This window comes from Flectobacillus sp. BAB-3569 (genome assembly GCF_002270355.1).
Lineage (GTDB): Bacteria > Bacteroidota > Bacteroidia > Cytophagales > Spirosomataceae > Flectobacillus > Flectobacillus roseus.
On record NZ_NJFZ01000035.1, the window covers coordinates 1 to 113,187 of the forward strand.

At 36.6% G+C, this 113,187-nt stretch carries 134 protein-coding genes and 1 tRNA gene (1 of these 135 only partly in view); 31 read left to right on the forward strand and 104 right to left on the reverse strand.

The genetic code is table 11. The annotated features are described in order from the left end of the window. Positions 1-12: 12 nt before the first annotated feature. Complete coding sequence (locus tag BWI92_RS23695; RefSeq protein ID WP_217903468.1) at positions 13-1,233, reverse strand: transposase; 1,221 nt, start codon at positions 1,231-1,233, stop codon at positions 13-15. A 377-nt stretch (positions 1,234-1,610) separates the two neighbouring features. Here BWI92_RS23695 and BWI92_RS23700 point away from each other — a divergent pair, with 377 nt between their 5' ends. From BWI92_RS23700 to BWI92_RS23725, 8 genes are all read left to right on the forward strand, one after another. Beyond that, a complete protein-coding gene (locus BWI92_RS23700; RefSeq protein WP_141234902.1) occupies positions 1,611-1,988 on the forward strand; it encodes a hypothetical protein in 378 nt (125 codons plus the stop codon). A 342-nt stretch (positions 1,989-2,330) separates the two neighbouring features. Further along, positions 2,331-2,594 (forward strand): hypothetical protein, encoded by a 264-nt coding sequence (locus BWI92_RS27820; RefSeq protein ID WP_217903469.1) that lies wholly within the window; start codon positions 2,331-2,333, stop codon positions 2,592-2,594. Between the two features lie 44 nt (positions 2,595-2,638). Next, complete coding sequence (locus BWI92_RS23705; RefSeq protein ID WP_217903470.1) at positions 2,639-3,589, forward strand: hypothetical protein; 951 nt, start codon at positions 2,639-2,641, stop codon at positions 3,587-3,589. Between the two features lie 232 nt (positions 3,590-3,821). Then, positions 3,822-4,382, forward strand: coding sequence for a hypothetical protein (locus tag BWI92_RS23710; protein ID WP_095167534.1), 561 nt, complete (start codon positions 3,822-3,824; stop codon positions 4,380-4,382). Between the two features lie 68 nt (positions 4,383-4,450). Beyond that, the gene (locus BWI92_RS23715; protein WP_095167537.1) at positions 4,451-4,717 is read left to right on the forward strand and encodes a transposase; all 267 of its coding nucleotides are present in this window, start codon (positions 4,451-4,453) and stop codon (positions 4,715-4,717) included. A gap of 134 nt (positions 4,718-4,851) precedes the next feature. Beyond that, entirely contained in the window at positions 4,852-5,559 is a 708-nt protein-coding gene (locus BWI92_RS23720; protein ID WP_095167540.1) for an integrase core domain-containing protein, read from the forward strand. Between the two features lie 2 nt (positions 5,560-5,561). Beyond that, positions 5,562-5,708 (forward strand): hypothetical protein, encoded by a 147-nt coding sequence (locus BWI92_RS27430; RefSeq protein WP_176464519.1) that lies wholly within the window; start codon positions 5,562-5,564, stop codon positions 5,706-5,708. 189 nt (positions 5,709-5,897) lie between these two features. Beyond that, on the forward strand, positions 5,898-6,389 hold the full coding sequence (locus tag BWI92_RS23725) for a hypothetical protein (protein ID WP_095167542.1): 492 nt from the start codon (positions 5,898-5,900) through the stop codon (positions 6,387-6,389). 98 nt (positions 6,390-6,487) lie between these two features. On the opposite strand, the gene BWI92_RS23730 is transcribed toward BWI92_RS23725, so the two are convergent. Beyond that, on the reverse strand, positions 6,488-9,001 hold the full coding sequence (locus tag BWI92_RS23730; protein WP_095167545.1) for a M14 family metallopeptidase: 2,514 nt from the start codon (positions 8,999-9,001) through the stop codon (positions 6,488-6,490). Between the two features lie 393 nt (positions 9,002-9,394). On the opposite strand from BWI92_RS23730, the gene BWI92_RS23735 reads away from it, so the two are divergent. The 6 genes from BWI92_RS23735 (at position 9,395) to BWI92_RS23760 (ending at position 13,706) form a co-directional block, all read left to right on the forward strand. After that, positions 9,395-9,466: transfer RNA gene (locus BWI92_RS23735), tRNA-Glu, on the forward strand. A 289-nt stretch (positions 9,467-9,755) separates the two neighbouring features. Continuing rightward, positions 9,756-10,934 carry a phage integrase SAM-like domain-containing protein gene (locus BWI92_RS23740; protein WP_095167547.1) on the forward strand — a complete coding sequence of 393 codons (1,179 nt, stop codon included), beginning with the start codon at positions 9,756-9,758 and terminating at the stop codon, positions 10,932-10,934. A 176-nt stretch (positions 10,935-11,110) separates the two neighbouring features. Then, complete coding sequence (locus BWI92_RS23745) at positions 11,111-11,728, forward strand: PKD domain-containing protein (protein WP_095167550.1); 618 nt, start codon at positions 11,111-11,113, stop codon at positions 11,726-11,728. Between the two features lie 288 nt (positions 11,729-12,016). After that, positions 12,017-13,075 carry a DUF262 domain-containing protein gene (locus tag BWI92_RS23750; RefSeq protein WP_217903471.1) on the forward strand — a complete coding sequence of 353 codons (1,059 nt, stop codon included), beginning with the start codon at positions 12,017-12,019 and terminating at the stop codon, positions 13,073-13,075. Then, complete coding sequence (locus BWI92_RS23755; RefSeq protein ID WP_095167552.1) at positions 13,075-13,383, forward strand: hypothetical protein; 309 nt, start codon at positions 13,075-13,077, stop codon at positions 13,381-13,383. Before BWI92_RS23750 ends, BWI92_RS23755 begins: the two co-directional genes overlap by 1 nt. 20 nt (positions 13,384-13,403) lie before the next feature. Next, on the forward strand, positions 13,404-13,706 hold the full coding sequence (locus BWI92_RS23760; protein WP_095167554.1) for a hypothetical protein: 303 nt from the start codon (positions 13,404-13,406) through the stop codon (positions 13,704-13,706). A gap of 378 nt (positions 13,707-14,084) precedes the next feature. On the opposite strand, the gene BWI92_RS23765 is transcribed toward BWI92_RS23760, so the two are convergent. From BWI92_RS23765 to BWI92_RS23975, 44 genes are all read right to left on the reverse strand, one after another. Next, positions 14,085-14,693 carry an HNH endonuclease gene (locus tag BWI92_RS23765; RefSeq protein ID WP_095167557.1) on the reverse strand — a complete coding sequence of 203 codons (609 nt, stop codon included), beginning with the start codon at positions 14,691-14,693 and terminating at the stop codon, positions 14,085-14,087. Between the two features lie 604 nt (positions 14,694-15,297). Beyond that, positions 15,298-15,795, reverse strand: coding sequence for a GIY-YIG nuclease family protein (locus BWI92_RS23770; protein ID WP_095167560.1), 498 nt, complete (start codon positions 15,793-15,795; stop codon positions 15,298-15,300). A 314-nt stretch (positions 15,796-16,109) separates the two neighbouring features. Next, positions 16,110-16,259: a hypothetical protein gene (locus BWI92_RS27435; protein WP_176464520.1), complete on the reverse strand. Its 150-nt coding sequence runs from the start codon at positions 16,257-16,259 to the stop codon at positions 16,110-16,112. A 660-nt stretch (positions 16,260-16,919) separates the two neighbouring features. Beyond that, positions 16,920-17,606: an FRG domain-containing protein gene (locus tag BWI92_RS23780; protein ID WP_095167566.1), complete on the reverse strand. Its 687-nt coding sequence runs from the start codon at positions 17,604-17,606 to the stop codon at positions 16,920-16,922. Between the two features lie 234 nt (positions 17,607-17,840). Then, positions 17,841-18,824 (reverse strand): toll/interleukin-1 receptor domain-containing protein, encoded by a 984-nt coding sequence (locus BWI92_RS23785; RefSeq protein ID WP_095167568.1) that lies wholly within the window; start codon positions 18,822-18,824, stop codon positions 17,841-17,843. A gap of 376 nt (positions 18,825-19,200) precedes the next feature. Next, positions 19,201-19,635, reverse strand: coding sequence for a hypothetical protein (locus BWI92_RS23790; protein WP_095167571.1), 435 nt, complete (start codon positions 19,633-19,635; stop codon positions 19,201-19,203). Between the two features lie 5 nt (positions 19,636-19,640). Then, on the reverse strand, positions 19,641-19,907 hold the full coding sequence (locus BWI92_RS23795) for a hypothetical protein (protein WP_095167573.1): 267 nt from the start codon (positions 19,905-19,907) through the stop codon (positions 19,641-19,643). Between the two features lies 1 nt (position 19,908). Continuing rightward, positions 19,909-20,127: a hypothetical protein gene (locus tag BWI92_RS23800; protein ID WP_095167575.1), complete on the reverse strand. Its 219-nt coding sequence runs from the start codon at positions 20,125-20,127 to the stop codon at positions 19,909-19,911. A 261-nt stretch (positions 20,128-20,388) separates the two neighbouring features. Next, a complete protein-coding gene (locus tag BWI92_RS23805; protein WP_141234903.1) occupies positions 20,389-20,667 on the reverse strand; it encodes a hypothetical protein in 279 nt (92 codons plus the stop codon). Positions 20,668-20,704: 37 nt separating this feature from the next. Further along, positions 20,705-21,088, reverse strand: a complete 384-nt coding sequence (locus BWI92_RS23810) for a hypothetical protein (protein WP_095167581.1) — start codon at positions 21,086-21,088, stop codon at positions 20,705-20,707. Further along, entirely contained in the window at positions 21,089-21,424 is a 336-nt protein-coding gene (locus tag BWI92_RS23815; protein WP_095167583.1) for a hypothetical protein, read from the reverse strand. A gap of 20 nt (positions 21,425-21,444) precedes the next feature. Next, a complete protein-coding gene (locus BWI92_RS23820) occupies positions 21,445-26,724 on the reverse strand; it encodes a tail fiber protein (RefSeq protein ID WP_095167586.1) in 5,280 nt (1,759 codons plus the stop codon). Further along, positions 26,724-27,251, reverse strand: a complete 528-nt coding sequence (locus tag BWI92_RS23825) for a hypothetical protein (RefSeq protein ID WP_095160503.1) — start codon at positions 27,249-27,251, stop codon at positions 26,724-26,726. Before BWI92_RS23825 ends, BWI92_RS23820 begins: the two co-directional genes overlap by 1 nt. A 6-nt stretch (positions 27,252-27,257) precedes the next feature. Beyond that, positions 27,258-27,914, reverse strand: coding sequence for a hypothetical protein (locus BWI92_RS23830; protein WP_095167587.1), 657 nt, complete (start codon positions 27,912-27,914; stop codon positions 27,258-27,260). Positions 27,915-27,973: 59 nt separating this feature from the next. Beyond that, positions 27,974-28,171: a hypothetical protein gene (locus tag BWI92_RS23835; protein ID WP_095167589.1), complete on the reverse strand. Its 198-nt coding sequence runs from the start codon at positions 28,169-28,171 to the stop codon at positions 27,974-27,976. Positions 28,172-28,177: 6 nt separating this feature from the next. Further along, positions 28,178-28,915: a hypothetical protein gene (locus BWI92_RS23840; protein ID WP_095167592.1), complete on the reverse strand. Its 738-nt coding sequence runs from the start codon at positions 28,913-28,915 to the stop codon at positions 28,178-28,180. Beyond that, on the reverse strand, positions 28,908-29,366 hold the full coding sequence (locus BWI92_RS23845) for a hypothetical protein (RefSeq protein ID WP_095167594.1): 459 nt from the start codon (positions 29,364-29,366) through the stop codon (positions 28,908-28,910). The genes BWI92_RS23840 and BWI92_RS23845 overlap by 8 nt, the downstream gene beginning before the upstream one ends. Beyond that, positions 29,363-29,743, reverse strand: coding sequence for a hypothetical protein (locus BWI92_RS23850; protein ID WP_141234904.1), 381 nt, complete (start codon positions 29,741-29,743; stop codon positions 29,363-29,365). The genes BWI92_RS23845 and BWI92_RS23850 overlap by 4 nt, the downstream gene beginning before the upstream one ends. 20 nt (positions 29,744-29,763) lie before the next feature. Next, positions 29,764-30,030 carry a hypothetical protein gene (locus BWI92_RS23855; RefSeq protein WP_141234905.1) on the reverse strand — a complete coding sequence of 89 codons (267 nt, stop codon included), beginning with the start codon at positions 30,028-30,030 and terminating at the stop codon, positions 29,764-29,766. Between the two features lie 51 nt (positions 30,031-30,081). Beyond that, positions 30,082-30,219: a hypothetical protein gene (locus BWI92_RS27440; RefSeq protein WP_166554030.1), complete on the reverse strand. Its 138-nt coding sequence runs from the start codon at positions 30,217-30,219 to the stop codon at positions 30,082-30,084. Between the two features lie 4 nt (positions 30,220-30,223). Continuing rightward, positions 30,224-30,688: a hypothetical protein gene (locus tag BWI92_RS23860; protein ID WP_095167601.1), complete on the reverse strand. Its 465-nt coding sequence runs from the start codon at positions 30,686-30,688 to the stop codon at positions 30,224-30,226. Continuing rightward, entirely contained in the window at positions 30,685-31,017 is a 333-nt protein-coding gene (locus BWI92_RS23865; protein ID WP_095167603.1) for a hypothetical protein, read from the reverse strand. Before BWI92_RS23865 ends, BWI92_RS23860 begins: the two co-directional genes overlap by 4 nt. 8 nt (positions 31,018-31,025) lie before the next feature. Continuing rightward, positions 31,026-31,247, reverse strand: a complete 222-nt coding sequence (locus BWI92_RS23870; protein ID WP_095167605.1) for a hypothetical protein — start codon at positions 31,245-31,247, stop codon at positions 31,026-31,028. Next, on the reverse strand, positions 31,244-31,921 hold the full coding sequence (locus BWI92_RS23875; RefSeq protein ID WP_095167607.1) for a transglycosylase SLT domain-containing protein: 678 nt from the start codon (positions 31,919-31,921) through the stop codon (positions 31,244-31,246). The genes BWI92_RS23870 and BWI92_RS23875 overlap by 4 nt, the downstream gene beginning before the upstream one ends. Continuing rightward, positions 31,902-32,465: a transglycosylase SLT domain-containing protein gene (locus BWI92_RS23880; RefSeq protein ID WP_095167608.1), complete on the reverse strand. Its 564-nt coding sequence runs from the start codon at positions 32,463-32,465 to the stop codon at positions 31,902-31,904. The genes BWI92_RS23875 and BWI92_RS23880 overlap by 20 nt, the downstream gene beginning before the upstream one ends. A 3-nt stretch (positions 32,466-32,468) precedes the next feature. After that, positions 32,469-32,627: a hypothetical protein gene (locus BWI92_RS27445; RefSeq protein ID WP_176464337.1), complete on the reverse strand. Its 159-nt coding sequence runs from the start codon at positions 32,625-32,627 to the stop codon at positions 32,469-32,471. Further along, positions 32,627-33,091, reverse strand: a complete 465-nt coding sequence (locus tag BWI92_RS23885) for a hypothetical protein (protein ID WP_095167611.1) — start codon at positions 33,089-33,091, stop codon at positions 32,627-32,629. The genes BWI92_RS27445 and BWI92_RS23885 overlap by 1 nt, the downstream gene beginning before the upstream one ends. Then, a complete protein-coding gene (locus BWI92_RS23890; RefSeq protein ID WP_095167613.1) occupies positions 33,091-33,804 on the reverse strand; it encodes a hypothetical protein in 714 nt (237 codons plus the stop codon). Before BWI92_RS23890 ends, BWI92_RS23885 begins: the two co-directional genes overlap by 1 nt. Positions 33,805-33,860: 56 nt before the next feature. After that, on the reverse strand, positions 33,861-34,397 hold the full coding sequence (locus tag BWI92_RS23895) for a hypothetical protein (protein WP_095167616.1): 537 nt from the start codon (positions 34,395-34,397) through the stop codon (positions 33,861-33,863). Positions 34,398-34,449: 52 nt separating this feature from the next. Beyond that, positions 34,450-34,902, reverse strand: a complete 453-nt coding sequence (locus tag BWI92_RS23900; RefSeq protein WP_095167618.1) for a hypothetical protein — start codon at positions 34,900-34,902, stop codon at positions 34,450-34,452. Positions 34,903-34,953: 51 nt separating this feature from the next. Further along, positions 34,954-35,457 (reverse strand): hypothetical protein, encoded by a 504-nt coding sequence (locus BWI92_RS23905; RefSeq protein WP_095167620.1) that lies wholly within the window; start codon positions 35,455-35,457, stop codon positions 34,954-34,956. 131 nt (positions 35,458-35,588) lie between these two features. Beyond that, complete coding sequence (locus tag BWI92_RS23910; protein WP_095167622.1) at positions 35,589-36,608, reverse strand: hypothetical protein; 1,020 nt, start codon at positions 36,606-36,608, stop codon at positions 35,589-35,591. A gap of 12 nt (positions 36,609-36,620) precedes the next feature. Then, positions 36,621-40,601: a strawberry notch C-terminal domain-containing protein gene (locus BWI92_RS23915; protein WP_095167624.1), complete on the reverse strand. Its 3,981-nt coding sequence runs from the start codon at positions 40,599-40,601 to the stop codon at positions 36,621-36,623. 141 nt (positions 40,602-40,742) lie between these two features. After that, positions 40,743-42,299 carry a hypothetical protein gene (locus BWI92_RS23920; protein WP_095167627.1) on the reverse strand — a complete coding sequence of 519 codons (1,557 nt, stop codon included), beginning with the start codon at positions 42,297-42,299 and terminating at the stop codon, positions 40,743-40,745. A 677-nt stretch (positions 42,300-42,976) separates the two neighbouring features. Continuing rightward, complete coding sequence (locus tag BWI92_RS23930; RefSeq protein ID WP_095167631.1) at positions 42,977-43,216, reverse strand: hypothetical protein; 240 nt, start codon at positions 43,214-43,216, stop codon at positions 42,977-42,979. Continuing rightward, on the reverse strand, positions 43,216-43,488 hold the full coding sequence (locus tag BWI92_RS23935) for a hypothetical protein (protein ID WP_095167633.1): 273 nt from the start codon (positions 43,486-43,488) through the stop codon (positions 43,216-43,218). The genes BWI92_RS23930 and BWI92_RS23935 overlap by 1 nt, the downstream gene beginning before the upstream one ends. A gap of 13 nt (positions 43,489-43,501) precedes the next feature. Next, the gene (locus tag BWI92_RS23940; protein ID WP_095167636.1) at positions 43,502-43,765 is read right to left on the reverse strand and encodes a hypothetical protein; all 264 of its coding nucleotides are present in this window, start codon (positions 43,763-43,765) and stop codon (positions 43,502-43,504) included. Between the two features lie 20 nt (positions 43,766-43,785). Next, the gene (locus BWI92_RS23945; protein ID WP_095167638.1) at positions 43,786-43,989 is read right to left on the reverse strand and encodes a hypothetical protein; all 204 of its coding nucleotides are present in this window, start codon (positions 43,987-43,989) and stop codon (positions 43,786-43,788) included. After that, positions 43,986-44,309 (reverse strand): hypothetical protein, encoded by a 324-nt coding sequence (locus BWI92_RS23950; RefSeq protein ID WP_095167641.1) that lies wholly within the window; start codon positions 44,307-44,309, stop codon positions 43,986-43,988. Before BWI92_RS23950 ends, BWI92_RS23945 begins: the two co-directional genes overlap by 4 nt. Beyond that, positions 44,296-44,820, reverse strand: a complete 525-nt coding sequence (locus BWI92_RS23955) for a hypothetical protein (protein WP_095167643.1) — start codon at positions 44,818-44,820, stop codon at positions 44,296-44,298. The genes BWI92_RS23950 and BWI92_RS23955 overlap by 14 nt, the downstream gene beginning before the upstream one ends. Before the next feature lie 5 nt (positions 44,821-44,825). Next, on the reverse strand, positions 44,826-45,533 hold the full coding sequence (locus tag BWI92_RS23960; protein ID WP_095167645.1) for a hypothetical protein: 708 nt from the start codon (positions 45,531-45,533) through the stop codon (positions 44,826-44,828). Between the two features lie 2 nt (positions 45,534-45,535). After that, positions 45,536-46,180: a hypothetical protein gene (locus BWI92_RS23965; RefSeq protein ID WP_095167646.1), complete on the reverse strand. Its 645-nt coding sequence runs from the start codon at positions 46,178-46,180 to the stop codon at positions 45,536-45,538. Positions 46,181-46,184: 4 nt separating this feature from the next. Further along, positions 46,185-46,607, reverse strand: coding sequence for a hypothetical protein (locus BWI92_RS23970; RefSeq protein ID WP_095167648.1), 423 nt, complete (start codon positions 46,605-46,607; stop codon positions 46,185-46,187). Beyond that, positions 46,604-47,605 (reverse strand): hypothetical protein, encoded by a 1,002-nt coding sequence (locus BWI92_RS23975; RefSeq protein ID WP_095167650.1) that lies wholly within the window; start codon positions 47,603-47,605, stop codon positions 46,604-46,606. The genes BWI92_RS23970 and BWI92_RS23975 overlap by 4 nt, the downstream gene beginning before the upstream one ends. A gap of 210 nt (positions 47,606-47,815) precedes the next feature. On the opposite strand from BWI92_RS23975, the gene BWI92_RS27450 reads away from it, so the two are divergent. The 4 genes from BWI92_RS27450 (at position 47,816) to BWI92_RS23990 (ending at position 54,197) form a co-directional block, all read left to right on the forward strand. After that, on the forward strand, positions 47,816-47,977 hold the full coding sequence (locus BWI92_RS27450; protein ID WP_166553764.1) for a hypothetical protein: 162 nt from the start codon (positions 47,816-47,818) through the stop codon (positions 47,975-47,977). A 166-nt stretch (positions 47,978-48,143) separates the two neighbouring features. Then, positions 48,144-49,832 carry a leucine-rich repeat protein gene (locus BWI92_RS23980; RefSeq protein ID WP_095167652.1) on the forward strand — a complete coding sequence of 563 codons (1,689 nt, stop codon included), beginning with the start codon at positions 48,144-48,146 and terminating at the stop codon, positions 49,830-49,832. Between the two features lie 521 nt (positions 49,833-50,353). Continuing rightward, on the forward strand, positions 50,354-52,048 hold the full coding sequence (locus BWI92_RS23985) for a leucine-rich repeat domain-containing protein (RefSeq protein ID WP_095167654.1): 1,695 nt from the start codon (positions 50,354-50,356) through the stop codon (positions 52,046-52,048). Positions 52,049-52,214: 166 nt separating this feature from the next. Further along, a complete protein-coding gene (locus tag BWI92_RS23990; protein WP_095167656.1) occupies positions 52,215-54,197 on the forward strand; it encodes a leucine-rich repeat domain-containing protein in 1,983 nt (660 codons plus the stop codon). Between the two features lie 180 nt (positions 54,198-54,377). On the opposite strand, the gene BWI92_RS23995 is transcribed toward BWI92_RS23990, so the two are convergent. Then, positions 54,378-55,628, reverse strand: coding sequence for a Y-family DNA polymerase (locus BWI92_RS23995; protein ID WP_095167658.1), 1,251 nt, complete (start codon positions 55,626-55,628; stop codon positions 54,378-54,380). Beyond that, complete coding sequence (locus BWI92_RS24000; RefSeq protein ID WP_095167661.1) at positions 55,625-56,077, reverse strand: LexA family transcriptional regulator; 453 nt, start codon at positions 56,075-56,077, stop codon at positions 55,625-55,627. Before BWI92_RS24000 ends, BWI92_RS23995 begins: the two co-directional genes overlap by 4 nt. A 533-nt stretch (positions 56,078-56,610) precedes the next feature. Here BWI92_RS24000 and BWI92_RS24005 point away from each other — a divergent pair. The 4 genes from BWI92_RS24005 to BWI92_RS24020 all read left to right on the forward strand — a co-directional run bounded on the left by BWI92_RS24005 (position 56,611) and on the right by BWI92_RS24020 (position 61,673). Beyond that, entirely contained in the window at positions 56,611-56,946 is a 336-nt protein-coding gene (locus BWI92_RS24005; protein WP_095167664.1) for a hypothetical protein, read from the forward strand. A gap of 65 nt (positions 56,947-57,011) precedes the next feature. Beyond that, the gene (locus BWI92_RS24010; protein WP_095167666.1) at positions 57,012-58,238 is read left to right on the forward strand and encodes a hypothetical protein; all 1,227 of its coding nucleotides are present in this window, start codon (positions 57,012-57,014) and stop codon (positions 58,236-58,238) included. Between the two features lie 109 nt (positions 58,239-58,347). After that, positions 58,348-59,841 carry an ATP-binding protein gene (locus tag BWI92_RS24015; protein WP_095167669.1) on the forward strand — a complete coding sequence of 498 codons (1,494 nt, stop codon included), beginning with the start codon at positions 58,348-58,350 and terminating at the stop codon, positions 59,839-59,841. Then, positions 59,769-61,673, forward strand: a complete 1,905-nt coding sequence (locus tag BWI92_RS24020) for a leucine-rich repeat protein (RefSeq protein ID WP_095167671.1) — start codon at positions 59,769-59,771, stop codon at positions 61,671-61,673. Before BWI92_RS24015 ends, BWI92_RS24020 begins: the two co-directional genes overlap by 73 nt. A 1,462-nt stretch (positions 61,674-63,135) precedes the next feature. Here the strand turns inward: BWI92_RS24020 and BWI92_RS24025 are convergent. From BWI92_RS24025 to BWI92_RS27460, 7 genes are all read right to left on the reverse strand, one after another. Then, positions 63,136-63,450: a hypothetical protein gene (locus tag BWI92_RS24025; protein WP_141234906.1), complete on the reverse strand. Its 315-nt coding sequence runs from the start codon at positions 63,448-63,450 to the stop codon at positions 63,136-63,138. A 103-nt stretch (positions 63,451-63,553) separates the two neighbouring features. Continuing rightward, entirely contained in the window at positions 63,554-63,796 is a 243-nt protein-coding gene (locus tag BWI92_RS24030; protein WP_095167675.1) for a hypothetical protein, read from the reverse strand. Between the two features lie 126 nt (positions 63,797-63,922). Continuing rightward, the gene (locus BWI92_RS24035) at positions 63,923-64,192 is read right to left on the reverse strand and encodes a hypothetical protein (protein WP_095167677.1); all 270 of its coding nucleotides are present in this window, start codon (positions 64,190-64,192) and stop codon (positions 63,923-63,925) included. Beyond that, complete coding sequence (locus BWI92_RS27455) at positions 64,165-64,359, reverse strand: hypothetical protein (protein WP_095167680.1); 195 nt, start codon at positions 64,357-64,359, stop codon at positions 64,165-64,167. Before BWI92_RS27455 ends, BWI92_RS24035 begins: the two co-directional genes overlap by 28 nt. Before the next feature lie 35 nt (positions 64,360-64,394). After that, entirely contained in the window at positions 64,395-65,501 is a 1,107-nt protein-coding gene (locus BWI92_RS24045; protein ID WP_095167682.1) for a hypothetical protein, read from the reverse strand. Positions 65,502-65,724: 223 nt separating this feature from the next. Next, a complete protein-coding gene (locus tag BWI92_RS24050) occupies positions 65,725-66,252 on the reverse strand; it encodes a hypothetical protein (protein WP_095167683.1) in 528 nt (175 codons plus the stop codon). Between the two features lie 266 nt (positions 66,253-66,518). Then, a complete protein-coding gene (locus BWI92_RS27460; protein WP_166580400.1) occupies positions 66,519-66,680 on the reverse strand; it encodes a hypothetical protein in 162 nt (53 codons plus the stop codon). Between the two features lie 447 nt (positions 66,681-67,127). Here BWI92_RS27460 and BWI92_RS27465 point away from each other — a divergent pair, with 447 nt between their 5' ends. Then, entirely contained in the window at positions 67,128-67,292 is a 165-nt protein-coding gene (locus BWI92_RS27465) for a hypothetical protein (protein ID WP_176464521.1), read from the forward strand. A gap of 92 nt (positions 67,293-67,384) precedes the next feature. Here BWI92_RS27465 and BWI92_RS24060 read toward each other — a convergent pair whose 3' ends face one another. Continuing rightward, a complete protein-coding gene (locus tag BWI92_RS24060) occupies positions 67,385-67,579 on the reverse strand; it encodes a hypothetical protein (protein ID WP_095167685.1) in 195 nt (64 codons plus the stop codon). A 189-nt stretch (positions 67,580-67,768) separates the two neighbouring features. On the opposite strand from BWI92_RS24060, the gene BWI92_RS24065 reads away from it, so the two are divergent. From BWI92_RS24065 to BWI92_RS24100, 8 genes are all read left to right on the forward strand, one after another. Next, the gene (locus BWI92_RS24065; protein ID WP_095167686.1) at positions 67,769-68,128 is read left to right on the forward strand and encodes a helix-turn-helix domain-containing protein; all 360 of its coding nucleotides are present in this window, start codon (positions 67,769-67,771) and stop codon (positions 68,126-68,128) included. A 406-nt stretch (positions 68,129-68,534) separates the two neighbouring features. Further along, the gene (locus tag BWI92_RS24070) at positions 68,535-69,755 is read left to right on the forward strand and encodes a phage integrase SAM-like domain-containing protein (protein WP_176464522.1); all 1,221 of its coding nucleotides are present in this window, start codon (positions 68,535-68,537) and stop codon (positions 69,753-69,755) included. Between the two features lie 57 nt (positions 69,756-69,812). Next, positions 69,813-70,256, forward strand: coding sequence for a hypothetical protein (locus tag BWI92_RS24075; RefSeq protein ID WP_095167688.1), 444 nt, complete (start codon positions 69,813-69,815; stop codon positions 70,254-70,256). A gap of 109 nt (positions 70,257-70,365) precedes the next feature. After that, entirely contained in the window at positions 70,366-70,821 is a 456-nt protein-coding gene (locus tag BWI92_RS24080) for a LexA family transcriptional regulator (RefSeq protein WP_095167689.1), read from the forward strand. Beyond that, positions 70,821-72,077 (forward strand): Y-family DNA polymerase, encoded by a 1,257-nt coding sequence (locus tag BWI92_RS24085; RefSeq protein WP_095167691.1) that lies wholly within the window; start codon positions 70,821-70,823, stop codon positions 72,075-72,077. Before BWI92_RS24080 ends, BWI92_RS24085 begins: the two co-directional genes overlap by 1 nt. A 681-nt stretch (positions 72,078-72,758) precedes the next feature. Continuing rightward, complete coding sequence (locus tag BWI92_RS24090) at positions 72,759-73,919, forward strand: hypothetical protein (RefSeq protein WP_095167694.1); 1,161 nt, start codon at positions 72,759-72,761, stop codon at positions 73,917-73,919. Between the two features lie 7 nt (positions 73,920-73,926). After that, complete coding sequence (locus BWI92_RS24095) at positions 73,927-74,751, forward strand: hypothetical protein (RefSeq protein WP_141234907.1); 825 nt, start codon at positions 73,927-73,929, stop codon at positions 74,749-74,751. A 7-nt stretch (positions 74,752-74,758) separates the two neighbouring features. Then, positions 74,759-76,030, forward strand: a complete 1,272-nt coding sequence (locus BWI92_RS24100) for a DNA cytosine methyltransferase (RefSeq protein WP_095167699.1) — start codon at positions 74,759-74,761, stop codon at positions 76,028-76,030. A gap of 157 nt (positions 76,031-76,187) precedes the next feature. Here the strand turns inward: BWI92_RS24100 and BWI92_RS24105 are convergent, their stop codons facing one another. From BWI92_RS24105 to BWI92_RS24325, 48 genes are all read right to left on the reverse strand, one after another. Beyond that, a complete protein-coding gene (locus tag BWI92_RS24105; RefSeq protein ID WP_095167701.1) occupies positions 76,188-77,168 on the reverse strand; it encodes a PD-(D/E)XK motif protein in 981 nt (326 codons plus the stop codon). Continuing rightward, the gene (locus BWI92_RS27825) at positions 77,165-78,511 is read right to left on the reverse strand and encodes a Z1 domain-containing protein (RefSeq protein WP_217903472.1); all 1,347 of its coding nucleotides are present in this window, start codon (positions 78,509-78,511) and stop codon (positions 77,165-77,167) included. Before BWI92_RS27825 ends, BWI92_RS24105 begins: the two co-directional genes overlap by 4 nt. Continuing rightward, complete coding sequence (locus BWI92_RS27830; RefSeq protein ID WP_217903473.1) at positions 78,499-79,479, reverse strand: hypothetical protein; 981 nt, start codon at positions 79,477-79,479, stop codon at positions 78,499-78,501. Before BWI92_RS27830 ends, BWI92_RS27825 begins: the two co-directional genes overlap by 13 nt. Positions 79,480-79,481: 2 nt before the next feature. Then, positions 79,482-80,330, reverse strand: coding sequence for a hypothetical protein (locus tag BWI92_RS27835; protein ID WP_217903474.1), 849 nt, complete (start codon positions 80,328-80,330; stop codon positions 79,482-79,484). Further along, a complete protein-coding gene (locus tag BWI92_RS27840) occupies positions 80,315-81,016 on the reverse strand; it encodes an ATP-binding protein (protein WP_217903475.1) in 702 nt (233 codons plus the stop codon). The genes BWI92_RS27835 and BWI92_RS27840 overlap by 16 nt, the downstream gene beginning before the upstream one ends. A gap of 685 nt (positions 81,017-81,701) precedes the next feature. Then, the gene (locus BWI92_RS24120) at positions 81,702-82,238 is read right to left on the reverse strand and encodes a hypothetical protein (RefSeq protein ID WP_095167703.1); all 537 of its coding nucleotides are present in this window, start codon (positions 82,236-82,238) and stop codon (positions 81,702-81,704) included. A 527-nt stretch (positions 82,239-82,765) separates the two neighbouring features. Beyond that, positions 82,766-83,497: a hypothetical protein gene (locus BWI92_RS24125; protein ID WP_095167705.1), complete on the reverse strand. Its 732-nt coding sequence runs from the start codon at positions 83,495-83,497 to the stop codon at positions 82,766-82,768. A 26-nt stretch (positions 83,498-83,523) separates the two neighbouring features. Beyond that, the gene (locus tag BWI92_RS24130) at positions 83,524-84,576 is read right to left on the reverse strand and encodes a hypothetical protein (protein WP_141234908.1); all 1,053 of its coding nucleotides are present in this window, start codon (positions 84,574-84,576) and stop codon (positions 83,524-83,526) included. After that, a complete protein-coding gene (locus tag BWI92_RS24135) occupies positions 84,569-88,345 on the reverse strand; it encodes a strawberry notch C-terminal domain-containing protein (RefSeq protein WP_095167710.1) in 3,777 nt (1,258 codons plus the stop codon). Before BWI92_RS24135 ends, BWI92_RS24130 begins: the two co-directional genes overlap by 8 nt. Then, positions 88,332-89,060 (reverse strand): hypothetical protein, encoded by a 729-nt coding sequence (locus tag BWI92_RS24140; protein ID WP_141234909.1) that lies wholly within the window; start codon positions 89,058-89,060, stop codon positions 88,332-88,334. The genes BWI92_RS24135 and BWI92_RS24140 overlap by 14 nt, the downstream gene beginning before the upstream one ends. Positions 89,061-89,239: 179 nt before the next feature. Beyond that, a complete protein-coding gene (locus BWI92_RS24145; protein ID WP_095167716.1) occupies positions 89,240-89,899 on the reverse strand; it encodes a hypothetical protein in 660 nt (219 codons plus the stop codon). Beyond that, complete coding sequence (locus BWI92_RS27470; RefSeq protein WP_095167718.1) at positions 89,859-90,083, reverse strand: hypothetical protein; 225 nt, start codon at positions 90,081-90,083, stop codon at positions 89,859-89,861. The genes BWI92_RS24145 and BWI92_RS27470 overlap by 41 nt, the downstream gene beginning before the upstream one ends. Beyond that, complete coding sequence (locus BWI92_RS24155; protein WP_095167721.1) at positions 90,083-90,304, reverse strand: hypothetical protein; 222 nt, start codon at positions 90,302-90,304, stop codon at positions 90,083-90,085. The genes BWI92_RS27470 and BWI92_RS24155 overlap by 1 nt, the downstream gene beginning before the upstream one ends. After that, positions 90,279-90,812, reverse strand: coding sequence for a hypothetical protein (locus BWI92_RS24160; RefSeq protein ID WP_141234910.1), 534 nt, complete (start codon positions 90,810-90,812; stop codon positions 90,279-90,281). Before BWI92_RS24160 ends, BWI92_RS24155 begins: the two co-directional genes overlap by 26 nt. After that, positions 90,772-91,422 (reverse strand): hypothetical protein, encoded by a 651-nt coding sequence (locus BWI92_RS24165; protein WP_095167726.1) that lies wholly within the window; start codon positions 91,420-91,422, stop codon positions 90,772-90,774. Before BWI92_RS24165 ends, BWI92_RS24160 begins: the two co-directional genes overlap by 41 nt. 55 nt (positions 91,423-91,477) lie before the next feature. After that, a complete protein-coding gene (locus BWI92_RS24170) occupies positions 91,478-91,780 on the reverse strand; it encodes a hypothetical protein (RefSeq protein WP_095160444.1) in 303 nt (100 codons plus the stop codon). Between the two features lie 142 nt (positions 91,781-91,922). Further along, the gene (locus BWI92_RS24175; RefSeq protein ID WP_095167728.1) at positions 91,923-92,273 is read right to left on the reverse strand and encodes a hypothetical protein; all 351 of its coding nucleotides are present in this window, start codon (positions 92,271-92,273) and stop codon (positions 91,923-91,925) included. A gap of 12 nt (positions 92,274-92,285) precedes the next feature. After that, positions 92,286-95,252 carry a tail fiber protein gene (locus tag BWI92_RS24180; protein ID WP_095167731.1) on the reverse strand — a complete coding sequence of 989 codons (2,967 nt, stop codon included), beginning with the start codon at positions 95,250-95,252 and terminating at the stop codon, positions 92,286-92,288. A gap of 11 nt (positions 95,253-95,263) precedes the next feature. Next, positions 95,264-95,857, reverse strand: coding sequence for a hypothetical protein (locus BWI92_RS24185; protein ID WP_095167733.1), 594 nt, complete (start codon positions 95,855-95,857; stop codon positions 95,264-95,266). Positions 95,858-95,859: 2 nt separating this feature from the next. Next, positions 95,860-96,516, reverse strand: coding sequence for a hypothetical protein (locus tag BWI92_RS24190; RefSeq protein ID WP_095167735.1), 657 nt, complete (start codon positions 96,514-96,516; stop codon positions 95,860-95,862). A gap of 59 nt (positions 96,517-96,575) precedes the next feature. Next, positions 96,576-97,367 (reverse strand): hypothetical protein, encoded by a 792-nt coding sequence (locus tag BWI92_RS24195; protein ID WP_095167741.1) that lies wholly within the window; start codon positions 97,365-97,367, stop codon positions 96,576-96,578. Further along, positions 97,357-97,950: a hypothetical protein gene (locus tag BWI92_RS24200; protein ID WP_095167743.1), complete on the reverse strand. Its 594-nt coding sequence runs from the start codon at positions 97,948-97,950 to the stop codon at positions 97,357-97,359. The genes BWI92_RS24195 and BWI92_RS24200 overlap by 11 nt, the downstream gene beginning before the upstream one ends. 117 nt (positions 97,951-98,067) lie before the next feature. After that, the gene (locus BWI92_RS24205) at positions 98,068-98,541 is read right to left on the reverse strand and encodes a hypothetical protein (protein WP_095167745.1); all 474 of its coding nucleotides are present in this window, start codon (positions 98,539-98,541) and stop codon (positions 98,068-98,070) included. After that, positions 98,541-99,467, reverse strand: coding sequence for a transglycosylase SLT domain-containing protein (locus BWI92_RS24210; RefSeq protein WP_095167747.1), 927 nt, complete (start codon positions 99,465-99,467; stop codon positions 98,541-98,543). Before BWI92_RS24210 ends, BWI92_RS24205 begins: the two co-directional genes overlap by 1 nt. Before the next feature lie 167 nt (positions 99,468-99,634). Further along, positions 99,635-99,997, reverse strand: a complete 363-nt coding sequence (locus tag BWI92_RS24215; protein ID WP_095167748.1) for a hypothetical protein — start codon at positions 99,995-99,997, stop codon at positions 99,635-99,637. Further along, complete coding sequence (locus BWI92_RS24220; protein ID WP_095167750.1) at positions 99,957-100,664, reverse strand: transglycosylase SLT domain-containing protein; 708 nt, start codon at positions 100,662-100,664, stop codon at positions 99,957-99,959. The genes BWI92_RS24215 and BWI92_RS24220 overlap by 41 nt, the downstream gene beginning before the upstream one ends. Before the next feature lie 77 nt (positions 100,665-100,741). Continuing rightward, complete coding sequence (locus BWI92_RS27475; protein ID WP_176464523.1) at positions 100,742-100,891, reverse strand: hypothetical protein; 150 nt, start codon at positions 100,889-100,891, stop codon at positions 100,742-100,744. A gap of 1 nt (position 100,892) precedes the next feature. Further along, positions 100,893-101,198, reverse strand: coding sequence for a hypothetical protein (locus tag BWI92_RS24225; protein WP_095167751.1), 306 nt, complete (start codon positions 101,196-101,198; stop codon positions 100,893-100,895). Position 101,199: 1 nt separating this feature from the next. Further along, a complete protein-coding gene (locus BWI92_RS24230; protein ID WP_095160456.1) occupies positions 101,200-101,520 on the reverse strand; it encodes a hypothetical protein in 321 nt (106 codons plus the stop codon). Between the two features lies 1 nt (position 101,521). Then, entirely contained in the window at positions 101,522-101,959 is a 438-nt protein-coding gene (locus BWI92_RS24235) for a hypothetical protein (RefSeq protein ID WP_141234911.1), read from the reverse strand. Then, entirely contained in the window at positions 101,871-102,371 is a 501-nt protein-coding gene (locus BWI92_RS24240) for a hypothetical protein (protein ID WP_095167755.1), read from the reverse strand. The genes BWI92_RS24235 and BWI92_RS24240 overlap by 89 nt, the downstream gene beginning before the upstream one ends. Before the next feature lie 23 nt (positions 102,372-102,394). After that, on the reverse strand, positions 102,395-103,123 hold the full coding sequence (locus BWI92_RS24245) for a hypothetical protein (protein ID WP_141234912.1): 729 nt from the start codon (positions 103,121-103,123) through the stop codon (positions 102,395-102,397). Between the two features lie 13 nt (positions 103,124-103,136). After that, positions 103,137-103,370, reverse strand: coding sequence for a hypothetical protein (locus tag BWI92_RS24250; protein WP_095167759.1), 234 nt, complete (start codon positions 103,368-103,370; stop codon positions 103,137-103,139). A 1-nt stretch (position 103,371) separates the two neighbouring features. Next, on the reverse strand, positions 103,372-103,845 hold the full coding sequence (locus tag BWI92_RS24255; protein WP_095167762.1) for a hypothetical protein: 474 nt from the start codon (positions 103,843-103,845) through the stop codon (positions 103,372-103,374). Further along, complete coding sequence (locus BWI92_RS24260; protein WP_141234913.1) at positions 103,820-104,614, reverse strand: hypothetical protein; 795 nt, start codon at positions 104,612-104,614, stop codon at positions 103,820-103,822. Before BWI92_RS24260 ends, BWI92_RS24255 begins: the two co-directional genes overlap by 26 nt. A 1-nt stretch (position 104,615) precedes the next feature. Continuing rightward, on the reverse strand, positions 104,616-104,801 hold the full coding sequence (locus BWI92_RS24265) for a hypothetical protein (RefSeq protein ID WP_141234674.1): 186 nt from the start codon (positions 104,799-104,801) through the stop codon (positions 104,616-104,618). Between the two features lie 92 nt (positions 104,802-104,893). After that, a complete protein-coding gene (locus BWI92_RS24270) occupies positions 104,894-105,502 on the reverse strand; it encodes a hypothetical protein (protein WP_095167767.1) in 609 nt (202 codons plus the stop codon). A 150-nt stretch (positions 105,503-105,652) separates the two neighbouring features. After that, the gene (locus tag BWI92_RS24275) at positions 105,653-105,937 is read right to left on the reverse strand and encodes a hypothetical protein (protein WP_095167769.1); all 285 of its coding nucleotides are present in this window, start codon (positions 105,935-105,937) and stop codon (positions 105,653-105,655) included. Between the two features lie 2 nt (positions 105,938-105,939). Continuing rightward, a complete protein-coding gene (locus BWI92_RS24280; RefSeq protein WP_095167772.1) occupies positions 105,940-106,404 on the reverse strand; it encodes a hypothetical protein in 465 nt (154 codons plus the stop codon). Beyond that, the gene (locus BWI92_RS24285) at positions 106,401-107,228 is read right to left on the reverse strand and encodes a hypothetical protein (RefSeq protein WP_095167774.1); all 828 of its coding nucleotides are present in this window, start codon (positions 107,226-107,228) and stop codon (positions 106,401-106,403) included. The genes BWI92_RS24280 and BWI92_RS24285 overlap by 4 nt, the downstream gene beginning before the upstream one ends. A gap of 7 nt (positions 107,229-107,235) precedes the next feature. Beyond that, positions 107,236-107,547 carry a hypothetical protein gene (locus BWI92_RS24290; protein ID WP_095167776.1) on the reverse strand — a complete coding sequence of 104 codons (312 nt, stop codon included), beginning with the start codon at positions 107,545-107,547 and terminating at the stop codon, positions 107,236-107,238. 62 nt (positions 107,548-107,609) lie between these two features. Then, entirely contained in the window at positions 107,610-108,353 is a 744-nt protein-coding gene (locus BWI92_RS24295; RefSeq protein WP_095167778.1) for a hypothetical protein, read from the reverse strand. Positions 108,354-108,360: 7 nt separating this feature from the next. Further along, positions 108,361-108,837, reverse strand: a complete 477-nt coding sequence (locus BWI92_RS24300) for a hypothetical protein (protein ID WP_095167781.1) — start codon at positions 108,835-108,837, stop codon at positions 108,361-108,363. Further along, positions 108,815-109,609: a hypothetical protein gene (locus tag BWI92_RS24305; RefSeq protein ID WP_095167783.1), complete on the reverse strand. Its 795-nt coding sequence runs from the start codon at positions 109,607-109,609 to the stop codon at positions 108,815-108,817. Before BWI92_RS24305 ends, BWI92_RS24300 begins: the two co-directional genes overlap by 23 nt. A gap of 2 nt (positions 109,610-109,611) precedes the next feature. Further along, positions 109,612-109,833 (reverse strand): hypothetical protein, encoded by a 222-nt coding sequence (locus BWI92_RS24310; protein ID WP_095167785.1) that lies wholly within the window; start codon positions 109,831-109,833, stop codon positions 109,612-109,614. A gap of 534 nt (positions 109,834-110,367) precedes the next feature. Next, on the reverse strand, positions 110,368-111,519 hold the full coding sequence (locus tag BWI92_RS24315) for a HEPN-associated N-terminal domain-containing protein (RefSeq protein WP_095167787.1): 1,152 nt from the start codon (positions 111,517-111,519) through the stop codon (positions 110,368-110,370). 332 nt (positions 111,520-111,851) lie between these two features. Beyond that, positions 111,852-112,760, reverse strand: coding sequence for an SIR2 family protein (locus BWI92_RS24320; RefSeq protein WP_095167789.1), 909 nt, complete (start codon positions 112,758-112,760; stop codon positions 111,852-111,854). 170 nt (positions 112,761-112,930) lie between these two features. Then, on the reverse strand, positions 112,931-113,187 hold the end of the coding sequence (locus tag BWI92_RS24325; protein ID WP_095167792.1) for an SIR2 family protein. It continues 1,348 nt past the right edge of the window; only the last 257 of its 1,605 coding nucleotides appear in the window; its start codon lies beyond the right edge, outside the window; it ends in the stop codon at positions 112,931-112,933.

Below are 113,187 nucleotides of genomic sequence, written 5' to 3' on the forward strand. Positions count from 1 at the left end.
TTGTGAATACTATTATCCACCTTCTGGTTCGCCAGCCCGGTTAAATTTTGTAGCTTTACCACAACATTGTTCTCTAAGTGGACAATCCTTGCAATCTGATTCACTACTTCGATAAGTACGTTTGGTATAGCCTTTGCTGTCTGTCTTTTCACCTTTGTAGGTTAGTATTGCTTGTTTGCCACCCTCTTGCGTACATTGGTAATAGTTTGCCTCTTTATGGTAGGTAAAGCCTGTTCGTTGAGGTTTGTACTGCCCAAAGTTGGGTATCCATGCGTTGATGCCTTTAGCATCCAAATATGCTAAAGCTTCGCCACTGCTATAACCTCCATCAGCTAATATCTCTCCCAATTCAATATCATTGTTTGATAAATTCCCTTGTGCTAGTTCTAGAATTTGGGCTAAACATTGACTATCTCGTTTGTCTGCAAAATCAGCGCATGCACCAGTGATAACATGATGAGCATCGTCCACAGCTATTTGTCCAAAATAGTTTAACTGACGAGCTTTTCCTGGTTTTACGCTAATGCGTGCATCTGTATCGGTAGGTGAATAATGGGTATGGTTTGACACATATTTAGGACGAATCAGATTCCCATTCTCATCCAACTTTTCGCTGTTACTATTGGCAGGCATGTCTTTGTAAGCAGTTCGTTTCCAGTTGTGATGACGTTCAACTAGCTTTATTGTGCTTGTCACCTTAAACTCGCTTTGTTCCTCTAGTTCATCAACAAAAGCGCTGGCATCTTCCAATATCTCTTTTTCAACCAGACTGTCCATACTGGCATTGGCTTTAATAAAAACGCTATCAATTGCCTGACGTTTGCCTCGGACCATGCCTTTGTCGACACACAGCTTCAATACCATTTGAAACAACTCCAAAAATACTCCTTCGCCATACAACTGGCGTGTGCGGCTAATGGTACTATGCCAAGGAAGAGCTTCGTCCAAATCATATTGGAGAAACAGCCGAATGTCCAAACAATTTGAACAGTATTCCATCAGACGTCTATCGGAAGGAATATTATTCAAATACCCCACTAACAATATCTTGAAAAACACGACAGGGTCAATGGACTCCTGACCTTCAGTTCCATAATAAGGTGCTGTTCGGGCATACAGAAAGTGTAAATCAAGTGCTTTTTCGAGTTTTCGATAGAAGTTATCGGCACTTACCAAGCTATTCAGACTGACTTGGTAATACATTTTTGGCTGGAGATTTTTGCGTCCTTGCATATCTTTAAAATACACATTTTGGGGCAATTTTCCAAGGTAAAATTAAAGGTTCTCAACAAGATGGAAGTCTATGGTTATTTCTTTATATTTGAGTTGTGCAACAGGCACAAGGGTTTTGCGTCAGGCGGGGTGACGTGCAAACTTGAAGCTATGTGCTTCTATTCAAGTTCAGTGCTGGTTGACAGTTTAGTGCTCCGAAACCCGCCCGAACGCAAAGCCCGAAAACGTCAGACTGTGAAAAAACTCCAAATCTAAGCCATTAGGTTTTAATAATTGAAAATTTCTCGGATAGGTGTCCAAATATAAAAAGGACTCAAGTTAGTTTTTTCACAGTCTGACGTTGTGTGCCATATGGTGCAACGATATAAACTTTTAAATTGTCAGACATTAAGCATCATATTATGCGACAAACACTTTTTATTTTTGGACTTATTTTTCTTGTTTCTTGCAAAAAGGACACAAGTCCAATATCCGCTAGTGGACTTTATGTAGAAAATACACCTGTTGCTGGACGTTCACAGTTAAATTTTATTAGCAACAATCTTGTTGTAAAAAGCGAGACCGGAAGTAGTTATAAAGACACTTTCAGTTTTTCAATTTCATCAGGAAAAATTTTATTGACCCCTACTTGGACAACTCAATATTCTGGACAACAATTTGACTTCGAAAAAATTGATGACAAAACGATTAAAATTGAAAATCTTTATCCAAGCATTCCAGAAGCACCCAAGAGTTATATGACTTTTAAAAAATGATTTTATTTCGGACTTGCAATTTTATTTTCTATTATTCTATTGACACACTCAACTCGGCATTTCTTTAGACTGACCAACAGTTCATAAAAAGTATCATTTGGACAACACGATGAATAAGTACGGCACTCAACATTGGGTTTTATGCAAGTTGGGCTCAACATTGTAACATCAGCTATTTGCAAACCCCAGCTTCAGTTCCAGCAGATGAATAACTATGAGCTTTTGTACATAACTTCAACAAAATGTTTTTAATCAGCAGCGGTTCTCGGCAGACGGAATACTATTACCCAACCTGCATAAAGCCCTGCTCGTTAGTGGCAATTTTAGGAAGACCCTACTACAATGATAGACAAAGCAAAACAACTAATAATAGATTTTAAGAATAACGGTTGGCAGACACCAAACCTTTATGAACGCCTATTTGACCTAACATCAAACTCAACTGACATATTTTACTTTGCAACTGAATACCTAAAATCTTTTGACAAGAATGAAACAATTTTCAACGACATTTTAAGCTACATTGACAAATCTCAATTTGCTGACCTGATAAGTTCTGCGTTAGATATTTTTAAAAAACAAAAAATGAAAATGCTGAAAGCGTAATTGAATATGCAAGTTTGCAGTTCCCAGAGTTATTGCACAATTATTTGGAGCTTATATTTGACTTAAAGCCAAATGAAAGCACCTATTTTGCCGACTACCCTTGGAGAAATTTAGTTAGTGACAGAATTCAAATCTTTAAAGAAAAACTAATAAGTTCGGAAACTAATATTACTGACAAGCAAAAGCTATTTAGATGTTTGTTAGAAACAAGAAATTTGGAAACTATCAATTTTGCTTATGACTATGCTCTAACCAATAAACTTTTTGACAATGAGAATTTAGAAGAATATTTGGTGGCTTATTTAGAACTTGTTGGGTTTACAAAGCGAAATGACAACATAGAAAATTATTGCCAAAGTATTGCAAGACATTTTATCTTCAATAACAACTATTTTTCAGACGACAGACCAATTCACACAAACAAAAAACAGCATCCAACGTGGAACTTAGAAGCAGACGAAACTAAATATAAATTTGGAGGCATTCTTCAAAATGATGATAAAAACCCCTTTATTCATTTAGTGACTTTTGATGAAATTCCTTCGGGACTTAAAATTTCAGGACTATCAAGTCTTATATTAGGGATGCACATTAGAGAGCTAAACGAATGCGGTGCAATATTTTACCAACACGACAATTTTGGAAAACCATCAAAAATTGGAGAAACAAAGGAAATTGCAATTTATTCAGATTTACCAATTAAAGAAACAGAAATTTGTTTAGCTGAAACACCAAGTAGATGGACTTTTCAAAGTTGGGGAAGCTCAAATAGTAGAGAAAACTTGTTTAGACTTGGAGGCGAACCAACTTGGATACAAAGTGCGGAAGTTTTAGTTTGCCCAATTTCTAATGAAAAAATGGACTTTTTACTGCAACTTGACACAGACTTGCCAGACATGGAAAATGGAGAAGTATATTTTGGAAGTGGTGGAATTTGTTATGCTTTTTGGTGCGACAAAACAAAAGTGAGTGGATATATTATGCAATGTACGTAGACAAAAAATACCGCCAACATCGTATTGGCAAGGCTAAAAGACAGGCAATGTGAAAGCAAAAATATTCTCACATAGAAAACTTATCGGGACGACAGTTGCGCAAGTCGGTGACGAAAGTATGGGCGGAATATTTGGAGTATTTACTCCGACAGAAATAAATTTTGACAAAATACAGAAATATGTTTGAGAATTTTGGCAGACCAATAAGCCAAACTATCACAAGTGGTATTCTTTGCGACTAAATGTTCAATTAGAAAATGGAGTTTTTCTCTTTCCTCAAGGAGGATATACAATTGACGACATTAAAGAACTCCCTAGCGAACCTAAACGTATTGACATAGCCAGAGTGGACAATAAAATTCTTCAAGACTTTTTACTAACTAACCCTCCACGACCTTTTGTTGAAGAACCTTGGAACGAATTACATATAGAACAGAAAATTGCATTTGAAGACGAACTAAAAAATGAATTAGACATAATTGAGAAATCATTCCTTTACATTTTCAGAAAACCTGAGAAACACATTCTGTTTGACAGTGAATTTTCTTCATTTTGCCACGACCAAAGAAATGACGATATTTTGTTTGAAATTAAGAAACCTAAATTTGACAAACAATTTGCATTAGTTCATTTAACTTGGACAAGTAAAAAGAAAAAGAAGGCTATCCTAACACGGCTTTTTATTCAGACTTTGATGACTTTAAATATTCAAGAATGTATGCTGATAAAGCTGAATGGGAAGATTAAAATAACGACTGAAACAAGAAGCTCAGTCCATAACACAAGTTTGTAAGCTTCCCCAAAAATAGTACGGATTAAAAGTTTAAAAAGTGTGATATTTTTTAACTTTAGGTAAGTATTATGAAAAGCAGCAAATTTAGTCCGACCGAAATTGCCAAGATTCTTAAGGAATTTGAATCTGGCAAGTCCTCAGATACCATTGTTCGGGAATATGGGGTCAGTAAGGTAACATTTTATAAATGGCGTCAGCGTTATGGCGGCATGGAAGCTAGCGAACTCAAGAAGGTCAAACAATTTGAAGAAGAGAACGCCAAACTCAAGCGCATGTATGCAGAACTGGCCTTAGAGTTGGATATGGCAAAATATGTCATAGAAAAAAAGCTCTAAAGCCTTGTGTCAAGCGAGCACTAGTGCGAGAGTTGAAAGAACTCTATCCAAGAGGCATTAGCAAGGCATGCCGTATCTTCAAAACGAGCCGAAGCAGTTTAAGTTATCAATCCGTTAAGAACGATCAAGTGTTAATGGATGAGTTATCTCAATTGAGTAAGGATCATCCTCGTGAAGGCTTTTGGAAGTTTTACTACCGTATGCGCAATGCGGGTCATAGTTTCAATCATAAGCGAGTGCATCGGGTGTATGTGCATATGGGTCTTTCTATTCGTAGAAAGGCTAAACGTCTTGTGGCTAGAGTAAAAGAGCCCTTAGAAGTACCCCGAAGCTTTAACGTGATAGATGATTACAATCGAGAAGTACTTTTCATAGAGACAGACTACTCGCTCAAGAGTAGTAGGGTGATTTATATTCTTCGCCATTTGGTGAACAAATATGGTAAGCCCACTAAGATTCAAATGGATAATGGACCAGAATTTGTAGCAAAGCTAGCGCAAGAATGGAGTCAGATGAATGACATCGTTTTTCACTATATTCAACCAGGGAAACCAACGCAAAATGCCTACATTGAGCGATTCAATCAAACTTACCGCAGACATGTATTAGATGCTTATGCTTTTGATTCTTTGGAGGAAGTTCGCCAAGAAACAGATCTATGGATGAGGGATTATAATTTCGTTCGCCCGCATGTCTCTCTAGGTGGAATGAGCCCAGTAGATTATAGAATGAAAAAACAGAACACCCTTCTTGGGCTTCGTTCCGCTACGCTACACTCAGCCCAAGAAGGGTCTAAACATAATCAAAGTAGACAGATTATGTATATTTTTAAACTGTACTAAAAATGGGAAGCCGACAACAATTAGGAATGTATCTTGCAATTGCCATCACAAAATACCCAAATCCTTTGTTTGACAAGTATCAAAACAAAATTCAAGTAGACGACTTTCATAAAGAGTTTTTAAACGAAGAGGCAAATCTGGAGAATTAGGTGAAATACTCAAAATCGGCGTGCAACAACTATCCAAGAAGATTGTTACAAGAGAATACTGTGTTACATTTAATCTATAAATCTTGCCTTTATAGATTAAACCATAGGTTTATAGTATAAATACCGACATCATAAATACATTTTTGTAAGTTGCAACATTATCATTAAACGCATAAATAATAATCAAAAATGGGATTTGACATTAGTATTAAGTTGAATAAAGAGATTGCTTCGGAGGAGTTACGCAACAAGTTTTACACTTGGAGTAATGAATATACATCAGATGAAATTGGTTGTTTAAGTAGAGATTTTTGTAATATGGTACTCAGCCAGCATTCTGACAGCGGAGAACCAATAATTTCGGAACTTAGTAAAGTTTTGAGTTTTGATTGCAAGTTTCTTCAAGAGCCAAAAGTAAATCATATTGAAGAAGATGAAGATACAAGATATCAATTTGGTTGGGTCAATTCAATTAGCTACTTAAACAACTTGAAGATAGTCAAGACTTTAGTGCAAAGCAATAGTGACATGTCCAGCAAAATAGATTTAAGTGAGGATTGGAAATATTATTTCAGTGGACAAGATAAATATTCTTTTCAGCAGGATATTGATCATTTAATTGAAGTTCTTGAGATTGGCAACCTACAAGGTTTGACAGAGATTTGTTATTCAGTTGGATAATATTGATACTAAAATTTTTATTCTGCATATCCCAAACAATAAGGGGCGCAAGAGAAAGATTCTCCTTGCGCCCCTTGGTAATTTTATGCTTTTAATTCTTAATTCCCTAAGACAAAAACAGCATTACCAAATAGCAACTTACCATTTTGCCAGAAACCTCTAAATAATGGGTTATTAGCAAGGTATACCACGTTACCACGTCCCATGTCTTGAACACCCCAAATCAAAGAATTTTTCAATTTCTCTTGTGCTTTCACACCAGCAAAACCAGCAATTAAATCTTTTGATTTAGTAACCCCTACATTCCAGCCATCATTTAGATATTGATAGGCAGCACCTTCCAACACCAAACTAAAGTAGGTATTTCCATAACCAAATGCCAAAGGATGCGTGGTATCCATTGTTACACGGTAAATACTACCAGGAGTCTCCTCTGAAATAGATTCGCGTTCAGCGTTACCATAAATTTTTAATTTACTTTCGTCAGATTCTTTCTTTTTCTCCTCCTCTTTTGCTTTCAATTCGAATCCTTCTTTTCCTGCCAAAGCTTTCAATGCATTTTCAATAGCGATAAGTCTACCACCATTGCGAACCCATTCTTTAATTTTTCCTAAGGCAGACTCATTCAAGATTCTGTTGTAGTTACCTCCAGGCAAAATCAGTACATCAAATTGAGAAAGATTAGTACTTCCTAAGGTATTTTCTGGCAATACAGTAATTGGGTATTGGATTTGTTGGTCGAAGAAATGCCAAACTTCACCAAACCCTGTTGTGCTAATACCTTCACCAGCTACAGTAGCAACTTTTGGCATTTTTAAGAAAACAACATTTTCAGAACCAAAATCAGATCCTTTTGTTGCCATACCAGTTGTTACAGCAGTAAGACCAACGCCTAATTTGGTAGCTTCCTCGGTCAAGATTTTTTCCAATTGAGCACCTAGACGTTCATTTCCTGTACGTGTAATCACTAGCGTTCCAGCAGGATACGTTTGTCCTTCTATCTCAAAAGATTTGGCAGCGCTACGAACTTTGATGCCTTTTTGCATAATTGCAGACAAGAATTTCAAGTCAGAAAATGACTGCCATCTTGCCAAATAGGCATATGCATTTTCAGCTTTTGTAATCTTGTTTTCAAAGTTTACTTTACCTGCTGGGTTCAAACGATCCTTCAAAGCATAAGCCTTCAAACCATACGCATACGGCAACGACCATGAAGTAATGTCATAAGTCATCGAATCTTCTACCATTGTTTTAGGTTCCATCAAAATCTTTAAGAACATAGAACGAGGTTGATAAAGGTTAAATACCACATCTTCAGCCTCTACCTTTACAAAACCAGTTTTATCATCGTGGTAGCTATAGCCATTGGCCATATAGTCTTTTCCAGCAACACCATATTGGAAACCTTCTTTATCCAAGTAATTTAAAAATTCCTTTACACGAGCCTCTTCACCTTTTGTTTTAATCACATACGATTTATACGGACCAATAGGGTTTTTTGAGGTATTGTCATGAAACTTGATAAATTCAGTCACAGCCTTATCAGCATTGGCCGAAATCGCATCCAAACAAGCAAAAGAAGTACTAAAGTGATGGTCAATTCTTTGTTTTAAGGTTAAAGTATCACCGTCACGCTTTACAATACCCAAGCCAGCACGACCCGACCCACCTTGTTCGTAGGTCATACCAAAGGCACCATTGTAGGTAGGGTAAGTATCGCCATAAGAAGGATACAGCAAGTCAAAACGTTCTTTTGAAAAATATAACCAACCATTTTTATCAAAATCCTTTTTGTTGTAGTCTCCAATAATCTTTTGGAACTCACGTTGCCACGCCGTAATATCTTCATGATAAGGCTTAGCCGCAGGAGAAAAATAATAAGGAGATTCTACGCCTTGCTCGTGGAAGTCAGCATGTAATTGTGGCATCCATTGGCGATACAAGGCCATTCTTTCTTGCGACTCTTTTTGAACTTGCCATGCCCAGTCACGGTTCAAGTCGAAGATATAGTGATTAAAACGACCTCCTGGCCAAGGTTCTTGATGTTCCCAAGCAGCAGCATTAGCATTGTATTTTGCTCCTACTTTTTGGTTATACCAGTTAGCATAACGGTCGTAGCCATCAGGGTTGATAGAAGGGTCAAGAATCACTACCGTATTAGCTAAAATCGCTTTGCTTCGCGCCGAATTTGGGTTCAATAATTCATGAATCACAAATGGAGCTGTATTGGTACCACATGACTCGTTACCATGTACATTGTAACTCATCCAAGCAATAGCTGGCTGTTTGCGAGTACTAGGTTTACCATCTAATAAGCCAATAGCTTTGAGGTTATTGGTACGAATTTCTTCCAAAGCAGCAAAATTTTCGGCAGAAGCTACAACAGCCGCAATGAGTGGACGACCTTCATTTGTAGAACCATATTGGATTAATTTTACTTGAGAAGGGTTTTGAGCAGCCACATATTCGTAATAGCTTACAACTTGATGATGTCTCAAAAAGCGGTCTCCTTTTTTAAATTTCAAATATTCCTCAGGCGACTGCAATTGAGCTTGCGAAGTAAAGCACAGCAGCAGTAACATCAGAAGGTTGATGAATGTAGTTTTTTGCATGATGTATAAGTTTACATGATAAGAAAGCCCAAATATAAGCAATAAGGGCGTTCGAGCAATCCACAATTAGATGAGAGGAGGCGCTTCATGGCTAAAAAGTGGATATTTTAGGTAATTTTGGAAGAATTGGGAATTTTTCAAGCCCATTTTTAGGCTACGAATCGTCTACCTGAGGTTTTCTTAGAAAGAAAATAATCAAAAATATGTCTCGCACCGACTAACTTATACTTTTGTTAATCAGGGAATTGTACAATATTTAAGTAGCAATAAGTGAAAAAAGATAAAAAAAATTATACTTTTTTATAATAAATATTTGCATCGTACGCTTAAACTTCCTAATTTTGCATCACGAAAAACGACAAGTTAACAGCTTTTAGTTATTCGTCCCCATAAGGTCCGTTCGTCTAGGGGTTAGGACACGTCCCTTTCACGGATGAAACACGGGTTCGATTCCCGTACGGACTACATAGAATTACTCAATGACTTGCAAGCGAGCTTTTTAGCTCGCTTTTCTTGTTTTTAGCATATTCCCTCTTCCTGCTGAATCCCTCGAAAAAAGCTTTAATACGTGCAACCAAGGCATATTTTTCAATTTACTAACAATTTTACTTACATTTTTATTTTTGGGATTTTTGGAATACTTTTTGACATAGAGTAAACTTTTATAATTTCTTATATTAAATTTTAAGTTTTACCAAATGTTAAAAATTCAAACAACTACCCACCTAGAAATGTAAGTTACACCCCTATCAACATGATGTCATTTTATTATTGGTTTCGTGAAGGTTCTATTAAAGACCATGGCGTTATCTATTGTGAAATAAGAGTTGATGGTGAAAAGTCCGTTCCATTCTCTACTAAAATTAAACTTCACCGAAAACATTGGAATTCTAAGGAGCAGTGCTTCAATGGTAAAGAATCTGCCAAACATCAGAAAATGTTAGATTTCTATGAATTAAGATTCACCCAAATCTACACTCAAATATCCTATGAGAAACCGAGTGAACCAATTAGACCATCCGAAATACTAGAAAGACACAGATTTGCCCACGTTGGTGAGCGAAAGACCAAGGAAAAGGAAATTGAGTTTATGGACGTCTTCAAAGAGTTTCTGGCTGATCAGAACAAATTACTACAGGCTGAAAAACTTAGCGAACTGACAGTTAAAGGGAAAGAGTCAAAATATGCTATTATTAGGGAATATTTGGGCAAGAAAAAGATTATCTCAATTCCAATTAAAGATGTCAACACCTCCTTTTTAGACGAGTTCAAATTTTATCTACAGACGTCAAAGTACCAAGACAGTACTATTGAAAAGTATCTAGTTTTAATTAAGGAGGTATCTACCTATGGAGTTTCCAAAGGATACAGTAAGGAAAGTGTCTTGGATGACTACAAAATTGAGAAGGCCAAAGCCAAAGAGCCAGTGTCATTAACAAAAGAAGAAATGGATAAAATGGAAGCACTAGAACTTTCCCCTGTACAACGACTTACTTTAGATATTTATCGCTTCTGTGCAGAGACCTCTTTGAGCTATACAGACTATAATTCTCTTTCAGACGAACGCGTTGAGATAGATAAAGATAAAACTATCTGGATTAAACTAAATCGGGAAAAGACAGATATTACCCAAAGAATTCCCCTTAATGATAAAGCTCTTGAAATTTTTTGTAAATACGGAGGTGCAGCATCACTTCCTAGGTTGAGCAACAATAAACTTAACCTCCAAATCAAAGAAATAGCAAAGATGGCTAATATCAAAAAGCATATAACTTTTCATACCTCACGAAAGAGCTTTGTTGATTATACTTTGAACGAATTAGCGATACCAGCAACGACTATTTCTGCAATGGTCGGATGGAAAGATACCAAGCAATTATCAAGGTATGCCAAAGTAAAAGACTCTACTATTAAGAAGCAGTTTTTGAAGTAAGGTATTATTAAAAACAAAGTATTTATCATTACTTATTGAGTGGTAACTACGGTTATCACTCTTTTCTTACCTTTGCATTCACTTCAACGTTTATACATATAGTTCTATAATTATCTCGTGAAGTTCTCAGCTAGCATTCAATAAATCAATTAATAATTTACAACCTAAAATTCAAAATGAAGCTTACACAAAACTTAATTAAACACTTTCTACGCACGTTATTTGTTTTTGCCATCCTCCCTTCTGCATTCATGCTATCATGCAAAAAAGATGACCCAATCCCAAACCCTAAAGCCGAATTTACTTATGATGTTCAAAACAATGGGTTTGTGAGATTTAACAACAAATCACTCAACAACACTAAGTCAATTTGGAATTATGGAGATGGAAGTGGTGATGTTGTAAAAGACTATGATTCTGAGCATCTTCGCCAATTCACAAGAAATGGGACATATCAGATTACTTTAAAAGTCACCAAGGATAATCTTCAAGACGTTATTGTAAAGTCTATTTCGGTCAATACAGTTAAAGGATCACTTTTGGTCTATAAGAAGTTTTCGACGGGTTATGGAAAGCATATCGCTGTCTATGTTGACGGGAACTATATTGGAACCATCAATGGCAATGTATATTACTCCAATAGTCCTTCATGTGGCAATAGCAACTCAGTTACCGCAGAAGGTTTGACAGAAGGTACACACACCTTAGAAGCAAAAGAAAATAGTGGCAGTGGTTATTGGAAAAGCACTGTAAATGTATCTGGAGGTTTGTGTAATAGTATTGGGCTTACATAAAGTATTACACAGAGGGGGCTAAACAGACTCCCTCTGTATAGTCTGAAGTTTTGAATATTTACCATTCGTACTTGAATTTCTGACCTCTAACTTAACAAGGTAGTTCTTTGAATAATTTTCAATTCAAAAACTAGAAATAGGTTCATATACTGTATATTTATCTCGTATGTGATTCCATGACAGCTAAAGTAATAACAGTTTAAAATTTTAACGGCTAATTTTACATTGATCTTAAAATCATAATAATTATTTGTATCAACTTAAGGAACATAAAAACAGATTAAAACTATGATTAGTAATTACAAAGAGTCTAAACCATATTCCATCAATGAGGTTCTTGGCTGGTACCAAAGAGGTGAACTTGATATTTCTCCTAAATATCAGCGAAAATCAGTGTGGACATCTAATGCAAAGTCTTATTTGATAGATTCAATTATTAGAGGATTTCCTATTCCACCAATATTTATGAGACAATCTTTGGATGTTAGGTTAAGAAAAACTTTCAAAGAAATTATTGATGGTCAACAGCGAATAAGAACTATTATAGGTTATTTAAATGACGAGTTCACTATTTCTAAATCTCATAATAAAGATTACTGTAATTTATATTTTTCGGATTTAAGTGATGAAATGCAAAGTGATTTTTTAAGCTACAATATTAGTTTTGAGCTTATTAAAATCGAATCTGATTCATTGATATATGAAATGTTTGCTAGACTCAATACCAACAATGTAGCATTAAATGAACAAGAAATTAGAAATGCTCGATATTCAGGTGAATTTAAAGTATTTATATACAGAAAAGCAAGCCAGTATCGAGAGTGGTTTTTAGATAATAAGATTTTTTCTGATAAAGCTTTTACAAGAATGGAAGATGTTCAGTTTTTTAACTATTTGGTAATTCATTTGCTTGATGGTATTACAAATGATACAAATAAATCAATTGAAGAATATTACAAAAAATATGACTCTTCTTTTGAAAACTGTGAAGTTGTAGAAAGCAAACTTGATTTTCTATTGAGCTTTATTTTCAAGATGTTTAAGCACGAAACAATCTCATTGACTTTTTTTAAGAAACCAAATTATTTTTTTACTCTTTATTGTTCATTAAACTCTTATTTTTTTGGTATTAAAGGATTTAGTGAGGCTAATCCTAATGCAGTAATTGAAAAAAGTGAAAAACATGAAAAACAGATGGTTCATATTCTTAACAAGCTAAATGACTATGAAGCCTATCTCTCTGATGATGAGTTTGCTGAACATATTTTAAAACTTCATAAAGTTCATACAACTAATAAAGGAGAAAGAACAAGAAGAATAGTAGACTTATTAGAAGCAATATTTTAATGGAAAATCAAGAGATACTTGACGAAATTTCCTTTTGGGATTCTAAAATGAATACTATTCCACAAGGAATAACTTTTAACAATTCAACTGATGAGAGTAATTATTTGCAATCTGTTCGGAATGAAATCATAGATATAGCGTTTTTCAAAATATACATAAAGTTTGAAAAGTTTTTTACTATGATGTTTGAGCAATATTGCATTGGGGGAGTAAATCAGAATGGATATTGCCCAAATAGAAAGTTAAATTTTACAGATACAGGACATTTCTTAGCTATAATTCAAAAAAAAATAATGAATTTACTTTAGGATTAGATTTTATCAGAAAAATGTCTGGACATATTTTTGAGGATTCAGATAATTCATTTTCTGCATTATCACATTCTAAGTATTTTACTGACCTTAATGAAATGAAAGCTATTAGAGATTATATTGCTCACGAGAGTCAATCTGCTCTAACTAATTACATTAAATGTTTTCCTGTCTTACCTAATACTAATCTACCTTCAGCAAAGGAAGTGCTCATGGGTACTTGTAAGCGAGGTCCAAAAACTTTTATAAGATATAATCGCTATGTTGAAACAATAACTTTTCTTTCAGAGTATATATTATCACAACCTTTTCCTTTATAAATCTTCATTTTAACATTTCATATCTTATACTATTAATAAATTTCATTTAAAATTCTTAAGCCAAGCTAAATATATTAGGCCTTATCTATTCATTTAGTATTTCTTAAAATATTAGGTGAATAGATAATTGAGTCGTTTGTAAGATTATCTTGATTTCATATGGACAGTTACCAACTCGAAAGTTACCACATAAGTTGGTTTAGAGTAATGAAAGTTAGATGTCTTTAAAACAGAAACACCACCTTCAGTTCTAAAAAATAGAAGCTCAAAATACCTTTATATAGATGACATAGCACACTCCTTTAATAGCTATTAGTCCCAAATTTAGTTAAATGTTGACTTTATGGTTTAGCCTTGACCCTCCATGGTTGATACGAGTTAGCCATTCTCTTTATTGTTTTCCTCAATTGAAGGTTTTCCATGTTCTTGTCTGTGACATTTATGACAAATTGCAATTAAGTCTTCAATTGGTTCATTATAAATATTTTGATATGTTAGGTGGTGTACTTCCGTTGAAGTTTCTTGTTTACATATTTGACAGATGTTTTTATCCCTTTCAAATACCAATTTTCGCTTTTGTTTCCATGTGTCAGTACTTAAGTAAACATAATATTTATACCAAGGAGAATTATATAATCTGTACTCCTTTTTCATATTAAATAAAATATCTTTTTCATCGTAGTAATTATCCCAACGTTCTTTTTCACTTGATTCACAAAGTTCCCCTCTAATTTGGTCACCGAACTTTTTGGAGCTTAAAGGTTTGGATTTATTGATGCAGCCACCACAATGCAAACACTGTTCTCGGATAAAATACAATTGATGGTCTTTTCTATCAATTACGATTATTTTAACAGGGTCTCTACAACAGTCGTCAATAGGTTTATAGGTCCAATAATTACAATTTTGACAGTTGTATATATCATGAAACTTGAAAAGAGAATTAATATTGATATTTTTACTTTTACATTTATTACACTCTTTCATAATGTTAACCTTTATTTTTAGATTTAGATGAAAGTTAACTCAACGAAACTCTTTTTAATATTAGTTCTATTCTCACACTTGGCAACAACATTTTGTGGTGGTATTTGGCTGTCTATATATATATTTATGTCACCAAGACTTAAGCAAAGCCTGCTATGCCTTTATTTTTATAGGCTACTTCTTTTCTTAAAAAAGGGAAATATCAACTTATTTACCGTCAAATGTTGCTTATAAAGCCCAACACAATTTACTTGCTGGATTTTCAACCACCGAAACTTCTTCAAGTTTTTTCAATATATTAACCAAAGTCAACCTATTACAGTAAACGGGTACGAATTATCCTGAAATATAAAATCGTAAACTTAGGTAACAATCTATACTTCTTCACCATTTCCTACTGTTGTTTTGTTTTTTATCTTACTTAAATGTATTTCACGATATTATATAAAAACAAGTTTTAAGCGCTTCAAATTTTAGATTATTATACACTACATACAAAACAGACCTCCTTCAAATTACTTCAAAAGAGGTCTGAAAGTTTATTCTATAAGAGTATTTTAGAAAAAAGAAGTTGTAAAATAGTTACTCTGTGTTATATGGCATTTTATTTTAAATCAACAATTCTTTCGCTTATTCTATATTGTCTAGTTCCTCTTATACTATTGAGCCTTGGTTGTAATTCATTTGTCAAAATGCTTTCAAGCAACCCAATTATCTCGTGTTTTACGGACATAAAAATCAATTTATGTTCTAATGCAAGTTCGTAGACGTACATTAAGTCTTCGCTCGTAGCTTGCGGTTGGTTTCTCCTCTTTTTCTTTCCAGTCAATGCACGTAGAAATGTATTCATAAAAGCGTTTTCTCTTAAATCAAAATGAGATGCTATTCTTTCCAGAATAGAACGGCTTCCAGTTTTGCCTACGTACACAGCATTTTCTTGTTCGTCAAATATTACATATACTCCAATAAGTGATCGTTTATTATGTATTAAATCTACAAGTTTCAAATCTTTAAATGCAATTTTTTCAGCTTGTTTAATTTGAGAAATTAATTCTGAAATAGTCAAGTTTTTAATTTCCTCGTAAAGTAAAATATGCCCCATTATTTAATTTGCCATTGAGTGGGTTAAAAGGTCACATAACGACAGTTAAAGCTCCAATTTCACAGGTCAGTTCGCTTGACACAAAACCTGTCTGAACGGGTGCCAATTCTGTTACGTCTTAATAATTAGCTGTTTCTGTCAACAAATCAATCACTGTCAATTCGAGCCTTACATAATAAACAGTAATGTCAATCTAAATAGGTACATTATAGTCGTGTTGAAAAATGTCAACAGCTTGGCTTGTTGTCAAAAGTTGTCCGTCGTATTAGGTACTTGTTTTCAGAACAAATTTTTCTTATTCATTATTAAGTGTTTTACTTATCAGAATCCCCTTGGTCAGCTTTAAATTCAGTAAAAGGTATTTTTCCCCAGACACGTTTGTAACCGACAGCACCAGCGGCAAAGATGAATAATAACCCACAAACAACATATGATAATGTTTCTTTTCCCTCGGGAGCTGCCATGAGAAAAAAACTGATGCAAGTATCAAAACAACTGCCAAAATTAATGAAATCCTTTTAGTCTTTTCTTGTTCTGTTATGTAAAGTTCGTGAAGTCGAGTCCGTTCATTAATGAAAGTTTTTGATTCAGTACTATCTAGTTCAACTGCTCTATGCCTGTAAGTATTTTTGTTGTTCGTTTCCCAAGGGGGGCTCAATTCGATACTATTTGTTTTTTTGTTTTCATTATCAGATTCATTTGAAATAGTATTGTCTTCTGATTGAATAATTGTATTTGATGAACCCGTTATCCAAGGAGTCTGAAGTTCAATTTTGTTATTTTTTTGGTTTTCATAATGATTAATAATTGGGAAATTATTTTAAACTTTTCTTTATATTTTTTAAAGGAGAGTATTTTACACTTGCCACCAACGTCAAGCTATAAAAAACTAACTTGATACGTTTTCATACTCGGATACCTATCCGAAAATTATTAACTATTACAATCTAAATGCTTAGATATTGAGTTTTTTCACAGACTGACTCGGGGCTACATTCGGGCGTGTTTAGGAGCCCAAAACTGTCAACCAGCAAGCACTACATTTGAATAAAAACACAAAGCTCCAAGTTTTCATGTCACCCCGCCTGACACAAAACTTGTGTAAGCAGTAGGGCTTTCTGTCTTTAGTGTTGGTCTGAACGTAACCATTTTATGTGTTTTGCTATCCCGTCAATGTCTGGATAAACTGTCCCAGAATTAACCCCAAATCTATTTAATGATTTCTTAATTGCTTTACGAACATCTTTGTGAATTAAAATTGTCGTCAAGTTTTTTGGCTGCCAAGGAGTGTAAGGGTCGTGGTGAACCGTGAATAAACCACCTTGTGCAATTATTCTGTTGTCCCAATGTTTAGGAACAAAGCGTTTAACTTCTTTAATTGTAAAAGGGTCAAATGTATCGCTAAGTTTTACAAGTTTGTCTGATTTGTGAATGTAAACACAACAAAACTCTGTGTCTTTTTCATCGTCCTTGGTAAATGGTTCTTCAACTGCAAAATATGTTGCAACAAGAGGGTTCTTTGTCCAGTCAAGAAGCCGAGTTGGCAAACCGTGATGTTGTCCAATTGATAGCAATTCAAGTTTGTCGTCCTTGTAGTCCTTTATAAACGGATAAGCACGTTGTTTGAATATATCAAAAAGTCTGATTTCTTCTTTAACATCTAACGCCAATCCTTTTTGAGTTTTAAGTCTGCCGATTGATGGTGTCAACTTGTAAGTTGAGTTGCGAACACCTCGATAAATTAAGTTGTCCTCCGTCTCCGTTTGTGTCTTTAAAAAGTCGTAAAAGTCGTCTATGGTTTTTACTTTCATATTGTCTGTTATTTTCGTGTTGTAGCCTTACTACAAATGAACAAGGCTTTGTTCAGGTGTGGAACTAGAATTCTGCCTGCCCAAAACGTCAAGCTACATTTCTATTCTTATGCTGATTGTTATTCTATCGTTCAAAAGCGTTCCGTCTAGCTGAAACTGTTGCTTAAAATTAATCTTTCGCTGAATTTACTGCTGTCAAGCAACACTTGCACAAGACCATTTGTTGTTTGCCGTTTAGTCTGAGCTTTTTATTTTGCTGCTCAACGTTTTTATTATTTCAACAAGACTATCTGAAAATTTAGGGTCATACGAGTTCGTATCAATATTCGAGAATGCAGAAGGTTTATCAATATTCCACTCTTGAAATATTTCTTTAATTTCAGTGTGTGTCCCAACTCTGTCGCCATATGCCTTTAAATAAAACTCACCAAAAGAAATGGCGTGAATTCTGTCAGCATTTCTTAGAGATTCGTGCATAAAGGATTTGCCAAGCGTAAATACATATTTTGAAGCAGCAATAAGCAACCCAATAATAATAATACTTTTTAAAATCACCAAAATGTATATTCCCCAAATCTGGTTTGGGTATGTGTCAAGTAGAGCCTGTATTTCTGGAACGTTCTCAAACCCATTAATCCCAACATATACACCAAAAATTAGAGTTCCTATCCCTATGATGTAACAGAAATAAGCTACAATTTTATTGTGACACTCCCTTTGCTTTAATGCAAATGTTGTGTCTTTAATGAAGTCTGCTGCTTTTGTTTCTACTTCTTGTTTAGCAATAATTTTATTTTCTTTATCAGCCTCTTGTCTTCCTAAAAAAACTGATATTGAAGCATCTATTTTGTCAATAGTTTCTTCAAAAGTGTCTTTGTATAGTCGGATGCAATATAAATCGTCTATAAAATTTGGTATTGGAATTTCTCCATAGATTACAGGAATAATGAATTTTTTGTTTGCACTTTCTGCAACATAAGCTCTCGCAGTCCCAACTTCACTAACAACATAGTTTGATTTTAAACTATGTTCTGTTATTAAAACTAAAACTCCATCAGCATTTTTTAAAGAGTCTAACAATACTTTACGCCAGTCTTGACCTACTTTTAAAATACTGTCATCTAATAAAATCGAGTGGCCTCGGTTAACCAGTTCTCCAGAGATTTGCTTTACAATTTCAGCGTCAGTATGTTGATAGGAAATATAAATATTAGCCATTAGTGATTATGTTTAACTGCCGATTTTAAATAGTACCCAAGACTAAAATATACGAAAGTTTTGTAGTGATTCTTGTATTTTTTAAAACTTTGTCAATTCTTCCTTGTACTATTCTTGTCGTACTTTTTATATTGTTGGTTACTTAAAATTCTCTCCACTAAATATTTCTAAATCCTGTCGAGATGTTAGTCTTAATCATTCAATTGATTAGAGATAACCCAGTTTGCAATTTATTCAAATTTCATTATTTAGAACTACCGAATAATAAGAAATGAAAATATTGATGTTTTATTAACCTAAGTCAATTATATACCTTACGACTCTGAATTACAATAAATTAAAAACGGAAGCCTACATCACATAGACTCCCGTTTTTTCAATAATTAAGCAAATACTCTGGCGATAAACTATACCTCATGGTCTCCTCAGGAGTACCCTCGTTGAGATAATGGGTATAAACAACTCTACCATCCTTTAAGAAACCTATTGCATAGTTTCCTACTGCTGTTTTGCCACCTTTTCTAAGGTAAATATATTCTCCTTTCTCAATCCAATAATCATAAAACTTGCTGGTATCTACAATATCAGGATTTGTGCCTGTACCATTGTTTTGTGTGTTGCTAGAGCTACTACTGGTGGAGCTGTTACCAGCATTGTTATTGGTTGGGCTACTGCTTGAATTCTGAGTCGTGTCTGAATCATCTATCTGATTACTTGCCGTTGTGTTGGTTCTACTCTTCGGGGTTTTGCCAAGAAAATAGGCAGCTATTACTGCTGCTATCATGAGGACAATTGCTATAAGCTTTTTCATAGGTTTTATTGATTAGATTTAATCAGTTTGAATGCTAGAAAGGCAAGAAAAATAGCACTGATGGAGATAAGTAAGACCCTGATGGTTTTCCCTTGCTGAGCTGCTACACTTGATGCGTAAACGGAATCACTTCCGTATTTTTCTGCATCTGTTTCTAATTGGGTTCTATTTGTTTTGCCTGTTTCGGTTACTTGGAAAACGCTTTTTACGGCACTTCCTAACGATGATATGCCAGAACTAATGATGTTTCCAATATCTGCTATGTTTGCCATATTATTTCTTCTTGAATAGAGATACGCTTAAAACTGTGATTCCTATGGCAAAAGCAATAAGAAGATAGGTTGTAAGCTTTTTGTTTTGTTCGACTTCTTTTTGATAGGCAATCCCATCATATTTTGTTCCTTGTATGGATAAATCGGTAGTATTGTCTTGTGACTGACTCCCAAATAAACCTCCTACAAGGTTGCCGACTGTGCCAATGATGTCATTCATATTTATAGGTTTAGTGTTTGAGAAATTTTGATAGCAAAATGTACCCTTTTCTCCGGTGTGAAGTTGGCAGCTCTATACCATTTTGCTATCAATTTGATGATGTCGACTTCGTCCAAGGGTACTGCTCCTGAAAAACCCTGTGAAATTTTGCTATCAATTTTTTGAGCTTCAGGAGCTGAGCTTTGAGCGCCTATAGAATTTTTGCTATCATTTTTTCATCTCGAGGGCTGATATCTCATTCCCGGGATTTTCATTTTGCTATCAAAATTTCCATCCCCATGTCACAGACTTGTTACCTAAGTAAAACAAAGCTGCACCTAGCAATGGAGTTCTAACTTTGAGCCAAATGATTCGAAGCTTTTGGTTCTTGATAGTTTTGGTGTCTAGCTTAATGATTTTCGAGTAATCACGAGCGTTCTGGTCAGCTAGTTCGAATGATTGGGTGGCAGCATCTATGGCTGGTTCAATCACTGTTTGATTGTTGCGAATGAGGGCATTGTATCGAACCAGTAGAGAATCATATCGCATACGGTCAGCCACGATATTTCGTAGCTGTAGTGGCGTTATCAGATAGTATTTATTTGTAAACCGTGATTGGCTTAGGCTGTCCGTATTGGTCTGTGAATAGAGCTTCAATGGTAGAATCAGGCAGAGCAAGGATATACACATTGATATTGCGTTCGTCTTCATGGTGCTTTTCTTGGATTTGTTCTTGGGTAGAAAGTCCGTTTTTGAATGCTTCGTAGGCAATCTTTTGGAATATGGTTCTTTGTCGCTCTCGATGGGCAATTCTTTCATTAATTTCTATTTTCTGTCCTTCAGCTTTTGCCACTTGGGTATCTTTCTGAGAGTAGAAATATCCCACTGCAATGAGTAGGCATACAAACAAAAGAGCTCCGCCCTGTAAAAGGCGTACCTTCCAGAGCGGGAGCTTGATGGGGAGATTGAGTTGACTAAACACCTATTCGGTTACTTTAGTCTTAATGGTCACTAATTCCCCATTTTGGTACTTTTCAATCTTTTCATATTCAAGTCCAAGGGCAGTCAAAAGAATCTCCATTACCAACTTCTCTGTTGTGTACCATTCATTAAATTCAGCTTCTGTGAAGGAATATTGTTTGCTGGTTTGGAAAATACCACTTGCATCAGGGTACTTCTTTGCATCTGCAATTCTGGACAAGTCAATCTTTTCATTGTACGAAATAGAAATACTTTGTCTGGTTTCCGAGATATTATCGGCAATAATTTCAATTTGAGAAACGCCTTTTTTATTAGGCAAAAGTGTTGCTAAAAACATAGATTTTAAGAGGTTAAAAATTAATTAAATGAGTTTACAAAAACGACTCTGTTACCTTCAAGTGTCAGGTAACCACTTGGCGCACTGGACTTCGAATACGATGGTGTCATGTTAAGACGAAGATTATTGGTTGATATAGCATCAGAGCCTATAACTTCGGAGCTAATGTTATGAATATAACTCATACCTTCCATCACACATCCATGTTTAGAATTGAACCAATAGTTCGTAGAAACTACATTTCCATTGAATTCAAAGGGTTTATCGGCGATATCATTCCAATTATGACTATGAGGGCTTGGGTTAAACTCCGTAGGTTTACCATAGATGCTTTCCCAACTGTGTGAATGACCCCAGTCTGCTTTTCCGTCTATTTTACTTTTGACAAGAGCTACTGAAGCAGGATTTGTACACCAATTCGCCCATCTGGAATCGTCGTTGACTACATCTACATGGTATCGCACGGTGTTCCCATCCACCTGAATGACATTGTAAGCACCAGAGGAGAAATTAATTACGCTATACATACCCTTGTCAGCGGCATTCTCTTGCAAAAGGACTGAAAAATTAGGTTTACCATAAATTGAATCCCAGTGATGTGAATGACCCCAATCTGCCTTTCCATCTATTTTACCTTTGATAAAGCTGGTTGAAATAGGAGAAATCGTGGTATTATTGTATCGAGTATCATCGTTTACGACATCTACATTGAAGCGTACTTGATTGCCCGATACAGAGGCTCCAATAAATGCCCCATCACAAAAGTTAATATTACCATTATTGCCAGATTTGACAGAACCATTTTCCTCCAAGCTGATGCCTGAGATTTTGCTGTTCCAATAAGAAATCTGACTGTCCGATACTAGACGTTTATTGGCATTAGTGACAATATTATTAGCATCAGTGAAGTAAGCTGCATGAAAGCCATCTAATAGGTCTGCGTTTAGCCCTGAACCTATACCATGATTGTTTTCAGACCAGATTCTTTTGTGAACCAGAGCTCCAGCGTCACTATAATCGGTTCTGATATACAAATCAAAGTTCCTTTGGTATATAGTTACTGCAGAACTACCGGGTGAATGTAGCGTAATCGACGGATGTTTTGTATTGTCCGTTGTTATGACTGCCAATTTCGAATCAGACCAGTGTGTACCACCATTAGCTTGAATTTCAACTTTACCAGTAAGATAACCACCCGTAAGTGGTAGGTAAGCTCCTAATTCACTTCTATCAACTTTGGAATTCCAATAGCTAACTTGAGTATCGGTAACAAATCTTCGGTTAGCATTAGTATTGACCCAGTCAGCTCCAAAGGAAGTTTTAACGAGGTTTCCATTGGCATCAGAGACGACGGGTACAGAATTTAGTCCATCTGCAAAGTCTGAAACTTTTAAGGTTTTTGTTGAGATACGACCTGCACGTGTATCGAAAACTATACGAGTAATATTGTCTACATTGCACTTAAATCCGATTCCCCACCAAGAAGCAATCTCAAAATTGTACGTTGATTCCGTTGCATTATCACCAGTTCCAGTTGATATATGATTATTATACCCAAATCTAACTTTATCAGAGCGGACGAGGCTTCCATCTCCTTGAGAAACAATTAACCTATCAACTTGACCATCTGCAAAATCACTCAATAATACTCTGTTTGCTTGTATTCTACCTGCACGTGCATCAAATACGATTTTGGTCGTATTATCGAGGGTAGATTTGAATCCCACTCCGTACCACGATGCTATTTCAAGGTTATATGCTGTAGTTGTAGCGCCATCTCCAGTACCTGCACTTATGCCGTTATTTGAACCAGCAGCATTAAATCTAATAGCTCCTGTCATGGTTCCACCTGTAAGTGTGAGGAATGCTGCTAGTTCAGTTCTATCAACTTTACCATTCCAGTAAGTAATCTGAGCATCAGAAACTAGACGCTTATTTGTATTTGTGATAAGGTTATTGGCATCAACAAAGTAGGAAGCATGATAACCGTCCAACAAATCAGCATTCAACCCTGAATCAACCCCATGATTCATTTGAGTCCAAACCTTGTAGTTGACATTATCGTAGGCAGTACCATTATCGTTTCTGATATACAAATGCCCTAGCTTTTCATAAAGTTGGATAGCTGAAACGCCCGGTGTATGAAATGCTATCGAAGGAGGTTTACTAGTGTTGGTAGTACTAATACAAAGTTTCGCTTCCTCCAAACGAGTACCCCCTTGAGCAAGAATATCAAGTTTTCCTGAGATAACACCACCTGTCAGAGGCAAATATGCGCCAAGTTCGGAGCGTTCTACTTTATTGCTCCACTGAGAAACTTGGGTATCAGTTACAAATCTTCGATTAAGGTTTGTATTAATCCAATCGGCAGAGAATGCTGATTTAACCAAGTTTCCACTTCCATCAGATATCACAGGTATAGCATTCTGACCATCAGCAAAATCTGAAAGGCGAACAGCGCTGGCTAGTATTTTACCAGCACGGGTATCAAATACAATTTTTGTTTTATTCCCATTTGTATCTTTGAATCCGACTCCATACCAAGAAGCAATCTCAAGGTTGTAGGCTGAAGTAGATGCACCATCGCCAGTTCCATATCCAACGTAACAGTTTGAATCAAACATTACCCTTCCTGACATGGTACCGCCAGTAAGAGGTAGATAAGCACCAAGCTCCGAACGGTCAACTTTAGCGTTCCAGTAAGAAACCTGAGTATCAGAAACCAATCTTTTGCCAGTATTTGTGACAATATTGTTTGCATCTGTAAAATAGGAAGCATGGAAGCCATCCAGTAAGTCTGCATTGAGTCCAGAACCAATACCATGATTATTTTCAGACCAGATTCTTTTGTGAACTAATGCCCCAGCGTCAGAGAAATCGGTTCTGATAAATAAGTCAAAGTTTCTTTGGTAAATGGTAACGGCAGAACTTCCGGGAGAATGTAGTGCAATGGATGGATGCTTAGTGTTATCCGTTGTTACAACTGCCAGTTTAGAATCTGACCAATGAGTACCACCGTTAGCCTGAATTTCAACTTTACCAGTAAGATAACCACCCGTAAGCGGAAGATAAGCGCCCAACTCCGAACGCTCAACTTTAGCATTCCAATAGCTAACTTGACTATCAGTAACAAATCGTCTGTTAGCGTTAGTATTGACCCAATCAGCACCAAAAGAGGTTTTAACTAGATTTCCATTAGCATCAGAGACAACGGGTACAGAATTTAGTCCATCAGCAAAATCAGAAACTCTAAGAGCTTTACTGAGAATACGACCAGCACGAGTATCGAAAACAATGTAGGTATTTCCATAACAGCTATCTCTAAAACCTATTCCAAACCAAGAGGCGATTTGTAGGTTATAAGTTGAAGTAGTGGCTCCGTCGCCAGTGCCATTTCCAATCGTGTTAACTCCTACGCCACTAAACCTAATTGCTCCAGACATGGTACCACCAGAGAGAGCTAAATAAGAATCTAGTTCAGTTCTATCAACTTTACCATTCCAGTAAGTAATCTGAGCATCAGAAACTAGACGCTTGTTTGTATTTGTGATAAGGTTATTGGCATCAACAAAGTAGGAAGCATGATAACCGTCCAACAAATCAGCATTCAACCCTGAATCAACCCCATGATTCATTTGAGTCCAAACCTTGTAGTTGACATTATCGTAGGCAGTACCATTATCGTTTCTGATATACAAATGCCCCAGCTTTTCATAAAGTTGAATAGCTGAAACGCCCGGTGTATGAAATGCTATTGAAGGAGGCTTACTAGTGTTGGTAGTACTAATACAAAGTTTCGCGTCCTCCAAACGAGTGCCTCCTTGAGCAAGAATATCAAGTTTTCCTGAGATAACACCACCTGTCAGAGGCAAATATGCGCCAAGTTCGGAGCGTTCTACTTTGTTGCTCCACTGAGAAACTTGGGTATCAGTTACAAATCTTCGATTAAGGTTTGTATTAATCCAATCGGCAGAGAATGCTGATTTAACCAAGTTTCCACTTCCATCAGATACGACAGGTATAGCATTCTGACCATCTGCAAAATCTGAAAGGCGAACAGCGCTGGCTAGTATTCTACCAGCACGGGTATCAAATACAATTTTTGTTTTATTCCCATTTGTATCTTTGAATCCGACTCCATACCAAGAAGCAATCTCAAGGTTGTAGGCTGAAGTAGATGCACCATCGCCAGTTCCATATCCAACGTAACAGTTTGAATCAAACATTACCCTTCCTGACATGGTACCGCCTGTAAGAGGAAGATAAGCACCAAGCTCCGAACGGTCAACTTTAGCGTTCCAGTAAGAAACCTGAGTATCAGAAACCAATCTTTTGCCAGTATTTGTGACAATATTGTTTGCATCTGTAAAATAGGAAGCATGGAAGCCATCCAGTAAGTCTGCATTGAGTCCAGAACCAATACCATGATTATTTTCAGACCAGATTCTTTTGTGAACTAATGCCCCAGCGTCAGAGAAATCGGTTCTGATATATAAGTCAAAGTTTCTTTGGTAAATGGTAACAGCAGAACTTCCGGGAGAATGTAATGCAATGGATGGATGTTTTGTGTTATCCGTTGTTATAACTGCCAGTTTAGAATCCGACCAATGCGTACCACCATTAGCCTGAATTTCAACTTTACCAGTGAGATAACCACCCGTAAGCGGTAAGTAAGCTCCTAACTCCGAACGGTCAACTTTAGCATTCCAATAGCTAACTTGAGTATCAGTAACAAATCGTCTGTTAGCGTTAGTATTTATCCAATCAGCACCAAAGGATGTTTTAACGAGGCTTCCGTTTGCATCAGAGACAACGGGTACAGAATTTAGTCCATCAGCAAAATCAGAAACTCTAAGAGCTTTACTGAGAATACGACCCGCACGGGTATCGAAAACTATACGAGTAATATTATCTACGGTGGCTTTAAAGCCAATGCCCCACCAACTGGCAATTTCTAAATTATAGCCAGTAGTGGTGGCATTGTCTGCGTTTCCATACCCGATGTATGAGTTTGGGTCAAAGCTAATTCGTGCGCCATACGCCATATTTCCACCAGTTAGGGGGAGATAAGCAGAGAGTTCTGAACGTTCAACTTTAGCATTCCAATAATTGATTTGTGTATCTGTCACAAAGCGTTTATCGGAATCATCTGAGATAACTGAAGTCGTAAGAAATCGGAATGAATAGCCAGCATCATCCTTTAGCAGTGCCATATTAGTTGACCCTCCCTCTGGAACAAGATTGACATTCAATTCAGCAAGACTGCCGTTAGCGTTCTTTATTACGACTTTTTTCTTCATTAATTTAACGAGCTAGTGATAATTGGTTCTGAAATCTCTAATACCATTTGAGTGGGTGCTAATGCCTTCCCAATTTTCTGAGAGAGCTTATTGGCAACGTTATCAGGTGGAATGGTTGTCACATCGCCACCAGTTCCCAAAAAGTAATTAGAGCCTTTGGTGAATGCTGCCCCTGCAATGGTAAACTTACCACCTGTCAAAACAGACATTTGAGCATTGTTAACACCGACAGTTACGGCAATGCCAATGGCATCTTTTGCCAAAGAGCCATTGTCTGCCAGTACAAAACCAGTAGCGGTGAGCGCCACGATTTTTCCAACAGCAATACCGCCTGTTTCCACACAGTTGTCTTTTACTAAGAATCCTTTCATCCAGTCTGGAATCACAGATTCATCGACAATCCCATTATCATTTAAGAGTAGGAAACGTCCTGCATTAGCGGCTGTACCATCGCTGGTATCAGTCGCCACACTGACTTGCATCTTACCGTCAGTGGTTTTAATTAGAGCTTGCTTTTTTGTAGCCATGTTTGTTTAGGTGATTATTTGATTTATGATAGAAACTGAGAAATCAATATTGAGCTTTTCATGGGTGATAGACAAACCCACACTTTGGGTTACTCCACCTTCGAGAGCACCATTCGGAGCATTAGGAATCAGTTGTCCAGCGGGACCAGCATAGTAGTTAGTATTTACTATTAGTCCCCAATTGGCAATTTCAACAACTCCCTCGACTTGAATATGGAGTGTTTCGCCTACTGGAGCATTGTCTAAACTAATTCCAGTTGCTTTTAAATAGTTTTCCTCAAGACTTGGATTGAAGTGATAGGCAAGACCATTCTTAACAGTGATTAGGCGACCTTTTACGATATATTCGCCCGCAATGACTTCTTGAAAATCCACTCCCTTGTACACTGTGGTACTGTAATGATTCGTGACATCACCACTTGGTTCTTTGGTAGTATCTTCCTTTAAATCCTTTATCTTTTCGGACAGGTTTTGAATGGCAAGACGTTCCTTTGCTAGCAGATCAAGTAAATAATCAGTGTCTTTGTCTATTTTAGCATTTGAAGCAGCTAGCTCTTTTTGAGCTTTCTGAGTGAAAAACAAACCTATCTTATCCCAGAAAAACCATAATGCTGCTACTACAATCACTGCAATGCCCCAAGTAGGATATTTTTGTTGTTTCATAACTTCAAGAAAGCCTTGACCGAAATTCGACCAAGGCTATTTTCTGGGTTTAGAGGCAATTATTTGTTGTAGACTTTCTTGGAAGCTACTTTTAGCGATTTACCCCATGTAGGCATGGGCTTTCCTGCTTTGCCAGCTTCGTAGATACTTTTTACAGCTTCCAGATTGACTTGTTTTACTTTCTTTTGAGCTGCTTTTTGTGCAGGAGAAAAGCTTCTTTTAGGTTTCTCTTCTGACTTCTTTGAGGTCTTTTTCATAGGTTATTAAGAGGTTTTTTTACGAATAAAGATATAAGTAACTATACTCAATAAAACTACCGCACTTGGTATAATCCAAGCTAGTGGGTTATTCTTGGTTTCACTGGCCACACTTGAACCTGTGAGCTTTCGAATTAAGAGCTTTCCTTTGGTTTTGACCGCCTGCCAGTACTCTCCTTGCACACTCAGCCAGCTAATGTATCCACCTTCGTATAATTCACGGGGTCTTTTCAAAAGTCCTAGAAAATCATATTTGATGTTCTCGACATGAACCTTGTTGAACCAGTCGGGAGTAATGAAATTGGATACTTCAATGCCATCAATCAAATATCCTTTCCCGTCCGTAGCATCAGCGACTTCCTCAACATAAAGTGGGTCATCTTCATTTTCCTTAAACCCTGTGGTTTTTCTAAACTTCTTTAGATAAGGATTATGAACTATTTCCAGAATCTCATGTGAAAGAACATAACTGACCTTTGTGGAGAATCTAACTTTACCGAAAGGAACTCCATTGTCATCGACTCCGTGAAAACCTCCAAGGTCTTCCCCAATGTCATATTCGATGGTCACAGGAAAGTAGCCTTTTGGTATCAAGTCTGTACTACTAAAAACCGTAGCTTGCGCTTCAATTGCCCAATAAGGCGCAAAATGTAGTGCCAATTGCTTATTGATTGCTGCTACGATTTTTCGTAGTTGCTCAGGGTCTATTTCCTTTACTTTCGAAACTACTCCGATTCTAATCATCCTTCTTTTTGAAATAGATAAAAATGGCAGTTCCTATGCCCACAATCGCTAAACCAATTATCCAAAGAATGTTTTGACCCGTTCTTTGCAATTGTTGTTGCTGGACATTCGGGTCAGGTTGTTGGTTGTTGAGGTTAGAATCTTGATTTATGGCATTTGGAAAAATACTGGTAAAAAGTAATCCTACACCTGCCAAAACTCCGCCCCAATTGGTATTAGTTTCCTTTTGAGCTATGACATTGCCTTGGTTGTCCTTTACCTGCAAAGTTGTGCCATTAGCTGAAACAGGATTTGGTGTTTTTCCTGTAAAAATACCTTTAATCCCTCCCCAAATATTGGAGATGGCTTGTCCGACCTTGGTTTTGCCGTTTTTATCCGTATTTGTCTGGTTTGAACTATCCGTTTTGGAAGTATCCAAACCTTGTGAAGTGTCCATTGCTGTCTTTTTCATGAGTCTTCTTTTTTACGAGTGACAATTGCCCAAATCGTGACACCAATCAACACCACACCAGCAATGATACCAAGGATTAAGCCTGTTTTAGAACCTCCATTGTTTGAATCTGAACCAGATCCACTTCCTGTTACACTCGTTGGCGCTTTAGAGAGCTTTTCTTTTAGGGTTTTGGTATCCACATTGCCCGATTGTCCTTGTTCAGCGAGTTGAGTTAGTTCGTCTTGGTCATTGGAGACATCAGACAGTCGTACCCAAACCAAAGCTGGAACAGGGAAATCATCTCCAGACCCTGTGTAACCTCGAATCTCGACGGCTACTTGAATGTAGGCAACGCCACCCAAATACTTGGTCTTACCAGCAAAAACGCCCACCACATCCCCAAATTCAAACTCTACTAAGAGCTTGCGTTGTGGTGGATGGGTTGACCCCCAATGAATAATTGCATGGGAACGGTATCGGGGTCACTTTCTGAAAGGAACTTTAATTCGTTGCCAATAGGACTGTCGTCATACTGCTGATAGCCTGTGGCAAAATCAACGAGACCGATGACTTGCCCAACGCCCGGTATTAAGTAGGTCAGAAAGTTTCGATTGCTCGTGGTGTCTACCCAAGGATTGTATTTTCGTTCTTCCTTCTTTCCTGCAAAGGCTGTGAATCGCAAGCTTTTGGCATAAAGGATATCACCTTGTTTCATTTCGTATAGGTTTAGCGGTTATTCGTATTTATTGATTTTTCGAAGTTCTTTTTCCTTACGAAGCTGGATAAAGTTGAGCATCATTCCTGACACGTAGAAACCAGCGATACATAAGCCGACAAAGAAACTTCCGAGTTTTAAGAGTTTGTTAAACATCGTTTCAAGGGTATATTCGTGGATAGAGTTTTTGAATCATTAACCGCAAGTCATTGGGTGAAACACTCTCAGGGTCATGGTTGGGAAGTGGTACGCCTGATTTACAAAGTGCAACATAACAGAGGTCAGCACAACAAAAACCATCTTGACTCAGCCCCATTGGATATAGCATACTTCCCAAGACCCCACCCCAATTATAGGGTTTGCCTACCTTTCGTGCTACGTATTTTCGTGTCTCTACTTCGTAGTACCACGGAATTTCGTAGAACTCCCAATAAAACGGGTTTCGGTTCTGGTCTTCAGCAAAGATGTTTACACCTGTAAATTCATTCGAAGAACCGACCTTTCCATCCGAAAAAATTAGTTCGCAATGAATGAATTCACTTCTTAGAAAAGTCTTCATCAATTGATTGTAAAAGTCTTTTCCGTCATGTTGATAGTGCTTAAAAGCAATCATGAATTTTTTCATCCTGCAACTACCTCATCTTCTTTGGTGGACACTTTGGGATTAACGCCAGCATCCACGGCTTTGTAACCCAGATAGGATTCAAGTCCTGCTTTGGTCATCTCTAGTTTTTCGTGCATCTCTGGAATAAACACTTTGATAATTTCGCAAACGAAAATACCCAAACCTGCAATTGTAGTTTTGGGATTATCTACCGCCACCTTGATAAAAGCTTTTAAGCCCGACACATCAGACTTTGGAGCATTTGCAGGATTCTGTTGAGCGACCATTTGCTGCATCACCAAGGTATTTTGATGGAGTGCTGCTAATATTTCATCCTCATACTTTGCCATAATGATTGTTAGTTATCGTCCTCATTGTCCTCTATTACCTTTCCAGACTTCATGTTATCATGCTTGAGCTTCTCATTCTTGATTTTCCAATACACATAAATGGCGGATAAAAGAAAGAAGCCTGCTTGTGCCAAATCTGAAAAGTCATGAATGATAAAGCCCATGACTGGTATTTCTAAGAGCATATCGGAATCGGTATAGTATATGTTTCTAAAAACGTTTAAGTTCATTTGAAAACCTTGATGGTTTGTTTGATAAAATCCTTGATGAGCGCTTTGACTGCTTGCCATGAATCAGGACGCACAATAAAGTAGCCTGTTGCCACAAAGAAGCTAATCCCTATAATCCACAACAAAGCCCTGCCAGTTTGGGAACTAATCGACCCTGTCGTTAGATTTGTTTTGTCGTAGCCGACTGGCAAGGCTTTGTTTAGGAATAGTTTCACTTCTGCCACTGTCACCACGCCATCTGCATTGTAATCAAGTGGATTGCTATTGTAAGCCGTTGTGCCTTTACTGTAGAGTACTGAGTTGTCAGCTTTGCCGAATGCAATGGGAAAATGTACCAGAAAATAGAGCTGATAAGCGTCTTTAGGCACACCTCTTTCCTTGATTCTTCGTTTGAGGTATTCTCTCACATAAGGTAGCTGCTGCACGTGGTTCATCTTGTAAAGCGCTGCGGTGCTTGTCCCTAGGTCTTTGGCGGTGCTTTCTAAAAACTGAATCAAACCCGTAGCTGTACCTTTCGGGTTTCGAGCCTGTGGATTGAGCCTTGACTCTGCCCACATGACAATCATGAGCCAATCAGGATTTTTGATACCTAGGTCTGAACAAATCGCCTTAACCGTATTCTCAAAGGCTGTCCGAAGGTTTGAGGGTACTTTTTCAATATAAACTAAGCTCATAACCAAACGGAATTTTGTCTTTGTATTCAGGTAGTTTCTTGTGGAGTTTTACGGCATTTTGGACAGACTTTTTAAAGAAGAATTTTACATCTAATACTTCCAGTTTGCCGTCTCTATCACCATAAACCGTATCGAGCACTTTGTTGTATTGGTAGGCTTTTTCACGCTCGTAAGCAATCACATAGCCATCACTTTTACCAAGGGCAGCGGGATGGAAAATAGCTAGATACACATCATAGGCTGAGTTCATCTTCCCGATATAGGGTTTGAGATAAGGATACACTAGGTGCTCTAATTGCCATTCTCCAAACTTACCCTTTACTTGCCCTAATGAATAGCCCAAACGTCTTAGCGTACTCGGCAAACATTGAATCAAGCCAAATGCTTCTGAGAGCTTATTTTCAGCTTGCGAGCTGTGCTTACTTTCCACCCAAATGACCATCATCAGCCATTCAGGCTTGATTTTGAGTCTTTGAGCTACTTCTCGAACTTTAGAGATATAGCCGTAAGGGTTTCGGTATGTGAGCCATTCAAAGGGTAGCATATTTTAGTTGTTAATCCACTTTTTCAAAAAGATTGAGATAAGAATCAGGAGCGTACCAGCCCCTAGGGCAGTAGCTCCAAGTTTTAAGGAACTAGGCACATCAAATTGTACATTGATATTGGCTGTACCTAGATTGCCTAATAATCCACTTTGGTTATTCATTAGTAGTTAAGTTTTAGGGCAATCATGCGCTGTTCCATTCGAGCTTGCTGGTCGCCATTCCATGAAAAAAGAATCTTCTTCCAGCTTGTGACTCTAGTCCAAAGGGTTGCAGCATCCTTTTTGCCGTATTTGGCATTATAGGTTTGCACAAGGAGATGGAATTGGTCATTCGTGAGTGAAAGAGCTTTTATATAGGCATCTCTCAAATCATCACTATTACCAAACCATGAGTCAAAGTAGGCATGGAATTCTTCTACTAATGGATTAGGATTCCAGTCTTTTGGAAGCCCTGAGCCTGAATTAGGAAGTGGGAGTTCCAGAAAGGTTTCCTCTTTGGGCGTTGTCAATCGCTTATAGGCATAAAATGCAGCTGCTCCAAAGACAGCGTACCAGAATACACTCGAAGAGGTGAGCTTGTTGACCACCTTGAGGAAAGTTCCCCATGCTAGGCTTAGTGCTTTCATTAATCACCTTTGAGTTTAAAGAGTTTTCCGATTAGTTTAATCGCTAAAAAGCCTGCTACTGCACCGATTGCACCTTTGATGATGACTTCCTTGACTGTATAGCCTTCGCCTGTGTTTACTTGGGTCACTACAACATCCTTGGTTTTTCCAGTGGTGGTATCTGTTTTGGTGACAGTCTTTTTCACAGGTTGATTGACGACTGGTTTGACGGTCGAACAATATTGGACAGCTACATACCCCACACCACCCATTGCCAAGTTGAACTTCAAAAAGCCATTGACGCTTTTTCCATCGGACTGACCAATCAAATTACCCTTATTAACGGCTGATTTAATGGCTGAGGTTAAAGAAGCTCCCGTTCTGATTCTGACACTATCACCTGTGCAATAGTAGTTCTTCGTTCCAGAAACGACGGTTGGTGTTGAAATAGTGGTTAGGTCAGACAAAGGAACAATGGCGTTGGTACGATATTTCAGCATATACAAAATAGGTTTGTACAACTGAACTAAAGCTAGTTTAGTATCCTCATAGACATCTTGGATAATTCCCAATTGAAGCCCATTGTTCACCTTACCAATTACACCACCAAAGTCAATCTTGCTTGGATTATCTTCATCCCAATCGGCAGTATCATACAACTTGACGTAACCGTATTTAGGGGATGTTGCCTTAACGGACATTCCTATACGGACATTTTTGATATCAATTGCCATTGTGTTTGAGTTAAGACCAGACAGCCTATGTTGATAGGCTGTCTAGCATGATTATCTTAGTCTTCGTCCTCGTTGCTAAAAGACTTCCAAGCAAAGTAGGCAGCCAAAGCGGCTAAACCAGCCAACACATAGTTGAGGGGCTTTTTATAAAATGGAGTGGCTGCCTCTGGAGAACCTTCGGTAGATGCGCTTACGCTTGAACCACCCAAGACTTCTTTGATGACGTCAGTAGCGTCTTTTGCGACAAATGGCGTATTGGCAATGGCGCCTTTACCATCCGCATACAAACCGATTTCCTTGTCGGCTGTCACATAGGCCATTCCTACGGTTTGCGTTTCTGGCAAGGCAAAAGGTTTCAAGGCTTTGGCATACTCTGCGATACCAGTTTCATTGAACCAACCCGAACCTTCCAGCTTAGATAGGTACATTGGTTCAAAGTTGCCACCGCTGCTATGTTTGGCAAAAAGGACTTTTTGTGAGTTGATTTCACAAAGCGCTAAAGTCCACGTACCTGATTCGCCGAATTTGAATGCGAAAATTACGTCACCTTGTTTAATTGCACCAAGTGCATGGATATTGATAATAGATGCCATTTTCTTGTGTTAAGAGGTTTGGAGTTTAAAGGAAAATTGAAATTGATTGGGTTTAATTAAAGCCCTCGTACGGGATTTTGCGAGCATCAAGGATGTTCTGGAGCTTTTTCGAGTATGCCATCAATCTAATAACTAATTCGTTGTCGATGGTTACTGGTGCTGGCTCAACATAACCTTCCGTCGGAAAATCCACTAAGTTTTGTTGGGTGTACTGCATAGGCGTTGTGCCAGTTTTAAGCCCCACTGCCACCAAGTCTGCATCCGAAGCTAACAAGGATGTGTGTTCAGTATTAAACCCATTGAGAATACTCAATTTGGGAACAATGGTAGCATGAACAAAGTACTCTTTTCCTACTGGAATCAGCTTGTCAGGCGTATTACTGGCTTCAATACAGCCAAAGGTTAGACCCAAATGCCGAAAGATTTTGATGTTTCTGGTGATACCATCGTTGTAGTTGACACTAGCGATGAGATCACCATTTTGATACTGTTTTGCGAAATTCATGTTGAATAGAGATAATATGAGAACCTAAAACGAAACAAAGAGGATTAATTCTTACTCAGCATAGTTTACTTCAATATCTACCGAAATAGAAGCTAAAAGCGGTAAGATGATATGCTTGTCTAAAGTGATCTGCTCATTGACATGATAGATAAAGGAATCACCACCTTCGTGTTTAGCTTCAATCTCACGAGAAATAGCTATACCTTTTCGAGAAGTAGTGTTTACTTCTAATTTTTGGCGCATTTGAGCGAGCTGGTTCAATTCAGACTTTACCTTCACACGAATACTTTCAATGGTTGGCGGATACACGTAATCAAAATCCTGTACGTGGTCTAAGAGAATGCCCTCTTCAGGTGTTGCTGTGATTTCGGTATCGTTATCGACTGCTTTGAACGTCCCATCGGTTACGTAGCGACCATTCAAAACATTGCCTAAGCGAAGACCAGGCATAAGGCAGACTTTGACATCTTTGTCACCGTTTTTGAGGTTGTACTTCACACTCTTAGAGGGAGGTGTACTTTCCTGACTAGGGTTTAAATCAATAATGTTTGACATGATAAATAGGTTTTGTTGCTAGGTTGATTTTTCCTTGTTTGCAGCTACAAAATTACAATGGCTTTTTAGGGCTTTGGAGGTAATATGGTGGTAGTAAGGACTATTCGTGCCTACTACCACACAAGTTGAGCCTAGAACAGTCCTAAGAACTTCTTGCGTTTAGGCATTTTACCTAAGGACTCCCATTCGATATTGGACTTTTTAGCGATAAGCTTCAAGGCTCGCATATCTTTTTTGTGAATGGAGGTCAGAACCATTTTCTGATACGTGAGTGCCTGAGCCTCCTTGAACTTGGTTTCGGCATCCGTTCCTAGACGTCCCATTCCTCTGATTTCTTGCAAGGTGGTTGAGCTGATTTTATAAAGCTTTCTGAGAGCCTCTGACTCAGTTTCTATCTTCTTTTCAAGCTCTCGAATACTGGCCTTGGTTTTACTGATTCTTTCGTCCAGCAAAGCGATTGGGGCAGCTTTAAAGCCTTCAATGGATTGATTCTTGAGCATCTTTCCATCTATTTCCTCTAACGAAACAGTGTTTGATTTTGCATTGGTTACGAGAAATAGAAGTTTACCTCTTTTCACTAATTGTCCTTCTTCAAAGGGACTTTTAAGGTGTATCTCTTTAGCTTTTGCTTTTTGTACTGGCTTTATCACTACAGCTTCTTTGGTATCATCGACTAAAAGTACGCCTTCAAATTTGTTCCCATTAACGCTTTGAACTTTGAGTGTTTTATCTAACTCTTGATCCTTTATAATATCGCCTTCATCTAGGGTGCCTTTGAAGAGCTTTTTAATTGAGGCTGGTTTACTTGTTGATGCAGGTTTGGGAGCTGCTTTTTTTTGCTTTGATTTGGCAAAGGCTTTTCCCTTCTCTTTGTTGTCTTTGGAGATACCTAAAAGGGATTTTGCTTTTGATATCTTTTTTACCTCTTTAGGACTAGGCTTTTCGGGTTCCTCCTTGGGTTTGGCTTGAGCATCGAGCGCTTTATTGATTTGTTCCAAAATCACATCAATGGACTCGTCAATTTCAGGGTCAAGGCCATATACCTCTACGGTATCGGTCGTAAGTCCTTCTACGATTTCGACTAATTTCTTGTTTGAGTTTTCTAAAAGCTCTGAACGCTTTGAAGCGTAATTGCTAACGGTAATTTTCATGGTTGATTAGGTTTAGTTTAAGTTTAATGCTTGTGCTTTGAGTTTGAGTAGTTGAAGCTTGATTTTAATCAGGCGCATGGATTTCTGTTTGTCAGAGGCTTCGCTAGCACTCTGTTGTTGTACCTGAGCGTTCACCGAATCTTGAATCATTTTAAAGTCGGTAGCACTCAGGTTAACAGACGCTCCAAATCGCTCTGTCAAAATCCTACAGACTGCCTCCAAGTTTGAATCATCGACAATACCTACCATCGTGCTCGATACTGAATTGAAGTTGCCACCATCTACGTATTTGAGTAGTTCCTCATCGGTGTAAACATCGCCTCCTTTGCTTTTAGACAGAGCGGTAATCATTCTAAACTTGCCATTTTGTCTGAAAAAGGTTGTTCCAATGCTAGTTGATACCTGCCCTTTACTTCGAATGATGGGTACTGCTACTGTTAGTGGTGCAATGACATTGGCAGTACTGCTTTTCCAATTGGATTCCCTCAGGTATGAATTAGGAAGCAATAAGCCTTTCTTTACGCTGCCATCTTGCATGGTAAAATCAATCAAACGTCCTTTGGCAAACTTATCGTTGGTATAGGCTTGGAGGATATTGCCTGTAACAATCAAAGCTGAAACACGGTCTTTAGACTGAGATGTAATTGCTCTTTGCCATTGTTCCAACACATTATCATTGGACAAAAACTTCGATTGACTCATAATTCCTGAGAGCTTGCCAAAATCATTGCCTGTGATGCCAAAGGTTTGCTTTTTGACGCCATTGGAGACGGCTATGTCAATTTCAAAGCTGTTTAATTGTATTTGACCTTCTTCGTATGGCTTTATACCCAAACATACCCCTGTGACGTAGCTGTTGTCGGATTGTGGTACATACAAAAGCCTTCCCAGTTTGAAAAAGTCAAGTAGTTCTGCATATGCTCGTTTGTTCCCTTCTTTCCCTGAACTATGATAGGCAATGGCTTCTTCGCGTTCTTCGATGAGTTCTTGAAGCTTGGTTTGTAGCTTTTGCTGTTGTTCCTCGGTCTTATTTTTAAGTGCTTCAAACCATGAAATCGTCATCTCTTTGTCTTTCTCATAGTCCGTTTGCGCTCTGGTAATTCTTGATTGTGTTTGTTGCTCTAATAAATTCAAGACAACCTCTTTGATACCATCCTTTTGTACCTTTTCACGCTTTTTAAGCTCTTCTTGGAGCGTTGTGACCGTGTAGGGTTTTCGTAGGTTGTTAATTTCATACAAGCCCACGTAGGTAGGTCCCGAAAAAGGCGAATCTGTAAAGCTTTTGCCTAGTACTGCGATATTGGGTTCTTCGATATTAGCTGCCTTTAAATCCATCGTTTCGACTTCAAGGTCATATTCATCCAAGGCAATCTTAAGCTCAACAAAGGCTTGATACTTTTTGACCATATCTGCATAGAACTTTTCTTGTTCCTTGGTATTGAGTAAAGCCACTCGACCAGACACGCTTTTGGCTAAATTTTCAATATACTTTTCGGACTTTGCATTCGTCTGTTCTGCATCTTCATCACCATGTTGAGTATCATAGAAATAGCGTTGAAGGTCTAAGCGAGTGTAGTAACTCTTTTCTAAATCCTCATTCTTATCGTCCTCAATCAGAGTTTTCATGACGATGTCTCCATACTTATTCAAAAAGTCCTCAGATTGAATCAGGTCTTTCGAAGTCTTTTGTGACGAAGTGGTATTCGCATCCAAGGATTTTAGCTTTGATTTGAGCATCATCACTAAACGCTTTTCAGCAGGAATATCAGAGCTGAGATAGTCATAAATCGGAGGCAAGATTTGACCTGTTCGGTTGATACGACCACGTTTTTGAATCTCGGTGTTAATATCAAGCTCTGGTTGCCAAACAATCATCACTCTTTGTTTTACCTCAGAAGCTGGTACTTTCTTCGTAGGAATCGCATGAGCGGACTTTCCAGTTGAACCACTTTGATTTATCATCAAACAGTCAATTTGATTGTCCTGAAACTTTTGGAAAGTATCAGCCGCATTCTCTTTGCGCCTAGTCTGAACTCGACCTGTCGTGACAGCAGCACTCATTCTCCCTAAACCTTTGGGTAGGTTCTCATAAATAACCTCCAAGTTGCGACCCGTTACCTCACCAACTTTGTAGCCCTCAGCTTCAATGCGTTGTTTGACATAATCAATCGGTGAAATCATCACACCTGTTTGAATGGTTTTGATTCTGCTCAAGATGTAGTTGTATTCAAAAACGGCATTACTTCCCAAGGTTTCTAGTTCGATTCTCTCAAAATGCCTTTTACCCCAACCGTCATTGATTTGGATTCTAAGGACGCCTTCTAAACCTCTGGTTAATACTTGTGAAAAATCTGTATTGACCTTGCCTGTTGAATCAATATCAAGTTCCTTGACAAAAGCTTCCATCGTATTGGCAAAGGCTATGACAGGCTTTTTGCCCTCTCTAAGTCGTTGAATGGCTCTATCTGCTACCGCATCAGCTTTGATAGCCAGTAGCATTTGTGAGACGATTTGAAAAACCTTAGAAAAGTATGGAGCGTTACGCACTCCTAAATCAGCCGTTCCAGTGGCCAGTGCTACCTCACCTTGTTCATCACGCAAGGTTTGATTCATGTTTTCTACTGTGCCCTTGACATAGTTTCTCTGGAAGGCTACAATCATTTGCATGATGTCTGTGATGTTGTCACAAATTTTTCGGTGCAAGGTAGAATAATCCTTCATACCAAAGCTGGTAGCGGATTTATCTAGCACAATCCAGTTCACAATAGCGCCTGTATTAGCCATACCTCTTTCGTGTCGAATGAGCTGCCCTTCACTAACCAAGTTCGCTGAGATGATTTCTTGCAAAGCGACACCACCCATTTCGACGGCATTAGCCATTTGCTCGGAGGACATATTGGCTTCACTAAGGTCAGTTTTTAGACCATACAAAGCCATGTTTTCACTACGTTTGGCAAAAGTGGCAGAAAGGAAAATAGTACCTTTAGATTCACGGACAATTTCTCGCATAATGATACCCGTAGAAGAACTTCCTCCAGAGGCATTGTGCGACTCATCCAAAATCAAAATATTACCTTTTGCCTGTTCATACAGGAATTTAGCCTTTTTACCTTTGATAACATTCTTTTTACCCCCATTCCAGATAATTTTATTGCCTGTGGCTACTTGTGAATAGGTTGCCAAAATAAAATCATATTCATCGGGTAAAACACTTGATTCAATGACGCCATCTTGTTCTAGTTTTTCAGGAGCTTTGTAAATGATATTGCCTAAATCATCCTTGATATGCGAATCAGCATCCCTCGTATTGACAATAAAGGGTCTAATATGTTTACCCTTTGACAAGTCATAGTCAGCCGTGTTTCGTTTGTATTTAAACACGCTTTTCGTCGGGTTCTGCTCTTTAAAAGCTTCGTAGTTTTCGGGATTGTTTTCGTAGCTGCTTTTCTCTTCTTCGCTCAAATCCTCCCACGAATCATATTTGATTTTCTGCTCGACTTGCCCAATGGCGATTTCTAGTTTTTGAGAACCATCTTCCATACCCACTCCAATAAGGTCACGATAAAGGTCTGTAAACAAAGAGGGCTTTTCTGTGATAACAATGGGCTTCCTTCCTTTGTGGTAAGCATAACGAATCATGGCCGCATTAATACGACCCTTTCCAATGCCTGTTTGATGGGCGATAATGATTCCTTTGCCTTTTTCGACTTGATAAATCGCCAATGCGACTGAATCAACCTGCTCTGCTGCCAGTGCGTTGGAAAGTTCATCGAGTGATTTGTAGCGTAGGTGCATCTTGACGTATTCATCAACCGTCATTTCGTCACCGTATTCGTTTCGAAGATATTCTTTGAGTTTTGAAAGGGCGATTTGACCCTCAAAAAACATAGAATCGGGGGTTTCAACGGAAAGAGACTTCATTTTGGAAGCGGGGCGATACATTTCGCCTAATCCTTCCACTTTCTTCTTTTTGGATTTAAACAATTTAATCATGGTAGAGGTGTTTATTTTGATAGCAAAATGAGCATCTGCAGCTGGAAAAAGACCAGGAGAAAAGCGGATTTTGCTATCAAAATCAATAAGGGTTTGTAGATATCAGGAGCTGATCAGTAAAGCTCTTGTATTTTTTTGCTATCAAATGGCTAATGCCAGTGCTTTGAGCTTGAGTAATCGTAATTTGATTTTGATTAATTCCGTAGGTTTTCTTACTCCTTTCTGATAAGTAGTCATAAATCTTTCATAAAGCGCTTCGAAAGTATCGACCACAGTTTGATTGACTTCTTCTGCCATTGGGGCAAAACCCGAAGGTTCTTTTTTGACACCATCGACTAAGACCACACGCACATCAAATTGTGTTCCTTGGCGAGCGTAAAGCTCTCCATCGATACTAATCACATCGACTACATTGTAATAATGGTGGAGATAGTTAAAAAAGAAGCGGTCGCCCACGGCATGATTCCCACGATTTCGACCAGCAATCAATCCCTGAGCATTGTAATGGGTATGCCCACCAAGGATAAAAGCTGCTTTACCTGCTGGCTTCATGGTTTCGAGCGCATACAATGCCATCAAATGGTCAAGTTTATGTACTCTGATAGGACCCACATTTACTCGTTGTGGAAGTAATCCAAAGGGAGGATTAGAAATAACGGCATCAAAGCTACGTTGATACGCTGGCATCTTTAAAGAGGAATCATTCTTCGTTACTAACTTAAAGCCTTGGGTCAGTAGATTCTTATATCTTAGCTCAGAGATTTCGTTAACAATAAACTGTCTTGGCTCTGCGGCAATGGTTAAAAGTCCGTTTCCTGCACTTGGTTCAAAACCTTGTTTGTTTGGGTCATCAATCCCACACCAAATCCCCATCAAAAAGGCAATGGGCGCTGGAGTGGAGTATTGCTGGAGCATGATACTCTCAGAGGTGCGGTGATTGAGTCGAACTTGGTTTTTGTAAAGATTGACAATGCTCAAGTAGCGCTCTAAAACGCTGGTATTAGCGTGAGCATATTCCCGTGCAGTGCGAACAATGGCTAATTCAGTAAGTTCTTTGACCTCTGATTGGTTGGTAATACCAAATTGGCTTGCTAGTTTTTGGGAAGTGGTTTTACTATCCTTTTGACCTTCTTTGAGTCTTTTCTCAATGGCTTGTACATATTGAAGCGAATGGTCAATAACCAATTTGCCTATGCTTTGGATAGTTTGAGTTACTTCAAAATCTGTAAAAATACCAGCTTCCTCTGCGTTGAAAATGGGATTGCACGGGTCAAGGATAATGGGTTTATCGAGCAAAACAACCAGATAAATATGAGACGTACTCTCTGAAGTATACGTGGCCAGACGAACTTTAAATGGAATCCCTAAATTTAGTAGTGTCCCTCCTAAAAGAATGACAAAATCTTCACAGTCTATTCCTGTATGTCTGTCAGCCCACGAGGCGTTAGGCAGTCGAATGATTTCCGCTGAGTCAGGATAGCCGTCGTATTGGTATTTGAACTCTTTTCTACAAAAGTCATACAGAGCTTTTACAGAATCTTGGTGCGACTTAAAGCTTTTGGCAAAAGCTTTGGTTTGTGCTTTGGCTTGAGGTATGTATTGACCAGCGATTAAGCTGGCAAGCTGTTGTACATTGGGGTTTTCATAGATGATACGGTCGTGTTTGGTGGGTGTCTTAAAAATGGAGCTTGCTTTCAAAGTACTTGATTTTAATCTATCATTTGTCTTGTAGAACAAATGTACTGATAGGAATAAGGATGGTCAGTGGTAATATGGAGTTAGTTTAGAGGTAATTAGGATTTAAATAACCCTTACAAAATCCTAATTATGCTTATTGTCTGTAAAGTCTTTGAAGTAAATTTCTTCCCCAGTACGATTAAATATTCGAAGTGTAAAATCACTGGGAGCCTTTGTAAGAGTATCACAATAGAATTTTGTTACAATGATAGAGTCTTTTTTAAGAATCTTGTAAAGGAACTCTCCTTTGTTTTTATAAACTGTATCACTAATGTTCAAATACGGAGTTATCGAATTGAAGAATGCACTAGTTAAGTGAATATGGTCATTTTTCTGCTTGACGTAATCATATCCATCTACTATCAGGGCATTGCCAAAACTTTCATTTTTCTGAACCACGATATGAAACTCTCTTTCAAGAGTTAAAGCATTACTTCCTTTACAATCAACTTGACAAGAAAATATAAAGTTGCAAGCTACACACAAACAAAAGAATAACAGATTGACTTTTATGTAATTAAGCTTCAAGAATTGATTAGTCATTTTAGCATGAATTTAATAAATACTTTTAATTTGCTGTATTCGAGATTTGTGAAGATTCCTTAATTTTTCATCACTGTTAAGTAAGTGAAATTTTATTAGATTGCCAATTTGAAAACTTCATGATAAATATAGTTTATAGCAGGATAAGGCAGTTTCCTTCGTAAAGCAGGTTCTTCAGGATCAAAACCCAAAGACTTTAAGTTCTCTTTATGAGCATCCACCTTCAAACACGAAAGAAGATACTTCACATCAGCTCTAAGGTTTTTGCCTTGTCCTGTGGTAATATTTAGCTCTTTGCAAATATCGGTTAGTGTTGAAGGTGGATAGATTTTCATTATTTTAGTTTTTCTAGGATTCTGTATTTGAACAAATTCGTCATAGCAGCATCATCTTCCACGAATTTTCGTAGCAATGCTAAGTCTACACTGTCAAGTTCAATAGGTTTGTCAGAATAGAGGTCAAATGCAATCAGCATCAATTTGGGACTATCCTTAGTATTCGATTGAGCAATTCTTTCAGCAAGGGCTTTGCCAATACTACCTCCTTCAAGAGGCTTACCATCAAGCCCTTTGAAGTCTACTGATAAATCAATTTTCGTTTTTGCCATTTTATTTTATAGATTATTTTTTCAAAATCGGTGTAAAGCCAAGGGGTAATTCTTTGACTTCTTTTCTGGTGATGCCTCTACCTAGTTGTAGTTCTGGATTGAGGTTTAATTGCTGCTTGTCGCAATAGACTTGCATCATATCTTGAATTTGTGGTGCTAGCATAGTTTGAGCGTTGGAGGTTTGTTTATAGCGGTCTTTTCTCTTAATCAAGGTTTTTACTATTGCTCCTAGACAAAAGACCACCAAAAGAATGAGTAATAGGTTTAGCGTAAACATGGTTTAAAGAGGTTTGTGGGTTATGCCATGATGACCTGTACAAAGAGCCTTTTGCTAATGGTAAAACTGTTACGATAGCGTGTAAACTCTTTGATAGATTCAATGGCTGCATCGAACTTTGCCACATCATTAGTTTCGACTTCGATGAGTAGCTGACCTGAGAGATTAAATTTCTGAGATAGCTTTTTAATGGCTTGGAGTTGGGTTAAAATTTGTTTTTTCATAGAGGTTGTAAAAAGTCTTTGATTTCTTGCTCTGAGAAATATTGTTCCAGTTCAGGTGTTTCATTTCTCTTGAGCATGGTGTGAAAGTCTGGTAGCTCCCTAAAATAGTCGAGTGGTGGTAATACTTCTCTTTTTGCTTGGATAGCCAGACAGTATTGGAACTTCAAAAAGGTGGTTTGCATCATCACCATGTTTCTAAAGCTACGTACCTCTGTCTCTAGCTGAAGCTTTTGTTGCTTGACTTTTTTGCGATGGGTTTGAAACCCAACAAATAAAATTACGCATAGGAATACTAGGTCTAAGGTGTCACGAAGGGTCATTGTTTTCTAAGGTTTTCCAGTTGAGAATTGCGAACTGTGAGTCAATATCTAGGCTCTCGTAGATTTTCTTATCTTGATTGATAATTTGTACCAATTCAGTTACTTCATGGTTGTGAAGCGCCTTGAATGGCTTGCCAAAGTGTTTTTGAACTAACTCATACAAAATCACAGAATCAATCTTGATGGTATCCTCAAACTGTTGTCGTAGCAGGGTTGATTCTTCATTGGCTAGCTTAAACCCGATAGATTCTGATTCGTCCAACTCAAATTGCTCGCTTATCAGCTCATTCAATTCTGATTTATCCAGTTTGATGGGCATTATTGTGGTATTCTGGCTTTCTGTTGGTTCTTCAACTACCGTGGCATTATCTGCAAGGCTCTTTTCAGTCCTTTTTCGCATCAATAGGCTCATGCCAAGAATCACCATGCCAACAATGGCGCAAATGATCAAAAACAACTTCACAATTAATCCGTAGTTGGCATTCTCTGATTCATCTTCAAAATCTAACATAGGTGTTATTTGGGGTTAAATTCTAGTTTCTGTTGTGCAAAAGGAAAGTACTTTTTCCCATCTATCCATTCCACTTGTTCTGTGTTACGCACGCCTACACGATATTCCTCTTTGTCGAAGTATCTCGTTGTCCATTTCTTGTTTTCAGGAAGCTCCGTATTTTGAACAGCAATGTCATACATCAAATAGGCAATCTCTTTCCTCGGTTGAACTTTCGTGGGTAGGTCATTGAAATCATCACTTGTTTCTTTCAAGACCAGCATATTCATCATTTTCAAAAGGTCTGGTGAAACCTCTGTACCTCCGAAATAGTGAAATTGTAGTAGCAGCTCTAGTCCGTTATTTTTTGGTGTTTTCAAAAGCTGCTTTTGAGCTTTTGTCATCGCCCCTGAGCCAAAAAATGAACCTGCATCATCATAGATGACCACCGCATTTTTGACGTAATTGCTACAGTAATACGAAAACTTGTCATAATCATCAGATTGAAGCTTAACCACTGCATTTTTTGGCATTGGTCTTTCCAATTCTTCAAATGTTACCACCTTGGTAATTTCCTTGTAGCTGGAATTATTCGAGTGGTCAAAGACAATGATTCTTTTAGGGTTATTTTTGAAGGCTCCGACTCGAAAATCAAGTGAGAGTTGTAAGGCTTCGTAGGTCTTTCCTGTATTTCGTGTACCAAAGAAGCCCCAAACGTTTCCTTTGGGATTCATATCTAGGTGATTTTGGCTTTGATTTTCTTGACTACTTTTATGGTGAAATTCGAAAGTGCCTGCGGATGATGCGCAATGATATTTGAACCCATCAGTACCACTAAATCGTAAATCATGGCGGTTTTACTAGGGAGTCGATATCTGCCTTCACGTGCCTTTTTCTTTAAATCTTCCAGAATCACCAGCTTTACAAACTTTCGGATAGATTCAGTATCTTCTAATCCTTCGTCTTGTTGGATTTTCTTCTTTTGCTCCACTCGCTTCTGGGCTGCCTTGACTTCGTCGCTCAATGGAATAAGGTTCGCTTCAAAATCATCGACCAGTTTTTCATCACCATTTTCGGTTGACATTTCTGCCACGATATTTCGTAGCACGCCTGTACCCGTTTTTACGTAGGAGAAAATTAGTTCAGTTTCCAGTTCTGCATTTCCTTCCAAAATCACTTGGTCGATATTGGGCACATATTGAGGTGTGACCACCTGTTGGGCTACCGTTTGAGGTTTGAAAGGATTATCAAATAGTCCTTCAAGCTGTTTGGGAGCTGGTGGTTCTTCTACACGTTCAGGTGGTGAACTCATTCCAGTGAGGATGGAATTACCTATTTCCGCACCCTCTGTGATTAATTTTAGTTTTTCTGAAAAAATCATGGTGCTACTTTTTTACGTATTGGACTCCCTTTGCTAGACCCTTACCAGCGTACTTGATACCAAGGTTGACAAAGAAGGACGCTACTTTCTTTTTACCTGCTTTTAGTTGGGCTTTGACTTTTCCCATTAAGGTTTTTCGTTCTTCCCATTCGATAATCAATTTTTCGAAAACAGGACGAAAAGCGGGTTCAAAATCAATCGCTCCATCGGCTCGAAAGCAACCCATTGCGGTCATGTATTTTCCAATCATATCGAGTTTGAGTTCGTTGTTGATAACGGCAGCGTCATAAGTTTTTTTCTTGGCCAGTAATGATAGAGCTTCTTCGGAAAATGCTTGAAATTCTTCAAGCGTCATTTCCCCGTGACTCTGATAGCTTACAATTTGTCCGTTAGTGTCTAGGGTGAGTGTAGCGAGTATTTGTTTCATGGTTGAGAGATTTCTTCAAAGCCCTTGGTATAGTGTTTCTTCCATACACCCGCTCCGATACGAACAAAAGCCTTTTGTTCTGAGAATCGAACTGCCTCAGAAATCAGGTTATTGAGACCAGCATCGTTAGCCAGTTTAAAATTCTTGAATTTGTCCAGCATGGTGTTTTCGTTGTTTTCATCACGTAAACGGATGTTTTCAAGCTGAAGGGCTTTGTTTTCGTTTTGTAATCGAATGAAAACAGGGTTGTTCTCAATGTTTTCAGACTCAGTGCTAATGTTTTCATGGTTCTTGAAAACACTGTTTTCGTCCAGCAGCCGTTTGTTTTCATCCTGTAGAGCAATGTTTTCACTTTGAAGCTGAATGAAAACAGGGTTGTTTTCAATGTTTTCAGATTCAGGGCTAATGTTTTCATGATTTTTGAAAACATTGTTTTCGTCTAGTAGACGTTTGTTTTCATCCTGTAGGGCTGTGTTTTCATTTTGAAGCTGCATGAAAACAAGATTGTTTTCAATGTTTTCAGCAGTGTTTTCAACGTTTTCATGATTTCTGAAAACATTGTTTTCGTCCAGCAATCGTTTGTTTTCATGCTTCAATTGAATGATTTCATCCTTTAGAGGATTGATGTTTTCATCCAACAAGGTTTGGAACTGTGCTCGAATTTCGACTTCTCGTTCAGGTGTTAGTAGGCGCTCATCGTTTTCGTTTAAGCCAAACGTTAGACCATTGAAAACATAGTGAGCCAAGGCCGATTGAATAATGTTTTCATGAGTTTTCAGCTCAGGATTTTCTTCGAGTAGTGTATCTAATTCCCGAAGCTGCTCAGGTGTGAAGTTTATGAAAACAGTGTTTTCATGCTTAGGTGTATTGCCTGCGAAAGTCTTTTCAAGAATCTCGTTAAGGAAATCACTGGTGTTTTGAGAGCTTCTTAGCCAGTCAGCAATTTCAGGTCTTACTCTTGCTCCAATCTGGACGGTACGTGCAATGTTTTCAGCCATGTTTTCAATGTTTTCATGAATCAAGACCGATGTTTTCGTTTGTTTTCATCGGTGTTTTCATCATGAAATTAGTAGGCTATTGACGAAAACATGATGTTTTCATGCGAGCACATTCGATTTTGTCCGTATATATCCGTTTTTATCTCTTTTTGCACAAGTGATTTTTAGTAAATTTGTATGAAAACCTAAAACGAAAACATTGGATTTATTATGGGAGCTTCTACAATAGTTAATTCTGCAAGCATCGCTCAACTCATGGGCTGGACAAAGGAATATTCGGCAAAGAAAATCAGACAGGTAAAAAAGGCAACAGGTTGTGCATACGTCACCTTTGCAGACTGCGCCAAAGCTTGGAACGTGTCAATGTCGTAAAACAAAGCTCTCTTCTAAATATTACTGATATGCAAAAGAGCCCCATAATATGCTTGTTTGTGGGGCTTTTTTTATGCTTTAATTTATTAAAAATAATAATTTACAAAGACAGAAAAATTTAAAAGTAAATACATTAGACATCATTAATACACATAATTAAAAAGACATGAAAAAAGCATTGTTATACCTATACTTTCTACTGTTACCTTTAGGCCTACAAGCACTAGGAGATTTCCCTTTAGTTAAAACCTTTATTGACAAAGGAGAAGCAGAGCTGAAAAAAGGTAACGAGATTGATTTAGAAAAAGACTTTTATGCCATTAACACCTTAAAAAAACAAGCCCCAAAAAATGCGGCGTTAGCTAAAAAAGCTACTGAAGATTCATTAACCAATACCTCTTTAGTTAGAATCAATTTTTCCAATGACAAATTTGGTTTAGCTTACGATAGCCTCCTAAAAAAATATGGATTTATTGACAAAAACTTACAAACGAAAATAGGCTTTAAGTACGATGAGGCAACAGGGTTTGATTATAAAGGCTGGGCAAAAGTTAGAAGAAATAGTAGCTACTATTTGATAGATACCACAGGTACAGAATACTCTCTAGCCACCGAACTCAATCAATTGAATAGTACAATAACAGCCTTGGATTTACAAAATAAGAACTTAAGAGAAATACCTAAGGCTATATTTGGACAAACACAATTGAAAGTATTATTTTTAAATAATAATCAAATAAGTAAACTCGAAGGTCTAGAAAAACTTACCGCTTTACGAACACTACATATTTCATCAAATCAAATAAGTAAACTTGAAGGTTTAGAAAAACTGTCCGCTTTACGAACACTTGATATTTCAGCAAATCAAATTCGCAAACTCGAAGGATTAGACAAACTGTTCGCTCTACGAACACTTATTATATGCAATAATCAAATCAGTAAACTCGAAGGTTTGGGAAAGCTTTCCTCCTTACAAATACTTGCTATTTATAACAATCAAATAAGTAAACTCGAAGGATTAGACAAACTTTCCGCATTGCAATTACTTTCTATATATGATAATCAAATCGGAAAATTAGAGGGTTTAGAAAAGCTTTATGCTTTACGTGAACTTTCTATTGCATCAAATCAAATAAGTAGACTTGAAGGTTTAGGAAAACTTTCCGCTTTACAAATACTAGATATTTCAAATAATAAAATCAGGAAACTCGAAGGTTTAGAAAAACTTTCCGCTTTGCAAATACTTAATATTTCATCAAATCAAATCCACAAACTCGAAGGTTTAGAAAAACTTTCCACTTTGCAAATACTTAATATTTCATCAAATCAAATCCGCAAACTCGAAGGTTTAGAAAAACTTTCCCCATTACAAACACTTGATATTTCAGAAAATCAAATCACTAAACTTGAAGGTTTAGGAAAACTTTCCGCTTTACGTGAACTTTCTATTGCATCAAATAAAATCAGCAAACTCGAAGGTTTAGAAAAGCTTTTCGCTTTACAGACACTTAATATTAAATCAAATCAGATCCGCAAACTTGAAGGCTTAGAAAAACTTTCCACCTTAAATGAACTTGATATTTCAGATAATAAAATCAGCAAACTCGAAGGTTTAGGAAAACTTTCCGCTTTGCAAATACTTAATATTACAACAAATCAAATCCGCAAACTTGAAGGTTTAGAAAAACTTTCCGCTTTACAAATGCTTGATATTACATCAAATCAAATCAGTAAATTCGAAGGATTAGAGAAACTTTCCGCTTTACAAATACTTGATATTTCAGATAATCAAATTAGTGACGAGGACATAGAAAAACTAATAAAAGTATTGCCTAATTGTTCTGTCAATTATTAGTGCTAGAGCAAATGAAAAATTGATAACATTTAGTGAAATTAGAGAATACTTTAACCGACATAGCAGGGCTATAGATAAGCCCCACTTTTACATTGTGCTAAGGCTTTGTACGTGTCAATGTCGTAAAACAAAGCTCTTTGCTAAATATTACTGTAAAAGCAAACGCCCTTCAATTCACAATTGGAGGGCGTTTGCTTTTATGACAGAAACAAAGCTAATTCTCTAAGTACCTATAAAGGAACTTTGAGATCGACCTACATTTACGAATTCGACATTCTGAATTACTATTTTCTTATTTTTTCGGCTTAAAAGTACACAATTAACTCCCGCATGATACTAGTCGAATGAGCGGTAGTCACCTAATTTATTATTTTGAATCATGCGAAAACCGCCATTTAAAACAAATATTATACATTTTAAGATCACAGTTTAAATTTAATGACACTAGTTCATATTAATCCCTAAACCAATATTACTTAAAATCATTTCTTCTCTAAATTTGTCAAAAAAACATACAATAAATGAAAAATATCAATAAGTACTTCTACAAAGGAATTTTGTTTCTCACATTTATTATCACTTCTTCATTTCGAGAGAGTCATTTAATTGATTCTAAAATTGCGATACCTGACATAAATTTCGAAAAGGCGCTAATTAAGGCAGGATATGATGAAAATACGAAACCAGATGGTTTTATTCTTCAATCTAAAATTCGAAATATTACAGAATTGGATGTTTCGGATTCCAATATTTCATCGCTAAAAGGCATAGAAGCCTGTGTCAACCTAACGCATTTATTCTGCCAAAATAATCGTATCAATGCCCTAAACATCAGCCAAAATAGGAAATTAACTGTACTTAAATGTCAAAATAATAATCTTGTTTCAATTATTGGATTGAATAGTAATACCATCTTGAGAGAGTTAGATTGTTCCAATAATAAAATAATCCAGTTAGATATAAGGAATAAACCACATCTATATAATTTGTTTTGTTCTCATAATCAACTAACCAAATTAGAAATTAATAAAAGCCTTAATGAATTAGATTGTTCAAGGAATCTTTTACGTGAATTAGATTTGACAGGGAATACCGATTTGCAGGAGTTACAGTGTTCTTGGAATCAACTAATTTTTTTAAAAGGTCTTGAAACGTGTGTTAAATTAGAAATATTGGAGTGTTATAATAATAAGCTCAAAATGCTTAGCTTAAGTAGTGAGGAAAACTTAATGGAATTAAGATGTCAAGATAATCAAATTACTCATATTGATGGTTTAGAACTGTGTGAAAGTCTTGGAACTATTGAGTTACAGAATAATAAAATCTCAGAATTGAATGTAGAAAATTTTCCATATCTCCAAATGCTCGATATCTCGAAGAATCCAATACGTAAATTAAATTTATATGAGCAAAGTACGATTACCACTCTTACTGCCACACTAACATTATTAGAGGAGCTGGATCTGAGCAATTTAGTGAATTTAAATTGGCTTGAGGTAAACCAAACACCTTTAAAAAAAGTTACTCTTCCCGGGAGTAAGAACAAGCCAAACAAACTAAAAAAAATATCTTTAAATATTAATCAATTAGATAGTCTTGATCTTGAAGCTTGCGTAAGCCTTTTAGAATTAAGATGTCATGAAAATGTTATCAACTTTATCAAATTAGGGGATTTTAATGATTTGGAATACATTGATATTGCGAATAACAAATTAAAATCTATTGATTTTTCAAAATACTCAAATTTAGAATATATTGATTGTTCTGATAATCCTTTACAGAGGTCAGATTTATCAGAGGATAGTCTCTCCGCTTTTGTCTTACCTGAGAGTACTTATCAACTAAAAGAATTAGACTGTAATAATTGTAATATTTACAAGCTGGATTTAAGCAAATATATCAATCTTGAAGAGTTACACATTTCTGGTAACCCAATCAAAGTAATAGATGTGAGTGGGCATCCACAACTTAGATTTCTTAGTATAGAGAATACGAAAATTCAAAAGATCGATTTATCAAAAAACGTAAAACTAAGATCTCTTTTTATAGGAAACTTGGATTTAACCATGCCAGTTAATCTATGTAATAATGAGGAGTTGGAGACGATTGATAATTATCGTATTAAAACCCCGCAAACACTCATTTTGAAAAACAAGAAAAAAATATTTGAAACGTCTTCAATTAATCCAGCTACCAAAATAATAGATTGTAAATAAGCTTCGGGTATTGATTGAAGTTAATCCTAAAAAATAGGTATTAGTTGCAGATAGCTAATTTACATCACCAACAGATAAATCAACCCTTAAAAAATAGAATTCTCAAATCACAAATAGGTCAATAAACATCTTCAGTTGTGATTAAGATTTTTCAAAAAAATTACCAATGAAAAACATTAAAAGATATTCCTACAATGGAATTTTACTTCTAACCTTTATTATCTCTACTTCTTTTAGAATTAGTAAAATAAATGACCCTAAAATAGCTATACCCGACATTAACTTCGAAAAAGCTTTGATTAAAGGAGGATATGATGAAAATACAGAGCCTGATGGTTTTATCCCTCTGTCTAAACTAGAAGCAATTATACGATTGGATGTTTCAAGTTCGGAGATCACATCACTAAAAGGAATTGAATATTGTATCAACCTTGTTCATCTGTCTTGCTGGAATAATCAAATTAACGAGCTGAATACAAGCCAAAATAAGAAATTAGCTATTCTCGAATGCTATTCAAACAATCTTATTTCAATTATTGGACTGAATGAAAATTTGGAATTAAGAGAATTAAGATGTTCACGCAATCAGTTAACCCACTTAGATTTAGGCAATAATTTGAAGCTAAGTCTATTGGATTGTAGTTCAAATCAACTGTCAGAATTAAAGCTTAATACAAATCTCAAATATCTGGAGTGTCAAGGGAATAACCTTCAAAATTTAGATGTCTCAGGAAGTACAAAGCTATTAGAGTTGACTTGTCACTATAATCAATTATTAAATCTAAAAGGATTAGAATCATGTACAACTCTAAAAAAACTTAACTGTCGTTTTAATCAACTGACCCATCTAAATTTTGGGGATAGCACAAATATTTCGTATATAGGATGTGGTAATAATAAAATTGCTGATATGGATGGTTTCTACAAGTGTAAGATGTTAGAGAGTTTAGATGTGGAGAATAATAATATTTCAGAAATAGATCCAGCAAAATTACTCAATATTAAAAGTCTTTATGTTTCAAATAACCCTATCTCAAAGTTAGTCTTTCAAAAAGGGTCTAAAATATCGTCATTAACAGCCTCTTCCACTTTAATAGATGAACTTGACTTGAGCAATTTGCTCTCTTTAAGTTGGCTGAATTTGAATCAGACAAAAATAAAGCGACTTATCCTTCCCGGTAGTTCAACTAATCCAAATAAAATAGACCATTTAGAAGTCAGTTATGGCAAATTATTGGAAAGCCTTGATCTCTCTGCTTGTACAAATCTGGATTATTTAAGTTGTAATGATAACAAGTTATCTTCTATTCAGTTCGGAGATTCTAAAAATTTAACTTTTCTATCTTTAGAAAATAACAAAATTAGATTTATTGATTTCTCCAAATTTATTAATCTAAGACATGCGAGCTGTTCGGGTAATCTGATCCAGAAATTGGATTTCTCACAAAATCAATCACTTCAATCGATCTCATGTGATAGAAATAGATTGACTGAGTTAGTATTACCCAAAGATCCAAATGAGCTTAGGAAATTATACTGTGGTCGCAACAATCTAACTAAATTAGACATTACAGAATTTGTCAATCTGGAATCGATTTACTGCGGAAATAACTTAATAAATTCTCTCCCACTTGGGAAAAAACCTCTGTTGACAATGTTAGATTGTGGTAATAATCCAATATCAACAATAGATTTGAAAAACTGTGAAAAGTTAGAAAATGTAACAATTGATAGCTGTAAAATTAAGGATATAGATGTCACGAGTTTAAAAAATTTGGGGTTTTTAGATATTAAAGTAAATAAATTAACTAAAATTAATTTACTTAATAATAAGAATATTACCTATCTATACGTTGGAAGAAATCCAATTAAAGAAATCGATTTAAGTAATCTTCCTGACCTTCTCGAGCTTGAAGTTGGTAATACAGAAATTAAACAATTGAACGTATCTAAGAACTTAAGGCTAAGAAGTCTTTTCATAGATTACTTGGGGTTAACATCTCCGATTAATCTATGCAACAACAACGAACTAACAATGGTGGTAAGTAATTTTATTAAAACACCACAAACGCTAGTAATAAGAGACATGCGTAAATTATCGGCTATGTCACAAATTCATTCAACTACTAAAATTCTCAAATGCAAATAGAGTTCAAATTGTATTCGATAAATATCGAGAGAAACACATCTAATATCAGATTCCTATTTAGATGACACGTTTTCATTTTATTTGGCATTCTTGATAATCTCTATTGAAAATTTTACAAAAATTTGGACTCATTATGCTTAAACGCCCCACAATTGTTCAGATTGTGGGGCGTTTGCATATCTAAATTTTGATTATCAATAACTCATCAAATCGAGTCGTGTATTTTTGAGATAATCTCTCATTCTTTAGTTTCCAAGTCCTATCAAAACCCTGTGCTGCAAGTCTCAACTTATTTTTACCGTTTGAGTGATTAATTGAATCTAAAACCGTCATTAGCTTTTTTGACTTACTGTCAGGATGTGCAAATAGAGCTAACTGGTATTGGTCTTCTGGTATAATTCCAGACACTATGATTCCAGCTTTTTTATATCTATACCCTTCTTTGTAGATCCTTGATAAGCCCCAAAGGGCATTCTTTATGAGCACTCTCGAATCACTATCTGCCACAGGTAGTGTGATTGTTATTGAATTAAAGTACTGTTTTTCTTTTGCAAAAGGATTTGTGGTAACAAACACTTGTACATAATTGGCTACACTTTTTTGCTTTCTAAGCTTAAATGCACAGGCAGCCGCAAAATTCGATACTGCTTCTGAAAGCGGGCTATACTGAGTGAGCATGGTTCCAAAGCTTCGAGACGTACAGATATTCTTTTTAGGCTCATTGATCAGTTCCATACTCAAGCATGAAATTCCTCTAAGTTCGTAAAGGAGTCGTTGCCCCACCACTGACATATTAGCTTTTACCCAATGCTCATTTGCTTGTATAAAATCAAAGGCTGTGTGTATATTATGTGCCTCTAGTAATTTCGCATATCGCCTGCCAATACCCCAAACATCTTCGATGGAGGTAGCTTTCAAGGCTTGTTCTATTTTCTCTGGGGTATCCAAAATCCATACACCCATTTCTTTATGATGTTTTTTGGCATACCGATTTGCAATTTTAGCAAGAGTCTTTGTTGATGCGACTCCTACGCAGGTAGGAATCCCCGTACACTGTTTGACCTTAGTACGAATTTGTAATGCATAGCTTGGCAAATTAGCTATTCCTCGTAGATTGATGAATGATTCATCTATAGAATAAACCTCAATTTCGTTTGAAAATTGAGATAATATTTGAACTACTCTGTTTGAGATATCTCCATACAAAACATAATTGCTACTAAAGACCTGAAGTTTTCCACTTTGAACTAAATTTTTAATCTCGAATGCAGGTATTCCCATTTTGATGCCCATTTCTTTGGCCTCATCTGATCGAGCAATCACACAGCCATCGTTGTTACTTAACACGACGACAGGTTTATTTCGTAGTTCAGGAGCAAATAACCTTTCGCACGAAACGTAGAAGTTATTACAGTCAACAAGTGCTATCATCGCGTTCGGTGAATAACATAAGTTACGATACCCCAAATTTCAAAATCATCACTCGGATTAACCTGAATTGTGCTATACTTGTTATTTTCAGGAACTAAGGAATATTTATTCCCCTCAATTACTAACCGTTTTACTAGAAAATCGCCATTCAAGATTGCAACGATAATCGAATTAGATTTTGCATGAATTGACCTGTCTACTACCAAAATATCACCTGATAATATATTGGCATCTCTCATGGAATCTCCCAATACCTTCACACAAAAAGTGCTAGAGGGGTTCTCAACCAATAATGAGTTAAAATCTAATTCCAGTTCTACATAATCTGCTGCTGGAGATGGAAACCCTGCACTTATTACAGAGTTAAAAAAAGGAATACTTAAGGATTTGGCGTTTTCATTACAAATCGTAAAAATCTGGATTTTCTTTGGCAGTAAGGGATGTTTCATTTTTATGGCTACATTTTTAAGTCAATAACAATAAAAATACAAATAAAGTTAAATAATGTAGCTGAAAATAAAGAATAGAATATGTTTTTTACAAAATAGATACGATAATTGTTCATTTGTTTAAAACCAAGTTGTACTTAAATTTTACAAACTGTACCAAATCTTTGAGTATATCAATGCATTAAACTACGGCTCGTTTCTAAGTATTACCGAGAACGTTAATTCACTGAATTAGAAAACAAATGAATACTCCAAAATGCTGAATAAAATAATCGAGCTACTAAGTAGACATTTTTACTTATATCACTATACCTGAACTAGTACAATAATTACAGGAAGACACAACTTATTCTTCACTGATGTATTTTTTTTAAGGGATAGCCATTTTCATTGTTGAATCATAGAACTACTTTTTGTCATCTTAAAATTTGTTTGTAATTTATGTAAATGAGGTACTTGGAAAGTCAAAAGCTTCAAGAGACTCATTTCAATATAATGCTTATCATTCATAATCATTTTAAAACAAAGACAATATGGAAGGCTTAGTTTCAAAAATCACCACAGTAGTATTGTTAGGTGCGTTTTCAGTATTTGCAGCTCTAACGCTATCGGATAGTTTGGTAACGAATAAAATAGTCACAGATAAAAACTTGGCTACTCTTTTAGTTTTCTTTGGTGCATTAGTTTTATCGATAATCGTTGTAGTTGCAGTTTTTAAGGCAGTTCCCAAAAAAGATAACGGAATTAAATTAAAAGGCAGTTCCAATAAATTAAATCAAGATTTTGGTACAGAAAAAGAGCCTAAAAATAAAAATAATTTGATAGATATTGAAGGGGATGACAATATAGCGAATCAGGATATACGATAAATTAGTTAACGTTGATGAGACAAATTAAGCTAATGTAAAACTAGTTATTATAAAGTATATGTAAGATGTTAAGTAACAATAAAAGCGAAGTAGAAGGTAATCATAATATTGTCATTCAAAACGTATCTGATTCTACAATAACTCTAAATGTTGGTGGAGAAGTAAAGGAAATCGACCGCAAACTTGAAGAACTTTTATCACTTCTTGAAAAACTGTCTCAAAATTCCTTTCAATCTGCCGATAAAACCTATAAGGTTGAAACTATTTCGCATGCTAACTTTGACTTTATCCTCAATCAGGCTGTCTTTGCAGGTTTACCGTATGAGGTAAAAGAAAATGCTTCCTCAGCAGACAACTGGGCTTTGAGTTTAAGCCAAGAGCTAGTTGACTTAGATATTGCAGTAAATAACAATACAATTTTTAGTCACTACGGCTGGCTTATTGAAGTATTTTTACAAAAAATGAGTACAGAAGTCGGTAAAGCTACTACCCTCCGTGCACTTTCATTTATGACCGAAGCTTATCAAGCTTCCTTGTATTACCTGTGCGTAATACAATTGGCTCAGATAATACAAAAAAATAAAATAACAAATCCTATATTCACTGATTTTTTCAAGACCACACCCGAAAATCAGGTATTATTTGACTTTCAGCAATTATTACTTTTAGGCGCTGAGGCTTTGGGAGACGAGAACTTTGTTCCAGAAATCGTCGATTTTGTCGAGGAATTGAGCGATACAAATAGTGATTTATATAACGTAGTCTTGTATTTAGATAAAATCCGTAGGCAACTTATCCACAATCAAATCAATGATGACTCATCACTGCCCCAGCTATTGGAAGACTATAGAACCGCCCTAATTTTTTGGTTACGCAAACTTACTTTTATCGCCAAATACCGCTTGGTCTCGATGAAAGAGATTAATATTCGTTATAAACTAGGGGCTACTTCAAAAGAATTTATTCACTTGTATGGCGAATTACATGGTATTTATGACAATCTAGTAACTCGTAAAGATTATACTCAACTCTCCATTAAAGATATTTTTACCTTCAATCAAAGTGTTTTGCTATTCAAGGGAACACATATACCTACTACTTTTAAGGAAATGTACAAAAATCAAAACGACATACCCTATATATCCTTGTCGCCATTTATTATCGACCAAAGTGTATTTTCCGAAAAGATTACACAAACCCCCGAAATTTACAATTTTGGAGGGATGAATGGTAAAAATTACCATTTTGTCAATTTTAAAAATGAGTTACCGACTGGTGAACAAAAAAATTAGTTCATAATAGGGAGTTGATTGTCAAAAATGTGAATTCAAATTTTCCCAAATTGGATCACTTATTTAAACATTTAAACCTATTAATAAGCACTTTCCACAGAAGTAGGCCATGAAAGCACCCTTTAAATTTTTAGATTCCTATAGCCAAGGAGATATGGAGGTTTTCTTTGGTAGAAAAAAAGAAACCGACAATCTTTACGATGCCTTGTCAGGTGTAAAACATCTGTTGGTATATGGCCCTTCAGGAGCGGGAAAAACTAGCTTGATTGAGTGTGGTTTACGTAATCAATTCTCTGATGCTGATTGGTTTGCTCTTACTATTCGCAAAGGTAAAAATATTGTAGAATCGGTTTTTACGGCTATCAACGAGGTGCTAAAAAACAAACTCGACCCCAACGAAGCCCTTAACTTTACCAATTTGGTAGAAAGTCTTTTCTCTGAAAAGTACCAACCTGTATATCTCCTCTTTGACCAGTTTGAGGAATTATTGATTTTGGGCGAACAAGAAGAAAAGGAGTCTTTTTTTAAAGCTATCAACGAGCTTATCCGCTACAAAGTACCATGCCGTATTTTGTTTATTATGCGGGAGGAGTTTATTGGATATCTCTCTGAATTTGAATATCTATGTCCAACTATCTTCCAAAATCGTTTTCGCTTAGAGAAAATGAATCGGAACAATGTGCAACAAGTAATAGAAGAGATATTAAATGCGCCATTTTATAAAGATAAATTTATTGTAGCTGACGCCGACAGAGAAAAACTTAGCAAGAAAATAATTGAGCGACTTCCTGATGCCCAAAAAGAAATAGAACTAACACACGTACAAGTATTTTTGAGTGAATTGTGGGAAAGAGCAAGCGAAGGGCAAAAGGGTTTACCTTGCTTAGAGGATACATTGGTAAAAGAAAGCGATAAGCTTGAAACCATTTTGGATAGTTTTCTCAAAAAGCAATTGACAGCAATGGAGGAAATATTTGGAAAAAAAATACCTTTAGAAGTGCTGGCGTTGATGATTTCGGAGCGGAATACAAAATTACAATTAACGATTAAAGAAATCAAAGAAGAACTCCAAGCAAAAGCGGTTTTATTGGAAGAAGTACAAGTACTTAAGGTACTGGACGTATTTGAACAAAACCGAATTTTACGTAAACTTGGTAGCGAACCTAACATTAAATTCGAAATTACCCACGATTTACTGGCATTGGCGGTAGGGCAAAACCTTACGGAGGATATCAAACTACGCCAAAAAGCCGTGGACATCTATGCTATATACCAAGACCGCACTGCCTTGTTTTCTCAAACAGAGCTTGATTATATACGCCCCTATCAAAGCTATTGGGACTATCCAGTCAAGTTAAAGGAGAAAATACAAGCAAGTGAAGTAGCGATTGAAAATGAAAAAAACAGAGCATTAACCGAAGCCATTGCCATTGCAGAACGTGAAAAAAGGTTGAGTGAGAAGGCTAAACGACGAAGCTACATTGCAATTGTTGTGGCGATGGTAGCTGTGATTGCCTCTGGGCTTGCAAGGTGGCAGTACCAACAAGCAAAAGTAAAAAGCCAAGAAGCACAATTAGCACAAAAAAAGCCCAAGCTACTTTAGATAAAATCTATTTTTATAATGATGAATTCGGGATAGCTTATGATAAAATAAATGAAAAATATGGGGTTATTGACAAAAACTTACAAATTAAAATACCCTTTCAATTTGATGAAGCCTTCTCTTTTGATTCTGATGGCTTTGCAAAAGTTAAAATAAATGATTCAACTTATTTTATTGACCCCAATGGAGATAAATATATCTTGGCGACAAACCTCAATGAATTGAATAATTCAACCACGGCTTTAGACTTGCGCAATAAAAATTTAAGTAAAATTCCCAAAGCTGTATTTGAGCAAAAACAATTGAAAGTTTTACTACTAAGTGATAATAAAATCAGCAAAATCGAAGGTTTAGATAAACTTACTGCGTTACAAACACTTGTTATTTCAGGAAATAAAATCAACAAAATCGAGGGTTTAGATAATCTTACGGCTTTGATAAATCTTGATTTTACAGGAAATGAAATCAGTAAAATAGAAGGCTTAAAAAAACTTGACGCTTTAAAAGAACTTAGTATCTCAGGAAATAAAATCAGCAAAATCGAAGGTTTAAATTACCTTTACGCTTTAGAGAATCTTGATTTTTCAGGAAATAAAATCAGCAAAATCGAAGGTTTAAATAACCTTTACGCTTTAGAAAATCTTAATTTTTCAGGAAATAAAATCAACAAAATCGAAGGTTTAAATAACCTTTCCGCTTTAGAAAATCTTGATTTTTCAGGAAATGAAATCAGCAAAATCAAAGGTTTAAATAACCTTTCCGCTTTAGAAAATCTTGATTTTTCAGGAAATAAAATCAGCAAAATCGAAGGTTTAGAGAACCTTACTGCTTTAGAAAAACTTGATTTTTCAAGAAATATCATCATTAAGCTTGAAGGTTTAGAGAACCTTACTGCTTTAAGAAATCTTTATTTTTCAGGAAATAAAATCAGCAGAATCGAAGGTTTAAATAACCTTACTGCTTTAGAAAATCTTGATTTTTCAGGAAATATCATTAGCAAGCTCGAAGGTTTAGAGAACCTTACTGCTTTAAGAAATCTTTATTTTTCAGGAAATAAAATCAGCAGAATCGAAGGTTTAAATAACCTTACTGCTTTAGAAAATCTTGATTTTTCAGGAAATATCATTGGCAAGCTCAAAGGTTTAGATAACCTTACTGCTTTAAGAACGCTCAATTTTTCAAGAAATAAAATCATAAAAATCGAAGACTTAGAAAACCTTATTGCTTTAGAAAATCTTAATTTTTCAGGAAATATCATTAGTAAGCTCGAAGGTTTAGATAATCTTACTACTTTAATATCACTCGATTTTTCAAGAAATAAAATCAGCAAACTCGGAGGGTTGGAAAAACTTACCTCATTAAAATTTCTTGATGTTACCTCTAATCATATTAGCAAAATCGAAGGTCTAGAAAAATTTACCTCTTTGAAAGGATTTAATGCCTTCTTAAATCCAATTAAAGAAATCGAAGGTTTAGAAACGCTTACAGGCTTATTGGCAGTTCAGATTGTATCAATTCAAATCGGTAAACTCAAAGGCTTAGAAAAACGTGCTGCTTTACAAACTCTTGACCACATATCGAGTAGTATCACTAAACTCAAAGGCTTAAAAAGACTTACATCAGTACAAAGAATATATTCTAGAAATGGTAGAAATCCTCAACTTAGACTATTAGAAAAATTTAATACTTTTCAAGAACTTGTGAATGCATTAAATCGAATCAATTCACTCGATTGGTTTGAAAAAGTTTATCTTTTAAAAAGCCTTGAAGTCTCCTCAAATAAATTCGACAAGGAGGATTATGAAAAAATAAAAATAGAAAAAAAATATTAGACCTTCTAGGCACGCCATACTTTACACGATCTAAAATAGAAATAGAAGAAGGCCAAATTTATAATTCCAAATAAATACAACTTTTTCCAAAGAATATGAACGGCATAAAACAAATTAAACCCAAAACTCCATTGGCATAGATTTAGCCAGATAAGAATTTATATCAGAATTCACTTTTAAAATTTGACTCGAACACTACTTATTTGACGACCTTTAATCTTTTAACCCTTATTTAAACATATTGTACTTAATTCTTACTTGAGCAATCAAGTTTTAGTGCAAAATTATATTTAAGTTTTTTATTATAGGGACAAGGCAACATGCATAAGGCAAAGAGTGTTAAAATGTTTTTTAGTAACGATAGATATATTCTGCCGAATGCCCAGAGCCGAAAGCCGAAAGCTCAAAAATTAAATCTTATTTTGCCCACTAACTTAAGTAATCATGCAGAATTATATTTAAGTTTTTTGTTGAAGTCACGAGGCAACAGGCACAAGGCACAGAGTGTTAAAATGTTTTTATTAACCATAGCTATGCTTTTTTCTAAAGCCCACCGCCGAAAGCTAATACCTGAATGCCTTAGGCACAAAAATTAAATTCTATTTTGCCCACTAACTTACTTTGTTTATTTGCTTTTGAAGTGTATTTAATAGGTTGTGTTTTGAACTTTTAAGGGTAAAATAATATTTCCAGTCTGTTTATGAATTTCATAATGTTTTATCAAGGAGTCTTTCCTTGTCGGTTTCTCCGATAAAGTGTATATAAGCATTAGAATCTGAAAGCACTAAGTTTTTAAGAGTATGTGTTTTCCTTTTTCCAACATAAAACTCTTTTTGAAGTTCATTGTCTTTTGCTTCTTTCTACTAATCTGTATTTTAGATATTTTACATAAAATGTAATCTGAGTTTTCAGTAGTAGTGAAACTACTCTGACGATTAACTAGAAAACTTAAATAATCTAAGGTTTTATGTAAAAACACCTTAGATTGTTTAAGTTTTCATTTACTTTTGACTCCCACATCCAAAAATACTCTACCTTAAAAGCAAGGCTAGGATTATGCTTTAAATATTGTAGAATGAACTCTAGTTTGACATTACCCTTAATAAAGGCTACTTAATTTAGATCCTTTGCGTTGTCGGTACTTGGGAAGAGTCCCTTGCAAGGGATGGGATGTGTTCTCTCTTCTATAAGAGGGCAAAAACTGGATATAAATATGTACATTATAAATAATTAAGTATATTTTTTACTCTACATTTAATAAATATCTTTACTTTTTTAGATTAGATTTTTAGGTTTTGCGACCACTAATATAAAAAAGTCAAACCTTCTTATACTAGTTTAAATACCAATTAATCTAATCATTAAAAATATTACTAATTTTCTTTAGCAGTAAAATTCTAAAAATGACCATGAAAGTTATGATATATAAAATCTACTTTAGTGGTCTTACACATCAGAATACCTAGGGTGTAACAAGAAAAGTATTTTTTGTAAATTCTATAAATTGACAAAATCCCTTGATAGCTTGCTTGAGCTTTTTATTCTCAGTCTGTAATTCTTCTATTTCTTTGTTGGACTTGTGTCGGTGGGAATTGTAGGTCTGTCTAAGCCCTTGTAACTCTTCTGTTTTCTCTCTGTAATCTCTTAAGATAAACTCAAAGACAGATTGTCCAGTTTTGATATTTTCCTTCTGCATAACTTGGTTCATGATTTCGACCAAGTCTGCATTTTCATCGTTGTCTAACCCACGAAGGGTCATTGTTGAGAATTGTTTCATTTTGATAGAATTAAAAAGATGATGACTAAAAATGCGGTAAATACATTTGCGACTGTTTCTGCTAGCAGTTCGACTTCTAGGTGTTCTTTGATTCTTTTCATTGTCAGAGAAGCTTATGAGCTTTGTTTTTGCAATTGGCTTTGTGCGTAAGTTGGATGTTGTAATTAATCACTACAAGGATGTATTCGCAACTATCAATTTCTACCAGAGATATTCCATGTTGTATCTGTTGATATGCTAGAATGTGTCTGTATTTCACTGGCGGTGGTTCTTTCTGTGAAAAAGCTACAATCGCCAGCACGGAGAGTATTGCTACAATCAAGGTGTTTTGAGATTGAAATTTCATTTTGCTATCAATTTAGAGTGGACTTTTGCCTGAGCGGTATTTGATCGGTATGAGCTGCCTTGAATTTTGCTATCAAAATTTGCTTAAAAGAGAGCTGCAGCAATTCCCTGGTCTTTCAATTTGCTATCAATTTTGCGAGTCGCACATTAAGAACTTTTTCAAAGTCTTGTCGTACTGGGCAATCATTTTGCCATTGTAACCTACTTCGTAGATATAAGCATTGTCTATTGGGTCTTTAAAACCGCTCACAAGCTTACAAGCTGCTTTGAGGCGTTCGGAACTATTTCTACCAAAGATGATTAAATCGGATGCTCCTTTGATTGGAAGCCAAACACCGTTGGGTAATATGTACTTTAATTTCCATTTAACTACTGGTGCTGATGTTGTTGGTTGCATGGTCTTAGAAAGTTAGTTGTTGTTAGAAAGTTGTTGAATTTTTGTACATAGTCACTATTGGTTTTTACGCTCAACTTGCGATTAAAATATTGGGCTAATTGGGTAATATCCTTGATTTTATTCCCTTGACCACGTGGTACAACACCTGTCATTGGGTATTGAATCATAGTCAATTTGGCACGCTCAAGCTCTTTTTCGAATTCTATCTCTCTGAGTGATTTTCGGCTTTTTTAGCCCATTGGAGCACTACTAAGAATCCTTGTTTTTGGTGTGTTCCGTAGTCTTTCGAGAAGTATTTTGTTGGGTGATATGCCTCTCTATCCTTACGAGCGTCAAAAGCTTGCTTTTTATCTGCCCAATACTGGAGAGTCATGCTATAAATCTGCCAGAATTCGAAGGTATTTTCCTTTGGATTCTCATTTTTAAAACCATTAAACACGTCTCTGTGGATCACTTTCTTGATTTCGGACTCAATTGGGGTATAGTTGCGTTGTGGGTAGAACACATCTTTCACATATTTCCAGAAGTTGTTTACAATCGTAGCCTTTTCAAGGTCAGTTAGACCCTTTGGCTCTGGTTTGGGTGCATTTTGGTAGCGAATCTTGTTTAGAGTTCCTTTACGGTAAGCTTCAAAACGTTCGTCTGAACTGATGAAAGAATTTTCGACGCCCCCCGTGTTTTTTTCTTGGCAACTTTCTTGGTCATTTACAAGGTTTTGGGCTATTTCTTGTTTTTCTTGGCCATTTTCTTGGTGTCTTTCTTGGGATAGATTTTCCACATCTTCCGCTATATATGAATTATTTAAATTTTCTTTTTGGTTACTTAAGTGTGGCAAAGTTTGCACCTCAGAGAGAGAAAAGGCTTTCAAAATGGTAGTTGGTTTTTCTGACCAACTTTGGATTTTTGGCTTGAATTGGTCGATTCCAAGCAATAACCAGAGGTTTAGAGCTATCTTGTAGCCATTAACTCTACCTTCTTCAAACTCCTCAACAGTAATGACCCCGAAGGTGCTTAGGCGTGCCAAATGGTCTTGTACAGCCCTGCGGCTGCAACCACAAAGGTTTGCCAAATCCCAACGAGTAATTTGTAGCAAGGGCACACGGTCAGAATCAGCCCACAAAGGACTATTCATACAGTTCCAAAATTGCTTGAGGTACAAGTGTGCAATAGATTTCAATTTTGATAGATGTGGCTCACGCAACATGGTGCTTTTGGTAACGAATTGTACATCGTTATGCTCTTTCGCAAAAGCATGATACCTTTCGATTACCTGTCCAAATTGGTGACTAAACGTTTTTTCAATTCTCATGGTTGTTTTTGGTATGTAGTGACAAAACTTCGCTTGTCAGGGCTTAGAATCATCACTACGCTATTTCCCGTTGTTTCTGCCAGAGAATCGAACTCTGAGGACTTTCAAGGACGAAAATCCCTTCCAAAACAGACTTTGTGCTGATAACTTTACTGGTTATACGTCGGTAAACAATCCCCACTCATAAAGGAATGGGGTTGTCCCAACTCTCTTTCTAAATAAACTAACACTCAGTTGGTGGAACAAGGATATACCCACCGTTTGATTCTTGATAATGATATTCTTTTCGTGGGTCGAGTCGAATAGAACGACCATCCTTTAGTAAGAAAATTTGAAGGGTTGTACCCATCATGATTCTTTTAGCTATCTGATCTGAGAGGTCTACACACTTTTCTCTTCTTTCATCCTTTACCTCTTTTATGATTTGCTCCAATTCAATCTGTCTAGTTGCTCTTGGTCGCTCTGGACTGACCATCGGTTGCATGACAACATTTGGGATTCGTGGTTTACTTCTTCCTTTGAGCCAATCTTGCAGGACAAAGTAGGGATGCTCGTACTGCCTATGATTAGCTACAATCTCCACCATGATGTCGTACAAGTCCATGACATTGATTTTACAAGTGTCAAGCTTATAATTTTCGTGAAAAACCCTAGAGTTCAGCCCAATCTCAATGAGCTTTTTCCTGAAGAGTTCTTGGTCACGAAAGCACATGGCATCATAGACTTTGTTGAGAATATTCGGACGTTTCATAGGTTTAAGGAATCTTGTCAGTGGCTCTTTCGTAGAGCCACATCCCAAATACAACCAAACAAACTAAATCAACTAAAACAGACATTTTACAAACAGTTAGTAGGTGGTCTTCGATTGTTCTTAAAGTACCAAGCCATCAGTAATCCTCCGATTACGAAGCCAGCATAAATGTGAAAGTCGCTATTCATGAGTTTAATATTAGAGTTGAAAATGACAAAATTAAGTAAAAATCAACTCATGAGTCGAATACCAACTTGTTGGGATGCTTACTCATCGGTATCCTTTCCGTAAAGTAAATCTTTCAAAAACTCAGAGCGATTAAGTACTTCACCTAACATCGCAATCAAAAAAGCACCCAAACACATTGCAAGTATAAACTGCATAAGTGGATCAGCGGACAAAGAGCGAACTAATTCGGGTATATTCATGGTGTAATAGAGGGTTAAATGAACGTAATGAACTATTAATCCAAGCAAATAAAATTCTTAACTTAGTAGGGAAGACAGGGGGTGGAAGTAATAAATACCACTCTAAACCCCACCCCGTAGAAGTCTTCCTAGAAACAACTATGGAACTATCCATCGTTCAGCAACTGATACGTCTGCTGATAAACTCTGACGTATTCTCAAAACTGAGTAAAAACACTAAGAATCTTTTGAAAGCTCTATTTATAGGGCTATCTGTTTGGTTGTTTTACAAGCAGTTTTTACAAAAAAAATCTTCATATTAGACTTTTTTGTTTCCCCTATGCTGAACAGTGTAGGGGAATTTTTTCTTTTATTTCAATCAAATAAAATTCGTAAATTCAACCTACCAAAGGCATCAGTAGGGAACGGAACTCCCTACCGTGTAAGCCAATGGTTTACTAAACCTATATGGGACAATTATCCCGAAAAGTAGTGAACCTCTCATTTATGGGAGCTTCGGCTACACTTGTAGGTACGTCAGCTTTGATTGTAACAGGTATCATTGTTATTATCGGGCTTGTCGTAATTTACAAGATTCTTAAACAGCCTACCGTTAATATTAATATTGGGTAGAGCTTATGCCCGCTTGCTTTTCAAGCGGGCTTTTTAATTAATGAGGGTATAAGGATGTAAAGTTGTCTTAATAATGAATCCTAAATACTTTGTTATGCGCCATCAATTTCAAGTAAACTTTTCAAAACTCCTATCTCTTCATTTGTCCAACATATCTCGCCAGAAATTTTGGATTGAAAGTTTCTTTCTTTGTACCCGAACTTATCACACAAGGTGTTTTTTATCTGTTTTCGGTCAACTCGTGCTAAAGAACGATAGGCACTTTTTATAGCTTCTTTTGATACCATATAGACCTAAGATTTTATGTTATTTGTACAAATAATCAAAAAATTCGTTTTAAATTCGTATTTACTGCGTTTTTGATGTACAAATATTTACCAAAAATACATAATATCAAAATTTTTTTACCAAAAAGTAAAAATATTTTCAAATTGGGGTACCCGAAAGCATTTTTATTTACCTAAAATACATTTCAAATGAAGAATTTTAGCGAAAAATTAAAGAAGGCCTTAAAAGAAAAAGGTATAACACAAGGTAGATTGTGTAAAGAGATTGGTATGACAGACTCTGGATTTATTCGGATGATTGATAATAACAATATTAAAGTGGATACACTTGAGCAGATATGTAAAGTTTTGGATGTTCCTGTTACATATTTCTTAGATATTGAGATTAAACCAGAGGGATTTTGGGAACGAATGATGAACGATATGTCAGAAGAAATAAAGTCGCTCAGAATGAGAGCGTACAGAGCCGAAGACCAATTAAATAAACTTGGAGTCGGAAATTTTAAATATGTTAGTAGAAGACAAGGCGTGTTGGCAAGTGTGGCATAGGTTTTTTTTGCCCAATTTACTAACATTTCTACTAACAGTTGCAAGTTTAGACTTGTAAGCCATTGAGTATCAAGTAGGTTCGATTCCCGTACGGACTACAAATAAGTATTTCTTATATTAAAATTACCCAGTAAGTACCTTTCGTAAAAGAGGGGTACTTTTTTTTTGAGTTTACACCTAAGTATTCTGATAAATAGATGATTAAATGGAGCATAATTCATGTTTTAATACATGATTTTTTTCTATTCTCCATTTTGCACTTATTTATTCTCCAAAGACCCCCTCCATTCTCCAAATTTGTTTTTTTTTCATGTGTTTTCATGAAGCGGATATGTCTCATCACTCAAAATTTTTTTCGTGAGACAAATACATCTAAAACATGAATATACACTATAACTTTCAAGTTATGGAAATTCGCTTTTGCGAAGATGGCAAGAAGCCTAATTCAAAAGGACTCGTAAATCTTAAGGTAGGAATAGTACTTGAAGGATACAAAACTGTATGGATTGCATCTGGAATTCAGGTGCCTGCTAATACATTAGATGTTGATTATCAACTATGTATGAGCAAAGATGGACAAATAGATAAATCAAGTCTTGAGTTTTACAACAATCGCCTAGTTAACATTAGAAAGAAGTTTGAAACTATAAAAATGAGCTTTGAATATGAGAGAATAGCCTATTCTCCAGATGATATTATTCAACAGTTCAGAAATCCAGTGTTTAAACCGATTACCTTTTTAGCCCTAATTGAAAAGACCCTCGCCGAATACACAATTCATTTAACTCGCAATACAATTAAAAGTCATAAATCAACTGCAGAGAATGTCAGGGAGTATATTACATATTCTAATCAAACAGCTATTCTAGCTAGTCAGATAAATACAGATTTTCTAAGAAAACTTGAAGTATATTTCAAAACTATCCATGTACCTAAATCTCACTCACATGGATCAAAAATGAAATCCACCTCCATCAAAAAAATAATCACATTTATTAAGAAGGTCATAAGCTTCGGAGTAGAAACAGAAGTTCTAAATGCCAAAGAGCTTAAGTACACGGTAAATACCAACGATGTCTCACAGGATTACTCACATCTCACTCAACAAGAGGTACAATCACTTGAAAAGCTCTCTCCGTTTGTTTCTGAAAAGTATCAAAAGGTGATAGATAGCTTTCTTTGGATGTGCTATACTGGTCAGAGCCATGTTGATACAAGTGGTTTGAGTGAAGCACAGATTCATAAGTTAGACAGTGATTTAAATGACTTAACGATGTTGGGAGGGAAAAGGTCAAAAACTAAGATTGATTATTCTGTAGTAGTTAATGATAAAGCCCTGACTTTAATCGAGAAATATGGCAGCATTGAGAATATTCCTGTTCTACATTTAACAACAATAAACGAGGAGCTCAAAATTGTAGGTAAATTGTTGGGTTTCAAGATAAATCTATCAACCAAAATAGCAAGAAGGACTTTTGGTCAGTATTGGTATAAGAAAACAGACATAGCAGATAAGTTTGTATCCAAAATGTTGGGACATAACAAAGCCGATACCAAGAAGTATTATGTAAACCTAGACATGGAGGATGTTGCCCATGCCGTAAAAATCGCAAAAGTGCTTAATTAATTTGGATTATATCAAGTACTTTTGCTATCTAAAATTCAAACACCATTAAAATTCAAAATGAAAAAAATCATTCTATCATCTCTAGTTCTATTATGTGTGGCATGTAAGAAAGATGTTACACCAGACTACACCACCAACTTTCAAGGATCCTATACCCAAAATTATGACGAATGGGGTTCAAATCTTCAAAGAGCCAAAGGAACATACAAGTTTTTAATTTCTAAGTCTGACGAAAACAAAGTTAAAATGGTTTTGTCTAATACTTATGTTGTTACTCAGGGTTCAGTAGTAGTCGAACAAGGTACAAAATCAGTCACTATTCCAGATGTTAAGTGTACTAATGAAACCGACCTAACCATTAATTCAATCGTTAACTCTTCAGGTCAAAACTACATGGCAACAGGCACAGGTAAATTGATTGGAAAAAACTTAAAGCTTGACTTGACTTCCAATGATGGTAAAAATACAATTAACCAAACCTTTTTACTGACAAAAGATTGATTGTAATCAAATGTAGTTAATAAAAGCTACAAAATTTAATTATTTATTGAACACGTTTTGTATTTTTGATTAAAATATATATTCAAAAATAACAAAACGTGTTCTTTTTATGATAGCACACCCCTTACTTGCTAAAAAAATCCAGTTTTTTACGGTTTGTTCGCCGAATGGTAAACCATTAGCAATACCACTCTTTAATTCTCTTGTGAGCGCAGGTTTTCCATCACCAGCTACTGACTATATAGAGTTGGAATTAGATTTTAATTCCTTACTTGTCTCACGGCCTTCTTCTACCTTCTGTGTTCGTGTACTAGGAGAATCCATGAAGGATGCAAATATTCATACTGGGGATATTTTGGTCGTAGATAAAGCACTGAATGCCAAATCAGGTGCGATTGTGGTTGCGATTCTAAATGGTGAGTTTGTAGTTAAAAGGCTAATGATAGAGGGTAAACGTTATAAGTTAGTTCCAGATAATTCATCCTACAAAACAATCCATATTAATTCCGATGATGATTTTGAGATATGGGGAATTGTGACTTACGTTATTCATAAAGCTCAATAATGATAGCCTTAGTCGACTGCAATAACTTTTATGCAAGCTGCGAAAGGTTATTTGCTCCTGAGCTTAGAGGTAAACCAGTCGTGGTTTTATCAAACAATGATGGGTGTGTCATTGCCCGTTCTGATGAAGCGAAGGCAATGGGGATTAAAATGGGAGTACCTGCCTTCGAAATTAAGAATTTAATAGAACGCCAGAAAGTCTATGCTTTCAGTAGTAATTACACACTGTATGGTGATATATCCAACCGTGTCGTGCAAACTCTATCTCAATTCACAGATGAGATAGAAATTTATTCAATTGATGAGGCCTTTCTTAATCTAAGTGGTTTTTCCAATCTTGAAAGTTATGCAACTCAAATTCGAAGTACAGTCAAACAACACACAGGTATTCCGACTTGTGTTGGCGTTGCACCTACCAAAACTTTAGCTAAAATTGCGAACAGATACGTTAAGAAGCATCATAAGGATGTTGGAGTTTGGGTATTAGATACACCCGAAAAAGTAGAGCAAGCACTCAAGGCTACTTCTATAGAAGATATTTGGGGAGTTGGGCGAAGATATGCTAAAATGCTCGAAACTCACAATATTTTAACTGCCTATGATTTATCAAATGCCAACGAAAGCTGGGTTAAAGCAAAAATGTCTGTAGTTGGCCAGCGAATGCTTTATGAGCTAAGAGGAGTATCCTGTTTAAGTTTAGAGCTAATCAATGAGCCCAAAAAGAACATTTGTACTTCCAGAAGTTTTGGAATGATGCTAACAGACAAAGCTCCATTATCAGAGGCGGTTGCCAACTTTGCGGCTGCTTGTGCTTTTAAGCTTCGCAAACAGCGTAGTGTAGCCAATTTCGTTCAGGTATTTGTTACCACAAATCCGTTTGCAAAAAATGAAAATCAATACTTCAACTCAATCACAATTACCCTACCTGTTGCGGATAGCGACTCACGAATAATCATCAAAAATGCCTTATTGGGATTATCAAAGATTTATCGAGATGGCTTTAAATATAAAAAAGCTGGAGTAATAGTATCAGGTATAGTACCAGAGGATGAGTATCAATTAGCTCTATTTTCTCCCAATCCTGATAATAATGCCAGAAAGGTCATGCAAGTATTGGATGCCATCAACCATTCGAATGGAAGAAACAAACTTAAACTAGCTGCTCAGGGATTTGATAGAACATGGAGGGTGAAAAATGAGAGGCTGTCTCAGCGATTTACTACACGGTTTGATGAGTTGTTAGAAATCAATATTTAGGTTTATTTTATTTTACAATATGTTAACCAGACATACGATGCTGATAATGGATTTCAGTACGGAGAATGTGTAAATACATTAGGTAGAATCAAAATTTAGTTTGAAAGTTTACACAATAGGTACTACAGCGATATAATTGGTAATATTTTTAAATTCACAAGTAATAAAACTGAATCAACTTCTAAGCTTACCATAAATTAGTATAAGGCTTCTCTGAATCTAAATAAACGAAGGAATTGTTTGGAACAACCGCTTTAGTTGGAATGAAACTAACTATTTATTTTGAAGTAGATTTGTATACTCATAAGTATGATTAAGTGTTAACCAAGTAGTGTTATAATATAAACAAAAACTCCTCAATATGATAATATTGAAGGGCATCTCTATAAAATATTTTATGAAAACGATGATGTAAACAAATCAGGTTTTATTTTGAAATAAGTTAAACTTTCAATAAACTTGAAACGTACATATTTACTTTACCTCGCCGTGAATAAAAAATTCTTCACCTAAGAAAATTAATAAAAAAATATAATAATATTTTGGTGTTTTTTTACTAAATGGCTTACTAATAGAGTATTAATAGATTGCCCGTTTTTTGATTTCCTCAAACTTGGTAATTTACATAAATTCAAAAAACGAAATTGTTTACCTTTGTTAAAAAATGAAAATATTCTAAATATGAAGCAATCCATATCAGGGGGAGGTCGAAAAAGACCACAATTGAATATCCCATATGAAAATTTACACTTAGATCCTCTGAATCCTAGACTTCCAGAAGAAAATCAAGGTAAAGATGAGGTATCTATTTGTTCTGCTTTATACAAGTATTTTGATATCGAGGAATTAGCATTTTCAATGAAAGAAAATGGCTATTTTGATGAAGAGCCATTGGTTGCAGTGCCTCAAGAATTACCTATTTATTTTTCAGGAATAGAAGGTGATGACTTGGTGAAAAATGAGAAATATCTGCAGTACATTAATGATAAAAAGACTCAATTTGTAGTACTAGAAGGAAACAGAAGGTTGACAACAATAAAGTTACTTTTATCAGATTCGCTAAGAAATCAACTTAAGATAAGAACTTTCCCTGAAATATCAGATGAGGTTAAAAATGACTTATCTGTCCTTCCTGTTATTATTTACCCTTCTAGGAAAGAGGTATTACCATATCTTGGAGTAAGGCATATTACTGGTATAAAAAAATGGGAGCCTTACGCTAAAGCAAGGTATGTAGCCAAAATGGTTGACGAAGGAGTATCAATAGAAGAGATTCAGCAGCAGGTAGGGGATAGGAGTAATTCTGCAAGAAAAATCTATTTATGTTATCAATTAATCGAACTCGCAAGGCATGAGTTCGATTTGAATACAGAAAAAGCTGAAAACTTTTTCTCATACCTATTACTTGCTTCTGGTCAAGGTTCAATAAAAGATTACCTTGGTTTGGAGCGAAGAATACAAGATATTAATCTCGAAAATCCCGTTCCAAAAAATAAGTTGCAAAATCTTAGGAATATTTTTTCTTGGTTATTTGGTGAAGAAAAAGCTATACTTCCTGTAATAAAAGAATCAAGAGATATTACAGATAAACTTGCACCTGTCTTGAGAAATCAAGATGCCACAAACATATTGATATCAACAAGAGATTTAAAAGATGCTTATGAAATCAGTGATGGAGCAGAAACATTAGTTATTCAAAACTTGATTAAGGCCAATACTCTATTAAGAAAAAGTTTAGGACACATATCCTCTAGTGATTCCGATAGAATTAAAGAAGAGTTAGAAAATTTGTCTAATACAATTTCAAACATCCATAAGCTATTAACTCCTAAATCTGAATAAAATGTCTATGCCTGAAATAAACAATCCAACGTCTGTATCTTCAATTGCTAGTTGGCTTGAGTTAATAGTTTCTTTTTATGAAGAATCTTTATCAAAAGCCACATTATCAAGTTATATAGAGGAATCCTCTGGAGATGAGCCAGAACCCTCACTACTGGATAATGTTTGGAGTTCTCTGACTTACAGACAACATTTGTACGGGCAAAACTCTCCATTCTCAGTTGAGAGCAGGGAAATAGTACGTTCAATAGAGAATGGAGAGATACCTTTCTATTTAATGTTTTTACTATTGGAGCGAGAAGGTAATAATACAGATGTTAATAACACTGCGAAACTATTTGAACAGCTTTCATGTATCGCTGTTAAAAATTACATGAATGGAGAAGCAATCATACATGGTTTTCCTAAACAACTATCCTATCAAGACTTGGCAAGTAAAATAGGAGTTAGGTACAACTTTGCTCCAGCTCCTAACTTTAAGGATAGAGGAGTAGATATAATAGGTTGGAAGCCTTTTTTGGATGAACGTGGAAGTCATATAGTTGGTTTATTTCAATGTGCAGCAGGTTCTAATTGGAAATCTAAGTTGACCGATGTACCATTACACGCTTGGAAAAATTATTTATCATTTTGTGACAGTATACCATTTAAAGGTTTTATAACACCACATTTAATAGAATCCGATAATGAGCAGTTTTTTGAGACTTCATTAGCTGGGGGTGTTATTATGGATAGACCAAGGCTATATCGATTTTTATATAATAGCTTAGATAGTACATTAAAAGGTGATGTGAAGAGTTGGTGTGAAGAAAAAATTAAATCATTAAGATAGAGTTTGAATGAAATTTATTGATTTGTTCGCAGGATTAGGAGGATTTCATAAGGCATTACATGAATTGGGACATGAATGTGTATTTGTGAGTGAAATAGACATTGTGCTTCAAGAACTTTATGAAAAAAATTGGAATATTCAAGTATTTGGGGATATAAAAGAGGTACTTACTCAGTATCCTAATGTCATACCTGAACATGATGTATTATGTGCTGGTTTTCCATGCCAGCCATTCTCAAAAGCAGGAAAGCAATTGGGGTTAAATGATGAAAACAGAGGTGACTTATTTGAGGAAATAATTAAGATACTTATTTTGAGAAAACCCAAATATTTTATTCTTGAAAATGTTGCTTTTATAGCAAAGCATGATGAGGAAGCCACATGGAAGTATATGTACAATGAACTTGTTAAAATTGGATATACAGTTGATAAAGCAATTCTATCTCCACAAAGTTTTGGAATACCTCAACACAGGAAAAGAATCTTTATTGTCGGCGCGCTTGAAGGTCTAGAACATTTTGATTTTAGTCGTATTGAGAATCAACAGTGCTCAAGTATTGATATGTCTGAGTATATCGAAGAATATCCTGAAGACTCAAAAAAACTTTCACAGGGAAGCCTTGATTGCCTAAATGTATGGCAAGAGTTTTTAGACTCTATACCTGATGAAGTGAAAGTGCCAGGCTTTCCAATATGGGCAATGGAATTTGGCGCGACTTATCCTTATGAAGATGTCTTCCCATTTGAATTACCTGAAGATGAATTAGCTAATTATTATGGTAATTTTGGCGTTTCTTTGAAGGGAATGTCTAGAGAAGAACAGATGTATAATCTTCCAAGTTATGCTAGAGTTGAAAAGAAATTCCCAAGCTGGAAAATCAATTGGATTAAGCAAAGCAGAAACTTCTATCTTGAAAATAGGCACTTTATTGAGAAGTCTGTTAGGAAAATCTCTAAACTTAAATCACAAAGTTGGCAAAAACTAGAATGGAATGTTGGTGATAGTGAGAGGGATATTTTTAAGTATATAATTCAGTTTAGAGCATCAGGAGTTCGGGTTAAAAAACCTAATTATTTTCCATCACTTGTTACTCCAAGTACTCAAATACCCATCATAGGTTGGCAAAAGCGATATATTACTAAAAGAGAAGGTGCTAGGTTGCAGGCACTGGATGGATTAATTCTTCCAGATAACGACAATGCGGCATTTAAAGCTTTGGGCAATGCAGTTAATGCTAAAATTGTAAAAATTATTGCTAAAGAATTATTAGCTCCATAAAATGCCGTGATATCATTTCACTAATGATAATCTTAATAGGTCTGTTATATCATAAATTAAACCTCCAAACTAAAGAGAGCCATTCAAAATCCTGTTTCTAATTATTTTAAATCTTATACAAGATTTTGAATGGTATCATTCCGAGTATAGATATATCTTATAAACTTCTAAAAAGTATCCCCTTCTTTGATAATTGTGCTAAATCCAAAGCCCTAATGTTAGTTAAATCAGATTTAAACCTAACTGATGATACATTTTCAGGGATATTAATTCTGTTAATTTTTGCAATTTCTTGATGTTCGAAGAATCGAATAGAACGATTTGCTAATTCATAGTCATATTTGATACTTATGCTATGTTCCAATGTATTTCCAAGAGTTCTCGCAATAACATAATATACCTTATCAATTAGAGAATGATCTTTGATGACCCTCCTAATCCTTTCTATTAGTTCTAGAATACTAATTCCATCGGATATTTGTCTTGTAAATATTGAAGCAACAATAATTTTATCGTCATTTGAAGCATTTAGCTGTTCTGAAGAAAAAAAATGAATTCGTTCTAAACTACTACTACTTTTAACCTCAATTTTTTCTTTGCCCGCTTCAAAATCAAATACGTTTTCTGGAATAAGATGCCAGAATTGAATTAATACATCTGGATGACTGCTTCGTTCAATTATAAATAGCTCTGACCAAAGTCCCTGTACTGTTTTCATTGGCGAAGCTGACAACTGTCTAAAGATTTCAATGAATTCATTAAATATGTTATTTAGCTCCCAAGGTGTTTTATGTCCAGAAATAGAACAGATTAGCATTGAGACACATCCACAAAAATAGTTAATTAATGTCTTCTCGGTGGACTTAAAAACAATAATAGAGTATATTTCTGTTTTAGATTGTCCAAGTACTGTTAAAATACATTGAACATTATGACTAAGTTCTATGTATTTTAAATTAATATTTTTTAGAATGCTATATTTAGGATCCGATAATGTGGATATTAATATAATCGGAAAGCCAGCGCTATTTACGCCAATTTTAGCAAAAGATTGTTCTTCTAATGATTTGACGTTGAAAATTGTCGAGTTATTTGTCCTCGGAATATCCAATTCTAAAAATTCCGTAAAAAGATTCATACATTACTAGGTTGTCTTATGATATCCTTCCCGATTTCTTCAGGAATCCAAATCGCAATATTTATTACATCTTCAAAGACTATGTTATTTTCTTCATTTAGTATTGGCTTACCATCATTGTTAGTTAAGTTTAGTCTGTGTATCTGAATTGTAACTTTACTATCATTTTTGATGGATCTATCCCCGCCATACACTTCTCCTTTTCTAAATCTTCCATTAGAAGAAGTAGGTTGTTCCCCTTGAAATAACTGCTCAATATTCCCTTTTTGATTTAATCTACGTTTTCTTATTTCTTGGTTAATCACATTGTTATCTTTATGGGCACTTATCAAATAAACCAAACAGGTTTCGTCAGGATTTCTCTCCAAGTAAGAATTTAATAGACCTCTTAAACTTGAATAAGTTTGACTGTCTTTCTCTTTTGTGAATTTTAGCCTTATTAATAATTCCTTTAAACATTTTTCAAGTGAAATTTCTGCCTCTAAGTGCTTTTGTTGAGTGGTTCTTTCATTATGACCATCATTTGTCTTAAAGCTAGCTACATTTTCTGATAGGAAAGCCGAAACAATAGCTTTGTTACGAGGAATCAATGTATCTGTATCATGTGGTGCTCCAACAATAAACCATTCTTGTCCGAAATAATCTCTATCAATGTTGTTGTATAAAACATTAGGTCTTGTAAGGCGGAGTATTTGGTCTAAAACAGCTTCTCTATCCCAATCATTCAAATGTTTATTGTTAACATCATAATCAGAAAGACGTTGTCTTACATCTTCCTCATGTTCAATAATAGCTTTGTATGCGTCTATATTGGCATTATCCAACCACACTCTACAATAGCCGATGTATGAGCCCTTATATCCGAAAAATCGTGCTCTTTGAAGAGTAGTGTCAACCTGTCCAGTAGCAAGTGGTCTAGGCATATATGAAACAGTTAAGCCTTCGACCGTAAAGCCTCTGTCCATAGATTGCCCACCAACTAGAATATGAGAGTAGAAGTCACTCCAGCTAATCTCAGGAGTTTTCCCTCTGCTAGAATTTATTTCCATAATTCTAGTATTTTTCATGGAATGTAATAATCTAGTACTAGTTAATTCCTCGAATTTTGGTAAATCTTCTACTGTTAGTTCTAAATCTTCATATGCTAATTTAAATTTTTGTAATAAGTCAAACTTCTCATCTTGGTCTGAAAAGGATTGACTTTCTAATAGCGTTTTCCAGCTTTCGCATGCACTTCTAATCCAAGTGTAATAGGTATTTTGGGAATTTGTTAGTCTTGAAGGATGTACCATCATTGAACGATTACGTTGATCTCGTTTTAGTTCTCCTGCTACAACTCCCAAAAAAACACTCTCAATGCATGTAATAAACTATCAGGAGGACCATTAAGATGATTATTATTAGTTGGAATATCTTTGTTTGGTATTCTTTTTACCAGATTTTTCTGTTTTACAAAAAAAGTATATCCTCCAGTATACCCTTCTCCTGGCTCCAATAATTTTATAAAATTAGGAGAGAGCCTATCCATTATGTTTATAAATAGGTTTGCTTGCGGTGTAGCAGTATATTGTAAAAAGGTATGATTGGGGAATATATTTCTTAACTCATTTATACGTCTATAAATTGTAGATGTATCTCCTTCATTCACCTCTTCCCCTGCATTAGCATTTGCACTTGCTCTGGTGTTTAAGCTAGCTTGGTCACTCTCATCATCAATTATAAGAGTGGAAACCCCATTCAAGTTTGACGATTGCAAACACCGTGTTAAATTTCTTAGCCGACTGCCATTTTTCATAACTGTTATCAATAATGTAGAGCAATTATCCCGAGGATACGTTAAATCCGCCCATTGTTCTAACTTTAATCCAATCGTGTCCTCATGTTCTTTTGTTTTAGGGTTCTTCATTAAAGTCCATCTTCGATCATATCTTGTTTCAATGCGTAAATCTTTTTTCATTCTTTCATATGACTGCTCTGAAAGTTGTACTGAAGTACCTGTAATAATAATTATAATCCGATACTTATTGTCATTCGCTAGAGCTGCTACAGAGGTGAATGATAGAGTTTTACCACTTTGAACATACCCAATTACTAATCCTGTTTCAATATTTTTTTCCTCATTCGGGTTGGCACACATTTCTAAAATTTTAAAAGTTTCATTTATAACTTTTTTACCTATTTCATTGATTTTGCCCGAATAATCAATAAATCCTTTAGACTTTATTAACCCTTCAATTTCTTCACCTTGAGAGGGAGTCCATTTTGAATTATTTGAATTTATACTTCCAATTATCTCAATTGTCTCAGCCATATTTAGATTTGAAAAATAGTTGAAATTAATTTATTAAAGTTTCGTCGGATTTCACCTTGAGTTTTTGCACCACTTTCTTTTGCAATTAATTCTGATAGACCCAATGATGCAATTATTTTTAAAATAGGTTCTAGTTTACTATTTTCTGTACCTACATACTGAATCATAAAAGGGTGAATTAAAGAAAGTCGTATCCCTACTTGTCTCACATTATATTCCTCAATTAACTCCATTAAATATGGACCTACTTCGAATAACTCTTTTATAGATGTGTCATAAGAAAGTTCTATAGATATATGCCAGTCTATTTTATTGAAGTTTACTTTAAATGTTTTAAATATTCGTTTATCTGTTTGTGGTAATTCTGAGTCTGAATAGATGCTTAAAATTGATTGTTCGAAAGTTTCATGAATTGCTTTTGGTGCTACTTTTTCAAAATCTGCTACGGTATGACTTAATGCTTTTACACCAGAGTTTCTATAGTCTTTATCATTTGCACGAGTTCTATATTTTTCTGCTTGTATTAGAAGTGGGAAGCTATCATGAGAAAGATCATCTTTTAGAATTTCTAAAAATATTTCCAAATTTTCATCCCACTGTACCCCCTTTTTTGTAAAAGACACTTTAAATCCTTCAAGGTGTAATTCTCCGAATACCCTCTGATATCTGAAACTGTTTGGTGTGCCAAATATCTCTTCTGGTCTAAATCCTGAATCAAAACTTCCTTCAATTACTCTACCTCTCCTGAAAAGAGCAAAACCTGCTTCTGTAGTAGAGCCAATTTCTCTGATTCCGACAAATCCTTTTACCGATAAATCATGCTCTAAAGTAAAGTCTATGTTTTTTTCCATTCAATTTTTTCGCCATACGGCTCATCATATTTTGGAGCGAAGAGAACTTTCGGTTCTTCAAAAATTAAAGTAGAATTATCAAAAATTAAATTCAAAGTGCCTTTTCTAAGAAAATCTCTATATATACTTTTAAGATGAGACTTTACTTTTCCAATACTTCTACCTCTTGGCATTTTATTTACATTATTCAATTCAATAATTGTATAATGTAGATTTTCATCAACTGGTGTAGAAGTGAATTCTAATTCTTCGAGTTTATCTTCAACGATTTTCCTAATATCAAACTTTATTGTTTTTTCAACAGCTTCATTTAATGCTGTTGTCCTTACTGTCCACATATCTGAAAACCAACAAGCCGCAGACTTCATACCCATTCCAAATTCCGAAAGGCCTGAAGTATCTGAAGGAATTTCCGCTGCTCTAAATGCTCTTTGGTATTGAGACTGTTCTATACCTCCAGCATTATCTCTAATAATAATTTTATTCTCAGAATCTATTATTTCAATCCTTACTTCTAATTTAAATTCCTTACCATGTAGTTTTAATAATCTTTCCCTGTTATTAATAAAGCTGGCAATGGCATTATCCACAAATTCAGCTAGTGCAAACCATGTTTCATATTCTACATATTTAAGTACTGAAAGTATCGAAACATTTGGCCTAATATTTATTTTGTTCTCATCCATATAATTTAGGATATTTTGAAGAGTGTTAAATTGTAATTGGATTGGACTATAGATAGAATAGGCTGTGATTTTTCTTCAACTATTTATTTGAAAAGCAACGCAAAATTAATAGTCCCGTCAGTTGTTATTGATTTTTTAGATTTCGTTAGACAAGTCGTACCTTAATTAGAAGAAGAGAAATATTTTCGATAGTCAATCATTAGATACTAATAAGTGCTCAAACTAAACCTACATAAATGTTGCGAAAAATAATACTATTTTTTTGGTAGCAAAAGTTATGTTATCAAAATATTAAAATCAGATTTAGCAACTTAGTTTTACGATTTTGGTAGCAATAAACCAACTAACCAGTACGATTACTTTACACCCCCAATAAAATAACCTAGTAACGAAAGAAATTAATCGTTCCCGCTTTATCCCATAAATGTAGAACTGTTACATAATATTCCTCAAAATGAGAGAACTTTTAATTTTTTACAAATAGTATTTTTATATTGAATAGAACCAGTTGTGTTAGACAAAGACTATTTCACACTATGGGAAAAATCTCTCTCTCAAACTTACCTATAAAGGCCTAAAAAAAGTTTATTGACAAATTAGAATACTTTAGTAATACTCTGAAATGATTTTTATCTAGATACCATACGGATTTGATTGTGGTGATTAAGATTCTGCTTTTGGATAGCTACCATTGATAATACTCCTCCTGTTTATATACAGGCCTACCATCATACAGGTATCCATATTCATCAGTCTTGTTAGTATCTAATTTATAGGCATAAATATCATTGCCAGCATAAACAGCAAGTACTGTATTCGTATCTACTCCATATTCATTATAGTTGTATGTATATGAAGCTGTGAATGGCTCTGTATCATATACCCATTCACCATAAATTTTGTATTTGTAGACCATTGTACCATCTTTTAAATAACCAATTGCATTGGGATGATATTCTTGCGCAGACTTTCCATCTTTTTTTTCATACACAGTTTTACCATCCCAGTTATCCACGATGGTTGCTAAATCTACTCCATAATCATTGACACTGGAATCAATGTTTCTAATTTTGTTGGTAAGTTTAGTATTTGATGACTTCTTTTCTACTGTACTAGATGAATCGTCGGGAGAAAATAAATTCCACCATCCTTTGGATTTTCCAATGAAGTAGGTGATTACTGCGAGTACAATTGTTGCGATAATGAAGAGTGTCTTTTTCATTTTAGTGATTTTGGTAGCAATAGTTAGATTGTTAATTCCTGATATCGTTCTGCTCAGGCAAAGCTTGAGAAATTATTGGTAGCAAAAACAACTACAACAGTTGTCTGCAGTAGAGCTGGCCATTACCTTTTTGCTACCAAAAAATAAAAATTTGTTACTGGAGTGACAATATTTTGATTGATTAGTTTCAAATAAAATAGTTGTCGAACTATTCAGTAGAAAGTCCTTCAGTTTAACTGGAGGGCTTTTCTTATTTGTAATACTTTGTACTTTAATCGACCCTTAATTGGTACATGAACTTTGCATTATATGAGTCTTATTTAGTCCTTATAAAATCGAAATAAAACTTGTACCAATTACCAAAGTTTTATTTTACTTGCTCTGTTGATTTTGTGAACGAATCAAACTGGTAGCAAAACACAAATTCCCTGGTTAAATATTGTCCGTAATAAGTTGTTTTTTGCTACCAATTCGTTCCTGGCATTCACTGTTAATTCATGCCCGGGTTTTCATTTTTGGTAGCAAGATTAATTATCCCACCAGTGCTTGAATTTATCAATTAAGGATGTTTTTTTCTTTCCTGAAATTGTTGGATACATAACAAATGTTTCTACTTGCTGAGTACCTGCTACCCCTGAAAGACTTTGCTTTTTAGGTTTTGGTTTAGACTTTTTGAAATCTAAACCTACACGTAAGGCAATGGCTTTGAAATCTGCTGTATCTCCTTTGATTAGATTCTTATAGAATTTTCTTTTGCCCTTTAAGATTTGAATTTGCTCTTCCAAGGTTAACTCCTTTTGATCTTTAGTCAATACTCCAGACAGTCCCGTTTGGCTCACTTTCAGAAACTTTCTTAATTCTGTTGCTATCTTTTCTTTGAATTGAGAATTTGAAATGACAGTTGTCTTAAGCTCTTCGACTTCCTGTACGAGATTGTCTCTTTCCAAGGTTTGTTTCTCGACCTTTTGTTGGGCTTTTTTGTCAACCGAGTTGGTGGCTTTTTTCTTACTTGGAGCTTTTGAGCTAGTAGATTTTGATTTTTCCTGTTTTTGGAATATACCAACTGCTTCTGCGGTTTGGATTAGTGCGTCTAAGGTTTCTTCTGCTTCCGTTGAAATTGAGAACAAAGTATCAAAATCTGAAAATCCCTCAGTATCCTCTTTTAGCAATTGATAGTTTTCTTGTGAAACTTTGTCAAGTTGAGCTAACTGAGAAGCTGTGATACTTTTTACTAATTCGATGTTTTTTGAAGTATTCATGTTATGTATTTTGAGAGTGAATGTTATTATTTAAGTTTTTGTAATTCCATTTGCTGGAGTTGTAACCTTAATCGGTAGGTGTATTTCTTCGAGATAATCTTAGAGTCTTTTTCGTCTATTATCTCCAGTTTATCCAATTCAGCTTTTTGAGAAAAAATAATGGTAGCATCTCCATAATCTTTGAGATTGACATCAATTCTCACACTTTTTTGACTTTTCACCTTGAGGTAGATATATTTTACCTGTTGTGATTTAAGCAACTTTAAAATCGGTAGAATGGTCGCATTGATTAAAGTGACGCTATTGGTTTCAGAAGGTGAGACAAAATGCCCACTGGTCTGAATTCCCTCTGCCCATTTCAGATTGGTACTGGAGTTGACTCGAACGCTAAACCTAGTTCCAGAAATAGTGACTCTTGGGTGTTCAACTCCTTCAGCTACATCGATTCTGTTGAACTTTTCGACGATACTGAGCAACTCAGCTACATTGATTCCAAAGGTGTGTTTTTCAATGTCTGGTACACCTCTTAAGTAGTTGGGTGGCCACTTCACATCGAACTTTAGACCATGCTCTGTATAATGCCCTCTTTGTGAACCCTTGGTATGTATCCAAATCAAGGAAAAGTGATTGGTACTAAATACCCCGTCATCTGAAAAGCATATTCCAGAGTCTTGTGATATGGAACTCTGGTCGAGAAACTTTGCCATGAATTTCATGAACTTTGGATTAGATGGACTAATCAATTCACTGGGTTCTGGCTTAAGAGCTTCTTCTCCTTCGATTCTATAAATCAAGTTTGAGAGCTGATATGGATTGAAGGTAACCGATGAATTGTCACTTAGTGTAACTTTCAGTTTAAGAATACTATTTTCAAAAACAGCCTCAGCGGAGTTAACCTCGAAGTTTTTTCTGATATAGTCAGCTAGTTCTTGGACACTCAAGAACGGAATTGCATTTCCATCGATTTTATCACCAGAGATTCCTGTACTTTTAAAGTATTTCCAAAGTGCTACCAAAAACCTTTCTCTCTGACTGTAGAGAGAAAGGGGGAGTTTACCAATTGTGCTATCTTTAACCATTTTGTAATAGCTTATTTCTTTCAAGAATTTGTAACTGCAACCTTAAACGATATTTATACTTGAGGGTTAGAACTCTTTTAGCATCATCGTTCTTAGGCTGCTCCTGTACTAAGGTTGGACTATTAAATACAGGCAGCTCTTGAAGCTCATCACTAAACTGATTTTCAAGATTAAATTCACCACGAATGATATCAAACTGTTCTGGTTTAAGTTCAGCCACGATATTGAGCTTTTCACCCAGCACTTGAAGCGCCTCATCAATATCATTTAAGCTTACCTTAGCTTTCATGTTATTAGAAACCTTTTCAAAGAGCCCTTTTTGAGTGAGCTTGAGCAAATCAGCATCCAAATAGATGTTACCTGCATTTTGCCTACTTGCTGATACATACAGCGCAAACACCTCATTAGTCTCTCTAAAAATGCTGAGGCTATTATTACAATCAATGGATTTATCCTTGGCAAGAGACTTTACGATTTTACTACACTTTTGTAGAGGTACACCGATTTTAATCTTTTGCTTTTCAAAACCTTCACCCTCAGGGAGTAGAATCCCTTTTCGAATCTTTCCAGTTTGGGTAGTGAATTGAACCAACTTCCCAGACTTTAATCCACCACGATACGCCTGAATGATGTTACCCGTAATCAAAAACTTAATACCTCTGTCTTTTGAGTTGGCTTGAATGGATTTTTCCCAAGCTGGTAATAAGTCTCGAACAAAAGAATAACCAGAAGGCATAGGAACAGATGTCCCTTTGATAGCAAAAATCTTCTGAGAGTTCATTCCTGAGATAGAAGGAAAGGTAATGAGTCTCTTAGATGATGCTACGGCAATTCGAAGCCCGATGTTTGAAGGCGCAAAAGGTCTTTCCTTGGTACGGTTAATTCTAAAGCCCAAACAAGTAGCTACTACCGTGCTAGTATTTTGTGAATTAGTATCCTGATACTCTAATTTCATCCCGACCTTGAAAAACTTCAATAGCGAAGTAATATACCTCAAGTCATTCCCCAATCTATCCACTAAATCATTTTCTGACTTCTCTTCGCTTTCTTCTAGTTCTTCCAAACGGCGGGCTACATACTTTTCTTGAGATTCTTGGTCCTTTAGGTCATTGTAAGCTTTCTCAGTTGTAATTCGATTCTTGCGAAGCTCAAAGTTATCACGGATACTTTTTCGCTTTTCTCGGATTTCATTATTGATAATCCTTTCAACTTCCTCCAAAATCTCATTGTTGAGTTGGTCTGGCGTCTTACCTTCTAAGCTATTGCGAATCTCCTTTTCAAGCTCTGCGGTAGAATAGGGTTTTCTTAAAATGTTAACCTCACAGCGTTCAATGAAGGTATTATCTGAAAAAGGACTCTTTAACCCTGCACCGACTTGGATGATACTTTTGTCAAGCGTTCGAGCTTTTAAATCCATCGTTTCGACCTCTAAGTCAAACTTGTCATCTTCAATCAACTGCTTGATGAATTCATGATATTTCTCCAAAATCTCTTTGTAGAAAATCTCCTGTTCTTTTACAGGGAGTACTGCAATTCTACCAGATACTTTAGAGGAACAGTTTATCTTGCGAGAGGCATCCTCTCCCTCTGAAAGAAGTTTTAAAGGATCGTCAAGCTTGAGACAAAGCTCTGGGTTCTCTTTCATGTATTCATATACCACCTCATCTCCATATTTATTGAGGAAGTCCTCTGATTTCATTAAAGCTTCGGAGTTCTTTTGGTTGGCTGTGGTGTTAGCATCTAAAGATTTGAGCTTTTTCTGCAACATCATCATGAGCCTCTTTTCCGCAGGAATCGAGGAAATAAGATAATCGTAGATAGGCTTAAGAATTTGACCAGTACGATTGATTCTTCCACGTTTCTGAACTTCTGTATTGATGTCCAGCTCTGCCTGAAGAACAATCATAACACGTTGTTTCACCTTTTCTTTAGGTACTTTATCCGTAACAATGGCGTGAGCTGAAGCACCTGTACTACCAGATTGGTTAATCATCAATACATCAACTTCATTGTTATTGAACTTTCTAAAGGAATCGTTCACACTCTCAGCCTTGCGTCTGCTGATAGTACCCACATAATTGGAGGGATTAATATAAGACTCTCTCTCTCCAAGACCATTGAGGTAAGTTGGTCTAAAAGGAATGTCGAGATTTACTTCGAGTTTACGACCTGTCACTTCGGCAACTCGGAAGCCTTGAGATTCAATCTTCTGCTTAATGTAGTCAATTGGTGAAATACAAAGCCCCCCCGCAACGGATTGAATCTTTTGCATAATATCATAATAAGTATCAATGGCAGCATCAGACATTCCATCAATATCAAACATTTCCTTCTCATGCCTTCCAGTTTCATCTTTTATTGTATAGCTAAGAACTGATTGCAGAGATTTGAGTAGTACAGGAGCAAAGCCAGCAGGGATTTGTGAGCCCTCTTTTATGGCAAAACCATCTTCATCATTCATGTTCTCAAGGAATGAACCCATCGTAGATGAAAATGCAATTACAGGCTTTTTGCCTTCTCTAAGTCTTGCAATGGCACGATTGGCAACATCATCAGCTTTTAGCGCAAAAAGCATCTGATTAACAAGCATGAAAACTTTAGAAAAAGCAGGCGACGCATCTACCCCAGCATTTTTGTTTCCGTTTTCGACCATTGCAGAGGATTGCCTCGAACGAACCATTTTATCCATTTGAGCCACCTCAGGCATGATAAAATCCTTCTGATAATTGATGATGTCTCTAAGAATTGAGGTGAAATTATCAGCAATCATTCTATCACGTTCTGCGTTTTTGTCAAGGTTGATATAATTAACCTCAATACCTTCATACAATCGCTCACGACGAATTAATTGTCCCTGACTAGCCAACTGAGAGGCTACAACTTCTTGTAGTGCCACTCCACCTGTTGTGAAAGCTTCAACTAGGGATTCGGTATCCAACTGTGCCTCAGCAATACAAGTTTTCATGGCATAGAGAGGCATATTATCTGCTCTTTTAGCGAATGTAGCAGATAAAAAAGTAACTCCTGACGCAGAAGCACATACGTTCATCAATACTTTACCAGAATTGGAAAGACCAGAGGCGTTATGCGCCTCATCGAGAATGACAATATTATTTTGGGCTACACTAGCTAAAAATAACTGCTTGGGGCTTGGTTTGGCATCAGAAACCTGTGAGTAAGTCAGCATCACAAGGTCATATTCACTAGGTACTTTCCTTGAAGCAATGATTTTATCCTGTTGCTCTTTCATAGGCGCAGTGTAAAGCTCATTACCTTGTTTGTCCTTAATGATAGTTTTGGCATCTCTTCCATTGACGATAAATGGTTTGAGGTTGGCACTACCAATATCTGCCATGTCACGATATAAGTCCGAGAATAAATTGGGCTTCTCTGTAATAAATACTGGCTTTTTACCTTGCTTGTGGGCATAGCGAATAATAGCAGAAGCGATACGACCCTTTCCGATACCTGTCTGGTCAGCAATGATGATACCTTGTCCTTTGGCTTCCATGTTGTAAATGGCCAGAGCTGTCGCATCAATCTGTTCCGCTGAAAGTGCTTTGTAAAGAGCAGCTTTGGTGAGGTATTTCAAACGACCTTGTACGAAGGCATCTACGTCACCGCCAATAGCTTGTTTGAGATTTTGTAGCGCTTGATTGATTTCAAAACCCATCGAATCGGGTGTGTCCACATCAAGAGATTGTCCCTGAGAAAGTACAGGGTACTTCATGCCAAGGGCAATATCCATCAATTTTTTAGTTTTTTTCATGTAGTACTGATGAAAGCGACTTCGACTGTAATTGGAGCCTTAGTCTATATTTGTATTTAATTTTGAGAGTGCTAGTTGTTGTTTCTTGACTAAAATTGGAAGTAACTCTTTCGTAAAGCTCTTCGAAAGTATTAATTACCTCGCTTCTGGTTTGCTCCTTGAGTGGCGCAAATCCCTCCGTAACTTCTTTTTTGCTAGAAATAAGAATAAGTCGAATATCAAAGCTTGTTCCTTGTCTGGAGTAAAGGTCTCCATTGATGTTAATTACGTCATCGACCTTAAAATAGCGATATAGGTAGCTTAGGAAAACTCTATTTTTACCTGCCTGAACCCTTCCCTCACTGTCATAATGCGTGTGTCCACCGATGATGATGGCACATCGACCATTGGGTTTTAAATTATTGAGCGCATAATAGCTAAGAATATGGTCAAGGTCTTTTAGGATGTATTTATTGTCGATTTTTAGGTAATCCCTTTGGTCAACTGCCCCGAATGGAGGATTGGTAATGACTCCATCAAACTTCTCGTTTGGCGTGTTGTAGATAGCATTGATTTGAGTTGCTTTTCTAAAACCTTGGGTTAATAAATTCTTATAACGTGTATCATCTATTTCGTTGACAGTGCATTGCTCAGGACGAAAAGCAATGGTCATCATGCCATTGCCAGCAGTTGGTTCAAAAATTTGACCTTGATAATGTTGAGCTCCATTTTTCACATACAACCCTGCTAAATAAGCAATGGGAGATGCTGTTGAGTACTGTTGTAATAGAATCGAAATACTGGTTCTATGTGAAAGTATTACCTGATTGCGATACGTTTCGAGAATACTCAGATACTTTTCATAATCATTGCTATTCTTATCATTGGCAATCTTTCTACAAACATTAACAATGGCTAATTCTGTGAGTTCTTTGATATCCGTTTTGTCCGTGATTCCAAATTTACTAGCAAGTTTTCAATACTTCTTTTGTTATGTTTCTCATTACGCTCAAGCTCTAATTGTACCTGTTGAACGAACTGCTTTTCACTCGAAGTGATGCTCAAGCTTCGACCAAGGGAGCCAAGTTGAGAGAACTTATAGTCATATTCACGAGCTATTTCGTAAGTATCCTCATAATTGAATTTATCTTGAACTGGGTCAAGTACTATATCGGAAACAACCACATAGATATGTTGCCATCCTTGCCCAAAATCAACCATCTTAATCGTGTGGTTAACTTTGAGATTGTGTAAAATAGAAGAGATAAAAATGGTAAAATCTTCGCAGTCTACGCCCTTTTGTCTATCAGACCACGTGCGTCTGGGTAATCTGATTTGTTCAGTACCTTCTTTGTCGAAACGGTAATTGATATACGCTCTACAAAACTCGTAAATTTTTTGACAAAGAACAACACCTGAGTAAAGTTTAAATTGATTAGATAAAGCTGTGGTTTGTTCAATGGATTTTGGAATAAGATTTTGTGTGATTAGGTTGAATGTATCATCTCCCGAATAATTGATTAATTCGATAAAATCAGTCTTCTTTGGTTCTGTTAAATTGGGAAAAGTCCTCATGTTGAAATGCGTAAACTCCTAGATTTTCGATTAGTGGTTTGTGTCGCTGGTAGAACTCCTTTGCTTTGGATATAGATAAATCACTTAAATCCTGCTCAGCACAGTTTGAGCAGGATTGTGCTTCTGTAAATCCACGACGATAGAAGCTTGCAAACAAATTGATGAACGCCTGTTGAGTGTCCATTATAGCCCAAAGGATTTTTTGACCTCAGATTCAATGTACTCAGCTCCTTGGTTGATGGCATCCTTTACATCGTCTGGACTTGGATTAGGGCTGTTGAACAAAACCTGTGTAACTCTAGCATCCTGAATAACCAAGGATACTTTTTTGTTTCTTGAATGAAAGAAGTAAGTCTGGCTTTTGAGCTTATTGTAAATCTCAACTAGCTTGAATAGTTTGAACATTGGTAGTGGTTGGTTTTGGTATGATGGCTTGCCTTGGTTTACCAAATAGGTACTTGAATACGACAAAGATGATTCCCAAGGCAAAGACAAGAACACCTAAGAAAATCAGCATATTGTTGGTGGCTGTTTGTTTAGCTTTGTCAGCAGCAGTTTGCAATTGCTGTTGTTTGGTCTTTACTTTTTCCTGTAAAACCTTGTAAAGCTCTTGGTCAGCTTTGGCATCTTCAGCTTCGACTTGCAGTTGTTGAGCTTCTACTTGGAGTCTAGCAACCTCTTTTTTAGAATCAGCATTAACAAAGGCTTGAACTACGCCAGAGACCGAGCCTACAATGGCAGATACAGGGTCAGCACTCATTCCTACACTGATATTGCTTGAGGTGTCAAATCCGCTTCCAAGTAAGCTACTTAATGCTGTTTGATTATTGGTGCTCGAATTGCTTGAGCTATTTGATGTGGATGTCTTCTGGTTAGTTGAAGAGCTGTTTCCACTTTGTTTTGAGAACCCCATAGTGTTTTTTACCTGCTAATTGAATTTGCTCCCTGTTTTTTGACTTGAATAGAAGTACACCCATGATGATGATGGCTATGAAACCTAGAACAATCGCTAATAGCTTTGTGATATTGAGTGATTGTGTATTATCACTATTTCCCTCTGTACCTGCGAAAGAATTATCGTTTTCATCAATTGTATCTAAAACTTTCTGGGTTGCTTTGTCCTTGGCAACCTGTTTTGGATTAAGTCTTTCATTTAATAGCTTGTCAGCCTCTTGTTTATCGTCGGTTACATCTGTTGAGAGAACCCATACTACTGCTTCTACCTTATTATAAACTCCTTTACCCCATCCCAGTCCAAATGCACCTGATTTTTCTCGATTTTCTGTAGTGGATTTTATGTGATAATAGAGCTTATTTCCAACTGATTTTGTTTCGCCTAATGTTATGCCTACCCTCTCTCCAGACAAGAAAAGCTTATCCTTGGGAGGTTCAGCTGCTCCATCTTTATCACCATAGAAGGTCTGCATAGGCCGTAGCGTATTGGGAAAATCATCTGTACTTTCATAACATATCGCTCCATTGAGCTGTATGCTAAATAATTCTGTTCCTGCTTGTGCTGCCATTATTTTGAAAATTATGTAGTGTAATATTGCTATTACACTACAATAGTATCTTAGATTATAATTGCTCTAAAACCCGATACTTGAACACATTGGTCATTTGTGTGTCGGCCTCGATGAAATCTTTTAAGATTTTGAGGTCTTGTGGGTCGAGTTGTACATCTTCTCCATTATACAATTGAAAACCAATGTACATGAGCTTTTGAGCATTTTGGTTTGAGGTAGAGTAGGCAATGCTTTGCCCAACGATTTTACCCAGATTTACTTCTTGCCCATTTTCGAGAATAGGTTTATTATCGATTCCCAAAAATGGCGTGTTAAGACTTACTTTTTTTACAATTGGTTGAATGTCCTTTTTCATTTTTTTAGTAATTAGATGATTTGTTGCTACCAAAATATAGTGTCGACCAACTGTTGTTGTGTGTGTGGCCACTATAAATTGGTAGCAGATGTTAAGAATTTACAGATAATTTTAGACCATGGAATTTGTGTTTTGCTACCAACTACGCTTCAACTTGATTTAGCAATTTGATAGTTGAATAGTTTGATGTTTGTGGATCCAGTTGTTGAATTTCAGTCGCCACCAATCCCAAACTTGTCACAAGGATTTCAATGAGTAGAATTTCTGGTTGATTGTACCAATTTTGAAACTCAGTTTGGTTAGCCTCCCAACTTTTTGGAGAGGTGGCGAAACCAGTCGCATCAGGGTACTTTTTTGAATCAGCAATTTTCGAAATATCAATTTTTTCGTTGTAGCTGACATTAATTGTTTTTCTTGTCTCAGAGATGTTGTCATAGTTCATCTCAATTTCTGAAATGCCCCGTTTATTAGAGGCCAGGATTGCTTTAAACATATTGATTTTAAGTTACATTTGTTGAACAAAAACTACTTTCCCATTACTGTTTACTGTCAGATACCCTGAAGGTGCGCTTGATTTTGCATACGATTCTATATTGTTTAATCTAAGCTCACTAGTTGAGGAAGAAACTGAATTAACCACATCAGATTGTATATTTTGAATATAGTTCATGCCATCCATGACACTACCATGTTTAGAATTGAACCAGAAGTTGGTCGAAACCACATTTCCGTTGAACTCAAAGGGTTTTCCTGAAATACTATCCCAGTGATGACTATGCGCACTTGGATTAAACTCGGACGGTTTTCCTGTGATGCTATCCCAGTTGTGGGTATGTCCCCAGTCAGCTTTACCATCAATTTTACTTTTCACGAGTGCCACAGACACAGGATTAGTAATAGCATTTGACCATCTGGCATCATCGTTAACAACATCTACGTGGTATCTAACCACATTTCCGTCTACTTGCACAACGTTGTAAGCACCAGAGGAAAAATTGATAGTGCTGTATTGCCCTTTATCTCCAGTATTTTCCTGTAATGATATGTTAAAAGCTGGTTTTCCTACAATACTATCCCAATGGTGGGTATGTCCCCAATCAGCTTTACCATCGATTTTACTTTTCACGAGTGCCACAGACACAGGATTCGTAATGGCGTTTGACCATCTGGCATCATCGTTGACAACATCCACATGGTATCTGACCACATTCCCGTCTACTTGCACTACGTTGTAAGCGCCAGAAGAAAAGTTAACGGTGTTGTATATACCCTTGTCGTTTGCATTCTCTTGCAATAAAATATTGAATACCGCTGGCTTTCCAGTGATACTATCCCAATTGTGGGTATGGTTACTGTCCGATTTTGAATTCCAGTAGGTAATTTGGGCATCTGTTACAAAGCGTCTATTTGCATTTGCATTAATCCAATCGGCTGAAAATGCTGATTTTACTAAGTTGCCATTTGCATCTGAAATAACAGGAACCGCATTAGTTCCATCTGCAAAGTCAGAAATACGGACTGCTTTTGAAAGTATTCTTCCTTGGCGAAGGTCAAAAACGATGTGGGTATTACCAAAACACGTGTCTTTGAAACCGATGCCATACCAAGAACCAATTTGGAGGTTATAGCCTGTAGTAGTTGCGCTATCAGCGTTACCAACAGATATATGACCACCAACCAAACCATTAGCTGGTATGAAAGATACTTTTCCTTGTTCGAGAGATATTGAGTGATATGAAGCTTCATCAAAGTTAGCAATAAAAACTTTCTTAGACTGCATTTGACCAGCTCTAGTATCAAAAATAATTTTCGTTTTTCCAGCATTCGTATCTTTGAACCCAATCCCATACCAAGAGGCAATCTCAAGGTTGTAAGTCGTTGGTGTTGCACCATCTCCAGTACCATTCTGAATATACCCTCCATTCCCCTGAAAACTAATCTTCCCTGTCATTGTTCCTCCTGAAAGAGGGAGGAATGCTGCCAATTCTGTTCGGTCAACTTTTCCATTCCAATAGGAGACTTGAGTATCACTTACCAATCGTCTATTAGCATTTGTAACAAGGTTATTAGCATCGGTGAAATAAGAAGCATGATAACCATCCAACAAGTCTGCATTCAATCCTGAGTCAACCCCATGATTCATCTGCGTCCAGACTTTGTAATTTACGCTGTCATAGGCAGTTCCATTGTCATTTCTGATATACAAATGCCCTAGCTTTTCATAGAGCTGAATAGCCGAAACGCCCGGGGTATGAAATGCTATCGAGGGAGGCTTATTAGTATTTGTGGTGTTAATACAGAGTTTTGCCTCTTCTAACCTAGTACCACCCTCAGCATTTATGTTAAGCTTTCCTCCTGAGATTGTACCACCTGTAAGCGGAAGGTAAGCTGAAAGCGCTACACTATCCACTTTCCCATTCCAATAAGCCACCTGCGAATCAGACACGAGTCTCTTGTTAGCGTTTGTAATGAGATTGTTTGCATCTGTAAAGTAAGAAGCATGAAAACCATCCAGTAGATCCGCATTAAGACCAGAGCCAATACCATGATTATTCTCCGACCAAATTCTTTTGTGAATGCTAGCACCAGCTTCCGACATGTCGCTTCTAATGAACAAATCTGCATCTTTTTCATAGATTGTGATGGTAGATTTGTTTGGTGTATGGAAGCAAATAGAAGGAGGTTTAGTATTGTCAGTGGTAAGCACTACCAATTTAGACTCCGACCAGTGTGTGCCATAAGTACCGTGTATTTCCAGCTTTCCACTAAGATACCCACCTGAGAGAGGTAGATAAGCGCCAAGCTCAGAGCGCTCTACTTTATTGTTCCATTGTCCAACTTGAGTATCTGTGACAAATCGTCTATTGGCGTTTGTATTAACCCAATCGGCTGAAAAAGCAGATTTAACCAGATTACCGTTTGCATCTGAAATAACAGGTACTGCGTTAGTACCATCTGCAAAATCAGATACACGAACAGCCTTTGAGAGGATTCTACCAGCACGTGTGTCAAATACAATTCGAGTCGTATTATCTACAGTTGATTTGAATCCAATACCCCACCAAGAGGCAATTTCAAGGTTGTATGCACTTGTTGTAGCATTGTCACCATTACCGTATCCAATGTAAGAGTTTGGGTCGAAAGAAATCTTTGCTCCATAAGCCATATTTCCCCCTGTGAGAGGCAAGTATGCCGAAAGCTCGCTTCTATCTACTTTGCCATTCCAGTAGCTTGCCTGAGTATCAGTGATAAATCGGTTGTTGGGGTCTTGAGCAATGAGATTTGGACTAATACTACCAACCGACAGTGCTCCAATAACCATTGCTTGAGAGAGTGGCTTCCAGATAGCATCACCCTCAGCAGAGGAAGCCTTTACCAAAACTTGGTCAAAGCTTCCTGCTGAGGGAAGAACTGCTAGGCTTTTTACCTTTTGTCTCCCGTTACTCCATGTTATGAGCTTTTCTACAGGCATAAAATGTGAGATTAAAGTTCAATAATACCTGCAACCTCAAATAAGATTGCATTGGCAGACACAGCAGTGCCTACGATTTGAGCGAAAGTGTCTGTACCAGCTACGGGTACGGTAGATTTTGGATCGCCAGCATTTTGAGAAAGGTAGACTGGTTGCCCAGGCGTTAGACCTGCATAGCCTGCATTGATGTTTCCGAAAAATACTTCTGCATTGGCACCATTGGCTACGGCGGTTTTTACGTAACCAACCGCCATTTTGGCAATGTTTGTACTTACAGCTTTCACAGCTTTGCCTGTAGAGTCGATTGCAACAATGTTGTTTGTTGAAAGTGCCTCACCTGCAACTACTATCATAGATTCAGGACCTACGTTATCTGGCAAAAGCGAAAGGTCAATTTTACCAGCGCCATTGAGTTCAGGCACTTTGCCTGATTGAGCTGCAGTACCTCCAGCAACAGTAGTAGGTAAAGCAGATTTGTCGATTTTACCTGCACCATCCAGCTCTACTATTTTACTTGCGTCTCCAGCACCTGTGGATACGGTAACCGATTTGACGACTTTTTGTCTACCTGTGACAGAGTCCCTAGAAATTAAATCCTTTGGCATTGTTAATCGTTATTTAGGATTATTGGTTGTGAAAAGTTAATGTTGATTTCGTCTGGTGAAATAGAGTTACCTGCCGTTTGTGAGAGTCCTTGGTTGGGAGCAGTAGGGGTTAGTACTCCCATAGGTCCGATAAACATAAGTGTGTTGGATGGTAGTCCCCAATTAGGTATTTCAGCCGTACCTTCGACCTGTATAAAACACTCTTGTCCTGCGGTAGCCGAATGGAGTGCAATACCTGTCGCTAGTCCGTAGTTTTCAATATTATGAGGGTCATATCTATAGCTACGGTCTATACCATCATTCTCGTGAACCCTTACTACATAGCCACGAGTAATCTCCTCTTGAGCAATGGTACGTTTCCAACCGATGCCTTTCAGAACTATGGTACTTCCATTTTGATTGATGACCTGTTTGGTAGAGTTGTCCAATTTATTTTGAATGTTTTCAACTAAACCCATCATGCTTTTTTGGAACTGACTATTGCTTTCTTCGAGTGTTTTTGAAAAATCATTGATGGCAGAGTTCCTATCGGGAATTTTAGAAAGTAGAGAGATGATATTTTTCCGAAAAAGAATAACCAAAATCACGACTGCTACCAGAATGAAAGCAATAAGCTGAATGAGTTTATTCTTTTCTTTGCTTTTGTCCTTATCTTTCATAGGATTGATTTTTTGGGTAGCAGATGTTTGTTTTTTGATACTGAAGCTTTTCTTAGTGTTTACTTTTTACTACCCAACTTTCTTCTCAAGAATCGAAATATTAAGAATGCCAAGAAGAATAATGACAAAATGAAAGCCAAGAATTGTAGGAGCTTTTTGGACTCAAAAGCTTCCAGTGGTACACCTTCTGAACTTTTCCTCACCACTATTTTCCCCTGCACCATAAAAGCTTTGAACCATTGCCCAGCTCTACGAAAGATTTGATAGCTTCTATCGAAGAGGTCTAAGGGCTTCTTTAGCAGTCCCAAATGGTCGTATTTTGTACCTTGGACATGGGTCACGTTGAAATACGATGGATAGATAAAGTTGGTCACAAAGATGTCGTTGATATAGTATCCGATTGATGGATTGGCTATTGGGTCAGCTAGCTCAACTAGGAATTCAACCTCTTTGGTGTTATCCTCAAAATCCTTTCCTCTCACAATTCTTTGTCCGTATGGGTCGATACACATTTCGATGATTTCCTCACTGATTACCTTGGTTAGATGATTTTGTGCGTATTCTTGTGTAACCCAATCCGTCAATCTTGCCTGAGCATAGGGAATATTGGTAGTAGAATCATACCAATGCGTTCCGTTGAACTTGTTTTCTGTTTCCTCAAGGATTGATACAGCCCAAAAACCTGCTGGTATTTCTCCAAACGTTCGAAAAGCTCTTACCTCACCTGATACGTCCCATTTGGGTGCTACGTCTCGTTGGAGTTGGGTTTGGATAGCCTTAGCAATTTGCTCGAGTAATTCGAAATCGACTTTTCCCGTTTTATCCAGTAGCGCTATTCTTCTATACTCCATTGGTGACAGTTGGTGTTAATGATGGTTTTTTCATCTTTCGAATAGCCCATCTAATTAACCAGAATAGCAGGATGGGAACTAGGATAACCGTTGGTAGAAACCAGATGATGTTTTTCTTGAGAAAAGCCAAATACTTGTTTTCCTCTTCTACAGGAGGCGTATCTTCAGTATCGTCGTTTGAGCCAGTCTCAGTTTTGTTATCTGTCGCTACCGTTTTGTTACTACCCCCACCAAGGATTCCAAACAACCCTTTTGCTACATCTAAGATTTTTCCAAAAGTGTTCCCTGAAGAGTTGGTATTCGTATTGGTGTTGGTTCCTCCAGATACAGTTGGTTTATCGTCTTTTAAACTATCTAAGCTTTCCCAATATGGAAGCGTACTAACGACATAGTAGGTCTCTCCATCTTTAGCCTTAAATTCCAAGAAAGTGTTTTTGTCTCCAGAAATTCCCTGAACAGTTCGACCTGTGAGCTCACCAAGGTACGCACCATAATAGGCAGCATACGCAAGGGATGAAATATCGGGAGCGATGAAGTATTCTGCATAAGCGACATCCTCCTTTACATATAAGTATTTTGCCATTTTTTTGGTGATTAAATGGGGCTACAACTAAAAGTTGTAGCCCTACACAATGTTACTAGTTAAGTAGCTGTAAAACAGCACTTTTCTTTTTGTGTTTTTTCAAAAAAAGTTGTAGCCCTAGGAGTTTTGATAAACAAGTGGTTTGTATCCTAGCCCTCTAATCAATCTTCTTAAGTGCAAGGGACTAATCAATCGGGCATCGACCTTAGCTAAAGGAAATTGTGCTTGAGTAAGTGCTTCATAACACACTTCTGAGCAAAACTTATGCTCAGGGTTGTCCAGCATGGCAGTTCTGTACACCATTCCTACCACTCCGATGGCATCATATTTCTTGCCTTCGTTTTCTACAAAATACTGATAGGCTTTTTCCCAATGCTGTGACCCGATTTGATATACTTCATATCTTTTCGGGTCAATGGGTTCAAACGCTCGAAACCCAACTCCTTGACTGAGCCATGCAGAACCTCGTCTCCACGCTTTTTCGTCAAAAAGGATTTCGCAATGAACCCATTCTCCTTTGCCTCCCACTGCCATCATTCGTTGCCATAGGTATGAATCTTGGTTGCGGAAGCTTTCGAACAGTAGATACATTAGACTAAAATTCCTAAATCGTTTGTGACAATATCAAAACCACCGTGTTTGCCAAGTGTGCGAAGGATGTAATCGTGAGCCTCTCCAGTAGTATTTGCAAGTGCATATTTCAAACTTTTCCCAGCAATACCGTACTTCGTTTTTGCCGTTGCATCGCCTTTGTTGTAAGAAACTACCACAGAAGCTAAATCATCAGCACCGTAGATATCCAAAAGGTTTGCTAGTTTTAGAGCTCCAATGTGAATATTTAATTCTGCATTATAGAGGTCGTTTAGGCTTGATTTCTTAGAGATTTCGACTAGACTTCTATCGAATTTATCGACTGCATCAATGATTTTTTCCGCACGTGTCTCACCAAGATTTTTCCGCAAAATTGCTTCGTGAGCATCAGGAACATAGTTCTTATACTTCTTTGCCACTACGATGGTATCCGTTGCGGTGATTGGCATCAATTGCATGGCACCTCTAGCACCACTGGTTGACTTTGAAAACTCAAGCTTTTCTGGGTCGATTTCTGTGACCATAACACCCCAAATCATCCACGTAGGTACTTTGGTTAGCTCCGAGGCGTGCGCCACGTAAGAGCCAAACTTTGGCATCAACACATCTTTGATGAAATTCGCCCATTTCTGACGTGAGGCAGCGTTGAATTTGGAGGCATCTGAATCATCAACAAGTGGAAATGTACCTGCAATAGTTGGATTGGCAAATCCAGAAAAACCGATGGCTAGACTATTTTCTACAGCACGATTGATGTTGAAAGTATGTACGGTATCAGCATTGTCAGCATACTGCAGATAGAAAGCATCATCTGTTTTGGCTAATGCTTCAGCCTCCGTTTTCTTTCGATTCAAGAAATAGTATCCACCGATGGCTAAAAGAAAAACGGTAAGAACAACAAGAAGAATTTTTGCTAATTTGTTCATTTTATAAAAACTTGGTTTTGCTACCAAAAAAGAATAACCGGGCTTGCTTAAATGCTAAATGCCAGGAATGAATTAGTAGCAAAAATCCAAGATTGACGGACAATTTTAAACTAGGGAATGTTGGTTTTGCTACCAATGATATTTTATAATGGTTAGGTATCGGATAACTACTTGTTTCTAGCTTCTTGGAAAGCAATCTTTTTTGCCTCCTTACGAGATAGGTTATACGTAGTGACCTTTTTGACCTCTTTTATTCCAGAGCGACGTTGAAGCTCTTTAGCTCGCTCATCTACATCTGAAATAGAGATAGGCTTGTCAACAGCACCTAGCCCTTTGGCTTTTTTCAAGACCGAGAGTGTGAATAGTTCCGTTTTAGCGCCTTTTTTGCATTTGTACACTTCTTTATCATCTTCATGTTTACGAGAGATAACTTTGTATGTACCTTTCTTTGATTTTAGCTCACCGATGTACTCTACTTGTTCATCGATGTCAAATCGGAAGCCCTTTTTCTTTTTTCCTAAAGAGAACATGGTTTTTAAGGTATTTAGTGATTTGATTTTTCTTAAAATAATATACTATACCAACCAGCATCGCTAATCCAAAAAACAGACCTGCAAGGATATACTTGAGTTCAATGTTTGCCAGATAAATTCTTGATGAATCCTCTGGAGTGAAGAGCAACTCTTTGTCATACAAGAGTGGTAAGCGCTTATCAAAGAATTGATTCATTTCTTTGACTGTAACGGCACCATCTGCATTATAATCAAGCGTACTATTTCCAGCATAGGCATCTGAGCCTTTTCGATAGAGTACATAGTTCTCAGCCTTTTTGAATGCGACTGGATAATGCACTAGCGCATATAGCTCGTAGGCTGAATCGGGTGCTCCATATTGTTTCACTCGCATTCGTAAGTATTTGCGAACATAGTACAGGTACTCAATCGGACTTAGCGTTTTCAAGTAATCCACTGTGGTTTGCAAATCCTTTGCTGTGGACTTTGTAATTTGAATGTAGCCTACTGCACCAATACGATTCACATTCGGAAACTTCATACTGGATTCGGCATTGAAGACAAGCGTTAACCAGTTAGGGTTTTTGATACGAATTAGCGGATCGGAACAAATATCCCTAACCTCTTTTTCGAATGCGACTTTATCGACATTCCAACCTAGTTTGTTTAGACAGATTAGGGACATTTTACAATTGTAATTTTTAAAATGTTGCGTTAATACGCTTATTTCGATGTTTTTGGGGTCAAATTGTAAAAAAATGCTTAAAAAGTTTTACGTTTAGGTTTTCCCCACAATCCGAAAAAGATACCTGCTTGATAGGATACCCATACAATCGAAATCAGACCTGAAGTCATTGAAACGACGATAGAAGCGTATTGCAACTTTTCTGACACAAGCTCTTTTTCTTCCATATTATTTGGCTGAAGTAGCGGCTAAAACGGTTACTAATGCAGGGACAATAATCTTAGTAAGGTCGAGTACATTAGACCAAAAATCTCCTCGTTTCATGAATTTCTTCTTTTTTACTGGAGCTTTTTGAGGCTTTGGCTTCTTGGCATTTTGTGGTGCTTGTGGTTGAAAATCGGCTGAATCACATACGTAATTTTGCTGGATGACAACCACCACACTAGGAGGTGATAAGGTATCTTGACTGAGGGTTTGTGAAAAACCTAGCATCGGAATGAATCCGAATAGTAAGCAAAAGATGAGTTTTTTCATGCTATTTTAACTGCTTTAGAATTTCGTTATTTTGACTTGAGAGATGGTTGAATTGAGCCGTGAAGTCAGCCTTTTGTTCCTTGAGAGCTTGTTTAAGTTCGTTGATACCATTTTGCTGGTTAAGAGAATCTTTTTCTAGTACCGCAATACGTTCCCCATGCTTGTTTTGTCTCTCTTGAATGTCTTTGATTTCTTCCTGTCGTGCGTCAATTCTTTCCTTCGTCTCTTCAGTTTTAGTTCTAAAAATCCACACCACCAGAGCAACTATTCCAGATACAACAATTGGTGTGAAAATTTGCTCATAATTAACTTGTAGTAACATATTAGTGGTTAGTCGAATCGTACATTTGAGCTATCTTTCTTTTTGCCTCTTCAAAGGCTTTTTCTATTTCGCTATCTGAGCGCATGGACAATCGGTCTCTGGGTCTTCGGTATGGTTTTCTTGGTGGCGTAGATGGATTGTGTGTTTTGGGTGTTTTTTCTTCCAATCTAGCGAATGCCGTATCCGTCGCATCAAAATAGTCTAACGTACCGAATTCAGGGACTGTATCTAGTTCGGATAGCTTACGAAAGGCAGCCTTGTCAATGTCGACTGTATCCTTTTTCTCTGGTGTTTCAATGCCCAAGAGGTGATCAACTACTTGATATTGGGCATCAGAACAGGAGAGTAAACTAATGCCGATGAATGAGCCAATGATTAAGAGCTTTGATTTGGCTTTGGTTGAGCTTCCAGAACTCTTGGTAGTTGAGGATGATTGCATCTTGTTTTCGTCTTAGATGTGGGAAAATACCTTGTTTCCTTCGTGTTGGGTCGTAGGGAGAGCCCGTATTAAAGCCTCCAGTACGAAACCTTGTTTTGTCTCCTGCGATATTCCATTGGGTTACGACCTCAACGTGCCATTGGTTTTTTGACCAATTGAAAAGAGCGATATCACCTTTGACCACAGGCTCAGTGGTGATAGCCTTACCATATTGTCGTTTGATAGCTGAGTGCCTTAACCATGACAGTGCTCGTGGTGTGGCCGTGACTGGAAGCTTATTGCATTTACCAATGTAGATGATTCCGCTTGAGCAATAGGCTGAGCCTTTTGGTGCACCTGCCGTTTTGTTGATTTTGTCAATGAGAAAGCCTCTATTATTGGGTCTTTCCAGATTGTTATAGAGGCTTTTCATCGTGTCTACTACAGCCTGTCTAATTACGAATTGGTGATTGGACTGGCTAAGTACATTATGGCAAATGAGAAAGCTTTGGCATATACCAAATACAAGGCTTGCTTTACCTGAAATTCGTCTGAGCAATTGAGAAACCATTTCGATATTAAGTTATGTTCGGGTGCTTCGTGATTGTTCCTGAATCGATACACAACGCTCCAGTTGATAAGCAAGGAGACGTCTACAATGAGCCACATAATCGACCAATGGTTGAGCTTGATAATGAAGTCAATCCAAACTGACCGAATTGCCATTGAGATGTCGGTTCCCTCAAGTTTCACCAAGTGATTGAGATAGCTTGAAATAGCAAAGAGCGCCAAAGTGAATAGTGTGGTAAGAATCCATCGTCTTGCTACCGAGTACCCTTTGCCAAAAAATGGCTCAGTGGGTAGTTCAACTATTTCTTCCTCTAATTCTTCACCATCAATCTGGATTTCATTTGCCAGTTTTTTAGCATCCTCAGCAAATCCCTTGAGCGTTTCCGCCTTTGCGAGATTTCCTGCTAATGCTTCTTGCCTTGACTGAGCCATGAAGGTTGCAACGTTGTCGAGAAGAGCCTGCCTTTCATCTATTTTTTGCTGTTTCTCAGCTTCTTTTTGTTCTTGTTGCAGTTGTTCGACTCGTTGCAACTCTAGCTCAGCATCTTGCTTTCTTTTTTCCGCTTGTGCCTTGAGTTCTTCGATATTGATTTTTTTATCCAAATTCTTTCCCATTGCCATTGAGGGTTTAATTTTTGAAGGATGAGAGGGCAAACTTCATTGCCCAAAACATGAGGAATGCTAAAATGATAGCGAATCCTCCGAGTGCCAGAAACAAATAGAATGCGACATTCTTGATTGTTTCAGTTTCCATTTCTACGTTGGTGTTCACCGTGATTTCAGGCTTTTTCTTGCCCGTAATGAAATCCTTGATTTCGTCGGTAGAAAGGATATTGGCAAGGGTATCTAAGATGTTTGCCATTTTACTTTGCCTTAAGTTTTGTGAGCCTAGTAAGTACACTGTCGTATGCTGCGGTTGCATAGAGTTTATGCTCAATGAACTCCGTTAAGAACGTCCCGTCTTTGAAGTATTTTCGGTTGTAGTCGTTAGCTATCCAAATCAACTCTTTATCTGTTAGTTCCTTAAGTGTATGGCACAAATCACGCATTTCGCCATACCATACCTTGCTATACCATGCTGTAAAATAGTTGTGAGCCTGCTCTACAATTACTTTCCCTGTGGTCTTTGTCCATTCCTCGAAGACTGACTTTTCCTGAGCCGTTGGAGGCTGGTATTCAGGGGATGGGGCATCACTTGGAGGAGTGTTTAAGCCTTTGTCTTTACCAAGATTGAAAATAAAGTATCCGATAAGTCCAATGGGCACAAGAAACAAAAGGATGGCTGTAATGGGCTTTGTGACGAGTAAGGTCTTATACCAGTTTAGCTTTTCTTTCATTTTTTTTGTCTTTATAAGCACGATACATAGAATAGAAGAACAGACTAAAAAGCAAAAAGAAAAAGCCATACAGTGTCACTTTCAAAATCCCAGCTCCAGTTGAATCGGAGATTCCAGATTGAGGGTCATCATCTTGGCTAACAATTACAGTAGTTGCACCTCCTGTGCTATCAACCTTTGGAAGGGCTTTTGACTGTGGCTTGCTGTAAGATACATAATCACTAGCGACCCACCCGATTGCCTTCCCTTTGGCATCAAATACCTTCAAAAAGGTAATGGCAAGGTACTTCTTGGTGCTTTTGTCGGTGTATCCTACAATGTTACCATAGCTAACGATTTTCAATTCCTTCTTGAGTGTACTAGCCTCTGGTCGAAGCTTCACCCCTGAGGTAGTATTGCAATACAGTGGAACTAACTCAGTTTTGTTGTCTGCTTTTGGTTGTTCACCATTATCTGCAAACTCAATCTCAGTAGGTTTGAACCATAAGTAAGTCAAGTACTTTTGGTTGACAGCATCAACCAGCAACGGCTCATCCAAATCAACGGCAGTATAGGCAACTGTTTTCTTTGTGTTTTTATCAACTACCGTAGTGGTTTGTCTAATCCTTCCTAGTAAAGCGCCTTTGGGATACGTAATTACGCTTGGTTTGGCATCTGAAAAGATGAATGTCAATCCGTAAGCGGTTGTAGCAGAGACTTTCACAAGCCTTCCCTGCGCCTGCCTCGTGTCGGCAGTGGTCAGGGTGGTTAGATAATCGAGAAAGTTCATACTATTCATCCTTTTTTAGTTTGGGGAAAAGTTTTGAAAAAAGCTTAGAAAATCCTCTTACACCAAAAACTACGATGGTTACAAAGAGCGCCATGAAAATTGCGCCAATTACGAAGTCAATGAACGTGTAAGCTTTTTCCTTAGCTTCTTCCTTGAGAGTTTCCCTTACTTCATCTTTAGTCATCATGAGAAGATTTAAGGGTGAGAGAGCAAAGTCTTATAAAATCAGGAGAGTACTTTGCGGACTCTCCTGATTTTAAATTTTTCTACTAGAATCTTTTACTTGTCAATGGGCTTCTTTTTCTTTCCGCCAAAGAGTTTTTTAGCGACATATACACCACCAACGACAATCACAGCACCAATGCCTGCTGCCCAATACCAAGCCATACCAAAGATAGTTTTAGTAGCTGCATCCGTAGAAGCGTTAGCAGTGCCAGGATTGCTTGAGCCAGAACCACTTCCAGAGCCTGAACCTGAATCAGATGAGCCTCCTGAGGTGTCTGTAATTTTCGTAACCGAAGTGATAGTTGTTTCGCCTAATGCGGTTGCATTTGCACTTGTGAAAAGCACGGTAGATGAACCAAAAATATTAGCTACTACTGTGTTGTTTAGCGCTCCTACTTCAGAATCATCTGCAAACTTGCCTGCAATCTCGGCTGATGCTCCTAATTGTACAAGGTACTCCTTTGTCTTAAAAAACCACTTTTTAGAGGGGTTCAAGTTCGGACGTGGGTCGAAAACAATGGCAACAGGATCCGTAATGTTTGCTACTTTCAAGGCAGCAACTTGATAATTTACCGCAGCATCGTTTGCATCCGTTGCTGTGAAGATTAGCTCACCTTCTTTAATGTCTGTCGAAGGGTGCTTTTTGTTGAATGTTAAAGCCATTTTGCTATGTATTAATTTAAAATGAGAGTGAATTCGTGGTTGCTTTAGGTTACAAAGGTTGTAGGACTGGCGAAAATCCTGACGCTAGTTTTCGCTCAAATACGCTGAAATACGCTCGAATACGGTGTAATTGGCTGCAGTTCCGTGAAATTAGCTCTTATACCTTCGATTTTTGATAGCACTAATCCATTCAAGCCATTCATAGAACTTACCTTCGTCCTTCATAGAGTTGATTTCGAAGTCTGAGGGGTTGAGTTCTCTACAGAGATGTACAACCCATGCAGGGAGACACTTCCCTTTATAATCGTTCAAGTCTAGTTGATATTCATGCAATAGATAGTCTGCATAAACCGCCATTAAATCCATGTAGGACCTTAAATGCAGATTATGTTCCTTAGCTAATGTTGAAAGATAAACTAGGTCTTTGCGTGACACGATTATTTATATAGGTTCCTAATAAATTGATGAATGTTGAAATCGGATTGTTTTATAATATCAACATCTTGCCAGTCGTCGTTGTATTCAGGGGGAATCCAGAAATAGCCCAAATAATTGATTCTAAATCGTCTATTACAGGGTGTTCTGAATTCCCTGAGAATAGCTCTTTGCATACCAATTTGGTCATATTCCTTGTTTTTGATTTTGCGAGCAACCTCCGAAACCTCAACTAGCTTAGTTGTGGTGGATGTAGGGGAACAATCTCCAAGGGCTTTGTTCGAGTTCTGATTGTTCTTTTTTTTTTGAGCTTCTTGAACAATTTGATTTTCTCTATCCTCAAGGTCTTTTCTCGTGACATTCTTGCTGATAAGCTTCAAAAAGACATAGACACCCAACAACGAACCTAAACCAATAGCAATCACTAGGATACAAAAGGCAAAAAAGTAGAATCTAAAGTTTTTCATAAATCAATTATTTGATCTTGTAACAGAAGGTATTCGTTGCCACTTTCGTCGGTGGCGATAAAGTAGCCATTGTCCTCTTTGAAACTTAGATTTTCGTTCGGTAGAAGTATCCTGTAAGCCAAATTCATTTTGTTGGGAAAAGTCCTTTCTTTATTTTCCAAGGTGACCTCTTTTTGTGCTTGTATGTACAAATCACGTGGGTAAATGTCATCCGAGAACTTCTGTTCGTTAGACTGCTTGATGATGGCTCTTTGGAAATATTGCCAAAACGAAGGCGGAACGTACTTGTATTGATGATAGATAAGAAATACATCGTTACAATTAATTCTATTGTACGCCAAGAGGTCAATATACTGTGGAAAGTTTCTTACGTTCCCAGTTATACGAGAGCCCACATCGTCGAGTATGGTGATGGCATTCTTGACTGTAAGAGCTTCCTGACAAAAGTCCTGAACCCTACTGCCTCTATCTCTTACTACTGCCCAGCAGTAATAATCCTCCTTACTTGCACCATAGCTTTGAATGTCATCTACTGTAATGACTTTGTAATTTGGGAGTACAAAGTTTGGGTTGATGAAACCTATGGCTTTTCGGATACCTGCGGGCTCAAAAGACTCATGCCACATGGGGTCAAAAATCAATACCTTTTTGATAAGTTTCTTCTGCATGGCCATTGCTTGGATGATATAGGCAAGCTGAAGCACTGTGGTGGTCTTAGCGGTTTTTTGAGCGCCCACAACAAGCCAGTTGAAGGCTTGTTGTTCAGCGTTAGGAGGACTATTGGACAGGGCTTCTTGTATTCGTTTGTACAAGTGATAGTCCATAATTGTATTAGTTACCAAGTAGCTGGTTTTTGAGTTCTTGTCGGAATACTTTTGGTACTGACTCCAAAATAGTGTCAATATTAGTTTCGAAGTATTCTTTGGTTTCGTTTGACCATTTTTCAAAACATTGATTGATGGCCTCTCTGACTTGCTCAGGTGAATGTTTTTCAGCATCATAAGTTAAACCTTTGATTCTGTTGGCTGATACCGTGACACAAACACCACTGGAGTGTTCATGAGAAACTTCCATATTGATACAATGCTGTTGAATGGCTTTTGTTTTTTCTTGCAGAGTTGCAGGGGATAATCCAAATAACATAGTTTTATTTTAGGATAATATGTGATACGATGAGTTCGATAAATTGTCCAAGCTTCTCCATGTTAGGTTTTCTTGTTGGTGAATTTTTCTAAGAGTTGCTTACCATATTCCAGAGCGGGCTTTTTGTACTTGAGCGCCTTATCCACCAACATATCTGCACCCAATTCATAGATTGGCGTGGTCATGATGGTTGTGTACATACTGATAATATCCATTTCCGAGATCATCTGATGTTTACCTGCCATGTATTCGAGCCTGTATTTTTGGAAAAGAGTATCTTCTAATAGCTCTAGCAGGTCTTCTTCAATGTTAGTCGTGAGCTTAGTGAACTCTTTATGTTTCATCTGGTTTTGCAAAGCGACTCTAATCTCGTCAGGCAAATCTTCCACTTCATCAATGTCATCAATGTCATTTTCCTTTTCGTAGTCCTCAAGCTTTTTCTCTTCATCCAAGTCTTTAACCACCATAGTGAATAGCACTCGCATGGTCACACCCTTTTGGCGTAGCACAGAACAGATTCTTCGAGCGTTAATCTTTGCTTCTTGTCGCAGGTTCTTTTCTACCTGCTCGATGGGAGCTGCGAATGTAGGTTGTACTGGAGCAATGGTTGCTTGCTGGTAATTAACAGTAGTCGTCTCTTGATATGGATAACTCTGCTGAGGAATTTCGCTCGTTTGCTGTGGAGTACCCGCCAAACCAAAAAGCCCAGGACCTTGTGTGATGTTATTGACATTTTGAGCAAATTGTTGTGTGGATTCTAACACACTTTTGCCCTTGTTGAAAGTATTTTTTAGATTCTCAAACATGATGATTTTATTTTTTGTCTAGTCTTTCGAATGCGTCTATCATAGCTTTTCCGATTCGCGTACTCTTAAAAAACTTCTTCCCCCAAAGCATGGTAGCTGTCCAGATGTTCTCTTTAACACGTGATTGAAAAGCTGAGGATGCTTGCAAGTATTTTTCCTCCAGTTGCTTGGTTTTCTTCTTTCTCCAACTCCAGCGAAACTTGGTCTGAGCATAATGCTTTTCCACTGAGTGCATAATCAATGGTTCTAGCTGAAGCCCTTGAGTAGTGAGCACCCCTTGCTTGATAAGCATCTCGAAAAGCGCTTTTAGATGGACTTGATTGAACTCCTCTGTCTTAGAGATCTGATTACGATATTGGAGGTTATTAAGTGCCTCTTGAAAAAACGAATCCCAAAACGCTGTATCTCCTTCATCGTAGATTTTGCAAACTTCGAGAGGTGCATGAGTGGTATCATCTATGTCAATTACCGCTAGTACTTTCATGTTTTTCTAAGAGTTCGGCAAAGTATTCTGGAGTATAATCTCTCTCCCTAAAATGAGGCTCATTGGCAAGTTCTGCCGCTATTCCAAAGACATATTCCAAGCCCTTGAGTAGTTCATCAAACTTTATGGACAATGCTTGATAGCTTGCCGTGTTCTCCTGTTGAGAAGCTTGTACAAGCGATAGTTTTTCGTACTGACTGCGATAATAAATTGCTTCCTGTTGTGCTTGCTGAAGCTGTGTTTCGAGTTCTTCAAGACGAAGCTTAATAGCGAACGAGCTTTGCGTCTGAATTTCTGGTTTTTTATCTGGTTGTTCCCCATCATATTGGTAGTCGTTAACGGCGTTAACGCCATGTTTTACTTCGTTAACGCTAGCGTTAACACGTGTAAACGGCTGGTTAACAGCGTTTACACTATTTTTGCAACTTTGAGTAAGAGGGTGGGGGTGCGTTAACGCCATTTTGGCTAAACCTGTAAAAAAAACCTCCTTCAAAAAGTCTTGAAAATCCAGTTTTTGGCTTTCATTTTGTCCTTTTTCTCGGTTTTGAACTACCTCATATAGCTCAGAAAGTTCAGGTTCTGACAGACAGATATGAACTTTATGGGAATCATAATCAAGCCTGTTGATGTAGAGGAAAGTTCGGTTTAAAATCAGGTAGTTTAGCAAGGATGATAGCCCTTCAAATCCGAAAACACTAGCTTCTACTTCAAGATTTCGTTTAGTCTGTTCAGGTACTCTTGCCCCAATACCGACACGTGCGATATCCTCCATGATTAGTATGGTTTTGAAATTTCAGCAATGAGTGTTACAGGATTTGAAATGACATTGTTGTCTTCATCTTCAGTGTCAAAAATATTGACAGCAAGACCTAAATCATTAAGTTCCTTAGAGAGTGTATTGATAGCAGAGAGGTGTTGTCTTAATTGTTCAGACTTCTGATTTCTGATTGCTTCATCATCAAGGTTTTCTTGAGCATTTACTACAATATCAGTCATGTTCGTAGTTGTTTAGAAGAGAGAAAAAGTGTATTTTTGATAGTCTTTTCCAGAGATACTACAAAAACCTCACTCATCCTCTCTTTAGTTAGCATCTGCCTTTTGTTTTTGTAAAGGTGTGATGGCTACACTTCGTACGCAAGCCCTGAAACACTATTGAAACACTAATGAAACGCTTTTGAAACAATTCTAACTTTAGACCGATGAGAGGTATTACAAAAAAAGAAATTAGGACTATACTTAATTGCGAAAGTAGAGCGACATTTAATCGCCACATCAATAGGGGAGGACTCCGCACAAAGCTCCCATCATTTTTTTATGAAAGAAACACTTTTTATGGAGAGGAGATAGTGATACTGGAGAGGGTGTTTAGTGCGAAGTTGGGGTGAGGTTCTATTTTTAGGGAAGCTTACACTTTGCAATAAAAAAACAAACCTCTCTTAAATCGCTTTAAAAGAGGTTTGAATGTGTATTCAGTAAGAGGTTTTTTATAGAAAAAGAGTTGTGCAACAGCTACCCGTGTTAGCCGTAGTTTTATTTGATTTTCTCAGTATTAATTTTCAACAAGGAAACTTTATTTTTACTTGTTTCATTGTCCCAAAAAAATACTGCCGACTTGTGATTTCTATTTTGAGAAGAAGGATAGATGATTCCTGATAGTTTATTTTTTCTTTTGGTGTTAAAAGGATACCTAAGGAATTCGGTAACGACTTGAGTTGGAACATATTCTGTATGTTCTTTTCCATCTTTTTTTATTTCTTTAGTCATATCTCTAACAAAAGAGTGCAAAAACAAAACCAAATAGTATTTTTTCTTGTCTCTAATTCCAAAGATGCTTGGAATATTTGGCAGTTTATTGAAATCAACGACAAATTCATCCTCTAAAGTTTCAAATTCCCCAATTGTAATCCACTTCTTTGATTTGTCTTCCCTGCTAATAGTTTCTAAAGTTGCCGTAGTAATGTCAAATGCAGAGTAAAACATTGAAATTCCAGTTGGGCTAAATCTGTTTGGATATATTGCTTTTTCATTTGGAGGGGCGGTTATGTCATTAAACTCAAGGATATTTGTTTTAATGTCATGCTGTCTGCAACGGTAAAGCTTTGTTCCCTTCGGAATTATTTTTATGATATTTAAACCCGATACAAGCGTACCTACTTCTCGCAAAATGTGAAAAGCCCTTGTTTGGTTCTTGTCTCCTGATGAAAAGAGATAACGAGATCTATGTTTTATTATTTCTTTAAAATAGCTCCATTGATATTCCAAGTCATCTTTAATATTGGCATAATACAGGTCAGGCTGAGCCCAAGCAACGTCTTCGATTGCATCTACAATGTCTTCTATAATTTTGAAAGGTTGTGCATCTAATCTTATTTGGTCTTGTATGAGCTCATCTGGAGTATAAATTTCACCAAGGTAGCCTCCTTCTCTTGAATTATAACTCATAAAATTGGCTGCATCATCATAGAAATTTGAAACACCATCCATTATGAATTCCATCAAATCTTCAAATGAAACAACTTTTAAGTCTTTTTTACAGTAATCACAATAGCCTGCTTCGTAATTTTTCTTTATAAAGTTCGTTATATACCTATCGTCAAAATGTTTGGCACAAATATATTTGTCAGGAATGTTGCTTATATGTCTGGCTTCTAGTTCAAGCCATCTTTGTTTAACTCTGCCCATAATGGTAGTTTGGAAAAATTTCGGTTAACGTCAGTCCGTGAAAAAACTTAAAATCTAAGCCTTTAGATTTAAATAGTTGAAAATTCCTCAGATAGGCGTTCGAGTATAGAAATGAATCAAATTATTTTTTACAGTCTGACATTCAGGGCTTTGTGCGGATTGAGAAATAGACTTCCGTCTGCCCGGAACCGCTTCTGATTGAAAATATAAAGTTGAACTTAAGAACTAAAGTTGGGATTTATTAGTCCTGCCCGTACCACAGTTTGGATATGCAATTAGCTGATGTTTGCTGGTCATGCCCAACTTGCATAAAACCCAATGTTGGTGGCAGGTTATCTTACCTTGTCTCTAATGTCGTTAATAGTGTCAGTGTAATATTTATGCCAGTCATTTGTATAGTTGTCGGGCTTGGGTTTTACTACTGTCACATTCAACGAATTTAAAAGTTCTTCTTTATCACTGTTTATGTATCTTTCATAGAAAAAGATTTTGTTTTTTACCAAAGACTTTGTTTTTTCTTCATGTATGATTCTTGCTCTTTTTGTTAATATCCACCATAAATCTGTCTCACTATAATCAAGAGAGAATCCAAGAATATGAATATTCGTATTGAAAAATAATTCAGCCCAAGAACGATTGTCAAACTCTTTAGTTTTTAGCTTGTCGGTCATTTTTTTTATCTTGACAGGCTTTGAGTCTTCTTGAAATTCATAAGTTCCTTTTACATAAGCATCGAGTTTACTTACTGAACCGCAGTAATGGTCAAAGCCCAACATAATTGAAACGGGTGTTTCAATTTCTCCATGTATGTGCCAAATTTTGCAAACTTCATTCTCTCTCTTATCTAAGATTCGAGTCTGTCTACGAATGCTATAAATATCCTCTGTGCTATTGTTATAACTTAAATATTTTTCTGTTTGAGTAATAAAGTTCCGAAAAGCATAATCATAATTTGTTGTTAGGTAATTTTTACACTTTAGGTTAAAGAGCATTTCATAAAACTCGTTTGTCTCGATAGTTGCAAGCAATTCAGCAATTGATAACTTAATGTCAAATTCTGTCTCTCGAATATCTTTTACTGTTTTATTTTCAAAGACTGCTCTCTCATAAATGAATGTATTTGGTAGCTCACCATTGTCAAATTTAGCCTTCCCTTTAATTCTGTCTAAAAGGTCTGTCCACGGGATACGGTTTTTACTTAAGTTGTTAAGTCCATTGCCAAATAATATCGTGTCATTCATTGTTTGTAGGATGTTTGTTTAACTTGCCACAACGGTTTTTGGCTTGGCAATGTGGTGGATTTTTAGCACAAAAGTTCAATAGAATTACTGCGTTTGAACTTTGCACAAATATTTCATAGAAGCACTTCAACCGCCATATTGCCAAACCGATGTTAGCGGATGTTATTTTATTATTGTCCAATAAGTTCATATACACCAGTTACTATTTTCTTTGCATCAATTGCGTTTACAATTGCTTTTGTATGTACTAATCTGTTTCTTGTGTCAGACCACATTTTGATTTTAATAAATTGCTCTTGAGTTATGATATTAAACTCTTTGGCTAGCATATAGATTGAATATGGCGCTGTCGTTTTTGAAGGAACGTCTTTGATTAACTCAACTCGTTGTCTCATATGAACTTCTAGTAGAGTCATTGCAGAAATTA

What these genes read in the sequence shown, in the direction of transcription:
- BWI92_RS23695 (WP_217903468.1), bottom strand. Translation starts at nt 1,233, where the DNA reads ATGCAAGGACGCAAAAATCTCCAGCCAAAAATGTATTACCAAGTCAGT.
- BWI92_RS27820 (WP_217903469.1), top strand. Translation starts at nt 2,331, where the DNA reads ATGATAGACAAAGCAAAACAACTAATAATAGATTTTAAGAATAACGGT.
- BWI92_RS23715 (WP_095167537.1), top strand. Translation starts at nt 4,451, where the DNA reads ATGAAAAGCAGCAAATTTAGTCCGACCGAAATTGCCAAGATTCTTAAG.
- BWI92_RS23720 (WP_095167540.1), top strand. Translation starts at nt 4,852, where the DNA reads ATGGATGAGTTATCTCAATTGAGTAAGGATCATCCTCGTGAAGGCTTT.
- BWI92_RS27430 (WP_176464519.1), top strand. Translation starts at nt 5,562, where the DNA reads ATGGGAAGCCGACAACAATTAGGAATGTATCTTGCAATTGCCATCACA.
- BWI92_RS23725 (WP_095167542.1), top strand. Translation starts at nt 5,898, where the DNA reads ATGGGATTTGACATTAGTATTAAGTTGAATAAAGAGATTGCTTCGGAG.
- BWI92_RS23730 (WP_095167545.1), bottom strand. Translation starts at nt 9,001, where the DNA reads ATGCAAAAAACTACATTCATCAACCTTCTGATGTTACTGCTGCTGTGC.
- BWI92_RS23740 (WP_095167547.1), top strand. Translation starts at nt 9,756, where the DNA reads ATGATGTCATTTTATTATTGGTTTCGTGAAGGTTCTATTAAAGACCAT.
- BWI92_RS23745 (WP_095167550.1), top strand. Translation starts at nt 11,111, where the DNA reads ATGAAGCTTACACAAAACTTAATTAAACACTTTCTACGCACGTTATTT.
- BWI92_RS23750 (WP_217903471.1), top strand. Translation starts at nt 12,017, where the DNA reads ATGATTAGTAATTACAAAGAGTCTAAACCATATTCCATCAATGAGGTT.
- BWI92_RS23755 (WP_095167552.1), top strand. Translation starts at nt 13,075, where the DNA reads ATGGAAAATCAAGAGATACTTGACGAAATTTCCTTTTGGGATTCTAAA.
- BWI92_RS23760 (WP_095167554.1), top strand. Translation starts at nt 13,404, where the DNA reads ATGTCTGGACATATTTTTGAGGATTCAGATAATTCATTTTCTGCATTA.
- BWI92_RS23765 (WP_095167557.1), bottom strand. Translation starts at nt 14,693, where the DNA reads ATGAAAGAGTGTAATAAATGTAAAAGTAAAAATATCAATATTAATTCT.
- BWI92_RS23770 (WP_095167560.1), bottom strand. Translation starts at nt 15,795, where the DNA reads ATGGGGCATATTTTACTTTACGAGGAAATTAAAAACTTGACTATTTCA.
- BWI92_RS27435 (WP_176464520.1), bottom strand. Translation starts at nt 16,259, where the DNA reads ATGGCAGCTCCCGAGGGAAAAGAAACATTATCATATGTTGTTTGTGGG.
- BWI92_RS23780 (WP_095167566.1), bottom strand. Translation starts at nt 17,606, where the DNA reads ATGAAAGTAAAAACCATAGACGACTTTTACGACTTTTTAAAGACACAA.
- BWI92_RS23785 (WP_095167568.1), bottom strand. Translation starts at nt 18,824, where the DNA reads ATGGCTAATATTTATATTTCCTATCAACATACTGACGCTGAAATTGTA.
- BWI92_RS23790 (WP_095167571.1), bottom strand. Translation starts at nt 19,635, where the DNA reads ATGAAAAAGCTTATAGCAATTGTCCTCATGATAGCAGCAGTAATAGCT.
- BWI92_RS23795 (WP_095167573.1), bottom strand. Translation starts at nt 19,907, where the DNA reads ATGGCAAACATAGCAGATATTGGAAACATCATTAGTTCTGGCATATCA.
- BWI92_RS23800 (WP_095167575.1), bottom strand. Translation starts at nt 20,127, where the DNA reads ATGAATGACATCATTGGCACAGTCGGCAACCTTGTAGGAGGTTTATTT.
- BWI92_RS23815 (WP_095167583.1), bottom strand. Translation starts at nt 21,424, where the DNA reads ATGTTTTTAGCAACACTTTTGCCTAATAAAAAAGGCGTTTCTCAAATT.
- BWI92_RS23820 (WP_095167586.1), bottom strand. Translation starts at nt 26,724, where the DNA reads ATGAAGAAAAAAGTCGTAATAAAGAACGCTAACGGCAGTCTTGCTGAA.
- BWI92_RS23825 (WP_095160503.1), bottom strand. Translation starts at nt 27,251, where the DNA reads ATGGCTACAAAAAAGCAAGCTCTAATTAAAACCACTGACGGTAAGATG.
- BWI92_RS23830 (WP_095167587.1), bottom strand. Translation starts at nt 27,914, where the DNA reads ATGAAACAACAAAAATATCCTACTTGGGGCATTGCAGTGATTGTAGTA.
- BWI92_RS23835 (WP_095167589.1), bottom strand. Translation starts at nt 28,171, where the DNA reads ATGAAAAAGACCTCAAAGAAGTCAGAAGAGAAACCTAAAAGAAGCTTT.
- BWI92_RS23840 (WP_095167592.1), bottom strand. Translation starts at nt 28,915, where the DNA reads ATGATTAGAATCGGAGTAGTTTCGAAAGTAAAGGAAATAGACCCTGAG.
- BWI92_RS23845 (WP_095167594.1), bottom strand. Translation starts at nt 29,366, where the DNA reads ATGAAAAAGACAGCAATGGACACTTCACAAGGTTTGGATACTTCCAAA.
- BWI92_RS27440 (WP_166554030.1), bottom strand. Translation starts at nt 30,219, where the DNA reads ATGTTTAACAAACTCTTAAAACTCGGAAGTTTCTTTGTCGGCTTATGT.
- BWI92_RS23860 (WP_095167601.1), bottom strand. Translation starts at nt 30,688, where the DNA reads ATGAAAAAATTCATGATTGCTTTTAAGCACTATCAACATGACGGAAAA.
- BWI92_RS23865 (WP_095167603.1), bottom strand. Translation starts at nt 31,017, where the DNA reads ATGGCAAAGTATGAGGATGAAATATTAGCAGCACTCCATCAAAATACC.
- BWI92_RS23870 (WP_095167605.1), bottom strand. Translation starts at nt 31,247, where the DNA reads ATGAACTTAAACGTTTTTAGAAACATATACTATACCGATTCCGATATG.
- BWI92_RS23875 (WP_095167607.1), bottom strand. Translation starts at nt 31,921, where the DNA reads ATGAGCTTAGTTTATATTGAAAAAGTACCCTCAAACCTTCGGACAGCC.
- BWI92_RS23880 (WP_095167608.1), bottom strand. Translation starts at nt 32,465, where the DNA reads ATGCTACCCTTTGAATGGCTCACATACCGAAACCCTTACGGCTATATC.
- BWI92_RS27445 (WP_176464337.1), bottom strand. Translation starts at nt 32,627, where the DNA reads ATGAATAACCAAAGTGGATTATTAGGCAATCTAGGTACAGCCAATATC.
- BWI92_RS23885 (WP_095167611.1), bottom strand. Translation starts at nt 33,091, where the DNA reads ATGAAAGCACTAAGCCTAGCATGGGGAACTTTCCTCAAGGTGGTCAAC.
- BWI92_RS23890 (WP_095167613.1), bottom strand. Translation starts at nt 33,804, where the DNA reads ATGGCAATTGATATCAAAAATGTCCGTATAGGAATGTCCGTTAAGGCA.
- BWI92_RS23895 (WP_095167616.1), bottom strand. Translation starts at nt 34,397, where the DNA reads ATGGCATCTATTATCAATATCCATGCACTTGGTGCAATTAAACAAGGT.
- BWI92_RS23900 (WP_095167618.1), bottom strand. Translation starts at nt 34,902, where the DNA reads ATGAATTTCGCAAAACAGTATCAAAATGGTGATCTCATCGCTAGTGTC.
- BWI92_RS23905 (WP_095167620.1), bottom strand. Translation starts at nt 35,457, where the DNA reads ATGTCAAACATTATTGATTTAAACCCTAGTCAGGAAAGTACACCTCCC.
- BWI92_RS23910 (WP_095167622.1), bottom strand. Translation starts at nt 36,608, where the DNA reads ATGAAAATTACCGTTAGCAATTACGCTTCAAAGCGTTCAGAGCTTTTA.
- BWI92_RS23915 (WP_095167624.1), bottom strand. Translation starts at nt 40,601, where the DNA reads ATGATTAAATTGTTTAAATCCAAAAAGAAGAAAGTGGAAGGATTAGGC.
- BWI92_RS23930 (WP_095167631.1), bottom strand. Translation starts at nt 43,216, where the DNA reads ATGAAAATCTATCCACCTTCAACACTAACCGATATTTGCAAAGAGCTA.
- BWI92_RS23935 (WP_095167633.1), bottom strand. Translation starts at nt 43,488, where the DNA reads ATGGCAAAAACGAAAATTGATTTATCAGTAGACTTCAAAGGGCTTGAT.
- BWI92_RS23940 (WP_095167636.1), bottom strand. Translation starts at nt 43,765, where the DNA reads ATGTTTACGCTAAACCTATTACTCATTCTTTTGGTGGTCTTTTGTCTA.
- BWI92_RS23945 (WP_095167638.1), bottom strand. Translation starts at nt 43,989, where the DNA reads ATGAAAAAACAAATTTTAACCCAACTCCAAGCCATTAAAAAGCTATCT.
- BWI92_RS23950 (WP_095167641.1), bottom strand. Translation starts at nt 44,309, where the DNA reads ATGACCCTTCGTGACACCTTAGACCTAGTATTCCTATGCGTAATTTTA.
- BWI92_RS23955 (WP_095167643.1), bottom strand. Translation starts at nt 44,820, where the DNA reads ATGTTAGATTTTGAAGATGAATCAGAGAATGCCAACTACGGATTAATT.
- BWI92_RS23960 (WP_095167645.1), bottom strand. Translation starts at nt 45,533, where the DNA reads ATGAATCCCAAAGGAAACGTTTGGGGCTTCTTTGGTACACGAAATACA.
- BWI92_RS23965 (WP_095167646.1), bottom strand. Translation starts at nt 46,180, where the DNA reads ATGATTTTTTCAGAAAAACTAAAATTAATCACAGAGGGTGCGGAAATA.
- BWI92_RS23970 (WP_095167648.1), bottom strand. Translation starts at nt 46,607, where the DNA reads ATGAAACAAATACTCGCTACACTCACCCTAGACACTAACGGACAAATT.
- BWI92_RS23975 (WP_095167650.1), bottom strand. Translation starts at nt 47,605, where the DNA reads ATGGCTGAAAACATTGCACGTACCGTCCAGATTGGAGCAAGAGTAAGA.
- BWI92_RS27450 (WP_166553764.1), top strand. Translation starts at nt 47,816, where the DNA reads ATGGGAGCTTCTACAATAGTTAATTCTGCAAGCATCGCTCAACTCATG.
- BWI92_RS23980 (WP_095167652.1), top strand. Translation starts at nt 48,144, where the DNA reads ATGAAAAAAGCATTGTTATACCTATACTTTCTACTGTTACCTTTAGGC.
- BWI92_RS23985 (WP_095167654.1), top strand. Translation starts at nt 50,354, where the DNA reads ATGAAAAATATCAATAAGTACTTCTACAAAGGAATTTTGTTTCTCACA.
- BWI92_RS23990 (WP_095167656.1), top strand. Translation starts at nt 52,215, where the DNA reads ATGAAAAACATTAAAAGATATTCCTACAATGGAATTTTACTTCTAACC.
- BWI92_RS23995 (WP_095167658.1), bottom strand. Translation starts at nt 55,628, where the DNA reads ATGATAGCACTTGTTGACTGTAATAACTTCTACGTTTCGTGCGAAAGG.
- BWI92_RS24000 (WP_095167661.1), bottom strand. Translation starts at nt 56,077, where the DNA reads ATGAAACATCCCTTACTGCCAAAGAAAATCCAGATTTTTACGATTTGT.
- BWI92_RS24005 (WP_095167664.1), top strand. Translation starts at nt 56,611, where the DNA reads ATGGAAGGCTTAGTTTCAAAAATCACCACAGTAGTATTGTTAGGTGCG.
- BWI92_RS24010 (WP_095167666.1), top strand. Translation starts at nt 57,012, where the DNA reads ATGTTAAGTAACAATAAAAGCGAAGTAGAAGGTAATCATAATATTGTC.
- BWI92_RS24015 (WP_095167669.1), top strand. Translation starts at nt 58,348, where the DNA reads ATGAAAGCACCCTTTAAATTTTTAGATTCCTATAGCCAAGGAGATATG.
- BWI92_RS24025 (WP_141234906.1), bottom strand. Translation starts at nt 63,450, where the DNA reads ATGAAACAATTCTCAACAATGACCCTTCGTGGGTTAGACAACGATGAA.
- BWI92_RS24030 (WP_095167675.1), bottom strand. Translation starts at nt 63,796, where the DNA reads ATGAAATTTCAATCTCAAAACACCTTGATTGTAGCAATACTCTCCGTG.
- BWI92_RS24035 (WP_095167677.1), bottom strand. Translation starts at nt 64,192, where the DNA reads ATGCAACCAACAACATCAGCACCAGTAGTTAAATGGAAATTAAAGTAC.
- BWI92_RS27455 (WP_095167680.1), bottom strand. Translation starts at nt 64,359, where the DNA reads ATGATTCAATACCCAATGACAGGTGTTGTACCACGTGGTCAAGGGAAT.
- BWI92_RS24045 (WP_095167682.1), bottom strand. Translation starts at nt 65,501, where the DNA reads ATGAGAATTGAAAAAACGTTTAGTCACCAATTTGGACAGGTAATCGAA.
- BWI92_RS24050 (WP_095167683.1), bottom strand. Translation starts at nt 66,252, where the DNA reads ATGAAACGTCCGAATATTCTCAACAAAGTCTATGATGCCATGTGCTTT.
- BWI92_RS27460 (WP_166580400.1), bottom strand. Translation starts at nt 66,680, where the DNA reads ATGAATATACCCGAATTAGTTCGCTCTTTGTCCGCTGATCCACTTATG.
- BWI92_RS27465 (WP_176464521.1), top strand. Translation starts at nt 67,128, where the DNA reads ATGGGACAATTATCCCGAAAAGTAGTGAACCTCTCATTTATGGGAGCT.
- BWI92_RS24060 (WP_095167685.1), bottom strand. Translation starts at nt 67,579, where the DNA reads ATGGTATCAAAAGAAGCTATAAAAAGTGCCTATCGTTCTTTAGCACGA.
- BWI92_RS24065 (WP_095167686.1), top strand. Translation starts at nt 67,769, where the DNA reads ATGAAGAATTTTAGCGAAAAATTAAAGAAGGCCTTAAAAGAAAAAGGT.
- BWI92_RS24070 (WP_176464522.1), top strand. Translation starts at nt 68,535, where the DNA reads ATGGAAATTCGCTTTTGCGAAGATGGCAAGAAGCCTAATTCAAAAGGA.
- BWI92_RS24075 (WP_095167688.1), top strand. Translation starts at nt 69,813, where the DNA reads ATGAAAAAAATCATTCTATCATCTCTAGTTCTATTATGTGTGGCATGT.
- BWI92_RS24080 (WP_095167689.1), top strand. Translation starts at nt 70,366, where the DNA reads ATGATAGCACACCCCTTACTTGCTAAAAAAATCCAGTTTTTTACGGTT.
- BWI92_RS24085 (WP_095167691.1), top strand. Translation starts at nt 70,821, where the DNA reads ATGATAGCCTTAGTCGACTGCAATAACTTTTATGCAAGCTGCGAAAGG.
- BWI92_RS24090 (WP_095167694.1), top strand. Translation starts at nt 72,759, where the DNA reads ATGAAGCAATCCATATCAGGGGGAGGTCGAAAAAGACCACAATTGAAT.
- BWI92_RS24095 (WP_141234907.1), top strand. Translation starts at nt 73,927, where the DNA reads ATGCCTGAAATAAACAATCCAACGTCTGTATCTTCAATTGCTAGTTGG.
- BWI92_RS24100 (WP_095167699.1), top strand. Translation starts at nt 74,759, where the DNA reads ATGAAATTTATTGATTTGTTCGCAGGATTAGGAGGATTTCATAAGGCA.
- BWI92_RS24105 (WP_095167701.1), bottom strand. Translation starts at nt 77,168, where the DNA reads ATGAATCTTTTTACGGAATTTTTAGAATTGGATATTCCGAGGACAAAT.
- BWI92_RS27830 (WP_217903473.1), bottom strand. Translation starts at nt 79,479, where the DNA reads ATGGCTGAGACAATTGAGATAATTGGAAGTATAAATTCAAATAATTCA.
- BWI92_RS27835 (WP_217903474.1), bottom strand. Translation starts at nt 80,330, where the DNA reads ATGGAAAAAAACATAGACTTTACTTTAGAGCATGATTTATCGGTAAAA.
- BWI92_RS27840 (WP_217903475.1), bottom strand. Translation starts at nt 81,016, where the DNA reads ATGGATGAGAACAAAATAAATATTAGGCCAAATGTTTCGATACTTTCA.
- BWI92_RS24120 (WP_095167703.1), bottom strand. Translation starts at nt 82,238, where the DNA reads ATGAAAAAGACACTCTTCATTATCGCAACAATTGTACTCGCAGTAATC.
- BWI92_RS24125 (WP_095167705.1), bottom strand. Translation starts at nt 83,497, where the DNA reads ATGAATACTTCAAAAAACATCGAATTAGTAAAAAGTATCACAGCTTCT.
- BWI92_RS24130 (WP_141234908.1), bottom strand. Translation starts at nt 84,576, where the DNA reads ATGGTTAAAGATAGCACAATTGGTAAACTCCCCCTTTCTCTCTACAGT.
- BWI92_RS24135 (WP_095167710.1), bottom strand. Translation starts at nt 88,345, where the DNA reads ATGAAAAAAACTAAAAAATTGATGGATATTGCCCTTGGCATGAAGTAC.
- BWI92_RS24145 (WP_095167716.1), bottom strand. Translation starts at nt 89,899, where the DNA reads ATGAGGACTTTTCCCAATTTAACAGAACCAAAGAAGACTGATTTTATC.
- BWI92_RS27470 (WP_095167718.1), bottom strand. Translation starts at nt 90,083, where the DNA reads ATGGACACTCAACAGGCGTTCATCAATTTGTTTGCAAGCTTCTATCGT.
- BWI92_RS24155 (WP_095167721.1), bottom strand. Translation starts at nt 90,304, where the DNA reads ATGTTCAAACTATTCAAGCTAGTTGAGATTTACAATAAGCTCAAAAGC.
- BWI92_RS24160 (WP_141234910.1), bottom strand. Translation starts at nt 90,812, where the DNA reads ATGGGGTTCTCAAAACAAAGTGGAAACAGCTCTTCAACTAACCAGAAG.
- BWI92_RS24165 (WP_095167726.1), bottom strand. Translation starts at nt 91,422, where the DNA reads ATGGCAGCACAAGCAGGAACAGAATTATTTAGCATACAGCTCAATGGA.
- BWI92_RS24170 (WP_095160444.1), bottom strand. Translation starts at nt 91,780, where the DNA reads ATGAAAAAGGACATTCAACCAATTGTAAAAAAAGTAAGTCTTAACACG.
- BWI92_RS24175 (WP_095167728.1), bottom strand. Translation starts at nt 92,273, where the DNA reads ATGTTTAAAGCAATCCTGGCCTCTAATAAACGGGGCATTTCAGAAATT.
- BWI92_RS24180 (WP_095167731.1), bottom strand. Translation starts at nt 95,252, where the DNA reads ATGCCTGTAGAAAAGCTCATAACATGGAGTAACGGGAGACAAAAGGTA.
- BWI92_RS24185 (WP_095167733.1), bottom strand. Translation starts at nt 95,857, where the DNA reads ATGCCAAAGGATTTAATTTCTAGGGACTCTGTCACAGGTAGACAAAAA.
- BWI92_RS24190 (WP_095167735.1), bottom strand. Translation starts at nt 96,516, where the DNA reads ATGAAAGATAAGGACAAAAGCAAAGAAAAGAATAAACTCATTCAGCTT.
- BWI92_RS24195 (WP_095167741.1), bottom strand. Translation starts at nt 97,367, where the DNA reads ATGGAGTATAGAAGAATAGCGCTACTGGATAAAACGGGAAAAGTCGAT.
- BWI92_RS24200 (WP_095167743.1), bottom strand. Translation starts at nt 97,950, where the DNA reads ATGGCAAAATACTTATATGTAAAGGAGGATGTCGCTTATGCAGAATAC.
- BWI92_RS24205 (WP_095167745.1), bottom strand. Translation starts at nt 98,541, where the DNA reads ATGTATCTACTGTTCGAAAGCTTCCGCAACCAAGATTCATACCTATGG.
- BWI92_RS24210 (WP_095167747.1), bottom strand. Translation starts at nt 99,467, where the DNA reads ATGAACAAATTAGCAAAAATTCTTCTTGTTGTTCTTACCGTTTTTCTT.
- BWI92_RS24215 (WP_095167748.1), bottom strand. Translation starts at nt 99,997, where the DNA reads ATGTTCTCTTTAGGAAAAAAGAAAAAGGGCTTCCGATTTGACATCGAT.
- BWI92_RS24220 (WP_095167750.1), bottom strand. Translation starts at nt 100,664, where the DNA reads ATGTCCCTAATCTGTCTAAACAAACTAGGTTGGAATGTCGATAAAGTC.
- BWI92_RS27475 (WP_176464523.1), bottom strand. Translation starts at nt 100,891, where the DNA reads ATGGAAGAAAAAGAGCTTGTGTCAGAAAAGTTGCAATACGCTTCTATC.
- BWI92_RS24225 (WP_095167751.1), bottom strand. Translation starts at nt 101,198, where the DNA reads ATGAAAAAACTCATCTTTTGCTTACTATTCGGATTCATTCCGATGCTA.
- BWI92_RS24230 (WP_095160456.1), bottom strand. Translation starts at nt 101,520, where the DNA reads ATGTTACTACAAGTTAATTATGAGCAAATTTTCACACCAATTGTTGTA.
- BWI92_RS24235 (WP_141234911.1), bottom strand. Translation starts at nt 101,959, where the DNA reads ATGCAATCATCCTCAACTACCAAGAGTTCTGGAAGCTCAACCAAAGCC.
- BWI92_RS24240 (WP_095167755.1), bottom strand. Translation starts at nt 102,371, where the DNA reads ATGAAAAGCCTCTATAACAATCTGGAAAGACCCAATAATAGAGGCTTT.
- BWI92_RS24245 (WP_141234912.1), bottom strand. Translation starts at nt 103,123, where the DNA reads ATGGGAAAGAATTTGGATAAAAAAATCAATATCGAAGAACTCAAGGCA.
- BWI92_RS24250 (WP_095167759.1), bottom strand. Translation starts at nt 103,370, where the DNA reads ATGGCAAACATCTTAGATACCCTTGCCAATATCCTTTCTACCGACGAA.
- BWI92_RS24255 (WP_095167762.1), bottom strand. Translation starts at nt 103,845, where the DNA reads ATGAAAGAAAAGCTAAACTGGTATAAGACCTTACTCGTCACAAAGCCC.
- BWI92_RS24260 (WP_141234913.1), bottom strand. Translation starts at nt 104,614, where the DNA reads ATGAACTTTCTCGATTATCTAACCACCCTGACCACTGCCGACACGAGG.
- BWI92_RS24265 (WP_141234674.1), bottom strand. Translation starts at nt 104,801, where the DNA reads ATGATGACTAAAGATGAAGTAAGGGAAACTCTCAAGGAAGAAGCTAAG.
- BWI92_RS24270 (WP_095167767.1), bottom strand. Translation starts at nt 105,502, where the DNA reads ATGGCTTTAACATTCAACAAAAAGCACCCTTCGACAGACATTAAAGAA.
- BWI92_RS24280 (WP_095167772.1), bottom strand. Translation starts at nt 106,404, where the DNA reads ATGAAAAACTTTAGATTCTACTTTTTTGCCTTTTGTATCCTAGTGATT.
- BWI92_RS24285 (WP_095167774.1), bottom strand. Translation starts at nt 107,228, where the DNA reads ATGGACTATCACTTGTACAAACGAATACAAGAAGCCCTGTCCAATAGT.
- BWI92_RS24290 (WP_095167776.1), bottom strand. Translation starts at nt 107,547, where the DNA reads ATGTTATTTGGATTATCCCCTGCAACTCTGCAAGAAAAAACAAAAGCC.
- BWI92_RS24295 (WP_095167778.1), bottom strand. Translation starts at nt 108,353, where the DNA reads ATGTTTGAGAATCTAAAAAATACTTTCAACAAGGGCAAAAGTGTGTTA.
- BWI92_RS24300 (WP_095167781.1), bottom strand. Translation starts at nt 108,837, where the DNA reads ATGAAAGTACTAGCGGTAATTGACATAGATGATACCACTCATGCACCT.
- BWI92_RS24305 (WP_095167783.1), bottom strand. Translation starts at nt 109,609, where the DNA reads ATGGAGGATATCGCACGTGTCGGTATTGGGGCAAGAGTACCTGAACAG.
- BWI92_RS24310 (WP_095167785.1), bottom strand. Translation starts at nt 109,833, where the DNA reads ATGACTGATATTGTAGTAAATGCTCAAGAAAACCTTGATGATGAAGCA.
- BWI92_RS24315 (WP_095167787.1), bottom strand. Translation starts at nt 111,519, where the DNA reads ATGGGCAGAGTTAAACAAAGATGGCTTGAACTAGAAGCCAGACATATA.
- BWI92_RS24320 (WP_095167789.1), bottom strand. Translation starts at nt 112,760, where the DNA reads ATGAATGACACGATATTATTTGGCAATGGACTTAACAACTTAAGTAAA.